This is a genomic window from Cupriavidus sp. D384 (genome assembly GCF_001652915.1).
Lineage (GTDB): Bacteria > Pseudomonadota > Gammaproteobacteria > Burkholderiales > Burkholderiaceae > Cupriavidus.
On record NZ_BBQI01000043.1, the window covers coordinates 1 to 108,981 of the forward strand.

At 57.1% G+C, this 108,981-nt stretch carries 105 protein-coding genes and 1 pseudogene; 50 read left to right on the forward strand and 56 right to left on the reverse strand.

The annotated features are described in order from the left end of the window. Positions 1-86 precede the first annotated feature (86 nt). The 15 genes from A9J21_RS30910 to A9J21_RS30920 all read left to right on the forward strand — a co-directional run bounded on the left by A9J21_RS30910 (position 87) and on the right by A9J21_RS30920 (position 16,909). The gene (locus tag A9J21_RS30910) at positions 87-953 is read left to right on the forward strand and encodes a sulfurtransferase (protein ID WP_082926372.1); all 867 of its coding nucleotides are present in this window, start codon (positions 87-89) and stop codon (positions 951-953) included. Then, positions 950-2,728 (forward strand): FAD-dependent monooxygenase, encoded by a 1,779-nt coding sequence (locus A9J21_RS30915; protein WP_082926373.1) that lies wholly within the window; start codon positions 950-952, stop codon positions 2,726-2,728. Before A9J21_RS30910 ends, A9J21_RS30915 begins: the two co-directional genes overlap by 4 nt. Positions 2,729-3,088: 360 nt before the next feature. Next, positions 3,089-3,781, forward strand: coding sequence for a TetR/AcrR family transcriptional regulator (locus A9J21_RS12380; RefSeq protein WP_082926374.1), 693 nt, complete (start codon positions 3,089-3,091; stop codon positions 3,779-3,781). A 92-nt stretch (positions 3,782-3,873) separates the two neighbouring features. Then, positions 3,874-4,848, forward strand: a complete 975-nt coding sequence (locus A9J21_RS12385) for a tripartite tricarboxylate transporter substrate binding protein (protein WP_066735952.1) — start codon at positions 3,874-3,876, stop codon at positions 4,846-4,848. Next, positions 4,845-5,246 (forward strand): hypothetical protein, encoded by a 402-nt coding sequence (locus A9J21_RS31525; RefSeq protein WP_156545831.1) that lies wholly within the window; start codon positions 4,845-4,847, stop codon positions 5,244-5,246. The genes A9J21_RS12385 and A9J21_RS31525 overlap by 4 nt, the downstream gene beginning before the upstream one ends. Continuing rightward, positions 5,243-6,388: a thiolase family protein gene (locus tag A9J21_RS12390; protein ID WP_066735954.1), complete on the forward strand. Its 1,146-nt coding sequence runs from the start codon at positions 5,243-5,245 to the stop codon at positions 6,386-6,388. The genes A9J21_RS31525 and A9J21_RS12390 overlap by 4 nt, the downstream gene beginning before the upstream one ends. A gap of 25 nt (positions 6,389-6,413) precedes the next feature. Beyond that, positions 6,414-7,205: an enoyl-CoA hydratase/isomerase family protein gene (locus A9J21_RS12395; protein WP_066735956.1), complete on the forward strand. Its 792-nt coding sequence runs from the start codon at positions 6,414-6,416 to the stop codon at positions 7,203-7,205. 42 nt (positions 7,206-7,247) lie between these two features. Next, positions 7,248-8,060 carry an SDR family NAD(P)-dependent oxidoreductase gene (locus tag A9J21_RS12400; protein ID WP_066735957.1) on the forward strand — a complete coding sequence of 271 codons (813 nt, stop codon included), beginning with the start codon at positions 7,248-7,250 and terminating at the stop codon, positions 8,058-8,060. Between the two features lie 11 nt (positions 8,061-8,071). Further along, positions 8,072-9,121 carry a nitronate monooxygenase family protein gene (locus A9J21_RS12405; protein WP_066735958.1) on the forward strand — a complete coding sequence of 350 codons (1,050 nt, stop codon included), beginning with the start codon at positions 8,072-8,074 and terminating at the stop codon, positions 9,119-9,121. A gap of 22 nt (positions 9,122-9,143) precedes the next feature. After that, complete coding sequence (locus A9J21_RS12410; RefSeq protein ID WP_066735960.1) at positions 9,144-10,682, forward strand: AMP-binding protein; 1,539 nt, start codon at positions 9,144-9,146, stop codon at positions 10,680-10,682. Beyond that, positions 10,682-11,890, forward strand: a complete 1,209-nt coding sequence (locus tag A9J21_RS12415; protein ID WP_066735962.1) for an iron-containing alcohol dehydrogenase family protein — start codon at positions 10,682-10,684, stop codon at positions 11,888-11,890. Before A9J21_RS12410 ends, A9J21_RS12415 begins: the two co-directional genes overlap by 1 nt. A gap of 11 nt (positions 11,891-11,901) precedes the next feature. After that, complete coding sequence (locus tag A9J21_RS12420) at positions 11,902-13,371, forward strand: aldehyde dehydrogenase (protein WP_066736128.1); 1,470 nt, start codon at positions 11,902-11,904, stop codon at positions 13,369-13,371. 62 nt (positions 13,372-13,433) lie between these two features. Beyond that, the gene (locus A9J21_RS12425) at positions 13,434-14,399 is read left to right on the forward strand and encodes a tripartite tricarboxylate transporter substrate binding protein (RefSeq protein ID WP_156545833.1); all 966 of its coding nucleotides are present in this window, start codon (positions 13,434-13,436) and stop codon (positions 14,397-14,399) included. A 257-nt stretch (positions 14,400-14,656) separates the two neighbouring features. Continuing rightward, a complete protein-coding gene (locus A9J21_RS12430; protein ID WP_066735964.1) occupies positions 14,657-15,682 on the forward strand; it encodes a tripartite tricarboxylate transporter substrate binding protein in 1,026 nt (341 codons plus the stop codon). 183 nt (positions 15,683-15,865) lie between these two features. Then, positions 15,866-16,909 carry a porin gene (locus tag A9J21_RS30920; RefSeq protein WP_082926375.1) on the forward strand — a complete coding sequence of 348 codons (1,044 nt, stop codon included), beginning with the start codon at positions 15,866-15,868 and terminating at the stop codon, positions 16,907-16,909. 94 nt (positions 16,910-17,003) lie between these two features. On the opposite strand, the gene A9J21_RS12435 is transcribed toward A9J21_RS30920, so the two are convergent. The 11 genes and pseudogenes from A9J21_RS12435 to A9J21_RS12480 all read right to left on the reverse strand — a co-directional run bounded on the left by A9J21_RS12435 (position 17,004) and on the right by A9J21_RS12480 (position 28,211). Continuing rightward, entirely contained in the window at positions 17,004-17,486 is a 483-nt protein-coding gene (locus A9J21_RS12435) for a TetR family transcriptional regulator C-terminal domain-containing protein (protein WP_231906900.1), read from the reverse strand. Continuing rightward, a pseudogene (locus A9J21_RS32700) lies at positions 17,487-17,735 on the reverse strand (TetR/AcrR family transcriptional regulator); the annotation flags it as partial. Then, entirely contained in the window at positions 17,672-18,940 is a 1,269-nt protein-coding gene (locus tag A9J21_RS12440) for a CaiB/BaiF CoA-transferase family protein (RefSeq protein WP_066735968.1), read from the reverse strand. The pseudogene A9J21_RS32700 and the gene A9J21_RS12440, both read right to left, overlap by 64 nt. Before the next feature lie 245 nt (positions 18,941-19,185). Next, positions 19,186-19,683 carry a VOC family protein gene (locus A9J21_RS12445; RefSeq protein ID WP_066735973.1) on the reverse strand — a complete coding sequence of 166 codons (498 nt, stop codon included), beginning with the start codon at positions 19,681-19,683 and terminating at the stop codon, positions 19,186-19,188. 25 nt (positions 19,684-19,708) lie between these two features. Continuing rightward, on the reverse strand, positions 19,709-20,497 hold the full coding sequence (locus tag A9J21_RS12450; RefSeq protein ID WP_066735975.1) for a crotonase/enoyl-CoA hydratase family protein: 789 nt from the start codon (positions 20,495-20,497) through the stop codon (positions 19,709-19,711). A 29-nt stretch (positions 20,498-20,526) separates the two neighbouring features. After that, the gene (locus tag A9J21_RS12455; RefSeq protein ID WP_156545834.1) at positions 20,527-21,579 is read right to left on the reverse strand and encodes a tripartite tricarboxylate transporter substrate binding protein; all 1,053 of its coding nucleotides are present in this window, start codon (positions 21,577-21,579) and stop codon (positions 20,527-20,529) included. Between the two features lie 82 nt (positions 21,580-21,661). After that, entirely contained in the window at positions 21,662-22,462 is an 801-nt protein-coding gene (locus A9J21_RS12460) for an oxepin-CoA hydrolase, alternative type (protein ID WP_066735977.1), read from the reverse strand. Next, complete coding sequence (locus A9J21_RS12465) at positions 22,462-23,601, reverse strand: acyl-CoA dehydrogenase family protein (RefSeq protein WP_066735979.1); 1,140 nt, start codon at positions 23,599-23,601, stop codon at positions 22,462-22,464. Before A9J21_RS12465 ends, A9J21_RS12460 begins: the two co-directional genes overlap by 1 nt. Positions 23,602-23,619: 18 nt before the next feature. After that, complete coding sequence (locus tag A9J21_RS12470) at positions 23,620-24,816, reverse strand: acyl-CoA dehydrogenase family protein (protein ID WP_066735981.1); 1,197 nt, start codon at positions 24,814-24,816, stop codon at positions 23,620-23,622. Positions 24,817-24,836: 20 nt separating this feature from the next. Beyond that, on the reverse strand, positions 24,837-26,027 hold the full coding sequence (locus A9J21_RS12475) for an acetyl-CoA C-acyltransferase (protein WP_066735983.1): 1,191 nt from the start codon (positions 26,025-26,027) through the stop codon (positions 24,837-24,839). 51 nt (positions 26,028-26,078) lie between these two features. Further along, the gene (locus tag A9J21_RS12480) at positions 26,079-28,211 is read right to left on the reverse strand and encodes a 3-hydroxyacyl-CoA dehydrogenase NAD-binding domain-containing protein (RefSeq protein ID WP_066735985.1); all 2,133 of its coding nucleotides are present in this window, start codon (positions 28,209-28,211) and stop codon (positions 26,079-26,081) included. Between the two features lie 116 nt (positions 28,212-28,327). On the opposite strand from A9J21_RS12480, the gene A9J21_RS12485 reads away from it, so the two are divergent. Beyond that, positions 28,328-29,215 (forward strand): LysR family transcriptional regulator, encoded by an 888-nt coding sequence (locus tag A9J21_RS12485; protein WP_066735990.1) that lies wholly within the window; start codon positions 28,328-28,330, stop codon positions 29,213-29,215. Between the two features lie 810 nt (positions 29,216-30,025). Here A9J21_RS12485 and A9J21_RS12490 read toward each other — a convergent pair. Further along, entirely contained in the window at positions 30,026-31,009 is a 984-nt protein-coding gene (locus A9J21_RS12490) for a LysR family transcriptional regulator (RefSeq protein WP_066735992.1), read from the reverse strand. A gap of 112 nt (positions 31,010-31,121) precedes the next feature. On the opposite strand from A9J21_RS12490, the gene A9J21_RS12495 reads away from it, so the two are divergent. The 4 genes from A9J21_RS12495 to A9J21_RS12510 are packed head-to-tail and all read left to right on the forward strand — an operon-like array spanning position 31,122 to position 34,628. Then, entirely contained in the window at positions 31,122-32,096 is a 975-nt protein-coding gene (locus A9J21_RS12495) for a tripartite tricarboxylate transporter substrate binding protein (protein WP_066735995.1), read from the forward strand. Between the two features lie 17 nt (positions 32,097-32,113). Further along, entirely contained in the window at positions 32,114-33,322 is a 1,209-nt protein-coding gene (locus A9J21_RS12500) for a CaiB/BaiF CoA-transferase family protein (protein ID WP_066736132.1), read from the forward strand. Positions 33,323-33,345: 23 nt separating this feature from the next. Next, entirely contained in the window at positions 33,346-34,113 is a 768-nt protein-coding gene (locus A9J21_RS12505) for an enoyl-CoA hydratase/isomerase family protein (RefSeq protein WP_066735999.1), read from the forward strand. A 56-nt stretch (positions 34,114-34,169) separates the two neighbouring features. After that, on the forward strand, positions 34,170-34,628 hold the full coding sequence (locus A9J21_RS12510) for a PaaI family thioesterase (protein WP_082926378.1): 459 nt from the start codon (positions 34,170-34,172) through the stop codon (positions 34,626-34,628). Positions 34,629-34,885: 257 nt separating this feature from the next. Here A9J21_RS12510 and A9J21_RS12515 read toward each other — a convergent pair whose 3' ends face one another. Genes A9J21_RS12515 through A9J21_RS30925 form a run of 3 tightly spaced genes read right to left on the reverse strand, consistent with a single transcriptional unit; the run spans position 34,886 to position 37,421 of the window. Next, entirely contained in the window at positions 34,886-35,800 is a 915-nt protein-coding gene (locus A9J21_RS12515; protein WP_082926379.1) for a LysR family transcriptional regulator, read from the reverse strand. 30 nt (positions 35,801-35,830) lie between these two features. Beyond that, on the reverse strand, positions 35,831-36,301 hold the full coding sequence (locus tag A9J21_RS12520) for a VOC family protein (RefSeq protein WP_066736001.1): 471 nt from the start codon (positions 36,299-36,301) through the stop codon (positions 35,831-35,833). A gap of 13 nt (positions 36,302-36,314) precedes the next feature. Next, a complete protein-coding gene (locus A9J21_RS30925; RefSeq protein ID WP_082926380.1) occupies positions 36,315-37,421 on the reverse strand; it encodes a CaiB/BaiF CoA-transferase family protein in 1,107 nt (368 codons plus the stop codon). A 158-nt stretch (positions 37,422-37,579) separates the two neighbouring features. Between A9J21_RS30925 and A9J21_RS12530 the strand changes: the two genes are divergently transcribed. From A9J21_RS12530 to A9J21_RS12540, 3 genes are all read left to right on the forward strand, one after another. Next, positions 37,580-38,548 carry a tripartite tricarboxylate transporter substrate binding protein gene (locus tag A9J21_RS12530; RefSeq protein WP_066736005.1) on the forward strand — a complete coding sequence of 323 codons (969 nt, stop codon included), beginning with the start codon at positions 37,580-37,582 and terminating at the stop codon, positions 38,546-38,548. A gap of 3 nt (positions 38,549-38,551) precedes the next feature. After that, complete coding sequence (locus A9J21_RS12535) at positions 38,552-39,349, forward strand: 2-keto-4-pentenoate hydratase (protein WP_066736006.1); 798 nt, start codon at positions 38,552-38,554, stop codon at positions 39,347-39,349. A gap of 436 nt (positions 39,350-39,785) precedes the next feature. Continuing rightward, entirely contained in the window at positions 39,786-40,766 is a 981-nt protein-coding gene (locus tag A9J21_RS12540) for a tripartite tricarboxylate transporter substrate binding protein (protein WP_066736007.1), read from the forward strand. Positions 40,767-40,935: 169 nt separating this feature from the next. On the opposite strand, the gene A9J21_RS30930 is transcribed toward A9J21_RS12540, so the two are convergent. Genes A9J21_RS30930 through A9J21_RS12550 form a run of 3 tightly spaced genes read right to left on the reverse strand, consistent with a single transcriptional unit; the run spans position 40,936 to position 44,203 of the window. After that, positions 40,936-41,808: a MaoC/PaaZ C-terminal domain-containing protein gene (locus A9J21_RS30930; protein WP_156545836.1), complete on the reverse strand. Its 873-nt coding sequence runs from the start codon at positions 41,806-41,808 to the stop codon at positions 40,936-40,938. Beyond that, a complete protein-coding gene (locus tag A9J21_RS12545; RefSeq protein WP_066736138.1) occupies positions 41,805-42,983 on the reverse strand; it encodes a CaiB/BaiF CoA-transferase family protein in 1,179 nt (392 codons plus the stop codon). Before A9J21_RS12545 ends, A9J21_RS30930 begins: the two co-directional genes overlap by 4 nt. Before the next feature lie 35 nt (positions 42,984-43,018). Beyond that, positions 43,019-44,203 (reverse strand): acyl-CoA dehydrogenase family protein, encoded by a 1,185-nt coding sequence (locus A9J21_RS12550; RefSeq protein ID WP_066736008.1) that lies wholly within the window; start codon positions 44,201-44,203, stop codon positions 43,019-43,021. A 175-nt stretch (positions 44,204-44,378) separates the two neighbouring features. On the opposite strand from A9J21_RS12550, the gene A9J21_RS12555 reads away from it, so the two are divergent. From A9J21_RS12555 to A9J21_RS30935, 12 genes are all read left to right on the forward strand, one after another. Continuing rightward, a complete protein-coding gene (locus tag A9J21_RS12555) occupies positions 44,379-45,515 on the forward strand; it encodes a CaiB/BaiF CoA-transferase family protein (RefSeq protein WP_066736140.1) in 1,137 nt (378 codons plus the stop codon). A gap of 38 nt (positions 45,516-45,553) precedes the next feature. Further along, positions 45,554-46,312 carry a crotonase/enoyl-CoA hydratase family protein gene (locus tag A9J21_RS12560; RefSeq protein WP_066736010.1) on the forward strand — a complete coding sequence of 253 codons (759 nt, stop codon included), beginning with the start codon at positions 45,554-45,556 and terminating at the stop codon, positions 46,310-46,312. Further along, positions 46,309-47,319 carry an NADPH:quinone oxidoreductase family protein gene (locus tag A9J21_RS12565; RefSeq protein WP_066736011.1) on the forward strand — a complete coding sequence of 337 codons (1,011 nt, stop codon included), beginning with the start codon at positions 46,309-46,311 and terminating at the stop codon, positions 47,317-47,319. The genes A9J21_RS12560 and A9J21_RS12565 overlap by 4 nt, the downstream gene beginning before the upstream one ends. A gap of 30 nt (positions 47,320-47,349) precedes the next feature. Then, on the forward strand, positions 47,350-48,315 hold the full coding sequence (locus A9J21_RS12570) for a tripartite tricarboxylate transporter substrate binding protein (protein ID WP_066736012.1): 966 nt from the start codon (positions 47,350-47,352) through the stop codon (positions 48,313-48,315). A 114-nt stretch (positions 48,316-48,429) separates the two neighbouring features. Next, entirely contained in the window at positions 48,430-49,062 is a 633-nt protein-coding gene (locus tag A9J21_RS12575) for a TetR/AcrR family transcriptional regulator (protein WP_066736013.1), read from the forward strand. Positions 49,063-49,652: 590 nt separating this feature from the next. After that, positions 49,653-50,477 carry an oxepin-CoA hydrolase, alternative type gene (locus tag A9J21_RS12580; RefSeq protein WP_066736016.1) on the forward strand — a complete coding sequence of 275 codons (825 nt, stop codon included), beginning with the start codon at positions 49,653-49,655 and terminating at the stop codon, positions 50,475-50,477. A gap of 44 nt (positions 50,478-50,521) precedes the next feature. Further along, positions 50,522-51,730 (forward strand): CaiB/BaiF CoA-transferase family protein, encoded by a 1,209-nt coding sequence (locus A9J21_RS12585; RefSeq protein WP_066736018.1) that lies wholly within the window; start codon positions 50,522-50,524, stop codon positions 51,728-51,730. 41 nt (positions 51,731-51,771) lie between these two features. Further along, a complete protein-coding gene (locus A9J21_RS12590; protein ID WP_066736020.1) occupies positions 51,772-52,767 on the forward strand; it encodes a nitronate monooxygenase family protein in 996 nt (331 codons plus the stop codon). Between the two features lie 125 nt (positions 52,768-52,892). Beyond that, positions 52,893-53,861 carry a tripartite tricarboxylate transporter substrate binding protein gene (locus A9J21_RS12595; RefSeq protein WP_197497496.1) on the forward strand — a complete coding sequence of 323 codons (969 nt, stop codon included), beginning with the start codon at positions 52,893-52,895 and terminating at the stop codon, positions 53,859-53,861. A gap of 87 nt (positions 53,862-53,948) precedes the next feature. After that, positions 53,949-55,130, forward strand: coding sequence for an acyl-CoA dehydrogenase family protein (locus A9J21_RS12600; protein ID WP_066736022.1), 1,182 nt, complete (start codon positions 53,949-53,951; stop codon positions 55,128-55,130). 71 nt (positions 55,131-55,201) lie between these two features. After that, positions 55,202-56,383 (forward strand): acetyl-CoA C-acyltransferase, encoded by a 1,182-nt coding sequence (locus A9J21_RS12605; RefSeq protein WP_066736023.1) that lies wholly within the window; start codon positions 55,202-55,204, stop codon positions 56,381-56,383. Positions 56,384-56,577: 194 nt separating this feature from the next. Then, positions 56,578-57,519 (forward strand): LysR family transcriptional regulator, encoded by a 942-nt coding sequence (locus A9J21_RS30935; protein WP_231906901.1) that lies wholly within the window; start codon positions 56,578-56,580, stop codon positions 57,517-57,519. Between the two features lie 72 nt (positions 57,520-57,591). On the opposite strand, the gene A9J21_RS31935 is transcribed toward A9J21_RS30935, so the two are convergent. The 5 genes from A9J21_RS31935 to A9J21_RS12630 form a co-directional block, all read right to left on the reverse strand. Beyond that, a complete protein-coding gene (locus A9J21_RS31935) occupies positions 57,592-58,308 on the reverse strand; it encodes a hypothetical protein (protein WP_066736024.1) in 717 nt (238 codons plus the stop codon). Continuing rightward, entirely contained in the window at positions 58,305-59,177 is an 873-nt protein-coding gene (locus A9J21_RS30945) for a serine aminopeptidase domain-containing protein (protein ID WP_082926385.1), read from the reverse strand. The genes A9J21_RS31935 and A9J21_RS30945 overlap by 4 nt, the downstream gene beginning before the upstream one ends. A 64-nt stretch (positions 59,178-59,241) precedes the next feature. After that, on the reverse strand, positions 59,242-60,909 hold the full coding sequence (locus tag A9J21_RS12620) for an AMP-binding protein (protein ID WP_082926386.1): 1,668 nt from the start codon (positions 60,907-60,909) through the stop codon (positions 59,242-59,244). Positions 60,910-60,913: 4 nt separating this feature from the next. Beyond that, positions 60,914-62,686 carry an acyl-CoA dehydrogenase gene (locus A9J21_RS12625; RefSeq protein ID WP_197497497.1) on the reverse strand — a complete coding sequence of 591 codons (1,773 nt, stop codon included), beginning with the start codon at positions 62,684-62,686 and terminating at the stop codon, positions 60,914-60,916. Positions 62,687-62,729: 43 nt separating this feature from the next. Next, a complete protein-coding gene (locus A9J21_RS12630; protein ID WP_066736033.1) occupies positions 62,730-63,527 on the reverse strand; it encodes a crotonase/enoyl-CoA hydratase family protein in 798 nt (265 codons plus the stop codon). Positions 63,528-63,660: 133 nt separating this feature from the next. Here A9J21_RS12630 and A9J21_RS12635 point away from each other — a divergent pair, with 133 nt between their 5' ends. Next, positions 63,661-64,248 carry a TetR/AcrR family transcriptional regulator gene (locus A9J21_RS12635; RefSeq protein ID WP_066736035.1) on the forward strand — a complete coding sequence of 196 codons (588 nt, stop codon included), beginning with the start codon at positions 63,661-63,663 and terminating at the stop codon, positions 64,246-64,248. Positions 64,249-64,360: 112 nt separating this feature from the next. Here the strand turns inward: A9J21_RS12635 and tnpC are convergent, their stop codons facing one another. From tnpC to A9J21_RS12685, 11 genes are all read right to left on the reverse strand, one after another. Beyond that, the gene (tnpC, locus tag A9J21_RS12640; protein WP_066736037.1) at positions 64,361-65,932 is read right to left on the reverse strand and encodes an IS66 family transposase; all 1,572 of its coding nucleotides are present in this window, start codon (positions 65,930-65,932) and stop codon (positions 64,361-64,363) included. Positions 65,933-65,961: 29 nt separating this feature from the next. Further along, complete coding sequence (tnpB, locus tag A9J21_RS12645; protein ID WP_404851371.1) at positions 65,962-66,312, reverse strand: IS66 family insertion sequence element accessory protein TnpB; 351 nt, start codon at positions 66,310-66,312, stop codon at positions 65,962-65,964. After that, on the reverse strand, positions 66,309-66,665 hold the full coding sequence (locus tag A9J21_RS30950) for a transposase (RefSeq protein WP_082926388.1): 357 nt from the start codon (positions 66,663-66,665) through the stop codon (positions 66,309-66,311). Before A9J21_RS30950 ends, tnpB begins: the two co-directional genes overlap by 4 nt. Before the next feature lie 266 nt (positions 66,666-66,931). Then, positions 66,932-67,897: a tripartite tricarboxylate transporter substrate binding protein gene (locus A9J21_RS12650; RefSeq protein WP_066736041.1), complete on the reverse strand. Its 966-nt coding sequence runs from the start codon at positions 67,895-67,897 to the stop codon at positions 66,932-66,934. Between the two features lie 140 nt (positions 67,898-68,037). Continuing rightward, positions 68,038-68,805, reverse strand: coding sequence for an IclR family transcriptional regulator (locus tag A9J21_RS12655; RefSeq protein ID WP_066736043.1), 768 nt, complete (start codon positions 68,803-68,805; stop codon positions 68,038-68,040). 72 nt (positions 68,806-68,877) lie between these two features. Next, positions 68,878-69,606: an SDR family oxidoreductase gene (locus tag A9J21_RS12660; protein WP_066736045.1), complete on the reverse strand. Its 729-nt coding sequence runs from the start codon at positions 69,604-69,606 to the stop codon at positions 68,878-68,880. 59 nt (positions 69,607-69,665) lie between these two features. Next, a complete protein-coding gene (locus tag A9J21_RS12665; protein WP_066736047.1) occupies positions 69,666-70,580 on the reverse strand; it encodes a 3-hydroxyacyl-CoA dehydrogenase family protein in 915 nt (304 codons plus the stop codon). Beyond that, positions 70,577-72,103 (reverse strand): NAD(P)/FAD-dependent oxidoreductase, encoded by a 1,527-nt coding sequence (locus A9J21_RS12670; protein WP_066736049.1) that lies wholly within the window; start codon positions 72,101-72,103, stop codon positions 70,577-70,579. Before A9J21_RS12670 ends, A9J21_RS12665 begins: the two co-directional genes overlap by 4 nt. A 17-nt stretch (positions 72,104-72,120) precedes the next feature. Further along, a complete protein-coding gene (locus A9J21_RS12675; RefSeq protein ID WP_066736051.1) occupies positions 72,121-72,969 on the reverse strand; it encodes an alpha/beta fold hydrolase in 849 nt (282 codons plus the stop codon). 69 nt (positions 72,970-73,038) lie between these two features. Beyond that, positions 73,039-74,016, reverse strand: coding sequence for a tripartite tricarboxylate transporter substrate binding protein (locus tag A9J21_RS12680; protein ID WP_066736053.1), 978 nt, complete (start codon positions 74,014-74,016; stop codon positions 73,039-73,041). 36 nt (positions 74,017-74,052) lie between these two features. Then, the gene (locus tag A9J21_RS12685) at positions 74,053-74,802 is read right to left on the reverse strand and encodes an SDR family NAD(P)-dependent oxidoreductase (RefSeq protein WP_066736060.1); all 750 of its coding nucleotides are present in this window, start codon (positions 74,800-74,802) and stop codon (positions 74,053-74,055) included. 398 nt (positions 74,803-75,200) lie between these two features. On the opposite strand from A9J21_RS12685, the gene A9J21_RS30955 reads away from it, so the two are divergent. Continuing rightward, complete coding sequence (locus A9J21_RS30955; RefSeq protein WP_082926389.1) at positions 75,201-76,583, forward strand: MmgE/PrpD family protein; 1,383 nt, start codon at positions 75,201-75,203, stop codon at positions 76,581-76,583. Positions 76,584-76,701: 118 nt separating this feature from the next. Here A9J21_RS30955 and A9J21_RS30960 read toward each other — a convergent pair whose 3' ends face one another. Beyond that, the gene (locus A9J21_RS30960) at positions 76,702-77,190 is read right to left on the reverse strand and encodes a hypothetical protein (protein WP_197497498.1); all 489 of its coding nucleotides are present in this window, start codon (positions 77,188-77,190) and stop codon (positions 76,702-76,704) included. 304 nt (positions 77,191-77,494) lie between these two features. On the opposite strand from A9J21_RS30960, the gene A9J21_RS12690 reads away from it, so the two are divergent. Together A9J21_RS12690 and A9J21_RS30965 are read left to right on the forward strand one after the other, a co-directional pair. Beyond that, positions 77,495-78,451 (forward strand): tripartite tricarboxylate transporter substrate binding protein, encoded by a 957-nt coding sequence (locus A9J21_RS12690; RefSeq protein ID WP_066736068.1) that lies wholly within the window; start codon positions 77,495-77,497, stop codon positions 78,449-78,451. A gap of 53 nt (positions 78,452-78,504) precedes the next feature. Beyond that, entirely contained in the window at positions 78,505-78,825 is a 321-nt protein-coding gene (locus A9J21_RS30965) for a putative quinol monooxygenase (protein WP_082926390.1), read from the forward strand. 368 nt (positions 78,826-79,193) lie between these two features. Here the strand turns inward: A9J21_RS30965 and A9J21_RS12695 are convergent, their stop codons facing one another. After that, positions 79,194-80,189, reverse strand: a complete 996-nt coding sequence (locus A9J21_RS12695) for a tripartite tricarboxylate transporter substrate binding protein (RefSeq protein ID WP_066736070.1) — start codon at positions 80,187-80,189, stop codon at positions 79,194-79,196. Positions 80,190-80,229: 40 nt separating this feature from the next. Then, positions 80,230-81,882, reverse strand: a complete 1,653-nt coding sequence (locus tag A9J21_RS12700; RefSeq protein ID WP_066736072.1) for an acyl-CoA dehydrogenase family protein — start codon at positions 81,880-81,882, stop codon at positions 80,230-80,232. A 352-nt stretch (positions 81,883-82,234) separates the two neighbouring features. Between A9J21_RS12700 and A9J21_RS12705 the strand changes: the two genes are divergently transcribed. After that, positions 82,235-83,119, forward strand: coding sequence for a LysR family transcriptional regulator (locus tag A9J21_RS12705; RefSeq protein ID WP_066736074.1), 885 nt, complete (start codon positions 82,235-82,237; stop codon positions 83,117-83,119). Between the two features lie 70 nt (positions 83,120-83,189). On the opposite strand, the gene A9J21_RS12710 is transcribed toward A9J21_RS12705, so the two are convergent. Further along, entirely contained in the window at positions 83,190-83,624 is a 435-nt protein-coding gene (locus tag A9J21_RS12710; protein WP_066736076.1) for a PaaI family thioesterase, read from the reverse strand. Positions 83,625-84,051: 427 nt separating this feature from the next. Between A9J21_RS12710 and A9J21_RS12715 the strand changes: the two genes are divergently transcribed. Then, positions 84,052-84,705 carry a TetR/AcrR family transcriptional regulator gene (locus tag A9J21_RS12715; protein ID WP_066736078.1) on the forward strand — a complete coding sequence of 218 codons (654 nt, stop codon included), beginning with the start codon at positions 84,052-84,054 and terminating at the stop codon, positions 84,703-84,705. Positions 84,706-84,755: 50 nt separating this feature from the next. Here A9J21_RS12715 and A9J21_RS12720 read toward each other — a convergent pair whose 3' ends face one another. Next, positions 84,756-85,838 (reverse strand): ferritin-like domain-containing protein, encoded by a 1,083-nt coding sequence (locus A9J21_RS12720; RefSeq protein ID WP_066736079.1) that lies wholly within the window; start codon positions 85,836-85,838, stop codon positions 84,756-84,758. Positions 85,839-86,013: 175 nt separating this feature from the next. Here A9J21_RS12720 and A9J21_RS12725 point away from each other — a divergent pair, with 175 nt between their 5' ends. From A9J21_RS12725 to A9J21_RS12735, 3 genes are all read left to right on the forward strand, one after another. Next, positions 86,014-87,036 carry a ferredoxin--NADP reductase gene (locus tag A9J21_RS12725; RefSeq protein WP_066736082.1) on the forward strand — a complete coding sequence of 341 codons (1,023 nt, stop codon included), beginning with the start codon at positions 86,014-86,016 and terminating at the stop codon, positions 87,034-87,036. Beyond that, complete coding sequence (locus A9J21_RS12730) at positions 87,033-87,725, forward strand: TetR/AcrR family transcriptional regulator (RefSeq protein ID WP_066736084.1); 693 nt, start codon at positions 87,033-87,035, stop codon at positions 87,723-87,725. Before A9J21_RS12725 ends, A9J21_RS12730 begins: the two co-directional genes overlap by 4 nt. A gap of 72 nt (positions 87,726-87,797) precedes the next feature. After that, on the forward strand, positions 87,798-88,904 hold the full coding sequence (locus A9J21_RS12735) for a Zn-dependent alcohol dehydrogenase (protein WP_066736085.1): 1,107 nt from the start codon (positions 87,798-87,800) through the stop codon (positions 88,902-88,904). Between the two features lie 106 nt (positions 88,905-89,010). Here the strand turns inward: A9J21_RS12735 and tpx are convergent, their stop codons facing one another. From tpx to A9J21_RS12750, 4 genes are all read right to left on the reverse strand, one after another. After that, positions 89,011-89,511: a thiol peroxidase gene (gene tpx, locus A9J21_RS12740; protein ID WP_066736086.1), complete on the reverse strand. Its 501-nt coding sequence runs from the start codon at positions 89,509-89,511 to the stop codon at positions 89,011-89,013. Between the two features lie 81 nt (positions 89,512-89,592). Next, positions 89,593-90,870: a fumarylacetoacetase gene (fahA, locus tag A9J21_RS30970; protein WP_082926391.1), complete on the reverse strand. Its 1,278-nt coding sequence runs from the start codon at positions 90,868-90,870 to the stop codon at positions 89,593-89,595. 100 nt (positions 90,871-90,970) lie between these two features. Further along, entirely contained in the window at positions 90,971-91,798 is an 828-nt protein-coding gene (locus tag A9J21_RS12745; RefSeq protein WP_066736088.1) for an acetoacetate decarboxylase family protein, read from the reverse strand. An 11-nt stretch (positions 91,799-91,809) separates the two neighbouring features. Further along, a complete protein-coding gene (locus tag A9J21_RS12750; protein WP_082926392.1) occupies positions 91,810-92,784 on the reverse strand; it encodes a tripartite tricarboxylate transporter substrate binding protein in 975 nt (324 codons plus the stop codon). Between the two features lie 253 nt (positions 92,785-93,037). Between A9J21_RS12750 and A9J21_RS12755 the strand changes: the two genes are divergently transcribed. Then, positions 93,038-93,940 carry a LysR family transcriptional regulator gene (locus A9J21_RS12755; protein WP_066736090.1) on the forward strand — a complete coding sequence of 301 codons (903 nt, stop codon included), beginning with the start codon at positions 93,038-93,040 and terminating at the stop codon, positions 93,938-93,940. Between the two features lie 322 nt (positions 93,941-94,262). Here the strand turns inward: A9J21_RS12755 and A9J21_RS12760 are convergent, their stop codons facing one another. The 5 genes from A9J21_RS12760 to A9J21_RS31530 all read right to left on the reverse strand — a co-directional run bounded on the left by A9J21_RS12760 (position 94,263) and on the right by A9J21_RS31530 (position 99,989). After that, the gene (locus A9J21_RS12760; protein ID WP_066736092.1) at positions 94,263-94,577 is read right to left on the reverse strand and encodes an H-NS histone family protein; all 315 of its coding nucleotides are present in this window, start codon (positions 94,575-94,577) and stop codon (positions 94,263-94,265) included. Between the two features lie 45 nt (positions 94,578-94,622). Next, positions 94,623-96,626, reverse strand: coding sequence for a hypothetical protein (locus A9J21_RS12765; RefSeq protein ID WP_156545839.1), 2,004 nt, complete (start codon positions 96,624-96,626; stop codon positions 94,623-94,625). A gap of 312 nt (positions 96,627-96,938) precedes the next feature. Continuing rightward, positions 96,939-97,679 (reverse strand): hypothetical protein, encoded by a 741-nt coding sequence (locus tag A9J21_RS12770; RefSeq protein ID WP_066736096.1) that lies wholly within the window; start codon positions 97,677-97,679, stop codon positions 96,939-96,941. A gap of 512 nt (positions 97,680-98,191) precedes the next feature. Beyond that, entirely contained in the window at positions 98,192-98,524 is a 333-nt protein-coding gene (locus A9J21_RS12775) for a hypothetical protein (protein ID WP_066736098.1), read from the reverse strand. Positions 98,525-99,455: 931 nt separating this feature from the next. Then, positions 99,456-99,989 (reverse strand): HAD domain-containing protein, encoded by a 534-nt coding sequence (locus tag A9J21_RS31530; RefSeq protein WP_156545841.1) that lies wholly within the window; start codon positions 99,987-99,989, stop codon positions 99,456-99,458. A gap of 353 nt (positions 99,990-100,342) precedes the next feature. Here A9J21_RS31530 and A9J21_RS12790 point away from each other — a divergent pair, with 353 nt between their 5' ends. Further along, positions 100,343-100,696 carry a hypothetical protein gene (locus tag A9J21_RS12790; RefSeq protein WP_231906902.1) on the forward strand — a complete coding sequence of 118 codons (354 nt, stop codon included), beginning with the start codon at positions 100,343-100,345 and terminating at the stop codon, positions 100,694-100,696. A gap of 133 nt (positions 100,697-100,829) precedes the next feature. Here the strand turns inward: A9J21_RS12790 and A9J21_RS12795 are convergent, their stop codons facing one another. From A9J21_RS12795 to A9J21_RS12815, 5 genes are all read right to left on the reverse strand, one after another. Next, complete coding sequence (locus tag A9J21_RS12795) at positions 100,830-101,468, reverse strand: hypothetical protein (protein ID WP_066736105.1); 639 nt, start codon at positions 101,466-101,468, stop codon at positions 100,830-100,832. 626 nt (positions 101,469-102,094) lie between these two features. Beyond that, positions 102,095-102,430 carry a hypothetical protein gene (locus A9J21_RS12800; protein ID WP_156545843.1) on the reverse strand — a complete coding sequence of 112 codons (336 nt, stop codon included), beginning with the start codon at positions 102,428-102,430 and terminating at the stop codon, positions 102,095-102,097. Positions 102,431-102,579: 149 nt separating this feature from the next. Beyond that, a complete protein-coding gene (locus tag A9J21_RS12805; RefSeq protein ID WP_066736109.1) occupies positions 102,580-103,161 on the reverse strand; it encodes a hypothetical protein in 582 nt (193 codons plus the stop codon). Positions 103,162-103,322: 161 nt separating this feature from the next. Further along, the gene (locus A9J21_RS12810; RefSeq protein WP_066736112.1) at positions 103,323-103,844 is read right to left on the reverse strand and encodes a hypothetical protein; all 522 of its coding nucleotides are present in this window, start codon (positions 103,842-103,844) and stop codon (positions 103,323-103,325) included. A gap of 279 nt (positions 103,845-104,123) precedes the next feature. Continuing rightward, on the reverse strand, positions 104,124-104,438 hold the full coding sequence (locus A9J21_RS12815) for a helix-turn-helix domain-containing protein (protein WP_066736115.1): 315 nt from the start codon (positions 104,436-104,438) through the stop codon (positions 104,124-104,126). 157 nt (positions 104,439-104,595) lie between these two features. Here A9J21_RS12815 and A9J21_RS12820 point away from each other — a divergent pair, with 157 nt between their 5' ends. From A9J21_RS12820 to A9J21_RS12835, 4 genes are all read left to right on the forward strand, one after another. Continuing rightward, positions 104,596-105,033, forward strand: coding sequence for a hypothetical protein (locus A9J21_RS12820; RefSeq protein WP_066736116.1), 438 nt, complete (start codon positions 104,596-104,598; stop codon positions 105,031-105,033). A gap of 142 nt (positions 105,034-105,175) precedes the next feature. Beyond that, a complete protein-coding gene (locus A9J21_RS12825; protein ID WP_066736121.1) occupies positions 105,176-105,520 on the forward strand; it encodes a helix-turn-helix domain-containing protein in 345 nt (114 codons plus the stop codon). After that, the gene (locus tag A9J21_RS12830) at positions 105,507-105,836 is read left to right on the forward strand and encodes a hypothetical protein (RefSeq protein WP_066736122.1); all 330 of its coding nucleotides are present in this window, start codon (positions 105,507-105,509) and stop codon (positions 105,834-105,836) included. Before A9J21_RS12825 ends, A9J21_RS12830 begins: the two co-directional genes overlap by 14 nt. 24 nt (positions 105,837-105,860) lie before the next feature. Then, the gene (locus A9J21_RS12835; protein WP_066736123.1) at positions 105,861-106,343 is read left to right on the forward strand and encodes a hypothetical protein; all 483 of its coding nucleotides are present in this window, start codon (positions 105,861-105,863) and stop codon (positions 106,341-106,343) included. Positions 106,344-106,466: 123 nt separating this feature from the next. On the opposite strand, the gene A9J21_RS12840 is transcribed toward A9J21_RS12835, so the two are convergent. From A9J21_RS12840 to A9J21_RS12850, 3 genes are all read right to left on the reverse strand, one after another. After that, positions 106,467-106,715 (reverse strand): hypothetical protein, encoded by a 249-nt coding sequence (locus tag A9J21_RS12840; RefSeq protein ID WP_066736124.1) that lies wholly within the window; start codon positions 106,713-106,715, stop codon positions 106,467-106,469. Positions 106,716-107,403: 688 nt separating this feature from the next. Continuing rightward, on the reverse strand, positions 107,404-108,465 hold the full coding sequence (locus A9J21_RS12845) for a LacI family DNA-binding transcriptional regulator (RefSeq protein WP_066736148.1): 1,062 nt from the start codon (positions 108,463-108,465) through the stop codon (positions 107,404-107,406). After that, the coding region (locus tag A9J21_RS12850; protein ID WP_066736146.1) for an SDR family NAD(P)-dependent oxidoreductase at positions 108,462-108,981 on the reverse strand (520 nt) is incomplete at its 5' end. The genes A9J21_RS12850 and A9J21_RS12845, both read right to left, overlap by 4 nt.

Below are 108,981 nucleotides of genomic sequence, written 5' to 3' on the forward strand. Positions count from 1 at the left end.
CACCGCCTCAAGACGAAGCATGAACCCAGGGTGGGTCAATTTTCGATGCAAATGCTGGGTCCGTTTTCCGTGCAAATCAACACTCCATGCCCCTATCCCGCGAAGCCCCTCCTCCGGATTATTCCGTCGCTCTTGTAAGTGCGGAAGCGTTGCTCAACAGTCCCACGCCCAATCGCCTATTCATCGATGTTCGCCTAGGAGATCCTGCCGCAGAACTCAGCAACTATCAGGACTGCCATATTTATGGCGCTGTTTATGCGCAGATTCGGGATGTGTTCGCTGGCCTACCTACGCAACTCTCCGGCAACCTGCCACTGCCAAATCTCGTCGACCTCAATCAGGAACTAGCGGTGTGGGGCGTGGGGATAGATACTGAAATTGTGGTGTACGGGCCCAGCCCTGCACTGGCGGCAAGGGGATGGTGGGTTCTGCGCTGGGCCGGATTAACCAAAGTCCGAGTGCTCGACGGGGGCCTAAAGGCATGGATTTCGGCAGGCGGACCAGTGGCACGCGGTACGGCATCGCCGCGACCTACGACGGCTCCACTGTTACTCGGAGGCGGTCATCTTGCACAGATCGATGCCAAAAATCTTCTAGCAGTACTTGAGAGCGATTCAGCCGCTCCGCTGCTAATCGACGCGCGGAATGAGGACGCCTACCAGGCAGGCCATATCCGCGGCGCTCGAAATATCCCCGCTTCTTCGCTGTGGACTCCCTCTGGCACGCTTCGTGGTCCGGAAGCGCTGACTCGCCAACTCTCCGATGTTGGAGCCGATGATGTCCACCAGGTGATCATTTACTGCGGAGGTGGCGTGCTTTCGGCGCTCACATATCTTGTATTGGAGCAGACACGGACAACGAAACCAACGCCCCTGCTCTATGTAGGTTCTTGGTCTGAGTGGATCAAAGAGCCGGCGCGACTGCAACTCACCCGCAGCGGGAGCGCGGCATGACCGATCGACTGAATTCTAGTTACCAACTGGACGCGCGCACGATCTCGCCCGGTAGCAGTACGCTAACAGCTGGGGTACATCGCCTCGAAGGATACGATGTCGCCATCTGTGGTGGTGGTCCCGTCGGACTTGCGCTTGCCTACCTGCTGGGCCGCCAAGGAATTCGCACAGTCTTGTTTGAGAAACGGCCCCACACGACAACGTTGCCCAAAGGACAATCCGTCCACGCATCCACTGCTGAACTCTATCGTCAATGGGGTGTCTGGGATCTACTTGACAAGGCCGGATGGCCTTTAAGCGAATCAAATGGTCAAGGCTACTATCTTCGTGTTGGCTTGGGGCCAGTCGCCGAAGTCAGGCAATCTGATGGTTCAGATAACGAGTACGCTAACAAATGGCACGAGTTGTCGCCGACCACACCACGTAAGGTTCCGGCATCCGATTATGAATCAGCGCTACGACGACAGGCTGCGAAATGGCCGTCTATAACGCTGCGTTTCGCGACCGAAGTCGTCGACGTCAAACCAACTGTTAATGGCCTACGCCTCTCCGTCCAAGATCAGTTGGGCGGGCAACATGAAATCGACGCAAGCTACCTCGTGGCTTGCGATGGTGCTCGCAGTCTTATCCGTAGCCGTACAGCGCAGGGGGAGGACCATGGTCCCACGTTTGGGAATCAGGTGCTGACAGAGTTCCGCGCGGATCTCGCCAATACGCTAGGCCGAGATGGCTACTTTCACTCCTTCATCCTCGACCCTCGGTACGCCGGCTGGTTCGGAAGCCAACATCCGGACACAAAACTATGGCGCTACAGTTTCAAACACGACGAAGAATCCCTGCCAGAACCTGCGGCCGTAATAGCACGAATCCGCGGCGCCCTCGGCATGCCCGAGCTTCCAATTGATATCGTCAAAACGTGGCGCTTTGACTACACCACTGGGCTATTGCGAAATTGGCGCGAGGGGCGCGTTCTGTTTGCTGGTGATGCCGCACATTGGCACTCGCCATGGGGCGGATTTGGGGCCAACATTGGCGTTCAGGATGCGAACAACCTTGCGTGGAAGCTTGCGCTTGTGGTTCGCGGGTTGGCCAGCGCCGAACTTCTAGATACCTATGAAGCTGAGCGCAAGCCTAAGGCGCAACTAGCTGTCAAAGCGGCGACTTACAACGCGATGAATTTCCAGGCCATTGTTGCGAGCACACTAGTCGGCGAGCCTACTGCAATACGTGACGGTAAGCTCAGCGCGGTCGGCGAAACGTTCTTGCGCGAAGGCGTAGAGCGCCACGGTGCGTCAAGCATTCTCCATGTTGGATTTCAGTTTGGCACCACCTATCACTCGAAGATAGTGATGCGCGATGGCGCGTCTCCTCCGAGAAATACCATCCTCGACTACATCGAGAGTACCGTCAGTGGAGTGCGGGCGCCTCACGTCTGGCTACGCGATGGAGCTGGCCATGTTGTATCCACCGTTGACTTATGGGGGCGTGGCTTCACGCTTCTAGCCGCACGAGCACACGCGACAACGTGGCGACTCGCTGCCGCGAAGATTGAAGTGGAAACTGGCATTCCAATCGAAGTGGTAGCCATTGGTCCCGAAGGCGACTACACGGCCGAGGAGCCTAAGTTCGAGCGGCTTTATGCTGTCGCGAACGGGGATGCCTTGCTCGTGCGACCGGATGGCTTTGTAGCGCGGCGGCTGACCACCGCAGGAGGCGCCGATCTGTTACGGGAGACGTTCATGCGCTTGACCTGTCGCGAAGTCACTCCAGCATGAGTTTGTTTGGGCGATGACGTAGTTCATCGCCCTTGGCCGAACCCCAGTCGTACCTCCAAGACAGCGCCCTTTCGCCAACTGCGAACCTCCAGAAATCGCCCTTCACACATCATTGCGATTTTCTCCTCCGAAGAGCCTCAGCATCCCGGTCCAAACGACTTTCAACAGGTCGTGCTGCGCCTTGACTAGCGGCTATTGACGGGCGCTGACGTCCACCAGTGCATCCGAAGGCACTACTTCTGCACCCAAATCGCTAGTTCCACTCCGCAGAACATACTTACGGTACATACCGCAAGTATGTTGGTTTACCCCTAGAATCGTTAACTTGCGGTGCGCACCGCTTGTAAATAGAATCACTGCATGATGACGAAAACCAGCCCAATCTCCCTCGTCGACGACGATGCAAACGAGCAAACTGCGGCCTCGCTAAAGCGTCCACGCCGTACACAAGCCGAAAGAGTGGCGGAGTCAGACCGGCGGCTATTGGAAGCTGCTACGCGCTTGATTGCGGAGCGTGGATATACGCACACTACCCTTGAAGCCACCGGAATCGAGGCCGGCTATAGCCGCGGCCTAGTTCAGCACCGATTCGGGACGAAGGACCGTTTGCTGGAGGAGCTTATCAAGCACATTGCTGACGCCCACCGTGCGCGGCTCCTCGAGCGCATGCGCGGCCTAACCGGGTTGGGTGCAATTTTTTGCGAGATCGACTGCTACTTGGAGGGCATGGACAACCCATCCGTAAACTCCCGAGCATTCTTTGTGCTGATGCTCGAGTCCATCGGACCCGCACCTCAAATACGCCCCACATTTGCAGCTATAAGCGCACGTTGGCACCGCGCCATCACACGGCATATCGAAGCCGGCCAACGGGCCGGTGAGATCCGCTCGGAGATTGTTGCAGCCGATGAAGCGCATTTGCTTATCGCGACGGTACGCGGTTTACGCACCCAATCGATGCTAAGCCCAGTGACTAGCAATATTGCGGTGGCTATCCGAACGTTGAAAGACAGCCTCAGATCCCGCTTGCTGGTCTCCGCACCAAAGGCGTAGGTCCCACAGCTCTTCTCTAACACCTCCACACCGCGCTGCAATGCCGGTGGGGACGCGCTCGCCCGTACATTCTAAAAGTAGGAGATATTCCCGTGCACCGACGATGGCTTAGCCTCTTCGCCGCTGCGGCCTTTGCCGCCACCTTTGCGCCGCTGTCCCATGGCGCCGAGTATCCCAACAAACCAATTAGGCTTGTCGTGGGGTTTCCTCCTGGAGGCGCCTCCGACGTCGTCGCCCGGCTTCTTCAACCTTCGCTTCAGCAGCAGTTGGGCCAGCCCATCGTTATCGAGAATCGTCCGGGCGCAAATGGGAATCTCGCGAACGAAGCAGTGGCACGAGCCGACCCCGACGGCTATACCCTCCTTTTGGGCAATCCCGGACCACTTGTACTCAATCCGTATCTCTACAAGCGAGTAGCGATTGACCCGGCGAAGGCTTTCACACCTGTGACTCAACTGACTGAGAGCCCCATGGTCATCGTGGTGCCCGCCAAATCCTCGGTTAAGACCATGCGAGACCTTCTGGAAAAGGCACGTCGAAATCCAGGAAAGCTGACATATGGCAGCGCCGGTAATGGCAGTTCGATGCATGTTGCCGGAGCGACCCTCCAGATGCGCCTGAATGCGCCACTCATACATGTTCCCTACAAGGGCAGCGGGCCAGCCATCAATGACCTTCTTGGAGGACAGCTGGATTTCATGCCCGACAGTCGCTCAACGACGCTCCCGCTGATTCGGGACGGCCGCCTGCGCGCTCTCGCCGTAACGGGTAGCCATCGCGTATCAGATCTGCCAGATGTGCCGACCGTCGCCGAGTCTGGGCTACCTGGATTCGATGTCACGACGTGGCTCGGCGTTGTTGCCCCCGCAGGCACCCCCACCCCAATCGTCCTGAAACTCTACAAGGCCTTCAACGTTGCACTTAAGGATCCTACCGTCGACAAGAGGCTCAATGAGCTCGGCACTGGGGTTAAGGGTAGCAAGCCAGAGGAATTCGCAAAGGCCCTAGAAGGCGAGCGCCAAAGCGCGCGCCAATTGGTGCAGAAAACCGGGATGTCAATCGAATGATGAATCAGAAATCCACGGCAGAGCATGTAACACCTGCCCTTCAAGTAGCCCAATGCACCGTGTGCCAGGGCTTTAGTTTTCCAGCCAACGTACCTGGATGCCGCCATTGCGGAAGCCCTGAGCTGAAAGCCGTTACCTGCGATCAGCCCGTGCAACTTCTTAACGTCATCACGGTGCACGCTGAACTTGCAGCTGGCCTAACCGTTCCCGCAATCATCGGCGAAGTCGAACTGTGCCCGGGCGTCATCGAGGAAGTTCGCGTCGATGCCGAAAACGAGGCTGAAGTGCCCCCAGGAACATGGCTAACTCCGACTTGGTCCGACGACCTTGATGGCGGCGCCTGGGTCTTCCGATCCGTATTCGTTAAGGATTTTACGCGCGAGGTAAACGCAGAATGAACGGTTCCCTACTTAAAGAGCGCGCGGTGTATGTGATTGGCATCGGCATGCATCCTTATCAGTTTCCGAGCACTACCCCATATGTGAATCTTGGTCTCACGGCTGTAAGAGAGGCCCTGCAGGACGCAGGGCTGCTGTGGTCGCAAGTACAAAGCGCATTCGTTGGTACAGCAGCTCTTGGAATGGCGGCGGGCCGGGTTATGTTGCGCCACTTGGGATCAACAGGCCTTGAGGTCGCTCAGGTAGAAAACGCTTCGGCTTCCGGCTCGACTGCCTTCCGATTGGCGTGCCTTCAGGTTGCTTCGGGAGAGCGCGATGTTGTCTTGGCGGTGGGCGTTGACAAGTTCGGCGATGGTCGCCGTGCCATCTTGAAGGATGGACTGACCCCACTGAGCCCCACAGCCAATGTGCCCCTCGTGAAGTTCGCCCTGCAAGCAAGACGCTACATGCGGGAGCGAAATCTGAAACATGAGGATTTGGCAGCCGTAGCAGTCAAAAACCACGGTAACGCATCTCTGAATCCATACGCCCAATTCCGGAAGCCACGCACCATCGAGCAAGTATTGAACTCGCCGAAGATTGCCGGAGACCTCACGACGATGCAATGTTGCCCGCGCGGAGAAGGCGCCGCTGCGGTCCTGGTCGTCTCCGATGATGTTATCCGGCGCCTCGGCTTGGATCGCTCCCGCGCGGTGAGAGTGCTGGCGTCCGTGGCGAGCAGCGAAGAACTCGCCCAAGACGCGCCCCCACTTGTTGAGCTTGTTCGTAAATCATCCGCCGAAGCACTCGCGCAAGCAGCCGTCGCGCCCACCGAACTGGACATCGTCGAACTGCATGACGCCTTCACTATTGAAGAGATTCTCTACAGCGAGGCCATTGGCGTATGTAAGCCTGGCGAAGGCGCTGAATTCGTTGCCCGAGGCGCATCAAAGATCGGCGGAAACTGTGCAGTAAACCCTTCTGGCGGCCTGATCGGCATGGGCCACCCCCTCGGACCGACAGGAGTTGGGCAGGTTGCCGAGATCACCCGACAACTCCGGGGCGAAGCGAAGGGCCGACAACACAACGGTGCACGCCTCGGCATGGCCCACATGATTGGACTGGGTTCCGTGGCCATCGCGCATGTCCTAGCTCGTCCGTGATCCATCAGAAGTGTCTCCTACCAATATGGAATACGAAACTCTCCTCTACGAAGTAGTCGACAGCGTAGCGCTAATCAGACTGAATCGCCCCGAGCGTATGAACGCCATTGGTGGCAACATGAAAGCTGACCTCTCACACGCACTTTTCGAGCAAGCGCGCGGCGACGAAGCTATACGTTGCGTCGTCATCACTGGTGCAGGTGACAAGGCGTTCTGTGCCGGAGCTGACATCAAAGAGCGCGCCGGCAAGTCGATTCCTCAAGCGCAGTATCACCTGCAACAAAAAGCAACTCATGACCTATTTCGCGCCATCGAACAGTTCGAGAAGCCGGTTATCGCAGCGATAAACGGTGTGGCGCTTGGTGGCGGACTTGAAATCGCCCTTTGCTGTGATGTCCGCATTGCAGCAAGCAGCGCAAAACTCGGATTGCCAGAGGCCCGTATTGGAGTGTTGCCGGCGGCTGGGGGAACACAACGTCTCCCTCGCCTAGTTGGCCAAGGTGTAGCGAAGGAGTTGATGCTCACAGGCGACCACATCGACGCGGAGCGAGCCCTTGCAATAGGACTCGTAAACCAAGTCGTTTCGTCGGCGGACTTGCTACCCACCGCACTGGCCATGGCAGACCGAATGGCAGCCAATGCACCCCTTGCGCTGCGCTACATCAAGCATGCAATCGACGTTGGCCTCCAAGTTGGAGTCGACGCTGGCCTGGAGTACGAACGATATGCAGCGGCACTTGTCGTGTCTAGCGAAGATCGCAAGGAAGGCATGCTCGCGTTCGTAGAGAAGCGAAAGCCAGTATTCCGAGGTCGGTAAATAGCACTCAACACCTCGAATCTTAACAATTGAGAGAACCACATGGACTTGAACCTGAAGAACAAAGTTGCCTTCGTAACCGGCGGTGGCCAAGGCGTCGGACGCCGCATTTGCCTGGATTTGGCAGCGGAAGGCGTCAAGGTTGCGGTAAATGATCTCTTCGCGGAAAGGGCAAATGCCGTCGCGGAGGAAATTAAGGCTGCAGGCGGTGAAGCATTTGCAGCGGTGGCAGACATCACCTCGGAAGCTGACATCAATGCTGCTATTGCGGCGTCAAGAGAAGCTCTTGGTGAAATCGACATTCTGGTGAACAACGCCGGCGTCCTTGTGGAACGACGCGAAAAAGGCGGTGCAGCCCCACTTTTTCTGGACACCACGACTGACGGCTGGGAGCGCATTGTCAATCTAAACGTCTACGGGATGATGCACTGCTGCAAAGCAGTGCTACCAGGGATGAAAGCACGGCGCCACGGAAAGATCGTCAACATCATGTCCGAAGCAGGTCGTGCTGGCGAAGCTCGACTTGCTGTGTATTCTGGCGCAAAGGCCGCGATGCTCGGATTCGCCAAAGCAATCGCCCAGGAGCACGGTCGAGATTGCATCAACGTAAATGTCATCGCTCTCGGTGCAGTTTCCCACGAAGGAATCGCCGAAGGTGCACTACACCCCTCTTCCACGCCAGAGACCAATGAACGTCTCGGGAAAATGCTCAATGCCTATCCCATCGGCCGAGGATTGCAGAGGCTGGCGCGCCCGGAAGATGTTTCCGGAATGGTCTGCCTACTCGCTTCGGACCGCGCCGCCTATATCACAGGTCAGAGCATCGGCATTAGCGGCGGATTCGTGATGATCTAACGGCCTCCGATATGTCAGCCCTTCAAGAGTCCCCATCTAATAGTCCCGCCTTGCGCACGCGGATCACCGACTTGTTTGGCATCGACTACCCGATATTGGGGGGAGGCTTGATGTGGCTGTCGGATGCCCGCTATGTGGCGGCCCTAGCCAATGCTGGCGCACTAGGATTTCTCACGCCCCGTTCCTTCGATGGTCTCGATGCATATCGCGCGGCACTCCAGAACTGCGTAAGGCTTGCCGGAGGGCGGCCCATCGGAGTCAACATCACGCAGTCCCGGCGCGCAAAAGAGAATGCGTCTGTCCATGCCTGGATTGACATTGCGCTCGAAGAAGGTGTTCGTTGCTTCGAGACAGTCGGGCCGTCACCGGACAGCTTGTTCACAAGAATCCACGCAGCCGGCGCGAAGGTAATCCACAAGTCTGCGTTTGTCGAACATGCGTTGAAAGCCGAACAGGTTGGCGCGGACGCCGTCGCTTTGGTCGGGTGTGAAGCCGGTGGACACCCCGGTACTAATGAGTTGCCTTCTTTCGTATCAGGAGCCTTGGCGCTCAGGCATCTGAAGGTTCCCATGGCATTGGGCGGCGGCATTGGAGACGGGCATCAGATCGCAGCAGCGCTGGCGCTCGGCGCTGATGCGGTCCTTATGGGTACGCGTCTTCTGGTTTCAGAGGAAATCTGGGCACACGATGACTACAAGCGCCATCTCGTTCGGCAGCCAGCCGAAGCCTCAACGGTCGCCTTACGTGCATCCGGTAATCCGTGGCGTGTGTTGAACAACGAGACGGTCCACGACATCGAGCAACTCGAAAAACACGGAGCCAGACAGTATGCGGAATTCGGAGCGCTCGCGACGGGTCGACTCGGCCGTGACCATTGCTACGCCCGTGGAGACTGGAGTACAGGACTCCTCTCTATGGGGCCCGCAATCGGTTTCGCCGATGCAGTCGAGCCTGTGGAGAGCATTCTCATCCGCTTGATGACAGACGCACAAAAGGCTGTCACGCGACTTTCCGCAATGTCAGCAGCGACAGCAGAAATTGCGACAACGTTCCGGCAGTAGCGAAACATCGAGAAATTACCGCATGAATTCGAATCTCACCATCCATTTTGGCGATCGCCAAGTCTCGGCTCAGGAATTGAGCTTGCGCGCCGACAAGGCGGCCTCAGGTTTCGCCGCCCTTGGGCTTAAGGCAGGCGACGCAGTGGCAGTCATGCTTCGAAACGACTTGCCGTACCTCGAAGCTATCCTGGCGCTAGATCGACTCGGCGTGCATTTGGTTGCTGTCAATTGGCATTTCAACGCCGATGAAGCTGCTTACATTCTTAAAGACTGCGAGGCGAAGGCATTCGTAGTGCACGCCGACCTACTTGCAGGCATCTCAGGAGCAGTCCCGACCGGGATGCAGGTCATCGTCGTCCCTACCCCCGACGAAATTTTGGAAGCCTACAAACTTCCCAGGTCGACTTACCCCGTGCCTGCCGGAATGCAATCGTGGCCTACCTGGCGAGACGGGTTTCCAGCATCCACGACTGCGCGTGTTCCCTCAGTCGGAAGTATGCTGTACACATCCGGCACAACGGGACGACCAAAGGGCGTTATGCGCCTGCCCGGCACGCCGCTCCAGCACGAAGGGTCCCTTCGTATACGCGCTATGGCGAGCCAAGCAAGACAAGGCATGCACTGTGCCATTGTCGGCCCGCTCTATCACGCCGGCCCGAACGCCGCAGCACGAGTCGCACTTGAGTTGGCCGCAGACATCGTCATCCTGCCTCGCTTCGATGCCGAAGAATTGATGCAGGTCATTGAACGACATCGGGTCACCCATCTTTCATTGGTCCCCATTATGTTGGTGCGACTTCTGAAACTTCCGATGGAAACCCGGCAGCGATACAACACCTCGTCTCTCGAGAACGTAACGCATGGTGGCTCTCCGTGTGCACCCGACGTTCGTCGAGCGATCATCGACTGGTGGGGACCAATCGTCAATGAGACATACGGTTCGACCGAAGCCGGTCTGGTGACCTTTGCAACATCGGCTGACTGGCTGTCACACCCTGGCACTGCCGGGAAGCCGTTTCCAGGAACAACTATCCGCGTCCTAGACGCCGAAGGTCGGCAGTTAAGCGCTGGCGAGGTAGGCGAGATCTATGTGAACACCGGAGACAATGCACTTCCATTTACCTACCGCAACAATGAGGCGCAACGGCGCGCAATCGAACGGGACGGCTACATCACCAATGGTGACGTAGGGTACATGGACACAGATGGATACCTATATATCACCGACCGCAAACGTGACATGGTTATTTCGGGCGGCGTGAACATCTATCCCGCCGAAATCGAACACGCTCTGGTGAGTAATCCAGAGGTCGCCGACTGTGCCGTTTTCGGGGTTCCAGACCCAGAGTTCGGAGAGGCGGTCGCCGCAGCGGTCGTGCGCGCACCAGGAAGCGCAATTACGGAGTCGGAAGTTAGAGATTGGCTACGACAGCGTATTGCCGGGTACAAGGTTCCACGCCTAGTGGAGTTCCATACAGCATTGCCGCGAGACAGCATGGGAAAGGTCTTCAAGAATCAGCTTCGCGCACCGCATTGGGAACGCGTTGGGCGGGCGATCTGATGACCTCCACATCATACTTCGGGGTGGACCCAGGAAATTTCTCCATACATTGGCCCGGCGAGGCGCAATTCGGCCCTGGCTGTGTTGACAGCCTGGCGCAGTGGGCATCGGCGTGGAACGTTCGCAAGCCGATTCTCATCAGCGATCAAGGCATCATCGATTCCGGCCTCCTCGCCCCAGTCCTCGAACTTCTTCGTGCGTCTGGTGCCGAGCCGGTGATCTACGGCGGCGTCGAAGCCAATCCAACCATTAGCAACGTCGTGCTGGCAAAAGCCGTGTGGCACAGCCAGGATTGCGATGGACTCATTGCATTTGGCGGAGGCAGTGTAATCGACGTCTCCAAGATCCTGCTGGCCCATCTCTGCAGTGACGCCCCTATCGTTGACGTCCTTAAGGACGGGGATGCGCTATTGGTACGTCCGCTTCCTCCCTTTGCCGCTGTCCCTACGACGGCCGGCACTGGCAGTGAGAGTACGACCGCTGCACTGATCAAAGATGAGTTTGGTCGAAAGCATGTCATGCGAAGCCGTCGCTGCCGTCCGCAGTGGATTGCTTTGGACCCGCGACTTACGCTCAGCGTGCCGCGGAGCGTTTCGGCCTGTACTGGATTCGATGTCGTTATGCACGCGCTAGGAGCTGCGACGAATCGCGCAAGCAATCCGCTTGGAGAAATTCTCGCCATCGACGCACTCTCCCGGTCGTTGCGTGCGCTCCCGACTGTTCTGAACGATTTGAAAAACCTAGACGCTCGCACGGAATTAATGCTGGCGAGCTATCTTGCAGGCGTAGCGATGAGTCTGCGTGGCGTCGATGGGATACATGGGCTATGCACACCGCTTGAATCAGTCGTTGAAGCACCACATGCTCATGTGCTCGCCGTCGTTTGCGAACCGCTCATGCGCTTTAACCTTGAAACAATGGCTCCCTGCTACGCGAGACTGGCTGTTTCGTGCGGCATCGTCTCAGGTGAAACAAGTATCCGCGACCAAGCGCATAGCCTGATCGAGGCGATCTGTAACCTTCGCGAGCTGGCCTGTCTCCCGCGCTCTTTGGATGACATTGGTGCAAATTTAGAAGCTATGCCTTCGGTCTACGAAGCCGCTCGAACCAACGCGTCCCTTCGCCTCAACGGCAGACAACTGTCACAAGACGACATCGTTACGGTCTATGCCGCCATGCGCGGTGCAAACCACAAAGAAAATTCATGACTGGAGCCACCATGAATCCCGAATCCGTTCTGCGCCGAGAGACATATCCCTTGCTGATCAATGGCGAGGAACGCTTATCGGCAACCCGCGCAAGCTTTTCCGTGATTAACCCGTCTTACGGCACACATCTTGCACATGTCGCCGAAGCCGACGTGTCCGATGTTGATGCCGCCGTCCAGGCCGCGCAGCACGCGTTCGATACCTACTGGAGCAGGACATCGGGTCGCGAGCGTAGTCGCTTGCTCAGGAAACTTGCTGACGCCCTCGACCGGCGACGCGAACAACTTGCCTGGCTTGAGACGTGGAACGTCGGTCGCCCCATCACCCTCACCAGGGCGGCTATGCAAACCATGCTCGACGGCATTGATTACGTCGCTGGCGTCTCTCAAGGCATTGGCGGCCAAACTCTCAATGTCGCGGATACGTCGGTTGTCAACTTTACGTTACGCGAGCCTTTTGGCGTAGTTGGCCTAATTCTTCCATGGAATTACCCGCTGACACTAACGATCAGCAAGCTGATGCCGGTACTCGCTGCGGGAAATACGGCCGTCATCAAGGCATCTGAGATTACGCCTCTTTCAAGCGTAGAGTTGGGCGCCGCAGTCCTTGAGGCAGGGTTCCCGCCAGGAGTAATCAATATTGTGCATGGGCCGGGCGCCACTGTTGGCCAAGCCTTGGTGGAGCATCCGCTTGTTGAGAGGATCTCTTTCACCGGCGGCACTATAACGGGCAAGGCCATTTATCGCAGTGCAGCCGACCGAATCAAGCGCGTTACTCTCGAACTTGGAGGCAAATCGCCCCTCATTGTGTTTGCCGACGCCGATATCGACGCTGCGGTCAGCGTAGCTTTGCAGGATATCACTAAGAATACCGGGCAAATCTGCGTCGCTTGTACTCGCCTCCTCGTAGAAACGCCCATTGTGGACGTCTTCACTGAAAAGCTGCGTGACGCCTACCGGAAGATCCGCGTTGGATTACCGGAGCACGAGGATACCGAAATGGGTCCCGTCGTAAGTCGCGCGCAATATGAAAGGGTTAATCGTTGTATTGCTAACGGCCAAGAGGAAGGCGCAACTGCGGAGGTGATGATCGACCTTTCAGGCCGTGACGAACTGCGCAACGGCTTCTTCGTACCGCCAGTCCTCCTTACGGGAACGAATAACAAGATGACTGTGGTCCAAGATGAAATCTTCGGACCTGTCCAGGCATTGATGTCATTCACCGGCGAAGACGAGGCAGCTCGGATCGCAAACGACAGCCGTTATGGACTCGCTGGTGTTGTCTACACCCGCGATGCCGGACGGGCGATGCGAATGTGCAAAGCCCTGAAGATTGGAAATCTCGCCATCAACAACCCTATCAAGGCAACCGTGGATGCACCATTCGGCGGCTACAAGGAGTCGGGCCTTGGCAAAGAACGCGGCATCGACGCGATTCTCGAGAACACTCAGGTAAAGAACGTGCGTTTCTCGATGCGCTAACGCGACTCACACCGTCGTCGCGACGACGACGACGGTACCTCATAAAAAAGAGGAGACAACCCTTGAAGTTTATTGCAACCATGCTGCTAGCTGCGGCAGGGGCGAGCTCATCGGTAACCTACGCCGAGCCAACCTTCCCCACCCGTCCAATCCGATTGCTTGTTGGCTTCGCCGCTGGTGGCATCACCGATATTACCGCGCGCCAAATTGCCTCTGGCATGAGTAAGGAACTGGGTCAGCCGGTCGTCGTCGACAACCGTACTGGCGCCGGAGGAAACATTGCCACAGCGGAGCTTGCCCGCTCAAAGGCGGACGGATACACGCTCATGCTGGCCTCGCCGGGCCAACTGGTAGTGAATCCGTTGACTCAAAAGTCCATCGGGTTCGACCCAAAGACAGAGTTCACTCCCATTAGCCTCGTGAATGAGAGTCCCTTCGTCTTCGTCGTTCCCGCTACATCCAAGTTCTCGAACGTACCGCAGCTCGTCGCGTGGGGAAAAGCCAATGCCGGTAAGCTGACCTACGCATCCCCCGGTACAGGAACCACGATGCATATCGCGGCTGAGATGCTTCAGATCTTTAGCGGAATCAAGGCGGTCCACGTTCCCTATCGCGGAGGCTCCCAGGCAACGAACGATCTGATTGCCGGCCGCGTGGATTTCATGATTGATAGTTTGGGCTCAGTCGCACAGCAAGTACGAGCGGGTCAACTCAAAGTACTGGCCACGGCTGGATCCAAACGTCTGGTCCAGTTCCCCGACACACCCACCTTAGCCGAAACTTACCCTGACTTCGTCGCGTCGTCTTGGCTGGGTCTGACAGGTCCGCCGAACTTGCCGCTGGCTACGGTATCGACTCTGGCAAAAGCTGTTGAACGCAGCGTGCGCGATCCGCGTTACGTCGCCAGCATCGAGCAGCGAGGAAGTACCGTTGCAACTCCTGGTCCAGAAGCATTTTCTCTGCATCTCAAGCAAGAACGAGATCGTGTCCAGCGCACTGTAGTTCGTGCGGGTATCCAACTGGATTGAACGTCCCTCAAGCTCGCGATTAATCCTTCGGAGCTTGAGCACGAATCCAACGGCTTTATCGGAATGCAGGCAGCCCCCCTTTCGGAAGGCCAACGTTCTCGAGGCGGAATGAACGCCGCGCACAGCGAAGAATGAACGCAAAACCTCGCTTGGCGCCCGTTTAACCAATCCAAGCGCGGGGCGACCGCAGTTCAATGTAAGCCAGGGGCTGTCTCACCTTTACTGCAAGCCGCCCCCTCCTACTGAGGAGTATCCAGATGAGCAAAGTCACCGAGTATCTCGTCGTCAGTACACCCAAAATCCGTAGCGCTCTGCGCATAATCGCCTGCGTAATGGCAGCGACCACGCCAATGGTCGTACCCGCGGCCGATAGCTATCCTTCCAAGCCGGTACGGATTATCGTTCCCTACCCGGCTGGCGGCATGATCGACACCACCGCCCGCGCAGTAGCCAAAGGTCTGGCACTAAGGCTAGGCAAGCCCGTAGTCGTTGAAAACAAGCCCGGCGCAAGCGGAATCATCGGCACCGACTATGTGGCGAAGGCGAGTCCGGATGGCTACACCCTGTTGATGACACTCTCCACGCCAATCACAGCGAATGTCGCCCTATACCGAAAGCTGCCATACGACCCTCGGACAGACTTGCGAGCAGTTTCTGATATCGCCACCAGTCCTGGCGTGCTGGTAGTAAGTAACTCGCTTCCTGTTAAGTCTGTCAGTGAACTAATTTCGTACGCCAAGAATAATCCTCAGAAACTAAGGATGGGATCATGGGGCCTCGGTTCGTCTCCTCACCTGCTTCAGACATACCTGAATAAGACTTATGGAACGGACATTCTGCACGTCCCATACAAGGGAGAGGCACCACTAATTCTTGAACTATTGTCTGGTCAAATCAATGTTGCCATCGGTTCGACGTCCTCCCTTCGCCAACATATTGCCGCAGGTAAGATCCGTCCACTCGCGGTACTTGGATCGCGCCGTCTAAAGGCTTTGCCGGACGTTCCAAGTATGGTCGAGTCGGGATATAGCGACACACCATTCCAGGTCCTTACGCTTACACCAACAACACTCATGACACCCGCCAAGACTCCGCCCGAGATACTTTCGAAGGTTGGCAGAGAAGTCAGCAGCGTTGTGGGCAGTCCAGTGCTGCAGAAGATGTTCGAGGAATCCGGACAAGAGCCTCTAGGAAATACACCTCAACAAGCACAAATGGCCTATCAAACGTACTTACCCGTCATCCTCAAATTGACGGCGGACACGGGTGTGACGCTCGACTAGCGGTGTAGAAACCGCGTCCGCGCGCAAGCACGGTCCCAACCCCAGACGGCAGTGCCGTTCTGTCGATATGCCGGGGCTGAAGCATCAAGTTCAATCAAACAAAATTTCACAAAAGCTGCGGCTCACGCCCCCCGCGTAGGCGGCGTTCGCATTCGCGGCACAACCACGGAGGAGAAGTACCCAATGAGGAAGCAGATTTTGGTCCTTTCAGCTGCAGTCATTACAGGGACAGGTCACGCACAATCTAGCGTCACGCTCTATGGCGTTACCGATATCGGGGTCGAGTATGTCAATAATCAGCCTGGCAGCGGGTCAAGCGCTGTACGCATGCAGTCCGGCAATTTCTCGGGAAATCGCTGGGGCCTTCGCGGAGTGGAAGATCTAGGCGGAGGACTAGCCGCAGTTTTCGGATTAGAAAGCGGCTTTAACCTCGACGATGGAAAGAGCGCCCAGGGAGGCAGACTATTTGGTCGCCAAGCGTGGGCTGGATTGAAGAGCCGCGTCGGAACTATCACCTTCGGACGCCACAGTACGCCCATCTATGACATCGGGGTGCAGTACGACCCGATGATCATCGCACCCCGGTATTCTATTGGAGTGCAGGACCCCGGATTTCAGTCGCGCGCGGATAATTCCGTCAAATACACCACGTCCGTGGGGCCGCTTACTGGCGTGGGATTTTACAGCTTTGGGGTCGACGGTACCGCCGGCGTTAATGGGGAGGTTCCCGGTCACAGCACCATTGGACGCGAGTACAGCTTCTCCCTGCAATATAGTTCAGGCCCTCTGTCCGTTGGCACTGTCTATGACGAGGTCGCAGGATCGACGTTAGCATCGATGAGCGATAGAACTCGACGAGCAGCCGTAGTCAGCACCTACGATTTTGGCAACACCATGGCCTACCTGGGATATCGATACAAGTGGGCATCGGTGGCCAACGTCTCGAATACAGGGAATCTCTACTGGGCGGGTGCAAAGTGGCGGGGTAGCGGCGCATGGACATTCACCGGCGCAACATACTATCAGGACTTTCACGGTACGGGAGCCGATCCATGGCTCTTTGTGCTGTCCGGAGAATATGCCTTTTCCAAGCGCACCGACGTATACGTAAATGTCGCATATGCGCTGAATAAGAGCGGCTCCACACTTGGCGTTGGCGGAGGCGATACTGTGCTAGCCGGTCGCAACCAAGTGGGAGTCGTCGCAGCGATCCGTCATAAGTTCTGACAAGCCATCTTCCATGATTCGAATGGCGCCCCGCTCCGAAGCGTAGGAGCGGGTGTGCCAGGAAACCTACCCCTCTGCACAGAATTCGTTGCTATCACCAATGCAATCTTTCACTTCTCTCGGCCCATGAACCGCTGAAATCAGCGAATACCGAATAACCATGTCGTAGCATGGCCGCCCGGAAGGCCTCAGTATGATACGACAGCGGTTGCCCAAGAAACACACACTCATGGTGCAGAGCGAGAGCGAAGCCAAGTATGTCCGACACCAACCTTCCACCAACAGCTTCCTGTGGGATATGGCGCTGTTGAATCGCCTCGTCCACATGCTCGCACAGGAACAGTCTCCAACGCTCTACCGCAGCCTGCATCTCCTCCTGGAGCCACCCTTTTTGCTCCGACCTAACCTCGAGAACACAGCGCAGAATAATGCAACCGCGTGGAACTAACACGTACTCCCGCACCCAGAACTCAAGGATGCGGGTAAGCCGCTCGGCGCCCAATGGTACGGCGTAAGAAAACCCGCGCGCCTCGTCGATGAGGCGCCCAACATAGCCCTCCAATATCTCGGTCGCCAACTCTCTCTTCGATCCAAAATGCTGGTAAATCGCGCTTCGAGTAAAGCCCGCCGATGTGGTGACGTGCCGAATGGCGAAACCCTGGACGCCGTACCGCCGAAGTACCTCCTCCCCCGCCACTATCATCGAGTGGCGCGACGGGTGGGATCTGCTGCGCCTCTGATCCAGTGGGGATGAAACCCACTCTAGAGTACGACAGCTTGAGCTTCCACCAGCGATCTGAGACCCGCTTCGTCCACCCCACCCCATTCCTTCAGTACCTCCGCGGTGTGTTGGCCCAGCATTGGCGGGGCTTTGTATGTCACCTCATAGTTGGACATATTGAGCGCACTTCGCAAAATTGGCACGGCGGCTCCGTCTTCCGCTTGGGACACATGTACCACCATCTGCCGGTGGCGGACTTGCACGTCTTCAAACGTAGCTTCCATGTCATTAATTTTCGTACACGGCACTCCTGCGCTCTGAAGCCTCTGTCGCAACGACGCACTGCTTTGTGAGCGAACCACGGGCTCAATGTATGTGTGAAGTTCCGCCCGGTTTCGAACGCGGGCCGCATTAGAGGAGAATTCTTCCTTGTCACGAATGGCGTCAAGCTCAAGTACGGAGCACAAACTCGCAAACTGGCGATCATTCCCGGCCGCGATGACCAACCAGCCGTCCGAACTTTGAAAAACGCCGGACGGAGCCGCAATTGGATTGTTGTTTCCTTGACGTGATGGCACTCCCAAGCCCATCAAATAGCCCTGCGCTAAATGCACGTTGAAAGCAACACTGGCATCCAGCATGGCGGCATCGATGAACTGCCCCTTTCCAGTCACCGCCCGCTGAATGAGAGCCCCCATAATCGCCACGGTAGCCTGGTAGCCCGTCACCAGATCCGTCACTGGAATAGCAGTACGTACCGGTGTTGCTCCTGGCAAGCCATCCGGCAAGCCGCACGTGCTCATCATTCCAGTCATCGCCTGCATGATGAAATCGTAAGCCGGCTGCGCCGCGTAGGGACCGTCCTGCCCGAATCCAGTTACAGAGCAATGAATCAACCGCGGGTTGGCTTCTGATAGAACATCCCACCCCAAGCCTAAGCGAGCCATCCCGCCCGCCTTAAAGTTCTCTACGATCACATCGCAGTTGCGGACCAGTTCTAGAACCAGCGACTTCCCTTCGGTTTTCGAAAGGTCGACGACAATGGAGCGTTTGTTGCGATTACAAGCAAGGTAAAAGTTGGAGTTGCGTCCTTTCGAGGATTTGGCATCAGCATCCCCCGCAGCGACGCCAAGCTGGCGAGCGTCGTCGCCGAGCCCAGGCGCCTCAATCTTCACAACATCAGCACCCAGATCGCCAAGCTGCTGAGCAGCCCAGGGCCCTGCCAGTACCCGGCTCATATCGAGTACGCGAAGGCCTGCCAATGGGGCTGGGCCTCCAACCGGTTGGTCTGAACTGGCGACTTGCTTCATTTCATGTCTCCTAATTATTTTGTCGAATAGACGAGCTCAACTGAACGAGCAATCCGCATCGATCATCTCGTCGGCGGAGACTCGAGAAAGTGCTCACACCCCTCCCACCTTGGACGGTAGTGCAGTGCCGCGACGACTATTGAACCTTCTCTGCGTGCGCCTACGGTCCCCCGTAGGGCCGACTCCAAATATCCCGTTCAACATCGCCTTCCGAACGCTGAACGGGACTACCGCATTGCGCAAAACTATGCCATGTCAGCAAGTTGCCCAAGACCGTAGTAACGCAACACAGTTGGGTCGCGCCCGACACCGGGCTCAAAGAGTTCCCAGAGAACTCCGTCTGGGGCCTCGAGCATGACGTAGCAGCTCCCATCTGCATGGCGGATGGGATTGCGAAACACAACGCCACCATTCTTCATGCGTTCGTACAACTCTTGCAGACCCACCACCTGCATCCCCAGATGGTGAATAGCATTCCGCCCCTTCTCTCGAGGCGCCTGCGAGTAGAAGTGCAGCGCTCCAATACCGATCCGCATGAATACGTTGCGTGCACCGCCGTAGCTACCATCCCACATAACCTTGCCGTCGAACCACTTTTGGTAGAAAGCTATGGTCACGTCAAGATCCGTGGCGAACAAATGAGCATGATGCATATGAAACCGCGCATCAGACCCGTATGGGTATCGCTCTTCGGGAAAGCGGAGTTCCGTCGAAGCTTCGTTAAGATGTTTTTCCACAGTCATGATTTTCTCTGTGAGCTGCCCTCGCTCATCGTCCTTTGAACTCCGCGTCACGCCTCTCCATGAAGGACTTGATTCCTTCTTTAAAGTCCTCCGAACTGAGAACAGCCTTGCGAATTTCAGGAATAGCTGCGATTGCTGCCTTTTCGCCGGCTTCGATGTACTTCAGCGAGGCGATCTTGGTGGCCTTCAGTCCAAGCGGTGCGCATTTACAGATTTTGCGGGCAATCTCCAGTGCTCGCTCCCGGTGCTTTCCGTAGGGGTGAACTTCCTGGACGAAACCCAACTCCAATGCCCGTTGAGCCGAGAACTCTTCGCACAGGAACAGGTGATACATCGCGTTTCCCCAGCCGGCACGGGTCAAATAGCGGAAATGAGCGCCACCGAAAGGGGCAATCCCGCGTTTCGCCTCGATTTGACCGAAACGGGCCGTGTCCGCCGCAATCACAATGTCGCTCGCAAGCATCATTTCAATGCCCGCTGTATAGGTGATGCCTTGCACGATAAAGATCACGGGCTTCGTGCACCGTCGCTTAAGGGCGAACGGATCTACCTGCCCCTCCGGAATCGGCTTCGCGGTTGCTGTCGGGCCGAAGAACTTCGGCATATCGAGACCCGAGGTCGTGTGCTCGCCCGCAGGATCGACAACCAGAACCCAGAGATCAGGATCCTCTTCAAACTCCGTCAGGAGTGAGGAATACTCCTGCATCATCTCCGGAGTCAGTGCGTTCTTCTTAACGCTGTTGTCAATGGTAAGTACACCAATATGACCCTCACGGCTCAGCCGAACGCTCGGCATCATTTCGGAATTGCTCATCTCAATCTCCTTAAATTTCTGCTTCTGGGTTAGTCTAGTACCGTAGCTCCGGATGCTTCGAACATCCGCTTCCATACTTGAAATTCACGGTCATAGTTTTCCTTGAACTGCTGAGGGGAGTTTCCGACCGCGACTAAGCCAACGCCCTTCAGGCGTTCTTTCACAGAGTCTGACTTCATTACCGTCGCCGCCTCGCGCGCCAGGCGATCGATAATTTCAGCCGGTGTATTTGTTGGCGCAGCCATGCCGACCCAACCGACAACGCGATATGCATCGTCCTTCATACCCTGCTCGATGAGCGTCGGAATCTCCGCTAGGGCCTCCATACGCTGCGGGCCCGTAATTCCAACAACACGGATTTTTCCTGCCTTGACCTGAGGTATCGCGACCACGCCGCTGCAGATTCCCAGGTCGATCTCGTTGCCTAGAAGCGCCTGTACAACTGCTGTTTCGCCTCGATACGGGACATGGGTCATTTGCGCACCTAGCGTCCGATTCATATGCTCAAGCACCAGATGCGAGTAGGACCCATTTCCGTACGAACCGTATGCAACCTTGCCTTTTCGGCTGGCGAGGTACTTTCGCAGTTCGGCCATGTTAGTAGCCGGTACCTTTTCGCTCACGCAGATTGCCATAGGCGCAATGGCGAGCTGGGAAACCAGAACTAGATCCCTCCGGGGGTCATAAGGCAGATGTTTGTACTGGAACTGATTCACCAGCAGCGACGACGTCAGTCCAACTGTGAGCGTTAGTCCGTCGGGCTTGGATCGCGCGACTGCTGCTGTGCCGATAGACCCGCCTGCACCAGTACGGTTGTCTACAATGACGCTCTTGCCCAACCGCCCCTGCAATCCGTTGGCAAAGGCCCGGGCGACTACATCAGTAGCACCTCCGGCGCTGAATGGGACGATAAGTTGGATGGGCGACTGTGGCCATCCATTTTGAGCGAGTACATCGGGAAGGATGCCGACGCTGGCCCCCAACGCTACCGCTTTCTGAATGAAGCTACGCCTCGAATTTGAGTTCTGCAAAATCTGTCTCCTGAGTTCTTGTCTTGCCTTCCGCGAGCTCGATTCGCGCATGGCGATCTTTTCGTCCAATGGGCAAGCGCTACTCGGCCCACGTCGAACCGAACCGGACTGCCGAAATCGGCTCGTTCGAAATCTATCGTGACTGTCGCAATAGGTTGAAGTTAGCGGGACGCTTCTCCAAGAATGCTGCGATTCCTTCCGCAGCCTCCTCGTCTCCCTGGCTTTCAACCATCAGACTGCCCTCCAACTCCAGTTGCTCAGAAAAGGGCTGGGAGTACGCGGAGTGTGACAGGCGCTTGATCCTCGCCAGCGCTCGACGAGGTACGTTGTGAAACTGGGCTGCCAGGGACAAAGCAGCTTCAACCGCCTCCCCCTCCTCGACCACCCGGTTCACCACACCGATGGCCTGCATGCGTTCGGATGACAGGGGTGCACCTACCGCACACAACTCGAACAAGGTCTGACGCGACACAGTTCCTGCAAGGGAGCCGGTCATACCCCCATCCGGTGTAAGACCGGCCTTTACATATGCCGCAGAGAACTTGGCTTGGCGAGATGCGACAACCATGTCACAGGCCAGAGCCAATGACATACCCGCACCTGCTGCTCCCCCTTCGATTGCAGCAATAACAGGAACCGGTGCGCCCTGTAGGCACTTGATCATCCCATTGAGCTTCGCGATTCTTTCCATGCGAATCTCAGGAGGGAGTACCCGATTTGCCGCGAGTTGCTTTAGATCGCCGCCTGCCGAGAAGAACCCCTCGGCTCCGCTGAGTACCACAGCAGCTATCGATAGGTCATGCTCCGTAACCTCCAGAATGTCACTCAGCTCTTCGAAGATTTCGGGGCTGAGGGCATTCCTGCGTTTCGGATCATTCAGTACAACGGAAATGACCGAGTCTCTCCGCTCAACCAGAAGAAGTTGGTTGGTCATCACTGAGTCCTCCCTAGTGTTATGAATCGGTCCAGATGGAACGTCGCATCTCCCAGCTCGTGGTCAATTGCGAGAAGTCGCTTTGCGTAGTGCGACAAAGGAAGTTCGTCGGTCATGCCAATACCGCCGTGTAGCTGAATACACTCCTCCGCGACCATGGTCCCAACTTTCCCGATCAAGTACTTCGCAGCTGAAAGCGCGAGCTCGGCGGCGCCCCGATCCTTGCCATCCAGCGCGGCACTGGCATTAATCACAGCCGAACGTGCCTGCTCGATCTCAATGGCAAGGGTTGCCATCCGGTGTTGCAGCGCCTGGAAACTGCCGATAGGCACGCCGAACTGCTTGCGGGTCTTCAAATACTCCAAGGTGCTATTGAGCGCTACATCCATTGCGCCTACGGCCTCCGCGCACAGCGCCAACGTCCCCTTACTAAGTGCGAGCTCAATCGCCGAGAAGGCCCCTCCCTCCGGCCCAACTAGGGCTGACGCGGGCAAACACACTTCATCTAGCGTCAACTCAATGATCTTGCCGCCGTCGAAGGTCGACAACTCCTGAGTAGTGATCCCGTGCGCTCCCGCTGGAACGACAAAGAGCGAAATGCCAGCCTCATCATCGAATCTCCCAGACGTTCTGGCGCTTACGAGGAAAGTCGACGCTACCTGGCCTTGCGAAACATTTGCCTTGCAGCCGTTCAGAATCCAGTTCCCGCCTTCTCTGCGCGCCCCAGTAGAGACGTATCTCGTGTTGTATCCGCTCTCCGGCTCACCATGAGCAAGAGCGGCGATCGCGCCGCCACTAGTCACGTCGTTGGCTAGGGACACATGCTCCGCATCGCCGGCGGCGAGAAGCACCGTCCCAGCCAACAGAGCGCTGCCCATAACCGGCTCTAAGACCAGACCGCGACCGAGGCTTTCGAAGACCACGGAGATGTCGAACGCGCTTCCACCGAAGCCTCCGTCCTCTTCGGAAAAGAGGACAGAGAGCACCCCTATCTCGCAAAGCTGCTCCCACACCTTTCGACTAAACCTCTCTTTGGAGAGTTGGATTTCCTTTCTGGTGTCAAAGCTATAGTCGTGGCGGATGTACCGGTCTAGCACATCGGCAAGCATGCGACGTTCAACTGAATGCTCAAAGTTCATATGTTCCCTCTAGCGCTTTCACAGCCCCAACGTTGCTTTCGCGATGATGTTTCGCTGGATTTCGTTGGACCCGCCGTAGATTGAGAGCTTCCGCTGGTTTAGATAGTTGAGCGCACCGGCCCGCACGTTGCGAGGGCCGCCGGGGTACATTGGCGCGGAAAGATCTGCGTTCGCATCCGGAATGACGCGGGCGTACGGGCCCTGGATAGCCCGCAGTAACGCCGTCAGTTCTTGTCGAATTTCGGTCCCCTTGACCTTGAGCATCGAGCTCTCAGCGCCCGGTACCCCGCCACCACTCACTGCCGCGATAACACGCAAGTTCGTGGTCTTCATGGCCTCGAGTTCTATCTCAACTTTTGCAAGTCTCATGGCGAAGCTCGGAGACTCGATGAGTCGGACTCCGGCCTGAAAGCGTTCTCCCGCGGCTCGCTTTACCCTTTCCAGCAAAGCGCACGCGTGTCCAACACCAGCAACGCCCGTTCGCTCATAGGTCAGCAGGTATTTTGCGCAATCCCACCCCTTATCTTCCTCACCGACTAGGTTGCTTCGTGGCACTCGGACGTCCGTGAAGAAAACCTCGTTTACTTCGTGCTCCCCATCCAAGGTAATGATGGGACGCATCTCGACCCCTGGTGAGGTCAGGTCGATGAGTAGGAAGCTGATGCCTTTCTGCTTCTTTGCATCCGGATCGGTTCGGACCAAGCAGAACATCATGTTTGAAAAATGCCCCTGCGTGGTCCAAGTCTTCTGTCCGTTGACGATATAGTCGTCACCATCGCGAATGGCTGTCGTTCTGACGCTCGCCAGGTCCGATCCCGAGTTCGGTTCCGAATAACCTTGAGACCACCAGTCTTTCCCTTCAAGAAGTCTCGGAAGCCAGTGCTTTTTCTGTGCCTCGGTTCCGTACTTAATGATGACGGGCGCCAGCATGCTCAAACCGAAAGGGATAATCCGGGGCGCGTTCGCCAGGGCACACTCGTGTTCAAAGATGAAGCGTTGAATGGCACTCCATCCTGTTCCGCCGTACTCCACTGGCCAATGAGTGGCAAGCCAGCCCTTGCGGTTGACAATCGCATGCCACTCCTCATGCTCTTCTTTGCTCAGGTGGGAGCCAGCTGCCACTTTTTTCGACAGGCGCTCGGGAAGATTCTCGGCCAAGAACTTGCGGACCTCCTCCTGGAAGGAGAGCTCCGCTGGCGTATATTTCAGGTCCATGAGTAGCGTCGCCTTAATACTTAGAAGATCTCAAACAGGCCTGCGGCGCCCATGCCACCACCCATACACATAGTCACCACTGCGTATTTTTCCTTGCGACGGCGGCCCTCAATGAGGGCATGCCCCACCAGGCGAGAGCCCGTCATACCAAACGGGTGACCGACAGCGATTGCACCTCCATCTACGTTCAACCGCTCCATCGGAATGCCGAGGCGCTGTTGGCAATACAATGCTTGCGAGGCAAACGCTTCGTTCAGTTCCCAAATTCCAATGTCGTCCACTGTCAACCCATGACGTTTGAGCAGTTTTGGAACGGCATAGACCGGCCCGATGCCCATTTCGTCTGCTTCGCAGCCGGCAACGGCGAAGCCTCGGAACGCGCCCAGCGGCTCCAAACCCATGCGCTCAGCCTCACGGGCCTCCACCATCACGCAAGCCGATGCACCGTCGGAGCGCTGTGATGCATTGCCTGCGGTGACGAACTGCTCCGCGCCACGAACAGGCTTAAGCGCAGCCAATCCTTCAAGCGTCGTACTTGGCCGATTGCAGTTATCGACGTCTGCAGTAGTTTCAGTACGCTCAACCTCAACGCCCTGTTTGTCGAAGACCGCCATGGTGGTACGGCACGGCACTATCTCCTGTGCAAACCGGCCCGCTTCCTGAGCTGCCGCGGTGCGTAGCTGGCTTTCCAACGCGAAACGGTCCTGCGCTTCACGGCTGATTCCGTAGCGCTGCGCGACAATGTCGGCGGTCTCGATCATCGGCATGTACATCGAGGGACGGTGCTTCAACAGCCATGCATCCACGTCCAAATCGTTTGCCGAGGCTGCGCCGCGCGATTTGACGAGTGATACGCTTTCAACGCCTCCCGCAACAACCGCGGCAGCGCCGTCAGCGACGATACGCCCAGCCCCCATAGCAATCGCCTGGAGACCGGAGGCACAGAATCGGTTGACGGTAGCCCCTGCAATACTGACCGGAAGCTCAGCCCGCACGGCGGCCAGGTGGCCCACGTTTCGGCCTGTCGGCCCCTCCGGGAACGCGCATCCGAGCAAGCAATCTTCGAGCAAGCTGGGGTCAATTTTTGAACGCTCAACCGCTGCCCGCAACGCGTAGGCTGCCAAGGTCGGGCCTGACGTCAGATTGAATGCGCCACGGTTTGCCTTAGTCAGAGGCGTCCGCGCCGTCGATACAATTAGTGCTTCACGCATGGATTTCCTGATACGAATCTAGATGTCTGAAAGGGATGTCTGTCGGTACGCTCAGGCATCACGGGTGTTGAGGGACGAGAAATCACGCCCTTCCGAGACGAGCCTGAGCAGAAGCGGAGAAGGTCGCCAGAACTGCGGGTCTTCCTTCGCGTACGCTTCAATGTCCGACAGGATCTTCGGTAGGCCGACCATGTCGGCATAGAGCATCGGCCCTCCCCGGAAGCGTGGAAATCCGAAGCCATGCACAAACACTGCGTCTACATCCAACGGCCGCAGTGCGATTTCTTCGTGCACAACATTGGCACCCTCGTTCACCATGGCAGCTAAGTAGCGCCGCTGGATCTCTTCCGACGTGAAGCTTCGAGGGACGATGCCGGACCGCTTGCGCTCCTCGTCGACGATATTCAACACGTCAGGGTCTGGAACGCCCTTCCTTGCGCCGTCTGGGTAGAGATACCAACCGCGTCGCGTCTTTTGCCCAAACCATCCCTGCTCTGCAATCCGATCGGCGATACGTACATAGCGCTGCTTTGGATCCCGTGTCTGCGCTTGCCGCTTACGGGTAGCCCATCCGATATCTCCGCCAGAAAGGTCCGAAACCTGGAGCGGTCCCATTGGATAGCCAAAAGCTCGAATAGCTGCGTCAATCTCGTACGGCGACGCTCCATCCTCCATCATGTAATCTGCCGCCCGACGATAGACAGAGAGGATGCGATTACCGATGAATCCGTCGCAGACACCCGCCCGTACTGCCACCTTCTTCAGGATTCGAGCAAGTGAGAAGGCGGTGGCGACCACATCTGGATGCACCTGCCGAGGCACAACAACCTCGAGGAGTCGCATGATGTAAGCCGGCGCAAAGAAGTGCAGCCCAATAACGTCTTCGGGACGATTTGTGGCTTTCGCGATCTCGTCAATATCGAGGTAGGATGTGTTTGTAGCCAACACTGCACCAGGCTTGCAAACTTGATCCAATTGACCAAATACGTCTTTCTTTACCTTCATGTCTTCGAACGCGGCCTCGATGACGACATCGGCAAAGCCAAGTGCGGCAAAGTCAGTGAAGCCAGCCAGACGTGCCATCACGGCATTCTGGTCTGATTTGGTCATTCGCCCCTTCGCGACTAACCCGGCATACACTTGCTCGATGTTGGAAAGCCCACGCAGCAGCGCCGGTTCATCTCGCTCCACTAGCGTCACTCGGAGACCTGCGTTCAATGCTGCGATAGCAATGCCAGCGCCCATGGTCCCACCGCCGACCACCCCCACTTCATTCACATCTCGAGGCTTTCCTTTCGTAGCCTCTGGAATTTTCGATGTATCGCGTTCGACGAAGAAGGCGTGTATTAGGCCACGACGTTGTGGACTATCGATGCACTGCTGGAATTTCTCCAGCTCCATCTCCATCGCTGGATCAAAGGGCAATTGAGATGTGGCTTCGACCAGGTCAACAATAAGATGCGGCGAGAGAAGCATCGGATGACGTTTGCGCTGTTCGTTCCGCGCAGTTGAGATCGCCTCTACGTCGCTTGCATCGCCACGCACAGCCGTTGCGTCACGTGTTGGGCGAGGACGTGCGCCTTGAGCCAGCAGTTCCTCGACGTAAGCCACACCACTGCCGACCGCATCGGCACCGCTCACGTGGCGATCCGCCAATCCAAGAGCAACCGCTTCAGTCGCGCCAATGTGTCGGCCGGTCAGCATAAGGTCGAGTGCGGCCGATACACCGATCAGGCGAGGCATACGCTGCGTACCACCCGATCCAGGCAAAAGGCCCAGCAGCACTTCTGGCAATCCCAGTCGTGCTCCATCCACGACGAGGCGGTAGTGCGCGCTCAACGCGACCTCCAATCCGCCGCCCAAAGCGGCGCCTCGGATCGCTGCCACGACAAGCTTTGACGACGTCTCCATCCGACTACAGATGTCACGCACAAATGGGGCTTGACGAGGCTTACCAAATTCTCGAATGTCAGCTCCGCCGATAAAGTTCGCCCCAGCGCCCACGACCAACATCGCAGAAAGGCTCTGGTCTTCCTCGAGCCGATCCAAAGCCTCAGAAAGACCCTGTCGGACACCCAGCCCAAGCGCGTTGACCGGGGGGCTATCGATGGATACGACGAGCACCCGCCCTCTGATCTCATAGGCCACCGGCTTCTTGGTGGTCACTGGCACTTCCAACGTCATGTCGCCTCCGATATGTGTTCTGCAGACGTGCCTATTGTTTTTCCGCGAGGAAAATTTGACAATTCTGAAATTACGTTGACAGATTCGCAAAACAGATTTGCGTATGCGGGGGATACTTGGACATCACTGCTCTTCTTCACTTGGTCGAGATCGTCGAGGCTGGAAACATCAGTGCGGCGGCGCGTCGACTAAAAATGACGCGCGCAAACGTGAGCTACCACCTCAGGCAGTTGGAGCGAAGCGTGGGAGCCCAACTATTGAGGCGCACGACGCGCAGCCTGGAGCTAACGGAAATTGGGCACCGGCTCTATCAGCAGGGGTGCGTCATTCGCAACGCATTGGCTGCGGCGGAAGAAGCCGCATCCGTTGGACAGGAGCTAAATGGGCGAATTCGCATCTCCGTGCCAAACGGCTACGGACAGCTTGTGATGTCCCCGTGGCTCCTGCAGTTCAAGCGACTGTATCGGGGCATTAATCTTGACGTGATTTTTGAAAATCGCATCCAGGATTTAATACGAGATGAGGTTGATATTGCCGTTCGCGTCCTATCGGAGCCGCCACAAAACCTCGAAACTCGCGATTTGGGCCCGATTAATGTAGTAGCTTGTGTGTCACGAGAGTTCGCTGCAGAGTTCGGAATACCCCGTAACCTCGAGGATTTGCGATCGTTACCGGTGATAACCGCATCCCTTATAGGCAAGCAACTGCGCGTCGCAGCCACCCACAAGCATCAACGGCAAGAGTTGTCGTTGGAACCGTCGCTCGCATCCGACAATTTCTTGTTCTTGCGCGACGCAATCCTGGATGGATTGGGTGTGGGGCTTGTGGCAGATTTTCTGGTGCGCGAGCACATCGCCACAGGACGCGTCGTTCAAGTCCTTCCTGAATGGGACATTTCCATGTTTGGTAACCGTATGCGCCTGCTATTCATGCCCGATCGCTATCGCACGCGTGCAGTGTCTACCCTGATTGAGTTTCTGACACAGAAGGCGAAGGAAGGCTAAGTCTGACGTGTCCGGTGGAACATTCCCTTGCGACCGGAGTTGGGGAGATACACCCCGTACATCCTAACTGCCGATCATAGGGCGGCCTATTCCGTTTTCCGGTGTAGACAGCCCTCTCGAGCGGGCTTTTGCCCGGATGCCGGAACGTACTAGCCATCACTTCCGCTCGTCAAACAATCAAATCTTGAGGTAGTTGCTGGAAGCAGCATCGTGAAATGAAGTGTCATGGCTAGCCGTTTTTGATGGTTATATCTAACCAGAATAGCCAACCACTAAAAACAATCGAATTTAGTATCAATCATGGGTAGCTCGGAGCGGTATACGCTTATGTCACACGTCGGCCGACGCGCAAAGCCGCCCGACGGGAGGGCCTAGCCTTACAAGCGAGAAGGCTTCGGTGGTGACCGCTCCATTGGTCGGCTTGGTACGGCAGCGATGGGGGGAGACTGGTTACTGTGGGGGAAGAGCTGAGACGACCAGCACGGGGGCGAAGATAGCCCGTGGCTCGAAATGACTGTCGGAATCATCCGGGATTATGGATGGTGGAAGGAGCCGACATGATGCATGCAGGGGGCCTTCGGCATTCCCTTTCATACCTCAAGAAGGATATCCTCACTAAAGCAGCGAGGATATGTTTTCGGGAGATTATGCTCAGGTTATTCCCTTTTTCTGTGCACGCTCTGAAATGTACCCGGAATAACCAGATACCTACGCTTGAGCTATTCCTTTCCACTCCCGATCCTGATGAGACCGCTGCGCGGTCGGGCAGCCAGGCGAGGAGTTGAGTTGGGCGAAACGAGGCTCAGTCCATCACCGCTGGATATCCGCTCCCTCCCCTCCAGCGTTGAAACGGTGAACCGGCCACTGCCCGCCCTCTACCAGCCGCGCGGTTATCGCGAGAAGGCGTTGCCACACGCTCGTTACAGCCAAGGACACCGGTCGGGTCGCCGCCCGGCAAATGTAGACCTGTCGCGTGAACCCCTCTTCGGCAACTCGAGCACAGGACACAAGGCCGCCTCGCCACTCTTCCTGCACGGAAGCATGAGACAGAATCGTGAAGCCCGCGCCAGCAGCGGCAAGCGCTATGAGCTCTGGAATGGCGTTCACCTCGGCGATGACCTGAAGTTCGGTGTCCTGCGATGCGCTAAACCGGTCAATGAGGCTACGCAGGCCGTGCAGTCCTGCCGGAAGAATCAAGGGATAGCCACCCAATCGCGAGAATGGAACGCTAACTGCAGCGTTGATGCCGTCTTGACCGTGCGCCGATAGCTCGCCCGGCGGCCCGACAAGCAATAGCCGTTCTTCGAGCACTCGATCGGCGCGTAGACCGGGCTCGGGCGTTCCACCAAAGGTCATCCCAATGTCCACATGCCCGGTAAGAAGGCCTTGCGGAATGTATCCCGTGCTCTGCTCGATGATCTGCAGGTCGATGCCTGGCCACTCCACGCAGACTTCCTTGACGAGTGGCACGGTCAATAGCTTTGCCAAGGACTGCGGCAGCCCGACGGCCACTCGGCCTTGTGGTTGCTTGATAGCTGTCCGTATGTCCTCGTACGCAACATCCACTCGTCTGAGGATATCGGTTGCATGCGCTAGCAACATTTCGCCCGCAGCCGTGACCACCACGCCACGCGGTGTTCGTTCGAGTAACGCGGCACCAAACTCCTCCTCCAGGTTCTTCATCTGGAGGCTTAGCGCCGGTTGCGCGATGTGCAAACGCTCTGCCGCGCGAGAGATGGAGCCTGCCGCGCAAACCGTAACAAATCCCCGCAGCGTACGGAGTTCGAGAGCCATGATGCGCCTCGGAAAAGTGTGTATCGCGAAATCTTATACCGGATATCTAAATCCTGTCTTGGACTTATAGCCAGAGCATCGTCATGCTACCGGCAAACCATAGGAGACGTTGATGAATCCGACACGACGCACATTGCTGCTTGGCGCAGCAGCTTCCCTAATGGCAGGTCCGCTCTTTGCCGCTGACTGGCCAACCAAACCCGTCCGGATCGTTGTCCCATTTGCGGCCGGTGGACCCACCGACTTCATCGCCCGTCTGTTGGGCACGGCACTCTCGAAGGAACTAGGCCAGCCAGTCGTCATCGACAATCGGCCCGGCGCAAGCGGCAACATTGGAGCCCAACATGTGCTCGATAGCGGCAATGACGGCTACACGCTGTTGCACAACACCGTGGCCATGCAAGCCGTGAATCCGCTGATGTACCCACACGCACGCTTCTTTCCCGGAAGAGATTTCGTGCCCATTGCGACGACGGGCTCCATGCCCAATGTCTTGGTAGTACATCCTGACAAACTAAAGGTGAAGACCCTTGCAGAGCTAGTGCAGCTAGGGAAGGCGAAGCCGGGTGCGTTGACGTATGCGACCTTCGGCGCTGGGTCTTCGCCTCATATCTATGGCTCGCTACTTCAGAAAAAGGCCGGCTTCCAGGCGGTAGCGGTCCCGTACAAGGGTAGCTCCCCTGCTCTCACGGACGTGATGGCCGGCCAAGTCGACTTTGTCTTCGACTCCTTCACCACGTGTATCGGCCAGATTCAGGGCGGCAAGCTGAAAGCTCTTGCCATTACTTCCGCGCAACGATCCCCCATGCTGCCCGACGTCCCGACCCTCAAGGAAGCCGGATATCCAGGCGCGGATCTGAAGTTCTGGTTCTCCCTACAAGCACCCGTACAGACCCCCAAGGCCGTCGTCGACCGCTTGCGAACGGCTGCGGCGAAGGCGGTCAACGACCCCGAATACGTTGCAGCGCTACGCAATCGCGGCGCCGAACCGATGCCGACTCGCCCTGACCAGGTCGTCAGCTTCGTTCGCGCTGACTCCGAGCGATGGACGAACGTAGCACGCGGGCTCGGCATCCAGCCGGAATGAGAGAGGAAACGCAAGCCATGCAACCACTGAAAGGCATTCGGGTTCTGGACCTGAGCAAGGTCCTCGCTGGCCCCCTTTGCGGCCAGTATCTGGGCGAATTGGGCGCCGATGTGATCAAGGTAGAACCGCCGGGTTCCGGCGACGACACGCGTGGATGGCTGCCGCAGGACACAGGCCAATCTGCCGTGTTTCTGGCCGTCAATCACAACAAACGCAGCATCGCGTTGGATCTCAAAACCGAAGCCGGCCAACGCATAGCGCAACAGTTGGCTGCCAACGCCGACGTGGTGCTGCAGGGATTCGGCGGCGGTACTGCAAAGAAGCTCGGCGTGGATTACGACACGTTGAGTGCACTGAATCCCCGGTTGATTTACTGCGAAATCTCGGGCTACGGGCGAGATGGCCCCCTTGGTAATGAGCCTGGCTATGACGTCATGCTGCAAGCGTTCAGCGGCATGATTAGCACCATGGGGGAGCCAGGTGGAAAATTTGCTCGCGCAAGCTTCTCGCCCGTTGATATCGGCACGGGCATGCACGCGCTCAGTGGCATCCTGGCTGCCCTCCTCGAGCGCCACACAACCGGGAAAGGAACGTACCTGGAAGTGGCGCTCATGGAGACCGCACTCGGTTTCATGGGTTACATGGCGCAGAACTTCTGGCGTAGCGGGAAGGCCCCACAACGAATGGGCACTGCCCATCCGTCCATGTCGCCCTACCAGGCATTCGATGCTGCCGATGGGCCGTTGATGCTTGGCGTCGGCAATGACGCGCAATGGAAGCGCTTCTGCTCGGTGGCCGGTCTTGAAGACTGGGTAAATCATCCAGATTTCGCCACCAATGCCGCTCGAGTACAGAACTTCTCGCGAACGGTTGAACTGGTTCAGTCTCGTCTCTCGACGCAACCGCTCGCATACTGGCTGGAAACGCTACAGAAAATTGGTGTGCCCTGCTCGCCAATCCAGACGCTGGACCAGGCTCTCGCACATCCCCAGGTGAAAGCCCGCCAGTTGATCGTCGAAACGGAGCACCCGCTCCTCGGCGCAGTCTCAAATGTCGGCCTGCCCGTCCGCTTTCGTCGGGAAGCACGACAGGCGAGCCGACCTGCACCGCTGCTAGGCGAACACACTGACGAAATCCTCCACGAAGCTGGGTTCAGTCAAGAGCAGATCGAAGGCCTACATCGCACTGGCACCATCGCATCTGCTACGGCAACTGCAGCAGCCTAGACCAACCCAATATTAAGCAGACTATGTCCCTAGTCACCTACACCGTGCGCGACAACGTCGCCGAAATTCTTCTTGATAACGCGCCTGTCAACGCACTGACCGTTCCGATGGTTGACGCTCTGATTCGTGCCTTGGATCGCGCCGCCGCTGACGACTCGGCGCGAGCTGTCATCGTTGCCAGTGCGGTACCAAAACGATTCTGTGCAGGGCTTGATATTGCCGCGCTGCAGGGCGCTTCGGCAGATGCCATCCACACGCTACTGGACAAGCTTTACGTACAGCTATCAGAAGCACAATATCGCCTCGGGAAACCCTCCATCGCTGCGGTGAGTGGCGCTGCGCGCGGCGGCGGCATGACCCTGGCCATCTCCTGCGATCTCATTGTGGCGGCTGAGGATGCCAGCTTCGGATACCCGGAGATTGACGTCGGCATGTTGCCGGCGATCCACTTTACCCATTTGCCGCGCATCGTAGGTCGTCACGTCGCCTTCGATTTACTTTTTACTGGGCGCTCCTTCACTGCGAGCGAGGCAGAGGCCCTTCATCTGGTGAATCGTGTCGTCCCGGTGAACAAGGTACTTGAGGAAGCACGATCACTTGCCGCTAAGTTAGTTGGCAAGTCCACTTCTGCGATGCGCATTGGCAGAGCCGCATTCCACCGAGCGGTCGACAGCGACTACCGTCGTGGTGTTTCCTACGCGGTCGATACGTTCTGCCGCGTCGCCGACACCGATGATGCGCGCGAAGGCATCTCGGCGTTCGTAGAAAAGCGCCGCCCGAACTGGGGCTAGCACATTGCCTTCTCTCCGCCTTAGATTCCTAGCGTGCGATCTTTCTTGCCCCGCTCATGACAATCAACGACATGACCCAGACTCAGCCATTGCAAGCAGCGCAAGCGAGATTGAGCGCACAACCCTTCACCATACTCATCGGCGCAGAACTTGTGTCAATTGGCGACGGCACGTGCGAGCTTAAGATTCCGATTCGTGAAGACCTGAAGCAGCAGTATGGCTTCGTGCATGGCGGCGTCGTTTCCTACGCAGCCGACAACTCACTCACGATTGCAGCCGCGCTGGCTATGAACGCACAGGTTGTTACGTCCGAGATGAAGATCAACTATATTCGACCGGCGATTGGCGACTACCTGGTTGCGCGAGCCCAGTGCATCCACCACGGAAAAACTCAGGCTGTGAGCCGATGCGATGTCTTCGTGGCGTCGGGTGACGGCGAGAAACTGTGCGCCGTTGCCCAGGGGACCATTGTGAAACTAGCTGGCACGCAAGCCGTAGGCAACGAGAGAATTTAGCCATTTCTCTAAGTTGAAACGCTGCATAGTTCTCTGCTCTGACGCCTACGAACCACAGTCAATGACGTCGCACAGGCCATGCGGTCCGATCGGAACAATCAGCTGTGGTCAGTCAGGGTGTTTCCTATGTGGTCGGCACGCTCAGTCGCGTCGCCCGAACCGATGATGCACACCAAGGCGCGCGGCGCGTCGTGAGAATTTCGGCTCCCACAAGGAGCCGCGAGCGGTCCCACTGCACCTTCCTCAAAGAATGGCTGTCAGCTGGCAACCCGCGACGGGCGAATATGAATACGCGCAAGTTCTAGCATTGCTTTCGCAAACTGCGCATTCGCATCCTTGGCAACTAGGTACTGTACTGGCGAGCGTACTGTCGTTTCTATGTCCCGGAAAATAACACCACCGATACCTGTGGTCACAAGGCACTCTGGCACTATGGCCACACCAATGCCCATCGAGACTGCGGACACCGCCGTCAGCCACTGACTCACCCGATGCTCGATCCGAGGCGAGAAACCTGCTGCAACACAGAGACTCAGGATGGTATCGAAGTAATACGGCGAGGCGCTTCTGTTAAAAAGGATGAAGTTCTCATCCTTCAGGCGCGCCAGATCCAGCGGCTCGTTCGGCAAGTTAAAATGCTTCGGCGCACAGAGCACGAATCGCTCGTTGAAGAGCGTCGTGCAATCAATCAGCTGTTCCTGATGGGGGACGATTGAGTGCGTGAAGCCGACGTCGAGCTCCCCTCGTTGAATTCCGTCGAGCTGACTCATCGACGACATTTCATGAAGTGAAACGCGGACATTCGGGAACTGACTGCGGAACGCGCCAATGGCATCGCCTAGACCGCGATACAGCATTGACGCGTGGAACCCGACATTGAAACGCTGCGCCAGCATACCGTCGAATCGTCGGACTTCGTCAAACGAAGCGTTCGCTTGACTGATGAGTGCCACAGCACGCTGATAAAACTGGCGCCCAGACTCAGTCAACTCGACACTACGGCTGCTCCGCGTGACCAGCGTGACGCCAAGAAAAGATTCGAGTTGCTGTATCGCCACGCTGAATGGTGGCTGGGAGACGTGACAGCGTGCCGCCGCCCTGCCGAAACTAAGTTCCTCCGCCAATGCTGCGAAATAGCGGAGGTGACGCAGTTCAATCGCTTCCTTGTGCATACGCGGCTCTTATATGCCGCGCGCTTGCAACTACGAACGCGGCTCTCCTTCTGGCTGGTTGTATCCGTAGTATGCCAGAACGTCCGCAGGCCGCTCAGGGCCAGGCTCGAAGATTTCGAGCAAGACGTGGTCTGGTGCTTCGACCATGAAATAACCGCCTCCGTGTGACGATCGTACTCCTGACGGAATATGCAGACCAGCCGACTTCATCCGGTCATGCAGGTCCTGGAGACCTACCACCTGGAAGCCAAGATGGTGCACCGCATTTCTCTTCGAGGTGTCAACCGGCTTCTCATACAGGTGCATAGCACCGATGCCGACCTTCATGAAGACGTTGCGGGTCCCTGCGTAGATTCCATCCCACGCCACCTCGGCATCGAACCATTCCTTATAGAACCGAATAGTGGCCTCTAGGTCAGCACAAAGCAGATGCGGATGGTGCAAGTGGTAACGCTTCCTCGAGCCATACGGAAAACGAGCATTGATCTCGTCGAACGACATATTGGCATCCTCTTCAAAGTGTAGGAGGCGGCATCCGATACGTCGGAGGCGTCTCACTCAGCATGATTGGCGAAGCCACTCCTTTGTAGCCGCCGGCCATTTCAACAAGTAAACCCATATGGGCTGTATGCGGGTCCTGCAGTGCCTCTTCAACCGAACTGATGGGGGCACAAGGTACGCCCTTTCGTACCAGCACGTCGACCAATGCGCGCCCATCACGTACGCTCAGTGCAGCCCGAAGGACAACCCTAAGCACGCCACGGTTGACAGACCGCGCTGGATTGGTTGCAAAGTGCTCTTCAAGTGCAACATCCTCAAGATCCAACTCGCTGCACAATGTTCGAAACTGGGTATCATTGCCGACCGCCAGATAGATGGGTCCGGTTGCCGTCTCGAATCGGTCATACGGGTAGATATTCGGATGGGCGTTCCCTGTCGGCTGAGGACAATTTCCTGTCGAAAGGAAGTTTCCTGCATGCGGGTGAAGCAACGAGATGGCATTCGCGTAGAGCGTGGTTTCAACAAGCTGACCGCGCCCCGTTTGGGTGCGTGCCTGCAATGCCAGAAGGATGCCAATCGTGGCATTGAGACCCGTCGTCATATCCACAACTGGAAGACCGACCCGCAACGGCCCAGAGGTCTCATCGCCATTGACACTCATGAGGCCACATAGCGCTTGGACGGCGGTGTCGTAGGCAGGCAACCCTCCGTACGGACCGTCCGCACCGAATCCAGAGACTCGACAGTGAATCAACCTCGGATTGCGCTGCAGGAATGTCTCAAGGTTCCAACCCCAACCTTGGAGAGTGCTGGGCTTGAAGTTCTCGATCAACACATCCGACTCGTCGACCAACGCAAGGAATTTTGCACGATCCTCCGCATCTCGCAGATTCAGCACCGTATTGGTCTTGTTGCGGTTTGCTCCAGAAAAGTACGCCGAGTTACTCCCCAGATAAGGAGGCCCCCATTGACGTGTATCGTCTCCCTCTGGCCCTTCAACCTTGAGGACATCGGCGCCATGGTCCGCGAGAATTTGCCCGCTTAGCGGACCACCAAGCACTCTGGACGCATCCAGGACGCGGAGCGCGGTTAGCGCCCCGTACTGCAATTGTTTTTCCATAATCCCGACCGGCGTGGTGACGAAACGTCATGGTAGAGAACGCGTCATCCCGTTCAATACAAAGTTCGTATCGATCCATATCAGATTCAGAATCAAAGTTCCTCCCGTGCCCGTACGATTACCCCCAGATATACAAACTACGAAAAACGGGGACAACGATGAAGAATGCAATTCGAAGCTTGGTTCTGCTGACACTGACCTTGGCCGCGCCGTGGTCCGCCGCGCGAACGGATTTTCCGTCGCGAGCCATTACGTTTGTCGTACCGTATCCAGCAGGAGGTCCGGCCGATCTGATAGCCCGCGCCGTGGCAACTCGAATGAGCACCTTGGCCGGCCAGCCGGTCGTCGTCGAGAACCGAGCAGGCGCCAGCGGGAACATTGCCGGCGAATACGTCGCCAGGGCGGCAAAGGACGGCTACACGCTGCTATTCGGATCATCGCCCGTACTGGTCATCAATCCGAGCCTCTACAAAACCCTGAAATTCAATCCCCTCAAAGATTTCGAACCAGTGGCCGATTTCGGCAGCATGCCAAACGCGGTCTTGGTCAACGAAGCCCTTCCCGTCAACTCGATCCCGGAGCTCATTGCCTACTCCAAGGCGCATCCGGCAACTTTTGCGTCTGCGGGTAGCGGTGGGACAACTCATCTCTCGGGGCTCTTGTTTGCAAAGGCTGCCGGAATTTCATTGATGCATGTGCCGTACAAAGGCTCCGCCCCCGCACTTCAAGCACTTCTGGGAAATCAGGTCACGATGACCTTCACCGATGTCTTTACGGCCGATCCATTCCTGAAAGCCAACAAGCTGAAGATCCTTGGCGTGACCTCGGCGGAACGTTCAGCGCTACTTCCTCAGGTCCGTACCTTGCAGGAGCAAGGCATGAAGGACATCGACGTCAGCGTCTTCTTCGCACTGCTCGCTCCGGCTGGCATTCCCTCAGAGGTCCAGCAATTCCTCGTCGCACTTAGCAAGCGAGTTCAGGACGACGGCGAACTACAAGCCCAACTGAAAGCACGCGGGCTCAACCTGCCGTCACAGCGCACCCCAGAGGACCTGCGTCGAAAGATGAAGACGGAAACCGAAGCCTGGAAGCGTCTGATCACTGCGACAGGCGCGTCTATCGACTAAGCTATGACCAACCTCAACAACATCGAAGGCTCGCGAAGGATGCTGGTCCAGGCCCTGGCTCAAGCACGAGCGAGTGGTCGCCAGGTGACCGATGTGGAGAAACTATTCGAAATCAACGGCGAAGTATGCGCCTTTGAAGTCATGGTTGACGTCGCCGAATCCCTAGCCTGGACGCAATCTGGCTGGAAGATTGCAGCGACTAACGCCCGCCTTCAAGAGCGCCTTCGCACAGCAGGACCGGTATGCGGGATTACCTTCGCCCAGTTCCACACGTTTCAGCCGGCCACCCTCGCACGAAGTGCTTTGCTGGATCCGGTCATTGAGTGCGAGTTCTTCTTTGTTATTGGCCAGGACCTCCCCCCCACGGCAGCGCCCTACACTTTGGATGAAGTCACGAGCGCCGTCCGGGACGTGCGCATCGGCATCGAAGTCGCAGAATGCCGGTTCCCCAACAGGCAGCTTCCTGCGCCCTTGTATGTCTATGCCGACGGCTTCGCCTCCGGCCGCTACATTCATGGTGCATCGGTTCCTGACTGGAATCGAAGGTTGCGAGACGGCATCGACGTAACGCTCATGCGAAACGGACAGGTGCACGGCCAAGGGTCGTCCAGGGACGTCATGGACAATCCTCTTCACGCGGTCACGTGGCTCTCGAACTGGCTGGGAGCGAGATCAATGGGGCTGCGCCGCGACGACATCGTCAGTTCAGGTTCTTGCAATATCCTGGCTGCCGCCCGCACAGGCGACAAATTTCTGGCGCGATTTGCGGATATCGGTGAGGTCGCCGTAGAGATTCGGTAGCCGCGTGGTGCCCGGCCTACTGGCCCGCCAGCTTGACCCACGCCATGAAGCCCCTTGTAGCCACAAAACCATGACGAAGCGGGTCCCAACCCGGCCTTTCACGCACCCAGCGGTCTCCAAGCTCCGAACATTCTTGTCGTCTTGAACGATATAGGCACTGCTAAAAGAGGAGCAGGCCACGCGCACCTCCAACGGCACTGGGTTCACCAACTGTCCGGGATCTGACATCGAGCACAGTCTTGAACTAGGGCAGAGTTGTCGATACAGATAATGAATTGATGGATTCATTATCCATATTGGACAAACCAATGGTCGCGCCGAAAGAATCGTTGTGCCGGTACGATCGCGCAGTACGCGACGGTTCCACCCTGCAGCACGCGCATCTCCGGCTGGCACTCAAAAGTTCCTCTAGAAATTCAGAACAACGGAGACAACCATGACAGTTCATTCGCCCCGTCGGCGGACTTTGTTAGCTGCTGCGTGCTGTATTCCATTTGCTACCGGCCCGTCGCGAGCGGATTCCTTCCCAGCAAAACCAATCACTTTGATTATTCCGTATCCAGCAGGTGGTCCCACTGACGTAGTTGTCCGAGTCCTTGCGGATGAAGCACGGAAAACACTGGGACAACCCGTCGTGGTCGAGAACCGCCCTGGAGCCAACGGATCAGTTGGAGCAGCAACACTGGCCAGAGCCTCCGCTGACGGATACACCCTCGCAGTAATACCGCAATCCGTCTATCGCGAGCCATATCTAAACAAGACGAGCTACGACCCACTAACGAGCTTCACCTACATTGCCCTGCTAACTGACTTCACATTCGGCATCGCGGTACGAAGCGACGCCCCATGGAAATTTTTCAAGGAGTTCGTGGCGGATGCGATGCAGCGGCCAAACAAACTCAGCATCGGGTCAGGTGGAGGACTGCTTGGGACACCCAACATCGCAGCAGAGGAGTTGGTAGATGCTGCCAAGGTTAAAGTCAACGTCGTACCGTTTAAAGGGGATAGCGAAGTAGTCAACGCACTCTTGGGGAGCCACATCGACGCAGCCGTACTCTCCGGGGTCGCCGTTGCACACATCGAGTCCGGCAAGATGCGTTACATCGGCGCATTTACCGAGAAACGGATTGCCCGCTTTCCTACGCTACCAACGATCGCCGAACAGGGGTATCCAGTTTGGGTCGACTCCCCATATGGAATTGCCGGCCCAAAAGGGATAGACCCCACCAGAGTCAAAGTTATACAGGATGCATTCAAACTTGCGTTGGAATCGCCTGCCAGCACTCGTGTCCTGGAGCAGTTGAATCAACGGGTCAACTACCTAGGTTCCGATGATTACAGGAAATTCGCGACTTCCACTTACGCCCGGGAAGAACAAAGAGTCAAACGCTTGCGAGAACTCGGTCGAGTGGGCTAACGCCTGACTCCCTGCGTTGTCTTCGTGCCGCGGATGCCCTTGGCGAACCGGCATGAAGACGGTCACCTCGCGTCTTGTCCGAGTCCTACAGATTCAACATCGATCCAACGCGAATCACGTCCATCTTTCCAGGCACCTCAACACGGAGTTGCCTTAACTTCGCTAGCCCTCAGCTCCCATGGACATTCGCGATGCTTGCGAGGCCATCCTCAATAACCACGTGCTTCGTTCTACACGAAATGCAGCGGAACAGCACGGCACTGTCCTCATGCCAGATTTCTGTTCTCAAGGAATCTCCAGGAAAGAAGATGCTCGAGTACCGTCCTCCGATGGCCATTAGACTGCCAACACCACCGACCAACGTACGACCGATGGCCACTGCAGCAATGCCTAGGTTACAGAGGCCGTGCAGTATCGGCGCTTCCAGACCAGCTTCTCTAGCCACTTCAGGATCTGCGTGAAGTGGGTTCCAATCTCCGGAAAGCCGGTAAATCAGCGCTTGGCCGGGAAGTGTTCGGTGTTCCGAGATGTAGTCTGGCTGCCTTTGCGGAATTCCTGGGAACTCGCGACGAATCGGAGGTTCCCCTCCGAATCCTCCATCTCCGCGCGCCAGTGCTTGACCATCAATCGTCCCTATCTCTTCGCCGTTGGTAGCGTCATAGACTACTCGTTTCCATTTGATGATTGCCCCACGTCCGATGCCACGATCATAGACATTTTCGACCACGGTCTTCGAGTAAACCTTGCCGCTAGCTGAGAGTGGGCGAGACAAGCGAAGGTCGTGCGACAGTGCGACTAGCTGTTCCCAGCATATTCCAGTCCTAGTATCCCTCATCCAATCAGATGAGCCGGCGAGAACAGCTAACTGTGTCGGTATCGCGGTCAAATTTTTTTCGTAGACATACCGCAATTCCGATGAATCGCCTACTAGTTGCCCCATCCCTAGCCCAAGGGCGTAAAGTATGGAATCGCGCTCATCATAGTCCTGGTACTGGTCGGGTATCTCAAAGCCGACCAAATGGTGTATCGAAGGTGCGCTCAATCTCGCGCTCCTTCTACTCTCATTGTGCGAAGCCCTTCAAGCACTTCATTGGTATGTTGGCCGAGTCGAGGGGGGCCACAGCGCAACGACGGGGGCGACTCGGAAAAATGCAGCGGATTTCGCATCATTAGAAGCTGCCCTTCGGAATCGTGGTCGAGAATCTGGAAGAAATCGACGTCAGACAAGTGAGGATCGCCGCGAACGTCCTGAAGGTCGTTAGCAGGCCCAGCAGGGATATCCGCGGCGGCGAACGCGATGAGCCATTCCTCTCTCGACCTCTCTCTCAACGCGCTTTCTACCAGGTCATACAGGTCTGCCACATTCTCCATCCGTTTTCCGATGGTTGCGAAACGATCATCGTGCCGAAACTCGGTCTTACCGAGTACCTCGAACAGGCGGTTCCATTGCTGGTCGGTATTCGCGATGATGCAGATTGGCTCATCTCGCGTCGAGAGCGGACGATGCACGTTACTAAACACTCGGCCGTAGCCGATTGGGGGTGCGGCTTCGCCCTCCTTCGGCACATGGACGTGGTCAGCCATGTGCTCAAGCAGATTGAAGCTCGTCATCGTCTCAAACATCGGAAGCTCCACGGCTTGCCCTACCCCGTGACGCTCTCGATGAAAAAGCGCAGACATGACTGCGGAATGCAAGTACACACCGCACAACTTGTCTGCCATCAACATCGGGATGTAGCCCGTCGTTCCGCTCATCCGGCGGTTTATTCCAGGGATGCCGCTCAATCCTTGGATTACATCGTCGTACGCTGGCCGATCAAAGTACCGACCTCCTTTACCGAACCCCTGTGCTGTCGCGTGTACGACCTTTGGATTTCGCTTGCGACACGAGGCATAGTCGACGCCGAGTCGTTCCGCCGCACCGCTTCGCATATTGTGGACGACGACGTCTGCGCTCGCCACGAGTTCTTGCAGGGACAACCTTCCACTGGAACTCTTCAAATCTATGACCACACTTCGCTTGTTTCTATTGAGATTCAGGAAGAATGAACCCATTCCTGGGGACTTCTTCCCTCCAATTCCTCGTGTGGGATCTCCTTCGGGCGGCTCGACCTTTATGACATCTGCCCCCATGTCGCCAAGCATCTGTGTCGCCACTGGGCCCAAAACGAAGGTCGTGATGTCGACTACCCGAATCCCTTCCAGCGTACCTGCCATATCTGCCTCCTGTTTCTTGTATGTGTCGGGGACGGTCAACGATGCTCTCTGATGAGACCGCCGCCGATAATGAGGCGCTGTACTTCACTAGCACCTTCGTAGATGCGTAACGCGCGAACATCGCGATACAGGGCTTCTACCTCCGCCCCAGCGCGCACGCCAGCGCCGCCCCAGAGCTGGACGGCAGAATCGACTACGCGCTGCGCTGATTCCGTAGCAACTAGCTTTGCCATTGCAGCCTCCCGCGGCGTGGGAACGCCTTGGTCGCGCAACCAAGCCGCTCGATAGACGAGCATCGCTGACGACTCCACAGACGTTGCCATGTCCGCAAGCGTCGCCTGGGTCAGTTGCATGTCCGCCAGGACCCCCCCGAACATCTTTCGTGACAAGGATCGATCCACTCCGAGCCGTAACGCCTTGCGTGCGAACCCCAGTGCTGCAGCGGCCACCGACGTTCGAAAGATATCCAGAGTGCGCATTGCCAGCTTGAAACCGTCTCCTTCGCTTCCCAAGCGCTTGGCCGCGCCTACGAAGCAGTCGTTGAATCTCAGTCTCGCTAGCGGATGCGGCGATATGACGTCGATCCGTTCCGCCACCTCCAAGCCTGGTGCGGACGCATCCACGATGAAGGCAGAGATTCCGGCGGAACGAGCTGTTCCTGGTGCGCGCGCAAACACCACATAGAAGTCAGCGATACCACCGTTTGAGATCCACATCTTCTCCCCATTCAGGACGTAGCCGCCCGGCTTCGGAACCGCCTCGCAACTCATTCCGCCGACGTCCGACCCTGCGTCTGGCTCGGACAATGCAAATGCAGCAACCAGGTTGCCGGACGCTACTTCGTCGAGATAGGTCGCCTTCTGTTCTTCCGTCCCAGCCAACGAAATTGCCCCGGTACTCAACCCCTGCATGGCGAAGCTGAAATCCGCCAACGCACTCGACTGCGCCAGAAGTTCCCGGGCAAGACATAGAGACCGAGAGTCGATGCCGGACTTCCCAGAGGCGTTTGGCCGGGGCACGCAGAACCGAAGAATTCCCGCGTCCCCCAAGCTCTTGACCAAGGTTCGGCAATGGAGGTCAATCTCATCACACGTTGTCGGCGCTGGAATCGAGGGGAAGACCTCGTCAACCCAACGGATGATTCGCGCGGCGTCATCCCGATGTCGTGCCTCGAAGAATGGGAGGGAAAGGTGGTCTAAGTCCGGGCGCAACTGGTTCATTGGCTCTTGCCTTATCGGTCGAAAGTGATGCAGCTACACCGAAAGCGGACCTGCCGGGCAGGTTCGCGATTCGGGCTTGACCAAAAACATACTACTGCGTAGCATTATTTTCAAGTTCGGCTGAATGCCGTCCGCTCGGCGTGCAGGCGATGACTACATTACATATGGAGACACCATGACGTTGCCGTTGGAAGGAATACTGGTAGTAGCGGTAGAGCAAGCAGCTGCCGCGCCGTACGCCTCTTCCCGCCTAGCCGATGCGGGCGCGCGGGTCATCAAGATAGAGCGCGCTGAAGGCGACTTCGCTCGCGGCTATGACTCAGCGGTGAACGGCGATAGCACCTACTTTGTGTGGCTCAATCGTGGAAAGGAGTCTGTCGTCCTTGACTTCGCCAACCCCGCGGACGCCGATTTGCTGCAGCGCATGATTGGCCAAGCCGATGTACTGATCCAAAACCTAGGCCCCGGGGCGGCGAGGCGGGCCGGATTCGGCTGGGAAGCGATGCGAGCTCTTCATCCCAGCCTGATTACCTGCGACATCACAGGTTACGGCGAGCAAGGGCCGTACGCCGGCATGCGCGCCTATGACCTGTTGGTCCAAGCTGAAAGCGGGATTGCGTCCGTTACTGGCACTCCTGAGGCGCCCGGCCGCATCGGCGTGTCCGCCTGTGACGTTGCAACCGGTATGTACGCCCATGCGGCGATCCTGGAAGCGCTTATGAAACGCGAGCGCACCGGAGAAGGTAGTGCGATCCACGTCTCGCTGTTTGATGCAATGAGCGACTGGATGACGGTCCCATTGCTGCACTATGAGTACGCAGGAATGATCTGGCCGCGGGTCGGGCTTTCACACCCGACCATTGCTCCATATGGCGCCTTCCCTGTTGGCGGAGCTTTGGGCAGCGAGGAAACCGTTCTCATTGGCGTGCAGAACGATGGCGAGTGGAAGCGTTTTGCGCAGGAAGTACTCAAACGACCCGACTTGCTGGAGCGCCTAGAGTTCCAAACCAACCTCGCTCGCGTTGAACATAGAGTCGAGCTGGACCGCGAAATCGCCTCCACGCTCGCAACAAGGTCCAAGCAGGACACCATCACGGCACTGACGGAAGCGCGAATTGCCTTCGCCTCCGTCAATGACGTGACGCAGCTGTCCAAGCACCCACAATTACGTCGAGCGACCGTGTCCACGCAGCGTGGCGACGCCAGCCTGGTTGCCCCTCCGGCCCACTTCCGCGGTGAAGAACGGACGCTTGGCGCTGTTCCAGGCCTAGGCCAACACAGCGGCGCAATCCGAAATGAGTTCGGCAAGTAGTTCGATTCGTCACACCACAATCTTTTGGAACTGCAGCTATGACCGAGAAGATTCTCATTGAGAAGAACGGCGCCGTTACGACCATCATCATCAATCGCCCTGCGGTCAGAAATGCGCTCGACCGTGAAGCCACAACCGCTCTCGGCGAAGCCCTCCAAGCTTTTGAGCGTGACGATAGCGCACGTGTCGCCGTGCTTTGGGGCGCCGGCGGATCGTTCTGCGCTGGAGCCGACCTCAAAGAACTTGCCAGCGGCGTTGAGTATGACGCGTGGGCGGGCGTCGACGGACCACTTTCAAAGCCTGCCCGCAAGCCTGTCATTGCCGCGATTGCAGGCCATGCGTGTGCAGGGGGCCTTGGACTTGCACTTTGGTGTGACATTCGGGTAGCGGAGGAGTCTGCATCCTTTGCCGTCCTGTCGCGCCGGTGGGGCGTACCAATGAGTGATGGCACGACAGTACGTCTCCCGCGCCTGATTGGAACGAGCCAAGCCTTGGACATGTTGTTGACGGCACGGATGGTTACCGCACGAGAAGCCATGCAGATGGGACTTGCCACGCGGGTTGTGCCCGACGGAAGTGCCAGAGACGCAGCCGAAAGCCTCGCTGCCACCATGGCGACCTTCCCTCAAATTGCAATGAATTCCGATCGCGAATCCGTCTATAAACAGGAAGGCCATGGAATACACGACGCCTTGGCACTCGAAGCGGAACTCGCGGAGCAGGCAAAAAGAATCGAAGCAAAGGCGGGTGCCGCTCGATTCTCTGCCGGCAGCGGACGTCACGGAGCCGTAGCATGAAGGCCGTCGTCTGCCGCGAGTACGGGCTTGAGCACACACACGTTGCTGAAATCGTATCTCCTCCCATGCGGCCGGACGGCGTTCGAATCCGCGTTCATTCTTGTGGCGTGAGTTTTGCCAACCTTCTGGTACTCGAAGGCAAGCATCAGAATCGGTGGGAGCCACCATTCACCCCAGGTACCGAGGTCGCTGGGATCGTCTCAGAATGCGGTGAAGGGACCTCCCTATTCAAACCTGGTGACCGTGTCGTCGCCGGTGTCCGTATTGGCGGGTTCTCCGAGGAAGTGGTGGCGCCGGAAGCTACCGTCTTTGCACTCCCCGACGAGGTTGACTTCGACAAGGCTGTGCAATTTCCCACCATCTATGCCACGGCCTATGGCGCATTGAAATGGCGGGCCAATTTGCAACCGGGCGAGACCCTACTGGTTCATGGAGCCGCTGGCGGAAGCGGGCTCGCCGCCGTTGAGATCGGAAAAATGCTCGGCGCCCGCGTAATCGCGACCGCTGGCGACACTGCCAAGCTGGAGGCAGCCCGCCGCCACGGTGCGGATGTCGCAATCAACTATCGCGACGAGTCGTTTCGCGATGCAGTACTCCGGGATACGGGACAACGAGGGGCTGACGTAATTTTTGACCCAGTCGGCGGGCCAACGTTCGATGAGTCCCTCCGGTGCATAGCGCCCGATGGTCGCATCATTCCAATGGGATTTGCGGGAGGCACGATCCCCCAGATTCCCGCAAACATCGTACTCGTCAAGAACATCTCCGTGATTGGCATCTACTGGGGCTACTACATGGGTTGGGGAAAGCAGCCTCCACCACCACATATGGTGCAGCAAGTGCGAGACGGATTCAGGGAAATGCTGCAGTGGGCGGCTTCTGGACAGCTTTGCCCCGAAACCTATGCGACTTACCCACTCTCCGACTTTCAAACCGCGCTAGCCGCGCTCACCGAGCGCAAAGTGATAGGCCGGGTCGCTCTACATCCCAGCAAGACAGAACAGTGACATATACAAGCATTCAAACAGGAGACAAGCATGAAGCAGTATGTGACGATGGCAGCGCTGGTCGGCTTTTCACTGGTAGCCTCTACAGCGATCGCGCAAGGTCAATTTCCGGATAAGCCCATCAAGCTAGTAGTGCCATATCCCCCTGGATCGGGCACGGACACGGTTGCGCGGTATGCGGCAAAGCGAATGGAATCAGCGCTTGGAAAGCCAGTCGTTATCGAGAACAAGCCAGGCGGCAACGCGATCATCGCTGCCCAAACTGTTGTCAACGCACCTCCAGACGGCTACACACTCCTCTGGGCTGCCAATGGGCCGGTCACAACAAACGTTGCCCTGTACGACAAGCTCCCCTACAACCCGCTTCGTGATTTTGAGCCAGTTGCCCGACTCGCATACTCGCCGATGGGATTGTACGTACCAGCCGGATCGCCATACAAAACAGCAGCCGATCTGTTTGGAGATGCCAAAAAACGACCCGGCAAGCTGAACTATGGAAGCGGCAGTGCTACATACAACATTGCGACAGAATGGCTCCTATCCCTCGTCGGCGCAAAGGCAAACGCCATCTCATACAAGGGCAGCAGCCCAGTTCTGACCGACCTGGCAGGAAAACAGGTGGATTTTGCAATTGCAGAATACAGCGCCGCGTTGCCACTTATCAAAGCTGGAAAGCTTCGGATACTGGCGCTGACCTCCGAAAAACGCATGGGTACTGACCCCGAAGTTCCGACCCTACAGGAGTTGGGCTACAAGGACTTCTTCCAAGTCGCGTGGTGGGGAGTCTTCGCTCCCAAGGGGACCCCAAAGGCCGTCATCGCGAAGTTAGAGGGTACGCTTCTGTCCGCTTTCAAAGACTCCGAAACCACCCAATACCTGGAACAGAACAATTTCAGCGCGTTCACGGCAAACGCTGACGAGCTTCGCTCATTCCAGAAGACAGAAATCGAAAGGGAAACTAAGCTGGTAGATCGCTTCGGCATCCCGAAGCTCTAACCTGGGTGCCCTGGGGCCGAAATCTGATATCGTTGCATGCCTCACGGACGTAGCCACGGCCATATTCCCGTCGCGGCCACGTTTCTACTAGGGTAAATCGAACATCTACGAGATATGGGGCGCAAGCGTCAAATCGGAACACCAGAGGGCGATGAAAAACAGTTGGCGATCCTCGATGCAGCAGCATCGGTGTTCATGAAACTGGGCTTTTCCGCCACCTCGCTGGACGACATTAGTGACAGCTACGGGGCCACGAAGGGCATCATCTACTATCACTTTCGTAGCAAGACCATCCTCTTCTTTGCTGTGCAGCGCCGGGCCATGGAACTTACCCGCGCTGCGATTGAGCCCGCGGCCAACTCAGATGCGCCTGCACGAGAGCGACTGGAAGCAATGGCTATCGCTCACTCGCTCCTAATGATGGAGCATCTCGACTATCTCCGCGTTGCCGCACAAGGCCTGGAACTGCACCTTGGTGGCCGCACGACCGAAGAAGAGCGAGCCGAAATGAAGCGGATCACGACTCTTCGCGACAGTAACGAACGACTATATCTCCAAGTGTTGGAGCAAGGCGTCGCCAATGGCGAGTTTAGGGCGATGGACGTCAGAATTGTTGTCAAGGCAATGCTTGGCGCCTTGAACTGGACGTCTCGGTGGTATCAGCCCCGTAAGTCCGAAACTCGCAAGGACCGCGAAGTCATGGCCGCAGAGATTGCACGCTACGCCGTCAACGGCCTTAAGCAGTAGAGACTGATCCTCCTGCAGCGCGGCTCCCTCTAGCACTCCTAGGTCGCCGAGGCGCGCGCTCCACCCTCCTCCCCTCGGGCTCTGACGGCACGCCCTGTGCCGGTCAAATTCTAGATACGACGCAATCTCTCAGCTGCGCGATTACGTTTATCTAGGCTACGGGCCCAAACCAACCTGCTCCCGGCTCTGCCGCCGGCAATTCCAACCACCCGTCCGGTGGAAAGTCTTCCATTGCGCCTCGATTTGACCGCCGAATCGAAGCTCAACGGCAACCGATTGTTGAACGGAATTTGACGGGCTGTAGAGCCCTCGCGGCGTTGGCAATAGCTTCTCCACCTTTCACAATAGGTTCATCGAGAAGGACGTCGCTGAGCTACGTCGACCGCCAGTTGCCACCTAGCAATGCAACCGCTGCGCTCCACAAGACCGAATATCTCGACTGCTTAGCGATATTGCAATCCTACGAGCCTATTCCGCGCTCCACGGCCGATGATGTCCCAAAAAAAAGCATCCTTGCAACCGTGGGTATAGGGACGTCGCGGCCGGAGACACGCAATACCCCCTCACGACGTCAGTCATATCAAGATCCTATGTCCATTCAGGAAACCCAACCACTTCTCTCCAGGCGCGAAGGCCAAATCCTGGTCCTAACAAATAACAACCCGACGGCCCGCAATGCCCTGACGCCGGCGTTCTTTGCAGCACTACCAGAGGCCCTCGCGGACGCCGAGGCTAAGGTTGATATCGCTGCCATTGTCCTGACCGGAGCCGGTGGAAACTTCTGCTCGGGTGGTGATCTCAATCAACTCGCAACACGCCAGAAGATGCTGACCGGCGAGCGTCGTTCGGCTATGGAGAGGTTGCACATCCTCATCCGTTCCGTTCGAAATTGCAGCAAACCTGTAGTGGCTGCAGTCGATGGTGCCGCAGCGGGTGCGGGCCTTTCACTCGCCCTTGCCTGCGACATGCTTGTAGCTACGCGGAATTCGTCGTTCACGATGGCTTACGTCAAAGTCGGCCTGACTCCAGACGGCGGGGCCACTTCCCTCCTGGCCGAACTTGTAACGCGCCAGATTCTGACCGAGTTGTGCTTATCCGGAGGCAGCATTACCGGTGAACGCCTACACGAGCTGGGCGCGGTAAATCGCCTGGCAGAAGCAGAGAGTGCCCTGCCCGAAGCAATCGCCTTGGCTGAGCGCATTGCAGCAGGACCGCAACGTGCCATGGCGCGCATCAAGAAGCTATGCCGAACTGCACATGAGCACTCGTTCTCCCAGCAGCTCGAGCAAGAGGCGGAGTACATGGTGGAGTCTTTGGGGGATCGAGAAGCCGCCGAAGGGATTGCAGCATTTCTCGGAAAACGACGCCCGGATTTCTCCAGCTTACGCAGTCAAACGCAGCAAATCGAGGGCTGACCACGAGCGCAATCCTGAAATAACCCCAAATCGGAACAATCAGTATGCAACACGACAGCTCGAACCTTCCCCTGGCCGGCGTCCGCGTTTTGGATTTCTCGCGCATTCTGGCAGGCCCAACTTGTGCCATGGTCCTAGGCGACCTCGGCGCCGAGGTTATTAAGATTGAACACCCCGTCCGCGGTGATGACACGCGAGATTGGGGGTTGGCTGTTGGTACAACGCAAACTGCATACTTCAACAGCGTCAACCGCAACAAGCAGTCGGTGACCTTGGATCTGCAATCCGCCGAGGGACAGCGGCTTGCACGTGAGCTCGTCAAGCAATCCGACGTAGTCATCCAAAATTTCAAGTTTGGTGGGGCCGAAAAACTTGGCCTTGGCTACGAGCAGCTCTCCGATGCACAACCCGACCTGATTTATTGCTCGATTTCAGGATACGACCGCAACGGCCCTGAGGCAGCTCGACCAGGCTACGATCTCGTGGTTCAAGGGGAAGCCGGCTTGATGGCCTTGAACGGCGAAGAGAATCAGCCTCCGCTCAAGTTCGGAGTAGCTGCGGTTGACCTTTTCACCGGCATGTTCGCCGCCCAGGCGGTTCTCGCCGCGCTTGTAGAACGAAACCGTACCGGCACGGGGCGTCACGTCGAAATGGCACTATTTGACTGTGGGTTGACGCTTACCGCGTACTACGGTTTGGAGGCGCTCGTCAGCGGAACGGATCCCGCGAGGTGCGGCAATGCACATCCATCAATCGTCCCCTATGGTGTATTTGACGCCGAAGACGGACCACTGGTGATTACGGTCGGCAATAACAGCCAGTTTACGCGGTTCTGCCGGGAAGTCATCGAACGCCCCGATCTCACAGAAGATGATCGGTTTGCCACGAACCTCAAAAGGTCTGCGAACCGAGCTCAACTTCTTCCTGAGATTCGGAAGGCGCTTGCTACGCGAAAGCGCAACGACCTACTAGAACGACTGAATCGAGCCAGCATTCCATGCGGAGAGGTAGCGACTCTCCTCGGTGCTCTCACGTCTGCGCGAGCCCAGACCTCCGGACTTGTAACCACGCAGGATCACCCCGAAGCAGGCACTACGCCAGTTCTCTGCGCACCCTACAGATTTGATGGGGCGCGCATGCCAATTCGACGCTCTCCCCCTCCATTGGGCAATGCCACTTCAGAAACTCTCAAGTCGCTCCTTGGAATCCCAGACAGCCAACTCGCTGATCTTCGCGTAGCCGGTGTGATCTAGCCCGTGGAAGATTCCACCAAATCTGAACGTGAATGACAACAATGATGACCAGACCCTTTTCGACTGCCGTTACTGAGCTGTTTGGTACGCACCTGCCAATTGTTGCCGGTGGCCTTATGTGGCTAGCAAACGCCGACTACGTCGCCGCCGCTTCGCGCGCAGGGATTCTCGGCTTCATTACTGCTGCGAGTCTTCCCGACGTCGACGCACTAAGGAATGAAATCCGACGCTGCCGGGACTTATGCGATGGCGGCCCGTTTGGTGTCAACGTCTCAATGCTCCCGAAGCTCGTCACGGGCGAAAAGACGCAAGAAGTCTTCGAAGCAATCATCGACGAAGGCGTAAAGGTAGTCGAGACTTCTGGCCGTAGCCCAGAGGCATTTCTTCCGATGCTCAAAGATGCGCACGTAAAGGTTTTGCACAAGGTGGCATCTGTGCGGCATGCGGTGAAGGCAGCCGATGCTGGCGTCGACGCCGTATCAATTGTCGGAGCCGAATGTGGCGGTCATCCCGGGCTCGATATGGTTGGGTCCTACGTCAACGCCGCGTGGGCAGCGAAGCAACTAAAAATTCCCTACCTCATCGGCGGCGGCGTTGGTCATGGCTCTCAGATCGTGGCCGCCTTAGCCATGGGAGCGGCCGGCGTCGTAATAGGTACGCGCTTCTTGGTTGCCGACGAAATCTGGGCTCACGCGAACTACAAGGAACGCCTCATTGAAGCCCAACCTACAGATACTGACCTCTGTATGCAGTCTGTGCGCAACACTGTCCGCTCCCTTCGAAACGAGACGACTGCGACAGTCAAGGCGATGGAGTCCGAGAATCCCAACATCACCATCCAGGAGCTAATGCCTTATGTCGCCGGAAAAGTAGGACGCAACGCCTATGTAACCGGTGACTGGCAACAGGGAATTCTGTCCGCTGGCCACGCGCTCGCCTTCGTTGAGCAGCGAGAGCCACTGAAGGGAATCGTCTCCCAGCTTACCAGTGAAATGTCGGCGGCAATCAACCGGGTTGCAGCCACTGTTCCCTACTGATACCCAACAACTAGTAGTCCGCGATCACAGAGGAAGGCTACCCGTCGCTGCCGGGTCGAGAAGAATTCTCTGCTTGACCTTTCCTCTTAGAAAAATATCAATATTTCCAATAAATGGAGACAATTATGAAAAAAAGAAACTTCCTCGTCGCAATCGCACTTTGTTGTTTCGCCACCGTTGGTCGTGCTGATGACCTTTCCGCTCGCCCGATCAACATCATCGTCGGATACGCAGCCGGGGGGTCTTCCGATACCGTGGCACGCATTCTGGGAAAAGCTCTCGCGGACCGACTCGGTCGTCCTGTCGTGGTGACCAATAAGCCGGGAGCATCAGGCACCACCGCCGCTGCTGAAGTCGGCAGAGCGAAGCCTGACAGCAACACCTTCCTGCTGTTCACAACTCCCATGCTTCTTGCCAAGCACGTCTACAAGGACGTGCGCCTGGACGTGACAACCGAGCTGACGCCCATATCCACGGTCTACGACTTGCCGAACGTAATAGCCGTCAGCACCACCCACTCACCCGGCGTTCGAACACTTCCCGACCTAATTAAGAAGGCGGGAACGCGACCCGGTGGCCTGAACTTCGGCAGCGGCGGAACCGGAAGCATCGGGCAGCTTGCAATCGAAGATCTTAAGTCTCACATGAAGTTCAATGCGCAACACGTTGGCTACAAGGGTGGCGCTCCAGCCGTCATGGATTTGCTTGGCGGCCAAATCGATATGGTAAACGCAGACATGGTCGCTGTACTCCCTCATATCCGCAGCGGAAAACTCCACGCAGTAGCCGTAGGAACGGCGCAGCGGGTGAGCATCCTTCCGAATACGCCGACTATCGCAGAACAAGGCGTTCCCGGCTTCACTAGCGTGGCTTGGGGGGCTTTGCTGGGTCCAAAGGAAATCTCTCCCCAAGTCGTCGCTCACCTCGATAAAGAGGTCCGTGAAATTCTCAAGAGCGACGCGATCAAAGCACAGATGCTCAATGTCGGAGCGATTGTCGCCTATGCGGGGCCGTCCGAAACGGCGCGCCGCCTCCGCGAGGACGACCAACGTTGGGGAAAGGTCGCCCGCAATGCAGGCGTCTCAGCAGACTGATTCGACTTGTCTTCCACGCCGGTGACACACACCCAGGGTTCTTTCAACCGGCGATGCAGCCTTCAGCCAACACTAATTGAGATCGTTATGTCCCACCCAGGCGTAGACACAGGATCGTTCGAGCTGTTTCTCAGCTCCCTGCAGCGATTCGTAAAACACAGGCTCATTCCGCTCGAGCGATATGTCGAAGAGCACGACCAAGTTCCTCCCGAGGTGGTTCAAGAGATGAAAGAACTTGGGTTGTTTGGCCTTTCCATCCCTGAGGAGTACGGAGGTCTCGGTCTGTCCATGGCACAAGAATGCCGTGTTGCCTATGAGATAGGCCAGACCTCGCTAGCATTCCGCGGAGTTTTTGGCACCAATATCGGCATAGGCTCACAAGGCATCCTGATGGACGGCACCGAAGAGCAGAAGCGAACCATTCTTCCCAGGGTGGCCAGTGGTGAGCTGTTGATGGCCTTCGCGTTAACCGAACCAGATGCCGGAACAGACGCTGCATCACTGAAGACCCAGGCGGTGGCGGACGGCGACTCTTTCTTGCTCAGCGGCACGAAGCGATTCATCTCCAACGCGCCGTTTGCTGACGCCTTTACCTTGATGGCCCGGACCGGGGGTTCAGGCGGCGAAGGGATTTCCGCCTTCATTGTGCCAGCTGACGCGAAGGGTCTTTCGCTTGGGAATCCCGATAAGAAGATGGGCCAACGGGGCACAAAGACTTGCGACGTCATTCTGGACCAAGTTCAAGTCCCCGCACAGAACATTATCGGTGGGATCCCTGGACAAGGATTCAAGACTGCAATGAAGGTGCTCAACAGAGCCCGACTGCATCTGGCCGCAGTGGGATGCGGCATGGCAAAGCGCGCCCTTGACGAGTCGCTCACATATGCACGTGAGCGCAAGCAATTTGGACAACCGATTGGCCAGTTCCAACTGATTCAGGCCATGCTCGCCGATAGCCAAGCTGAGCTTCTTGCGGCCTGGTCACTTGTAAAGAGTTGCGCCAAACGATTTGATGCGCTTCCGGCCGGCAGCCCCGACCCTTCGATGCGGGTTATGACGTCAAGCGCGAAGATGTTCGCCACAGAGATGGCCGGGAGAGTTGCGGATCGTGGCGTCCAAATTCATGGGGGCTCGGGCTATATCAATGAGTTTCCAATCGAGCGCATCTACCGGGATGTGCGTCTTCTTCGTCTATATGAGGGAACGACACAGATTCAGCAAGTGATCATCGGACGAACGTTGATGAAGGACGTCGATGTCGTCAGCTGAACAACCCCTCGTCTAGCACAAACTCTTGTTGCGTTACGGCACACGAATCCCATCTCGAATCAAGGAACACCATGCGTCAAGCGGTTATTGTTTCCACAGCTCGCACCCCCCTGACAAAGGCACATCGCGGCGAGTTCAATATCACTTCCGGACCCACACTTGCCAGCTTCGCGGTACGCGCCGCTGTAGAGCGATCACGACTGGACCCGGCCCGCATCGAGGATATGGTGCTAGGTTGCGGGTATCCCGAAGGAACAACAGGTCGAAACATCGCTCGCCAAACGGTGATTCGATCCCAGTTGCCGCTTTCTATCGGCGGCACCACCGTAAATCGATTCTGCGCGTCCGGCCTCCAGGCCATCGCTATCGCGGCCGGACGCATCGTCGTCGATGGCGCTCCAGCGATGATCGCCGGCGGCGTGGAGAGCATTTCTGGCATTCGTACCCGCGATGATGGCAAGTCAGGCTTGGATCCTTGGATTGTCGAGCACAAGCCGGACCTTTACATGGAGATGATCGATACGGCCGACGTTGTTGCGAAACGCTATGGAATCAGCCGAGAGGACCAAGATAGGTTCTCCGTAGAAAGTCAGCGAAAGACTGCCCAGGCCCAGGAATCTGGCCGTTATCTAAATGAGATTGTCTCCGTTTCCACAACGATGGCCGTAACCGACAAGGAGACCGGACAGACCACAGAACGCGTCGTGACAGTAGACCGAGACACCTGCAACCGGCCAGGCACGACATATGAATCCCTTGCAAAGCTTAGTCCAGTTAAGGGCGAAGGGAAGTTCGTTACGGCTGGCAACGCGTCGCAACTCTCGGACGGCGCCAGCGCGTGCGTGCTTATGGAAGCCAGAGAAGCTGAGCGCCTGGGCCTTCAGCCTCTTGGCGCGTTCCGCGGACTTGCGGTGGCCGGTTGCGAGCCCGACGAGATGGGGATCGGCCCCGTGTTCGCTGTACCGAAGCTGCTTGAACGCTTCGGGCTGCAGATCGAAGACATTGATCTCTGGGAGCTAAATGAGGCGTTCGCCTCCCAATCCATCTACTGCCAGAAGGCGCTCAGGATTCCGGACGAACGCCTGAACGTAAACGGGGGAGCGGTCTCGATCGGACATCCCTTTGGTATGACAGGTGCTCGCCTGGCTGGCCACATTCTTCTCGAAGGCCAGCGCCGCAAGGCAAAATGGGGCGTCGTCACTATGTGTATCGCAGGCGGGATGGGAGCAGCTGGCCTGTTCGAAATCTTCTGAGTTAGCAGGATTTATGGCCGGTTCAGCGGCTATAAACCATCACGATACCGGGTATAAAACACGTGTCTTGGACATCTTGAGACATTTGGCCCAATCTGACCGCCTTCCATTTCCCCCGCTCAGGGGATCGGGTAGGCGGTCCGGCTTCCTACAGGTCGGAGCGTGCGTCGACGCGGAGCCATAGGGAGGTCGAAATGCTTCAACAAGTACGGCAGGCAATGAACCTGAATCTCATCGAGGTATTTGTGGAGATTGTCGACTGCGGCAGTATGAGTGCAGCCGCCCGGAAGCTTAACGTCACCCGTTCAAACGTTAGCCATCAAGTCAAGGCACTGGAGAAGCAAACAGGTGCCCAACTCCTTCATCGATCCACACGGGGACTGGCACTTACTCAGGCCGGTCATATGCTCTACGAGTATGGGAATCGAACACTAGTTGAACTGCAAGCTACTCGAGCTTCCATTGAGAACCTCGGAAAAGCCCTGCAAGGGCACGTGCGTGTGAGCGTTCCAACGGGTTTTGGTCGATTCTTTGCAGGACCACTCTTGCTAGAGTTCGCTCGGACTCACCCCGGCATCACACTAGCGATTACGTTCGACAACGAAGTCCAGGATCTCATCGCCGCGCAGATAGACATCGCTCTACGTATTACGAAGACTCCACCCTTGGACTACGTTGCTCGCGAGGTTTTCGCCATCGATCTGATGCTCTTTGCATCCGACGACTATCTTCGAAAAAATGGTCCAGTTTCGCATCCAAGCGAGCTCGCCGAACGATCAATAGTTGCTCGGCCGTACCCTGGTCGGAAAATTCCCCTTCGCCTGATCCATCGTAACAACGCTGCAGATCAAGTGACAATGACATTGCAGCCAAGCCTCGAATCCGCAGACTTTCCATTGCTTGCAGACGCGGTGTCTCAGGGCTTGGGAATCGGCCTCTTACCTGCCTACGTATCCCAGTCGGCAACGCACGGATCCACGGTACAACCGGTTCTGCCAGACTACCGTGTTGTCACCGATCCGCAATCACTTTATATTCTGACACTGCCTAGCCGATATCCTTCCCCGGCTACCCGCTCCGTCATCGAGTTTCTTCGCGAGCGCATAGCTCTTCTACTTCCCGCTCGGAATTGTTGACAGGCCTTCAGGAAGGCCCGTCCAACATCGGGCCGAAATCAGCTGTCATTGCGGCAGACTACCCTGAGCAATCTAACCAACTGCGCCGCGCGACGGCGGCTGCACCCCATCGCCAATGCATTGACGAATCACGTCTAGGGTTCCTAGATCCAACTCACTCGCGTCGACCACTCCAAAATACTTTAGCCACGGCTTGACGTGCTCAGCGTAGAGTTCCGCGCCGGATTCCCGAGGCACTGCATCCGGCGCCTCCGTTGCGCCCCCCAAAGCGGCAGATACTTCCACATTTGGATTGCCGTCTGCTAGCCCCGCCAGACGCCGGATACGAAGCGCATCCCTGATTTCGACAATGCGCTCTTCTGTAAAGACTCCAGAATCGAGAAGATCAGCAATATGGAGCACGCGGCCTCTTGAGCCCCAACTGCCGTCATCGATAACCCGAAAGTTCACCCACCACGTCGGCGCAGGAAAATCCAAACCGCACACCTCCGCTAGAGCGCGAAGGATACCCTCAATGACACGCTTGCGGACGGCTAGCGGCCACGCAGCCTCCATAACCGTGACATCTACCGTCATGACGTCCTTCGGAGCATCCACAAGCAGCTTTCCGCCAATCGCCATCCTCTCGGCGTCCAACTCAACAAAGTGGACCTGGAAGCCGATGCGGGCCGCAGGATGATTCTGACCAACTTCGGGTACTAGAACAGCGTCTGTCAGCAAAAGCGCCAGCGCCCGACGCTGTTCGAGAGTAAGCCGATCCTTAGGGGTCGTTAAGGTGACTATTGTCATACGATTGATCTCCCATCGTTTGAGGCGATTCCGGCTAGAGCTGGGAATCTTTGAGTGCCCGTTTCGGCACGATCGGCGAGCTGTTGTTCGACCCATTGGAGAAGCTTGTCCCACAGAGGGGTTGCATCCGCACGAAAATAGCCCATATGCCCTATCGCTTTGCCAGGTTCCCAAGGATGCAGGTCCAGGCGGTTGACGTCAGCCCCGGTGAAGGCTCTTACAAACGCATCACGTGACTTGGGCGAGGCCCAAGGATCATCAACCGCATTCGCAGCGACAAGCGGCAGGCCAACCTTCGCGTAGACGTCGGAAATATGAGTCATAGCTGGATCATCGAAGAAGTAGTGTGGATAGCCACACCAGCGACGCCATTGGCGGTACACACCGAACGGTAAGTCCTCGCCCATACCGAGCAAGCTCCACGGCATGTATCCTTTCAGAGCGACAAGTGACGGCAGTACTACGTTCCACTGCAGCCACACCTTCCATGCTTCGCTTTTTGGCATCCAACCGCTCCATCCCGCACCAACACCAAAGCAATACGCTCCTGCAAGGGCGTCATGATTTGGCAGCAGACCTACAGCTTGTCCCCCAAACGAATGCCCGATGAGGAACAGAGCTGTGTGAGCGGTTCTCATGCTTTCGACTGCGGCACCGAGATCTAGACGTCCCCAATCCAGATAGGTCGCTTCGAAGCCCTTGAGTGAGCCCCGTCGCGACGCACCTATCCCTCGGTAGTCGAAGGTCAGCGTAGCGAATCCCTTCGCAGCCGCATGCAGGGCGAACCTTCGGTAATATCGCTGTCCAACTCCGGTGGCTCCGCCTAGGACGAACCGCCCGCGAACAGGTCCAGACGGCTCATATCGCATTCCTCCGAGTGGGAAGCCATCTGCTGCGGTGATGGTGACAGCGCAAGTCCGAGTATGAAGATCGTCATGCGCGCTCAATTTCGACCTCCCGCAGCACCAAGTCCTTGCGCAGAATTTTGCCAACGCCGCTTTTCGGCAAATCCTCAACGAACTCAATGTAGCGAGGGCGTTTGTAGTTCGCGAGCTTTCCTTCGCAGAAGCCCCGTAGTTGGCCTTCATCCAACGACGGGTCTCGCTTTACCACGTATGCCACAGGCACCTCTCCCGCATGTTTGTCCGATCGCGCTATCACGGCGGATTCCTCAACACCAGGGTGAGAGTTGATTACGCACTCCACTTCGGAGGGAAATACCTTAAAACCGGAAGAAATGATCATCTCCTTCTTCCGGTCTACGATTTTTAGATACCCGTCAGCATCTCGTGTTGCGATGTCACCGGTCCGAAAAAAACCGTCTTCCGAGAAGGCTGTGGCATTTTCCTTAGGGTTGTTCCAGTACTCACGGATCGTCGCACGACTTCGAACGTAGATCTCTCCGGGACCGTGGGGTATTTCCAGACCATCATCGTCTCGCAGCGACAGTTCAACGCCCAGGACAGGGAGACCGACGGACCCACATCGCGATTCCCCGGGGGGATTGCACGCTATGAGGCCAGTCTCCGTCATTCCGTACGCTTCCGTAATGTGGCGGCCGGTAAGTTCATGCCAGCGTCGTGACGTCGATTCAGCAACCGGCATACCCGCGCCGATACAGAGGCGTAACGTGGAGAAGTCTACTGAAGCAAAGCTCTTATGAGCCAGGAGCGCGTTGAATAGGGTATTGACCGCGGGGAAACTGGTCACAGCATGCCGCCGCCACTCCTTAACTATGTCCTCGCGTCGTCGTGGATTCATCACCAGCGTTGCTCTTCCCCCGATTGCTAAAGCAAAGAACAGATTTCCGATGCCCAGGACGTGATACAAAGGGATTGCCAGCAGCACGTTGTACCGCTTCTCATCCATACCGATTAGATGCTCTGATAACGTGCCACGCTGCTGGTTCACGCCAAACATCAGCGCGTCGTGGGTAAGCGGAGCTCCTTTCGGAACCCCGGTCGTGCCACCGCTATATAACATCACTGCGGTGGCATTTGCATTGAGCTCTGCTGTGTGACTCTCAGCGTGTCTATGCTGCGCGTTGACCACATCTCGCCAACATGCCCCGAGCGTAAGCCGAAATGGGCGGAATCCTGGTTGCCGCTTTGATACGGCATTGACGATCAACCGTCGCCACCCGAGATGATCTCCTGCTTCGACTACCAAGGCGACGCGAATGTCATTCTTCTTCAGGCCGGCCTCGAAATTTCCCGCCAATGGGCCAAACACAATTGCGGCAGATGCACCGCTGTCGGAAAGGATTTGGGAGATTTCCTGCGAGGTATACAAGGGGTTCATGCAGACCGCCGTCATCCCAGCTCTCAATACCCCCAGGAGGGCGACTGGATACGCCATCACATTCGGGAGGGCGACTGCAATGCACGCGCCAGCAGGCAGATTCTTATGTCGCAGCCAAGCCGCGAGTGCCTTACTTTTGGCCTCTAGCTCACTGTAAGTCAGCACAGCACCCATAGAACTAACGGCCACGGCATTAGGCGCTCGCTGAGCGCTGGCGCTAATCGCATCTACGATTGAATTCGACCCGCCCGGAATCGGGGCTTCTGCAGCCGGATCCGATTCTGCAACATAGCTAATCATTGAGCTACTCCGCAAGAAATTGAGCCTCACCAATCCACGTGGCCGATGCCAGCCGCACTCGAAGTAATGCGGCTAGGTGTCTAACGGACTCTTGCGAATGCCGCATATAGTGGACGGCCGTCTCGATTTTTTCCTGATGCCATCGAATTTTCTGCGCAGCACCGTTTGCGGCCTCTGCCATCCAGGCCCATAGATACGCGAAAACGATAGCGCCCACCAGTTCAAGGTAGAGGGGTGCCACCAGGCCAACCGTGTTGCGATCGAAAACGGCTTCGACGGTGACGCGCTCGGATACTTCCTTAAGGATGCCTACGTACTCGCGCAAAGGTGCTGAGAGTTCACGTAGCTCTGAGCAACTATCGAGACGCGATGCAAGCGCGATGATGGTTTTCGCCAGCAGACCAACACGTTTTCCCTGGTCAAAGATCGTTTTACGACCAAGAAGATCCAACGACTGGATGTAATTTGTTCCCTCATAAATCGGACAGATGGCCGCATCGCGCAGCAGTTGCTCCATGCCCGTCTCGCATATGTATCCGAAACCACCATGGAGCTGCATCGCAGCGCGAATCTGCTGCCCGGACTGGTCCGACAAGTAAGCCTTTACTACGGGCGTGAGAAATTCCGCCAACATCGTGCTAGCGACTCGCCGGTCTGGGTCCGGATGGAACCGCGACTCGTCGAGTAGCAATCCAGCCCAAGCGACCAGCAATCGACCTGCCTCGACGAACTCCTTTTGGGCCAACAAGGTCTGCTTGACACCAATATGACTTATCAGCGAGTCAGCAGCCTTTTCTGGCTCTACCGGTCCGGAAAGAGCCCGACCCTGACGGCGCTCTCTCGCGTATCGCGTGGCGTTCTGGAAGGCGATATCCGCCAAGCCCACCGACTGGGCACCGACAGCCAAGCGCGCCCGGTTCATCAACACGAACATTGCCGGAAGACCTCTATTCAACTCCCCAACAAGGAAGGCCTGGGCGCTGTCAAATGCGAGTCCACAAGTAGCATTGGCCCGAATTCCGTGCTTATGCTCCAAGCTGGCCACACTGACGCGATTCCAATCTCCAATTCGAGCGCCCTCTCCACCAATCTTGAACTTCGGCACCACAAACAGACTTAGTCCCGCCGTTCCTTGGGGTGCGCCCTTCGTCCGCGCCAGTACCAGATGCACGATGTTCTCACTGAGGTCATGATCTCCATTCGAAATGAAGATCTTGGATCCAGTGAGCAGGTAGCTGGCGTCAGCCTGTTCCTCAGCAGTCGTTCTTATCAACGAAAGGTCGCTACCGGCATCGGCCTCGGTAAGACACATAGTGCCTAACCACTGCCCGCTCGCAAGTGGCGCCGAGAACATCGCTCGAACCTGCTCATTTCCGAACGTTTCGATGCAATCCAGAACCCCCTCTCTGACAGTCGCATATATGCTGAAGGCCATATTTGTCGCGCTCAGGATTTCGTCAAACATCGCGCCGACAACCAAGGGGAAGCCCTGCCCTCCCGCTTTTCGGGGAACTGTTAAGGAAGGCCAACCCATCTGCTGAAATCGCTGGTATGCGTTCGCAAAACCCGGGGGAGCGCTAACGCTTCCCCCATCGACTCGACAGCCAGTCGTATCGCCCGACTGGTTGAGCGGAAGGAGTTTTTCGGTTGCGAAAACAGATCCAGCCTCGAGGACCATCGCTATAGTCTCGCTGTCGACATGGGAGTAATCTGGAAGGCAAGACAGCACAGCGTCCACGTTCAAGACATCATGGAGCAAGAAGCTGAATTCTTCCAAGGGTGCCGCGTAGTGCAACGTTTCAGTTTCCCCTGTCTACGCATTAGCGTCCTTTGAACTGCGCGGGTCGCTTCTGCATCATGGCGAGGATTCCTTCGCGGACGTCTTCCGACTTGACCAGTTCGAAAAGTCGCGGATTCAGTGCCGCCAAGGCTGCAGACTCTCCTTCGTCTCGGGCTTGGGATGCAGAAGCAAGGGTCGCTTTGACTGCCAAGGGTGCTGCGGTGGAAATCTTAAGTGCCAATTCCAAGGCTCGATCAAGCTCGCGACCTTCCTCGACCACCTCGCTAACGAGCCGCATACGCAGGGCCTCCTCAGCATCAAAGGCATCGCCAGTCAGCATGTATCGCATTGCATCCGACCAACCAGCGGCCAGAGGAAAGCGGACAGTTGCGCCTCCGGAAGGTGGGATGCCACGGAGAACCTCAAGTTGAGCAAATTGAGTATCGCTTGCGGCGATTGCAATGTCGGCAGCGAGGGCAAGCTCAATTCCTGCCGTCCAACAGGTTCCGCGTACGGCGACAATAAGAGGTTTCCTCCGTCGCACGCCCGACACGCTAAATGGGTCGATCCCGCCTTCCGGATAGCCAAACTTTCCTGACGCCAATCGTGGCGCCAGATCCATCATGTCAAGGCCTGCTGTGAAATGCTCCCCGTGCGCGAACAGCACGGCGCAGCGCAGTTCATCGTTCCTCTCATACTCGCCTATCGCAAGTGCGAGGTCATCGAGCATAGCGCCGTCAAGGGCGTTTCGCTTTCCCGCTCGATCCAGACCAATCAAAAAAACAGACTCCCGCTGCTCACGGCTGACGCGTCCGGCGCCGTTGTTGTTGTCCTGCATACCTTCGTCTCCTAGTTAGGCGCGCACTACTTAGCGCAGCACGCGCGAACCGTGCTCATGCACTCGATTATGACAACTGTTATAGTCGAGGCCATGCTATGCTATGACAATCGTTATAGCAAGGAGTTTGTGAATGACTTCGCCCCAGGCATCGGCCCGCGACCGACTTGTTTTTGCGGCAGCCGACATGCTTCGGCGCCGCGGCTTGAATGCCACCAGCATTAGAGAAGTGGCAAAGCACGCCAACGCACCGCTTGGGTCGACCTACCATTACTTCCCCGGCGGAAAGAACCAGATGGTGGCAGAAGCTATTGCTATGGCAGGCGCCTACGTCAGCCAGATGCTTCGCACGGGACTTCAGGCCGGCATCGTCGAAGGAATCGGCGAGTTCTTTTTGTTTTGGCGAGAGGTTGTACTGCAGACCGACTATCGCGCGGGATGTCCGGTGTTAGCAGTCGCAGTGGCAGAGCCGGAGTCAGACCTTGATCGTTCCCTGCTGGAATCCTCGGCCAAGGTATTCGACGACTGGCAAACCTTGCTCATCGGAAGCATGCAGATGTCTGGTGTCGGAGAAAATCAAGCTCGCCAGAGTGCGCAGCTTGTCATCGCGGCCACAGAGGGCGCCATAGCGCTTTGCCGAGCGACGCGTAGTGTTGAGCCTCTGGACAATGTAGCGACTCAGTTGACACAGTATTTGGAGATCATGCTGGCCAAAGACTGAGGACTAGGCGCCACGGTTGTCAGTCGTTAGCCCGCTCACGGAGCTATCCATCGCTCGTGCGGACCGAAGGTAAGCGATGCGCCAGGGCCGTCTTGACGTTGGGCCGGTGAGGTTATGTGCGCGCAGAAAGCTGATCAGCAACGACCCATGGCATGAGCTCGTCAACTCGGTTGATCGCATGGTCGGCAATGCGTTCCAGGACGAAGCGTAGGTAGGCTTCGGGATCGACGTTATTGAGTTTGGCCGTTCCGACCAAGCTGTAGATGGCGGCGGCACGATCACCACCCGAGTCCGCGCCAGCAAACAAGTAGTTGCGCCTGCCGATGGCGACGCCGCGCAGTGCGCGTTCAACGGGCAGGTTGTCGATTTCCAATCTACCGTCGTCGCAATAGCGGGTCAGCGCCTGCCATCTGTTCAGTGCGTAGAGGATCGCCCGACTCGTATCGGATTTTTTGGAGAGTGTCTCCAGCGTCGTCGCCAGCCACACGCGGAGTTGCTCAAGCAAAGGCCCCGCGTGCTCTTGCCGGTAGGCCTGACGCTCGTCAGGCGGCTTGCCGCGGATCTTTTCCTCGATTCCATACAACTCACCGATACGCTGCAGGGCCTCGGTGTTCAGCGTGTTTGGGCGAGCGACATGCAGCTCGTAAAACTGTCGCCGCGCATGTGCCCAACAAGCAGCTTCGGACACCCGCTGGCTTTCATAGATGGCTTGGTACCCGCCATAGGCATCGGCCTGGAGCGTGCCTTTGAATGACTCCAGATGGCGCTGCGGATGGATGCCCTTGCGATCCGGTGTGTAGGCGAACCAGACCGCCGGAGGCGTCATGTCGCACGATGCACGATCGTCACGGACGTAGACCCATAGGCGTCCAGTTTTCGTCTTACCGTTGCCCGGTGCAAGCACGGGGACTGGAGTATCGTCGGCGTGCAATTTCGAAGCGGCCATGACCTGACGGCGCAACACCTCCACAAGAGGTTGTAGCAACGCTGCGCTGTGCCCCACCCACTTTGCAAGCAACGATCGGTCGAGCTCAACGCCTTCGCGGGCATAGATAACCGATTGCCGATAGAGCGGAACGTGGTCGGCGAACTTCGACACCAATACGTGGGCCAATAGACCAGGGCCCGCCATACCCCGATCAATTGGCCGGCTTGGGGCCGGTGCTTGCACAATACTGTCACAGCAAGAACATGCGAACTTGGGTCGCACGTGGCGAATGACGCGGAAGCTCGCCGGCACATACTCGAGTTGTTCGGCGATGTCCTCACCCAGCGGCTTCATTGGACCCCCGCAGTCTGCGCAACGCTCCGCAGACACGGGCAGGTGCACCTGGACGTCGCGCGGGAGATGCGAGGGCAACGGCTTGCGCTGTGCCTGCTCAGGCAGTACGCGCGGAGCACGGCCAATCCTGACCGGTGCTGCGCCCTCATCCGCCTCGAGTTCTTCCAGTCGTAGTTCGAGTTGTTCGATCTGGTGGTCCAGCTTTTCCGACTTGCGGCCGAACTGCATGCGACGCAGTTTCGCGATCAGCAGCTTCAGGTGTTCGATCTCGGCCTTGCTTGTCGCGATGGCGCATTGCTGAGAGTCGACAACATCCTGCAACTGCTTGAGCTTCTCATCACGTTCGCGCAGGAGGTTCTTGAGAGCCTCGATGTCGTCGGGAAGGATGTCGGCAGAAGTCATGCCGACAGTCTAGGCGGCGGTGCCGAGGTTTACAACGCCGAGATAGGCTGTGCAGTGCGTGTCGGCCGGCGCCAGTCGATACCTTCAAGAAGCATCGAGAGTTGGGCCGGACTCAGGCACACCGTACCGCTCGTTGCCTGTGGCCAGATGAAGCGTCCCTTCTCGAGCCGTTTCATGAGCAGACACATTCCATCGCCGCTCCACCACAGGACTTTCAGAAGGTCGCCGCGTTTGCCGCGGAAGACAAAGACATGTCCACTGAATGGGTCATGTTCAAGAACGGTCTGAACCTTTGCAGCAAGGCTATTGAAGCCGGCTCGCATGTCGGTCACGCCCGCAGCTAGCCAGACCCGCGTGCCCGCAGGTAATCCCAGCATCATGGCATGTCTCGCAGACTGGCCAGAACGACGCGCAATGCATCGAGGTCGGTCGGACCTTCAAAGCGTACGCGAAGGGCTCCGCGTTCAACTATGACGGCAGATCGCTGGGTGGACAGCGGTGCGATTTGTACAGGAAGGAACGATTGCTCTGGCAGTGGCGCCAATGGCCCCGGCTGCGCGCGGCTCGCTTGGTCACGTCGCCACTTAGAGACCATGTTCGCGTTTAGCCCATGTTCCTTGGCCACTTCCGAGATTGAGCGCTCTGGATGATTTGCCTCGGAGGCAACCATCTCCCGAAACTCCCTGGAGTAGTTCTTCGAACCTGGTAGCCGCCCGCGTCCACGTGCTTCCATTTTTGATTCCCACCAGATCTAGTGGGAATCAGAATGCCTGCGCAATCTCCATGTGACCAGACGGCCTTCTGGACACGCTTACGACCGAAGCCTCGTTGACTTCGTAACGAAATGGATGTACCGATTAGTGCACTGCGACACACGCAACCTGGCAATCGCCGGCACGCGGCCCCACGCAGCGCTTGAAGAGCGCTGCGTGGGGCACCTTTCCCGACATTAACTACTTTGTGTAGCCCGCAGGTGTCGTGGTGGTTTCAGAAGCCGATTTACCGCCGGATTCCGGTCTCGGCGACCCTCGTCTTCCATCGGACGGATTCAGACGAGAGAAATGTCAGATACTCTTCGCGGCTTCCGCCTACTGGGTCGGCACCGAGCTCGAGCAACCTGCCCTTAACGTCCTGCTGCTGCAGCGCCTTTTGCAGAGCGCTGTGAAGCTTGTCAACGGCCACCTGAGGGGTACCTTTGGGGACGAACAAGCCTAGCCACACCGGAATCTCAAAGTCCTTATATCCGGATTCGCGGATCGTAGGCACATTAGGCAGGACCGGCGAGCGCTTGAATCCCATCAGCGCGATTGGGCGAACCTTACCGGACTTGACCAGAGGAGCAATTGCCGTGACCGACATGAGTGCGACATCCAGGCGCCCGGTCAACAGGTCGGTAACAGCTTGGTTCTCTCCTTGGTAGGGAATGTGATTCAACTTCAGATCTTGCTTTTTTGCAAAGTACTCCATGCTGACATGTAGCGGCCCTCCAATTCCCGTCGTCATGTAGCTCACTTGCCCTGGACGGGCCTTTGCAGCATCGAACAAGTCCCGCACGGTCTTGAACGAGCTGGCGCTATTTACGACCAGGGCATAGTCGTTGTTTGTGATTTGACCGACCGCCTCCAAATCCTTCGATGGGTTGTATGGAAGATTCCCGTCGACCTCCGGCACGACGCTAATCGGCCCCACCCCTCCAGCTAGCATCGTGTAGCCGTCAGCCGCGGACCTGGCCACCATCGCCGCCCCCAAGGAACCCGCAGCTCCCGGTCGGTTTTCAACTACGACACGCTCCCCTAGGTACTTACTCATCGCTTCCGCCACAGCACGCGCCGTAATATCGGTCGAACCGCCAGCCGAGAATGGCACAATGAACTTTATGGGCTTGTCCGGAAAGTCCTTTGCGTGGGCTCCGAGCGCAGCCATTGAGATGGCGCAGCAAACGATGATTCTTCGAAGGATAGTCATTATGTCTCCTCTATATTTTTCACGACATCTATCGGGGCGTCGTGCTTCTTTGATTTGAATAGCTAGCAGGCGCACCAGCAAGCCAAAAACTCTGTCGCGTTCACATGTTGAACACTCGACGGAGATCGCCACTTGCTGCCTCAACTTACGCGTGAATAGGCAGGTATAAAGCCACTAACCTGCAACTCTTCGGCGATGATCTCTGCAATCCACTTCTTTCTCTCTGGGGTCATGCGACTGCGTATGGCAGCCACACTGACGGCCGCGTGGCTGCCAGCAGACAGCTCGAAGCGCATCCCAACGCCACTTACGCCCTCCGTCACCAAATCGACCGTATCCGCGTAGCCGCGCTCGCGGGCCTCTCCTACCATGCGTTTGAGCTTGGCAAATGATGGCCCACGTGAGAACTCCTCCTGGTGTCGTTGATAGAGAGCAAGCACCTCGACGTCCGACAGCATTGAAAGCAGCGTCATGCCGGCGGATCCGACGCCAAGTAGTCGCATTCCTCCTACCTGTAGCACCATTGCCTTGACCGGGTATGTGCCCTCTTCGCAATGAATGCAGTGCCCATAGTCCCCGCTACGCACGACGAGAAACACCGTATCCTCGGTTCGCCGCGCCAGGCGTCGCATCGCCGGCTGTAGCTGCCCGACAATAGGCGCCGAGCGCATCGCCGACAGACCAAGCTGCATAGCTTCGACGCCCAACCGGTACTTTCTTGCCGCATCGCGCTCGACGAGGCCAAAGCTGACCAGCGTGCTCGCCAACCTATAAGTGGTCGCTCGGTCAAGCTGGGAAACTTCAGACAGCTCTCCGATCGCGATACCGAATGGGTGCGCATGCGATATGTGCTTAAGCACACTGAGTGCCCGGGTTACTGTCTGTGCGCCTTTGACAGGCTCCGACATCGTGACTCTCCGTCTGGAATATCTGAGGATGGTAACAAGGCCCAGGCTCTCAGCCGCAGCAGTAAAGAAGCATCACTCCGGTGCCAATCCCACCGTCATACCACCACAGACGTAGATAACCTGGCCGGTCGTGAACCCGGCCTTCTCATTTGCGAAGAAGGCTACGGCGTGAGCAATCTCCTCTGGCTCGCCCAAGCGTCGAACCGGTATGGTGCGCATGATCTTCTTCGTCTGCTCTGAGTCCGGCGGATTGGCCGCTCTGAACATCTCGGTAGCTATCGGCCCTGGACCAATGCAGTTCACGGTGATGCCATGAGCTGCCAGCTCCAACGCCCAAGTCCGAGTTATACCGATGACGGCTGCCTTGGTGGCTGCATATGAGGTTCTGAGCTCCTTACCGAGGGCAGCACGGCTAGCGATGTTCACGATCCGTCCGTAGCCACGCGCTTTCATACCTGGAATGACAGCCTGACTGAATCGGAGGCCAGCGACGATGTTAAGGTCTACACTAGTCCGCAGATCCTCTAGGGCCACTTCCTCAACCGGCGCCAGCTTGACCACCGCAACGTTGTTTACGAGAACGTCAACCTCGAACTCACGCGCAATCCGCGCAACCGTGTCCTCGCGCTGCGAGGCATTCAGAAGATCCGCCTGGCAGAACAACTCGCCTTGCAGTAGCTCCTTCGGCGCAGCCCTGTCGACAGTGACTAGACGGAATCCGTCGTCCGCCAATCGTTGAGCTGTCGCGCGTCCAATCCCATTACTACCTCCTGTCACAAGGGCAGTCTTTTGCTTTCTCATCTTCTAGTCTCCTCCTAAACTCCTCGAGTCCTCAGTGTTTCATTTCTCATCAAGCCAGCCTAGGTACCATTCTGATGCATCGTCATCAGATGATTCAGAAGGTGCTGTTCAGCAGCTGCGCGTTCCCCGTCAGCCCATTGGTAGACCCCGCCGCCAGCCTTGGCTCCGGCCTTGCCGGCAACAAGCTTTTCCCGAAAAAGCGCGGGCGCCCGCTTGTTGTCAGCCAAGGAAGGCGACAGATAATCCAGGATTGCGCAGGTCAGGTCCAAACCGATGAAATCTGCATTGCGAAGCGGCCCAACCGCGGCTAGCCTACGCCCGAACGTCAACCGCGCGACCAGGTCCACCGTCTCAGCAGAGCAGATGCCCTGCTCGACAATGTGGGCCGCCTCACGAACGAGCGCGAACTGCATGCGATTTCCTACGAATCCCGGCACATCACGGTAGACGTCCACCGGGGTCTTGCCTGCCTTAGACAGCCATTGCGACACTTGCTTCGCAACGCTTTCCCGGGTAAGTTCGCCTCGAACCACCTCTACCAACGGCATCAAGTAAGGTGGATTCCACCAGTGCGTGCCAACGACGCGTCCAGGGTCCGCAGAACCTTCTGCGATCTCGGTAATTCGCAGAACTGACGTGTTCGACGCGATGATGCATTCCGAATTGACCAAGTCAATTTCCCGGATCAACTCACGCTTCGTACTTACGCTCTCGGGAGCAGCTTCAACAACGACGTCGCAATCCCTAACGCAATCTTGCAGGGTGCTGCACACCCGTACGTCTACGCCCCGTGGGTCGCCCATCAGTTCGAGATGCTCAGCGATGCGCTCACGAACCGCTTCACGCGCCTGCGACACTGGGTCCCAGATTGCCACATCAAAGTCGGAGGTCATGAACGCCTGGGCAATACCATGGCCCATCAGACCCGCGCCCAATACGGCAACCCGGGCTCTGCTAGCGTCAGGCCAGCTCATGCTTCCTCCATTTGAGCGACGATAGCTGCCACATTGCGCGGCGAAATCTCATAGCCCCGAGGCGAGAAGCTGCCGTTCTCTTTTCGGAACTGCGTCATGAAGTCCGGCCACAGCGTTGTAAGCTTCCCATTCGAAGGGTGCAGATACCAGCTACTGCAGCCACCCTCTACCCAGACTGTGCCAGCGCTACGCCGATAGATGCCTTCTACGTATTCGCGTTCTGCCGCAGCATTGGGGTCAACAGTCACCTCATTCTCAAAAACGTAGTTGATGCCCTCACGAATGTAGTTGATCTGAGTCTCAATCATGAAGACCATGGAGCCGGCACCAAGGCCCGTGTTTGGTCCGAGCATGAAGAAGAAGTTAGGAAAACCTGCCACCGAAGTGCATGCAAACGCCTGGCCGCCGGATTTCCATTTCTCCGCGAGCGCGAGGCCGTTCGTGCCGTGGATCACTTCAGCAATAGGCAAGTCGGCGGCCTCGAACCCAGTAGCAACGACCAAGAGATCCAGATCGACCCTCTCGCCGCTCTTCAGAATGACTCCGTTTTCATCCATGCTGGCGATACCAGAAATCTCCAGCGCAACGTTTTCCTTCTGCAGCGTCGGATAGTAGTCGTTCGAAATCAGGATGCGCTTGCAGCCGATGGCGTACTGCGGAGTCAGCTTCTCGCGGAGGCTGTCGTCCAGAACTTGGTTGCGGAGATGATTGAGGGCCGTCGACTTGATTTGCTCAATAAAGGCGGGTACCTGGCGGCGTTGAGGGAAACGGCTCTCGTTTCCCCAAAAAAGTTCGTCGCGAAGCTCCTGGGCCACTTCCGGAAAACGCTCGAACAACCCTTTCTCCGCCTCGCTGTACACGTGATCACGACGCGGAATCACATACGGTGCGGAGCGTTGAAATACGGTGAGTCGGCCAGCAGATTTGGCAAGCTCTGGCACAATCTGGATGGCCGAGGCTCCGGTGCCGAGAACGCCGACACGCTTGCCAGAGTAGTCATAGGAGTGATCCCAGCGGGCGGAATGAAACACCTTACCCTTGAACTTATCCAGACCAGGGATATCCGGGTACGAGGGGTCGGACAGGTGACCAGCAGCGGAAACAAGCACCGGTGCAAAGTACTCACCATTCGTGGTCGCAACACGCCAACCCCCGCGCTCAACTAGCCATTCAGCCTTCAGCACGGTTTCGCCAAATCGAAGGTGCGAAAGAACACCCTCTGCCTCAGCGGTATCCCGAAGGTAGGCGTGAATCTCGGGTTGGCTTGCGTAGACACGGCTCCAGCGTGGGTTGGGCCGGAAGGAATAGGAGTACAGATGCGATTGAATATCGCACGCTGCTCCGGGGTAGTGGTTGTCACGCCAAGTTCCCCCGACATCCTCGGCACGCTCGAGAACGAGGAAGTCGTGTTTACCCTCCCTCTTCATGGCAACTGCCATGCCGAGCCCCGAGAAGCCGGAGCCGATAATCAGAATGTCAGTTTCGACGAGCATGCCGATGTGCTTCACTTTGGATTGTTCCATTTTCGGTTTCCCGGTAGTTAGGCGTGGCTGTTGTTGAAGATATGGCCAGCAGGAGACCCTTCGGGGTCTCGAACAAACGCGTCGATAGTGACAAACAGCTCCGACGGCCGCTCATGGACAATGCCGTGTCCAGAGTTCAATTCGGCGTAGCGGGAGTTTTCGAGCGCGCCAAAGAGCATTTTGGAATGACGCACTGGTGTCGTTTGGTCATGGGTACAGCCAATGACCAAACTTGGCGTGCGAATCTGTGTCAATGCAAAGCCTATATCCACATCTCGGTTGAACCGCATCTTGACGGAGCGGTCCGGGCCCTTTCTCACGCCATCAACAAGTGCTGCAATCTCCTGCTCGTTCTTCGCGTTCAAAAAGCTCTGGCTGAAATTGGTCAGCACCGAAAACGAGGCGAGAGCGTCATTGCTAGTCTCATGGAGCTGCTGCCAGATTGAATTGCGGAGCCGTTGCTGGGTATCCGTCTTGATCCACCCGGCAACCAAGGTCAGTGAGTCGAGAATCGTTGGATGCTGCGCTGCCACCAAGGCGCCGATGACAGCGCCAAACGAGTAACCCACGATATGCACACGTTCGCCGTCCTTCACGGCTGCCTTGACCACTTGTGCCACCTGGTCCGCATAGTGCTCGCCCGTAGCATCTCCGGACAGCGGGTCTTGGAAATCGAGTGCGACGACGCGATGCCGCATCGCCAGCATGGGGAATAGCGCCCAGAAGTTGTTCTCCGCTGAACCGCCTGTGCCATGCAGCAGCACGATGACATGCTGGCTCGTGGCATGGGGGCCGGAGTCGTAGTAGGAAATCGGAAGGCCGTTGCTGTGCACCGTTCCGGTAAAGACGTCTTTCATCAAGCTCATGATTGATTCAACCGTGTGAGTTAGGCGATTGGTGTTTGGGCAAGAAGGTCTGCTCTCGGCGATAGGAAACTAGTTCTTGAAATTCACGACACGGGTCACTTCGACGATGTTCTTCTCTTCATCAGCAATACGACGCGCAAGGTCTTGTGGACTACCACCCAGCGGGCGGGCGCCGATCACTGCGATTTGCTCTCGAACTGCGGGGTCGGAAAGCACTTTGTTGGTCGCGGCATTCAGCACCCGCACACGTTCAGCGGGTGTATTCGCAGGTGCTGCCAGACAGAACCAGACCGACACCTCATAGTCACGAATCCCGGCCTCCTGCAGGGTAGGAACGTCCGGTAGCTGCGATGAACGGGTCTTCGACGTGACTGCCAACGCCTTCAGACGACCGCTCTTGATGAATTGGAGGGCCGATGAAATTTGGTCGACCGCAAAGTCAATGTTCCCTCCCATCAAGTCAGTGAGCATTGGAGAACTGCCCTTGTACGGAACGTGTGTGGCCGAGAAGTTTGCTTTAAGCATGAACAACTCGTTGGACACATGACCGCTCGCGCCTACGCCAGGACTACCGAACGTTAGCTTTCCTTTGTCTGCCTTCCCGAGCTTCACTAGTTCTGCAACTGATTTGACCGGGAGGTCGCGGCGGGTCATCAGAACATTCGGCAACTCGGCCACCAAAGCGATGGGCGCCGGAGCGTCCTTCGCGTCAAAGGCGATGGTGTCGTAGATGTACTTGTTGACAATCATCGGCCCTGGCGTCCCCAACATGATGGTGTTGCCATCAGCCTTCGCCCGCCGCACTGCCAACAAGCCAAGGTTTCCATTTGCACCAGGCAAGTTCTCTGCAACAACTGGGACGCCGAGCTCCTTGGAAAGGCCCTGCGCCACCATGCGCCCTAACATGTCCGTAGTGCCGCCCGGAGGGAATGGAATAACCAAGCGGATAGGAGTTGCCTTAGAGGGCCAGGCTTCTGCATTTGCCTCGCTTGCTGGGCCAAAAAGAAGCGTTGCCGTGATGCCAAGTGCTACTAGACGGGTGATCATTTCATTGTCTCCTTATGTGCTTTTATTCTCTTGTTCCTAACCGTAACGGCCACCGCTGATGTGGAGGGTCTCTCCCGAGATGAAGCCGGCGTGAGCGGACGATAGAAACAGCACCGCTGCAGCAACTTCTTTTGGGCGGCCGATCCGCTGGATTGGCATGTTCGCGAGTGCCCGCTCTTCCATCCCCGAAAATTGAGGGAGATTCCGGACGCGTTCGGTTTCGATAATCCCTGGGGCGACGGCATTGACAGTGATGCCGCGAGGCCCCAGCTCTAACGAGAGGGCCTTCGTCATGCCAATGACGCCAGCCTTTGCGGCGGCGTAGTTGGATTTGTTCAGTTCTCCAAAGTGAGCACGCGAGGCCATATTCACGATTCGGCCAAACCCCTGGCGGCTCATGCCCGGAACCACTTCCCGGATGCAGTGAAACTGCCCCGTAAGGTTGACGTCCAGAACGGTGCTCCATTGCTCATCGGTCATGGTCTCAACGGCGTTATCTCGAGAGAACCCAGCGTTGTTGAAGAGAACATCGATGGTTCCCCATACCTTCTCCACCCGAGCGACACCAGAGCGCACAGACTCTTTGCAGCAGACGTCCATCTGGAAGCCCAAGGCCAAACCACCGGCGGCGTTAATCTCAGCGGCGACACGCTCCGCCGCCTCAGCTGATACGTCGGTGACTACAACCTTGCAACCTTCGTTGGCAAAGGCATGCGCACATGCCTCTCCGATTCCGTTTCCAGCCCCGGTAAGGAGAACTGTCTGATCTTTAATATTCAGGTCCATGGCTTATGGAGCGCGCCACCGTTTTGGGTGACTGTGTGCAGTGATGGATGACGGATGTCATTGTTGCGACGCTCCCTGTCGAAGCCCTAGCTCTGATGCGCAAAATATTCAACATGTAAATATTTGCATCTTCTCACCGTCCACGCCGAGCGAGGCTGACCCGGGGCGCGAACGCATCCGGTTGGGGATTTCATTTGATTAGCGCGGTATAGAGAACGTTTCCGGCGAAATGTCTGGCATCTGCAGGCACCTGGGCCCCGCTAGCCCAGAGGCTCCTTATTCACAACGTGAACACTTTGTCGACTTCGAGTTGAGTGTTTCTTTGAGTGCCGGAATGCTACGGGTGTGCCCGCATCGATTTTTGGGACACAAGGTTCACTTCAAAAGGAGCAGCGCTGGTGAAGAACCCACATTTCGGCCCGAACGACTCTCTCTCCCTTCGAATCGCTGAATGGGTGCAGAGAATCGACATCGGCCAAGCACCTGAACCGGTACGCCAAGCTTTGAGTGCCTGTCTGCTGTACAACCTGACTATGGGTCTGGCCGTGAACCCCGGTGACGACGAGCTTGGCGCCATACTCGCCACAGTAGCCAGCTCACCGGGCGATTCGCGACTTCTAAACGGTTGGAGTCCACGGAGCGCACAAGATGCTGCGTTTATCAACGCTGCCTTGATAACTGCGCGCGGCCAAAATGACACGCATCCTGAAGTCGTCACACACATAGGGTGCGTCGTTATCCCGGCAGTACTGGCGCTCGCCGACGAGTGCGTGAGTTCCCTGGAGGACGTCCTGTCGGCAATTTTGGCCGGCTACGAGGTCATTCCTCGCCTAGCGAAAGGGCTTGCCCGTCAGAGCGGTGAGCGAGGTTTCCGTGCGACACCAGTCTTTGGACCTATCGGTGCAGCAGTTGCTTGCGCACGCCTACTTCGACTCTCCGTACTGGAAACGGCGAATGCCCTGTCGATTGCGACCCAGTACTCCTCAGGCACCTTGCAGACCTGGATTGACGGTTCCCACGAGTGGCGACTCCAAGTAGCCAAAGCTAGCCGCGATGCTGTGAGCGCAACGCTCCTAGCACGTGCCGGGATGCAAGGGAGTGCGGGATGTCTGGAAGGCGAGAATGGATTCGCCCGTGCATACTCTGGAGGCTACCCGAACTTCGACTTTACTGGATGGCGCATCCTGGAGATGGCATACAAGCCATACCCGGGCTGCGCTTTCAACCAGGGCCCAGTGCATGCACTCCGCGAGGTTTTTCGCAGGTCCGATGTCGCCCCGGAGAAGGTGACCCAGATCAACGTCCACCTGCATCCTTCGGATGCAGGCTATCCTGGCATACGCGCGTACGGCCCTTTCTCATCGCCCGCAGGTGCGATAATGAGCCTGCCCTTCATGCTGGCGGCCACTTTGCGAGATGGCCTACCTCGCACCCAGCATTTCAACAAGGAATTCGATTGCGGCTCGCTGCATGAGCTCTGTCTCTGCATAAGAGTTCATGCGTCGGACAACTTAGACCGTTGGCACTGCTCCATTGACGCCCACTTTGATGATGGAACCGTGCAGACCCAACTCTTTGCTCCACCACATCCGTTTGTGTTCGACTGGCAGGAAATTCAAGCACTTACGCAACGCCTTTCGAATGAATGGCCGGTGAACAGAGATCACGGCAAGTATCCTGCGCTTGCTCAAGCAGTCGAGCGCCTGGACAATTGTGACAGCTACGAGCGATTTTCCTCTGCAATCTTTTGCATGAACAGAAGCACTCTCTCACCGGAATAGCTTAAGCAACAACGCTCGGCCGACTTTCCGCGCTTCTCTGAGACCGGAAGCTTGCCCCTTTAGCAGAGGCCTGGCGGTTCGCGCCAGATTTCTGCCAGGCAGTCCAGTCGACCGCTGTTCATTGGCTTAGGTGCGAAATTCTGCCCGCTACAAAGGCGCCAGCCAACGACACGCCGACCCCCACCAACACGGTAAGGGTCAGAATCGACCAAGATATTGCGTCCACACCCAGCACCAGAAACGACTCATTCCAAATTCCCCACACTGGAAGAAAAGGCTTCCATAGGTGAACTTTGGCGAAGGCTACTGCTATCAGCACCCCGGACACGCAAGTAGCTAACGCTGCAATGGTCCGCCAATGCCAGGCTAACCATAGCGACAGCAGACCGGGAACATAGACCAACACATTCACTATCCAGACAGATAGCGGAATCGTGTAGCACCAGTTGACTGCCTGCCTCACGTGGTCAGCGTCATGGACCACGATCATGGCCAATAGGCATATATCGGCCACAATCAAACACCTTCTATCGATCCGTCGGAGCTTTTCGGTCCCAGCTTCACCGGCGTTCACATAAGATCGTTTCGTATCGGTTTTCTGTTCCATTCGTTCTGCCAGGACCCGCGGCTCGTTGCAGCCAGGTTTCCAGCCATCCTCTGAAAGAAGTACTTTTGCAATGCTCTCGCCGTACGTCGAAGCGCGTACTCGGCTAGCTTACGGCGTGTCCGGCCCAGACTAAGACATCTTCGCAGCGCTCGTCATTCTAGCTTCGTCGTGACAGAAGTTGCCGACGCGCGCATGCGTCAACGATACGTCGAAAGAATAGACAACTACAAAATCGGTATTGGTCTTTTCAGACTCGTCTTCGCAGAATGTCGCTCAGCAACGACAATATTCGGAGACATGCAAGATGAAGAAGATTCTGCTAGCCGTCCTTCTGTTACTACAGTGCACCCTCCTCCACGCGGCCTATCCGGAGCACCCAATCCAAATAGTCGTTCCCTACAGCGCGGGCGGCATCGCCGACATTCTTGCGCGGCGTATAGCTGAAGAACTGACTGGCAGCTTGAAAACATCGGTTGTCGTTGTCAACAAGCCCGGTGCAGAGGCCATCATAGGTACCCAGACGGTGGTCAATTCGAAGCCGGACGGCTATACGCTTCTCTTCACGCCGAACACTCCGCTGTCCATCAATCCCCTGATGGTTAAGAACCTTCCCTATGACCCAAATAAGGATCTTGAGATCCTTTCTGTACTCGCAGAATCGCCGATCGTCATCGTCGCCCGTCCTCAACTCAAGGTGAGTACTCTACGCCAACTAGCTTCGGTCGCTCGGACGAAACAAGGCGGACTTAACTATTCGTCCGTCTCAGTCGGTGGCGTATTGACGTTACCCATGCGAAAGATTCAGAACGAGTTGGGATTTGAAATGACGCCCATACCCTACCCTGGCGCGGGTCAGGCAATGAACGCTGTGCTCGCGGGCGACGTGGACGTAAGCATCAATGCACTAGGCACCGCGCTTCCTTATATCTTGAGCGGAAAAGTCAATGCTGTCGCCGTGGGGACGGATGTGCGCCTCAAGGAGGCCCCTCAAGTTGAGACCATCTCCGAGACCATCCCGGGCTTTCGCTCCTCCATCTGGTACTCGCTGTCAGCCCCCACTGGGCTGCACCCTCAGACCCGAGCAACCCTAACAAAGGCGTTCGCCGATCTACGAAACAGCAAAGCCCTGCAAGCCGCTGCGGTACGCGACTATTTGGTCGTTCCACCTCCACGAACACCTGCTCAGTTGAAGGCGTTCCTGGAAGAAGACCAACGCCGCTGGCAGAAGGTCATCGACGATAACCATATCTCGGCAAAGTAACCAAATGGATTTTCGCGCGCCGATCCTCGTTCTGCGCTCACTCAGGAGTCCCTATGCCCATCATCGTATCCGTCAAGTATCGGTTGAAATCAGGAAAAAGACAGGAGCTGTTGTCTTTCGTAATGGACAATGTGATCAACACTAGAAATGAGCCCGGTAATCTTGCCTATTCACACTATCCATCGTTAGAAGACGAGCAAGAAATGTTTGTATATGAAATGTGGGAAGACATGGATAGCCTGAACTCCCACATACACACAGATCATTACATCAGATTCGCTAATCTTCGAAAACCAATTCTCGAATCGTATGAATCTCAGGCCTACGAATCAACTCTACGCCGGGAAAGAAGTAAAGCTCCCTGGGTAGACTAAGACGTGCTAAAGCCCTCGGGAGGTTCGCGTCTTAGACGCCCGATCCTCTGCGAGGTTTCAGGCTGCGCTTTTACGTTAAATCAAGGGGATATGGCATGCCGGCGGTTCCCGACAGCGCTATTTACGACAGACTGTCGTCGCCTACCGGACGCATCAGCTAACGCGAGTCAACTTGTCGCAGAGCGTTGCTCGGGAAGCGGATGCAAACCACACCGGCTTCCTCCAGGTCTGGGCGTGAGCTTTTACGTCGCGCACTTCTCAGCGGCAATCCAACCGGCATCAGGAAAGCCAAGCTCGGATACAAACATTACCCGTGCGGCAGTAGCTACAGTTTGCGACTCGCCCTGCCGCCGCTCCCAATGAGTTGCTCAGTCGATCCTCGCACCGGTTGTCATAACAATCTGCCGCCAGACTCCGACTTCAGAGCGCATATAACTGCCGAAGTCGGTCTGCTGCCCACTAGTCGTCGTCTCTACGCCGAGCCTAGCGAAATTTTCCTGCACCTCAGCCGATTGAATTGCCTCCCGCGTCGCTGTCGCAAGCTTACTCAGGACATCCTTCGGGAGGCCGGCGGGGGCGACTATGCCAAACGCCACCCCCTGCTCAAGTGTAGGCACGCCCTGCTCCCGGAATGTGGGAACCTCAGGCAAGATTCGCGATCGGCCGAGCGATGCCACCCCCAAAGCTCGCAACTTTCCGGCCTTGATGTGCGGAGCCGCCGAAAGCACGTCCACGTACATCATCGTTACCTGGTTGCCCAGTAAATCGTTAAGCGCGGGAGCGGTTCCCTTGTAAGGCACGTGAGTCAGGCGAGCACCGATCTTCTTGTTGAACATCTCCCCCGCCATGTGATTGGTTTGACCGTTGCCCGACGAGGCATATGTGAGACCCTCGCGCTGCTGACAGTAGGTCACTAGTTCTTTCAGCGAGTGTACTGGTAGCGCTGGATTGACTACCAGGACATTAGGAATCTCCCCGACATACTGGATAGGAGTGAAATCCCTGATTGGGTCGAATCCCGCATTTTTGTACAGACTGGTGTTAATCAACAATGGACCCGAGCTTCCGAAGAGGATCGTGTACCCATCAGGCTTTGACCTTGCAACATACTGCGCGCCGATGTTTCCACCCGCACCAGCTCGATTGTCCACGACCACCGACTGGTTGAGCGGCTTCTTCATCGCTGCGGCGATAACCCGCGCCAGAGAGTCCGTCGGGCCAGCAGCCGTAAACGGCACGACCATTGTCAATGATCGACTTGGAAAGCCGGTATCAGACTGCGCCGAAACGGCGATTGGTATCGAAAGCATCATTGCAACCATGACGTTCCGGCGCGTTGCGCCGAGCGTTCGGGGCTGATTCATTTTGTCTCCTCGCTTTATTCTAAAGGGTGCTGAATTCGGATCACACTATCCGGCGCAGGCGTGAAAGCTGGGGTTCCACACGATGGGCTACCACCGCATTCGCATATTTGATGCGATGAGCCATGCCGTCAAACGAGGCCTCCCATGCGAAAATGACCGCTGTACCAATGTTGTAGAGAGCAGATGCCACGTCACGCGCGGCACCTTCATTCTTAGCTGAGATTTCTCGCTCGGCGAAGTCGAGCACTTCATTCAAGGTCAGTCGGAGACCGTTCTGAGTTTCCGGCGGGGCTTGTTCGAGCAAAATTGAGAGATGACTTGCATAGGCGCCGAGAGCCCCTTCCTTTGCCGATGCGCGATAGACATCCAGCGCCACGATATTGCTGGTGCCTTCCCAAATCGAGCCAAGAAGCGCCTCGCGAACCAGTCGCGGCTCGGTCCACTCTTCGATGTAGCCACACCCGCCACGCACCTCCATTGCATCGCTGGTGACTTTTCTCGCGTCGCGGCATGCACGGAACTTGATAAGAGGCGTCATGATTCGAACCGCCTTCTTTGCCACCTCGTCGCCGCTATCTGCGCGTTGAAGCATGGCCGCCACTTGGAATGCGAAGGAGCGCGCTTGCTCGGTGGGAAGCGCCATCTTTTCAAGCTGACGACTCATGAGCGGGAGATTAGCCAACGAACGGCCAAAGGCTTGGCGATTTGCCGCCACATAGTTGGCCTCAGTCAGCGCTCTTCTCATCAGCGCCCCGGAGCGGACGCCATTGGAAAGGCGAGAGCTGTTGACCATCTCTGCCATTTGCTGGAAGCCCTTACCAACCTCTCCGATGAGATAGGCTTCCGCGCCCTCGAATCGAATCTCACCACTGGCCATCGACCGCGTGCCAAGCTTGTCCTTGAGTCGGATGATGCGATAATCGTTCGGACTGCCGTCGCGCTTGACGCGCGGCATAAGAAACAGGCTTACACCCGCCATTCCTGTTGGTGCGTAGTCAGGTCGAGCCAAGACCATAGCGACCTCGGCACTCGCATTCGAACAGAACCACTTGTCGCCGAAAAGCTGCCAGTCGTCTCCGTGTCGACGAGCAATGGTCGCGGTCTGTGCAATGTCCGAGCCGGCTCCTTGCTCGGTCATGAACATCGCTCCCTGGATATAGGTGTCCGCATCAAGCGACGTTAGCCGACCAAAATACTCCTCGACCAGTTGCTGGCTACCGTACTTCTTGAGAGTACGCGTCAACGAGTCGGTCATGTTCACCGGGCAGGTCAGGCCGAATTCAGCCTGGCTGAAGAGGTAAAACAAGGTGTACTTGGCGACGGGAGGCAACGGTGCGTGCCAGCCGAGCACTCCCGGGACGTGAGAGGCTGCGGCCAGCCCAAATTCGGAGAATGCCCATCGCTCCAACTCCTGGTATGCAGGGTCCTTGACGACCTCGCTGCAATCATTGCCCTGCCGCGTCCGTACCACGAGCTCAGGGGGATGTTTGTCAGCACGAGCAGCTAGCTTCTCGAGGTGCCCACCCGCGAGACCGCCCAGCCGTTGAAGGTGTGGCGTCAAATGCGACAACAGTTCTGGGGAAAGATAGAGCGACAGCAGTGGAAGTAGGTCTGCATCTGCCGTGAAAAGATTGATCCCCATGCTGTCGGGGATATTGTTCTGCACAGTAGAAAGATCTTTCAAATTGGACATTGGATATCTCGATTCAAGAACATGAAGGTTGTGCGGCTTCAGGTGCGAGTCTTATGCATCGCCCGCCCTTTTATGCGAAGCGAGCCCGTAAGTAGCCGAGGTGCGGTCCAGCTTTTTTGGTGCTATTAGTCCGGCAAGTCGTCTCCGCGGACGACAATTTCCGTAGCTGCGGTTTGAGGATGTGTGAGCACTTCGCCAATGCACATCACAGAAGGCAGGTTCGCCTGCTGCCATTACCCCTTGCGCAAGAGGCTGACCTTCGTCGCCTTCAATTGCAATTTTTAGGTTGAGGCACTGATTCGGTCCAATTGAAAATTTGACTCCGTTGATTCGCCGAGAATATCGTCCCAGGATGGAGCTACGACACCTCAAATACTTCGTCGCGCTGGCAGAGGAACTGCATTTCCACAGGGCCGCCGACCGCCTCGCCATCTCGCAGCCCCCGCTAAGTACCGCGATCAAGCAGCTCGAAGAGGAGCTTGGAACGTCTCTCTTTCAGAGAAGTACCAAAGCAGTCGCCCTCACCTCAGCGGGCGCTGCCTTCTATCCAGAGGCAGTGCGACTACTCGGACAGCTGGAAGCGGCATGCGCGGTGGCGCGCGAAGTCGGTGCGGGCCGGCGCGGACTCCTCAAGCTAGGCTTTGTGGGGGGGATGGTATTGCGCGGTCTTCCCGAGACACTCGAGCAATATCGTGACGAGGCAAACCGGGTCACCGTGTCGCTTCGAGAAATGAGTTCGGCCGACCAAATCGCCGCCATTGCGCACGGACAGCTCGCGGGGGGATTTCTTCACGCAGGGGTACTGCCTACTGGAATGGCGTCCATGATCATCGGGGACGAACCGTTTGTAGCCTGCGTCCCAGAAAATCACCCATTGGCGGGCTTAGACCGAATCGAGACTGGTGACCTCTTTGACGAAGACATGATTCTCTTCACCCGGGACGTGTCTCCTGGCTATTACGATAGCGTGACCGCGCTGTGCGGTGAGGCAGGATTCTCGCCCCGGGTACGGCACCATGTCACACACTGGCTCACCGCGCTCCTGCTTATCTCCCGCGGAGTAGGTATCGCGATTCTGCCGGATGCGTTCCGCAACGTTTCAATGGAGGGCATCCGGTTCCTGAATCTCACGCCTTCGAAAGTCCGATCGGTTGCATATTTTGTCTGGGCCCAGTCGAACGACGACCCGGCGCTGAAAGAGTTCGTCCGCTACGCTCGTGAAAGGCTCGGCCGCTAAAGTGTGCACGCTGCCACTGGCGGCTGCCGAGTAGGTCACCGTTTCCGACCAGGTTCCACCTGTCTGCTAGTTAGCGATCTGACGACGGGCGTGCCAGTTTAGCGATGGTTCCCTGCGCAACCGCGCAGAGTTTTTCCCCTTCAGCAGATACCACGAACACATCACAGCGGCTTACCGCCTGGGTCTTCCCCGTATGCAAACACTGGGCTTTCGCAACGATATAGTCGCCAATGGCCGGCCGGAGATAGTTGATCTTCATCTCCGACGTTACAACCGGTGCGTCCATTGCAAGGGCGGCCGCGATTGTCAGCGCGTTATCTGCGGCATAGGAAACGACGCCGCCATGTAAGAATCCATGCTGCTGCTTCAGATCATCACGCGTCGGCACCTTCAACTCACAAGAGCCCTCGCCTACCGCAATCACTTCAGCGCCCAGAAGAGTCGTGAACGGCTGTGAGTTGACCCGTGCCCGGACCTCCTCCAGTTTCCTTGGATCTTGAATCATGCCGTCTCCGTAGCATTGCCATTGAACCGCTCTCCGACGATGCTCCAAAGATACCGTCGCTATCGAAAGCATAAAACCTACTACATCACTTACGCCAATATATCGACCCATCCGAGCGTGGGCCAATTCCGCATTCGACTCGGTTGATACTCACCGCGAATCAGTAGCTCGGTACCGTGAGCGCCAACGGCAGGTGCAGCGAGCCGCTCCAAGGGGACACCCATCCATATCGAATCATTGGGGACTCGCTTGTCCTTACCGAGGCGATTAGCGGACTTGCAGCATAATGCACCCTGATACCGTCAGGTCCTGCCATTGCGTCATGTCCACGTCTTCGAAATCTGCTGTCCAGCCCAAGCCTCGTGCCCGGTCTCGCTCCACCGCGGATGTGGCTGCCCCCCCGGCAACGCCACGCCCGACGAAAGGCATGGTGCGGCCACCGCAGCAGTCGCGCAGCGAGCAGAACCTGGCCAAGATGGTGGCCGCGTGTCGCACATTGGCCGAGGAGCGCGGCAATCTGGATGACATTTCGCTCCAGGATGTCGTGTCAGCGGCAAAGACGTCCATCGGCGCGTTCTACAGCCGATTCAAGGACAAGGAAGCGTTCCTGAACTACGTACTGGAAGTGGCGCTCGCCGAAGCCGAGACCGTCACGCGGGCGTCCATCGCGACAGACGCGGTCTGGCAGGACGCGTCGGCGCACGCCATCGTCGCGCATATCGTGCACTTCTACGTCACGCAATTCCGGCAAAATCGCGGACTGTTTCGCGGTTCGTTGCGGCACTACGCCGTGCGCGATCCAGAGACGAATCCCATGCGCATGGCCAATCGGCGCATCATCGGGCTGGCCGTGCCGTGGCTGGCGGCTCAGTTGACGGACCGCACAGCCAAAGCAGCGGAGTTCGAATCGCGGGCAGCGATGCAATTCCTGGTCGGCACGCTTTCCAATGTTCTGCTGAACGACCCCGGACCGTTACATCTGGACGATGATGCTATCGAAACCCACCTCGTACGCATGATGAATCGCTACCTGGGCGTGCCCGAGCCCACATCCAAGAGAGCTGCCCGTCGCGACCTGTAATTGGCGACGAGGCCGGCGCCGAAGCGCCGGCCAGGTGCGAGGGAAGTCGCTTAGTGGCCTGTGCCTTGCACCGCGGTGATGGTGTCCGCCACATGGCGGCGCGCATCGAATTCTTCGGCCACCTTCTGATCCTGTGCGAACTGGGCCTCGACGTCGACGTTGGCAAACTCGATGGCCCCCATGGCCGTGAACGCTTCCTGCACGCGCGGACTCCACAGGCCAATGTCCTTTACCGTCGGCACGATTCGGCTGAACAAGCGATGACGGAACATCCTCATGTTCTCCGACTCCAGCACTGCCTTTGCACATTCGTCGGCCGGGAGACCCAGCCGGCTCCATACCTCCTTCTGGTCGAACCGGTCACGCATTTGGTAGCAGGCTTCGATGACGAAGTCCTCGCGCTCGCGTTGTTCGGCGGCGGTCAGCTGCGGATAGTACCCGCGCAGCGCGGTCCGGCCGAACGCGACGTGACGCGCTTCGTCCTGCATCACGTACGCGTTGACCGACGCCGCAAGCGGATTCTTCGAATAGTCACGAATACGCTGAAACGCGGCCAAGGCCAACCCTTCGATTAGCACTTGCATGCCGAGGTAGCAGAAGTCCCAGCGCGAATCGGCGAGGATGGTTTCCAGCAGCGATTTCAGCCCCGGGGTGATCGGGTAAAGCACACCGACCTTTTCATGCAGGAGACGGGAGTACACCTCGACGTGGCGAGCTTCGTCCATGGTCTGCGTGGCCGCGTAGAACTTGGCGTCCATCTGCGGCACCATCTGCACGATGCGGGCGGCAACCATCAGCGCGCCTTGTTCGCCGTGCAGAAACTGCGACAGCGTATGCGCCTGCTGGTGAACGCGCACGTCGATTCGGTCTTTTTCGCTCAGCTTGTCCCACAGCGGCGTGCCGTAGATCGGGATCATCCGGTCATCCAGTTCCTGTGGATTCTCCGGGTCGAGCTCCTGGGACCAGTCGATTCGGTTCGTTGCGTTCCATTGCTGCTTCTTGCTGGTCTCGTAAAGCTGGAGCAGCTTCGACGTGTCGTCGTCATACTCCCAGTTGAATTCGGTGGCCACCTGGCTACCGATGCTCCAACCGGTTTGTACTACTGGCAGCGTGTAACGGTGCAGCGATGTCATTGACGTCTCCTTTGGCATCCTCTGATGGGGTGGCCGATGTACCGCGAGCCTGCCATGCCGGAGGCGGGTTTATCGGCCTTGTCTTCCTTCGATGCTCCGGCTATAAACAGAAGCATAATTCTGTTTCTGATTAACGCAAGGTCCGATACAGGTCCGCCGAGCCGGGAGACAACGCATGCAGTTCCATCAGCTGGCCGTGGCCGAAGTGATCAAGGAAACCGAAGATGCGCATTCCTACGCGCTTTTCGTGCCGGATTCCTTGCAGGCGATGTTCCGCTACAAGTCGGGGCAACACCTGACGTTTCGGGTTAACGTGGATGGGGAATCCCTGAGCCGAAGCTACTCGCTGTCCAGCTCGCCTGAAACAGATGGGCCACTCGTAGTCACCGTCAAGCGCATTGCACGGGGCCGGGCATCGAACTGGTTCCATGCCCACGTCAAGCAGGGCACGATGCTCGACGTCAGTGCGCCGACGGGACGCTTCGTTTGCGATGGGACCGACATGCCGCTGGTGTTCTGCGCTGCAGGCAGCGGCATTACGCCCGTGATTTCGATGATCCGTTCCGCGCTTGCCACGACGCAGCGCAACATCACGCTCTACTACGCCAATCGCGATATTGAAAGCGTCATCTTCCGGCAAGTTATAGACAATCTAGCGGAAGCGCATTCGCATCGCCTGACGCTGGTGATGCACTACGACGCGCGCGACGGCTTTCCGAATGCAGACGCGCTGGCGGCGCTGTTCGCCACGACGGGCGAATTCCAACTCTATCTTTGCGGCCCCGCACCGTTCATGGCGACCGTGCAACAGGCGGCTGACCTAGCTGGAATCCCGACAGGCCGCGTACATGTCGAACGATTCGACGCGGCGCCGGCCTCCAGTGTCGAAGCGGCTGACCTCGAGCTGAACTCCGACATTGCATGCGACGCGCAAGTAACGCTGGGTGGCACTACTCACGTGCTGCGTGTGGATGGCGGCCAGTCGGTGCTACATGCGGCGCTAGCAGCGGGTCTCGATGTACCCTACGCATGCGAGGAAGGATATTGTGGTTCGTGCGCGGCCAAATGCGTGGAAGGAAAGGTTGCGCATGTGCGTAACGACGTGTTCAACGCAGACGATCTCGCGGCTGGCTGGATCCTGACCTGCCAGTCCCATCCGCGGGGTGACGGCCCGCTCGCCGTTACCTTCGACGTATGAATGCGCTGACCGTGACTGCCGTTTCCGATGGCCTGCGACCGCCGCGCCAGGGTCGCAGCGAGGCGAGCCTGCGCACTATGTTGAAGGCGGGTCAAGTGCTAATGAATGCTTCAGGCAGCGTGACCGGGTTTTCGCTGGCAGAACTGACGCAAGCCGCCTCCACATCGGTGGGTGCGTTCTATGCGCGATTCCGCGACAAGGAAACGTTCTGCGCACTGGTACTGGACATGACGCTTGCCGAACTGCGCGGCGGTCTAGATGCACAGATGGCCAGTGATCCAGTCTGGCACGACGGCCCTGCGCACGCCATCTGTGAGCGCATCGTTGGTTTCTATGTCGACACGTTCCGCAAACATGCAGGACTGTTCGCGGCCTATCTTCGGCACGTGCCTACCGGCGATCCGATTTGGCAACCGATTCGAGAAGCTAACCAGCGCATTCTGGATCTGATGGTGCCGTGTCTGGCCAGGCAGGTCCGCGTCGAGCGCGCCAACTGGGCAGACGACGAAATTCGGGCCGTCATCAAGCTGGTCATCAGCGCGCTGACAAGCATCGTGCTCGATGTGGCTTCCGGAACTAGCCTGCACGACCCAAAGCTCGCTCATCGGCTGACGCGCATGCTGGACCGCTATCTGGGCGGCCAAGGCGATCCGAGCAGCGACGCACCAGAGCCCATACGCATGTTCTGAGTATCACCGACGCAGCGCCGCATCGCGGCCGCGCCGGTATTCGTCGTGGTATCCAACAACAGGAGACAAACAATGAAAGCGGCGGTGATGGAACAGATTGGCGCTCCCCTGGCAATTCGCGAGGTCAACATCGGCGAACCGGGGCCGCATGAGGTGCGAGTACGCACGGCAGCCGTGGGACTGTGCCACAGCGATCTGCATATGCTGCACGGCATCTATCCGCTGCCACTGCCAGCCGTGTTGGGCCATGAAGTGTCGGGGGTGGTGGAGGCGGTCGGCTCACAGGTCTCAGGCCTGAGGGCTGGCGACCACGTAGTGGGCTGCCTGTCAGTCTACTGCGGACACTGCAAGATATGCTCCGCCGGTCATCAGGTGCTATGTCAGAACCCGGATGTCAAGCTGCCACCCGGCAAGGCCGATCGCCTGCGATTGGCCGGCAATCCCGATCAGCTGGTTAGCCAGGTCTTCAACCTGTCAGGCTTTGCCGAGCAGATTCTGGTGCACGAGAACGCGCTGGTGAAGATTCGCGACGACATGCCGCTGGACCGTGCCGCACTGCTCGGTTGTGCCGTCATCACGGGCACCGGCGCGGTTTTCCATAGCGCCAAAGTACAGCCTGGCAGCACCGTGGTCGTGGTCGGTTGCGGCGGAATTGGGCTGTCTGTCATCAATGGCGCTGCAATCGCCGGTGCCGCACGCATCATCGCCGTGGACCGCCTGCCCAGCAAGCTCGAGATGGCACGCCAGTTCGGCGCAACAGATGTGGTGGACGCGAGCCAAGGTGATGCCGTGGCGCAGGTGATGTCGCTGACGAACGGCGGTGTCGAATTTGCATTCGAATGCATCGGACTCAAGGAAACCGCTGAGCAGTGCTATGCGATGCTGGCGCCGGCCGGCGTTGCCACGGTGATCGGCCTGTTCCGACCAGATGCGAAGATCGAACTACCCGCCCTCGACTTCCTACGTGAAAAACGCATCCAGGGTTCGATGATGGGATCGAACCGCCTGAGCCTCGACATTCCCCGGCTGGTCGAATTCTATATGCAGGGCCGACTGCGGCTCGATGAGCTAATCTCGCAGCGTATCTCCCTGGACAACATCAACGAAGGGTTCAACGCCATGCAATCGGGTAGCGTGGCACGTTGCGTTGTCACGTTCCCCGGTGTTGGCGGGATGTAGCCCAATCACGACGGGCAGCAACCGATATTCGGCGCCCCTGCCCTGCAGGCGCCGGATCGGAGCCACAACTACCGCAACGCCGAAGGCTAAGCCGGTGTCATTGGCACTATTTCAGTGCTTCCAGAGCACCTTCGTAGTCAGGCTCGTTAGCGATTTCGGGCACCAACTGGCTATAGCTGACAACGTTGTTCTCATCTAGAACGACCACCGCGCGCGCGGTCACTCCGGCGAGCGGCCCGCTCTTAATATCTACGCCATAGTCGCCCTTGAACTTTGCACCACGCTTCAATGAAAGCGGCACCACATTGGCCAAGCCTTCGGTTGCACAGAAGCGCCCCATTGCGAACGGCAAGTCAGCCGAGATAGTCAGTACCACTGTATTAGCTAACCCGCTGGCGGCTTCGTTGAACTTCCGGGTGGAGGTCTGGCATACCGGAGTGTCGAGGCTTGGCACAATGTTTAGCACCTTCTTCTTCCCGGCGAAGTCGGCCAATGCGACGTCCTTCAGATCCTTGCCGACGAGCGAGAAGTCGGCTGCCTTTTCACCGACCTTCGGAAATTTTCCTGCTACCTCGATCGGCACACCTTTACGGGTGACTGTACTCATAGGTCTACTCCTTGCTTTACAAAAATCAAAGTTGCACTTGGTTTGGCAGGCACTCACGAATTAATCGAGCCTGCGCTGACGCTACGGCTGCGCAGGCAGAACTGTTCCACTGACGTCGCCAAATCCAACCCGATAACCGTCAGCTTGACACCATCCACGCATGCGAACGGCATCTCCATCCTCCAGGAAGCCACGCTTCTCGCCAGTTGGAAGCGTGAGCGGAATGTTGCCGTTGCGTGTAAGTTCGAGAAGGCATCCCAAGGCACCCTCCGAAGGGCCGCTAATGGTCCCTGAACCGATCAAGTCGCCCACTTCCACATTGCAGCCCGACACCGTGTGATGCGCGAGCTGCTGCTGAATGCTCCAGTACAAGAAGCGAGAATTGGTTCGACACACGGTGAGCGCTTCAGATGCTTCTGATCGAAGGCTGACTTCCAAGGTGATGTCATAGCTGTCTAGACCGGCTGATCCCAAATACGGCAACGGCTCGGGCTTCTGGGGTGGACTTTGAACGCGAAACGGATGCAGCGCGTCCAAAGTAACTACCCACGGCGATATTGATGAAGCAAAAGTTTTGCTATTGAAGGGACCAAGGGGGACATACTCCCACTGCTGAATGTCACGTGCGCTCCAGTCGTTCAACAGGACCATGCCGAAGATGTGCGAATTCGCAGCGTCAACGGAGATGGAACTCCCAATCGAGCTAGCTTTGCCGACAATGAAGGCCGTCTCAAGTTCGAAATCAAGCTTGCGGCAAGGGCCAAATAAGGGACGCGGCAATTCCGGCAGCCGCAATTGTCCCTTAGGCCTTCGCACTGGGGTCCCGCTGACCACCACCGAACTGGCTCGACCGTTGTAGGCGATTGGCATTTCTAGCCAGTTCGGCGGCAGCACGTTAGCTGAACTTCGGAACAGTGCACCGCAATTGGTAGCGTGTTCCTTGGATGAGTAGAAGTCCGTGTAACCAGGGATATCTACCGGCAGATGCAAAGTGGCATCGACCATCGGAACTAGGACGTTTCCCCACAAACCTGGGACCGATTGCAGCGCCGGACTGTCCTCCCGAAGTAGTTCGCTGATTTCCTTGCGTGTGGTTTGCCAAACGTCGCGTCCAAGTGCGATGAATCCGTTCAAACTTGCCGACCGGAACACCCCTGGGGGCACGTTGGGTAGCAGGCCTCGATCGGCCACTTCGGCAAGGTCGAGAATACGATCACCGATTGCAACGCCAACGCGCGGCGACGGCTTATCCTGAGTACTAAATATTCCATATGGCAGATTCTGAATCGGGAAGTGCGAATCTGCATCCACAGAAATGAACGATCTCAGCATTGGATCGTTCGGATTAATCTGGCTCATTAGAGTAATTATCTAATCTGCTTCGAATCAAGTACATGCCAATCCAATCCGTATCGCATTTTACGTGCGCGCAAAAATAATCCACACATCGGCAATGTACTTACCTCAAAAACCTCACCTGATCGGACAAATCCTTACCACCAACCGTGGAATATATGCCAGCATGAATATATTTGAACCTGGGAAGCGCTGCGAGTCGACATACAATCTCATGTTGAGTTGGCATGTCCTCCCAGCGGGGAGCCACCATAGACAGCGCCGCCTTGGCTGTGAAACTTTCCAAAGCCCTCGCCTTACTTCCCCCGGCGGGTGTCATAGTAATATAATCAACGTCGGATTCACCCCATTGCTCGGTAGCAGGAATATATTTCCTATGCAGAACTGGGCTAGTTGCCAGTCCGCCGGAATCCGAGCTTTCAATATCTGTTAAGGTTAGTTCCAAAAATTTGAATCCCAGCCATTCAGCTCGAAATACAACCTTTCCATCGGCTCTCTCAGGGACCGGTAATTCCGCATAAATTTTGTTCCACCCTAACTCTTCACGTCCACTGATGATTGGCTCCGTTAGGTTTTCCCAGATAACCGGCTGAAAGAAACCTTCCACCACCTTCTGGCCGGAATCGTAGCTAAAGCGGACTGGAATTCGAACGCTCAGCATGTTGTAGCCACGGCCTGCAAGCCAATCGATCTCAGTCATATGACTGAACTCGAAGATGACGACTGGGTCTCCCCGCAGGGTGAAGCCCATTGGTAGCATTTTTTTCAGAAGACTCCCATCAGTTCTGAAGGCGACATACGCACACTGTTTCCTTGGACTTACTGAAGGGTCGAACGTCACCCCTTCCGGAGGCCGGCGAGGGCCAAGCGCGGGACCAAACGCCGTTGGCATCCTGTAAACGTTCACTTTTTGCAGATCTTTTTCATTCATCAGCGTTTCCCTTATTCCTTTACGGCACCCTCGATAAGCGTTTTCACAGCGTCCTTCTCACGTACTGCGGCTTCTTTCGCGTAAGCGGCGTACGCCTTGTGATCCATGTAGTTAATCTCAATCCCATAACGCACCGCAGTATCGACGAGGACCGGATCCTTCAGGGATCGAACAATAGCGGCATCTAGAATCTTAACGATATCGTCTGTCATTCCCGCAGGGCCCGCGATCCCAAAGGGAGAGGTCATCGTAACGGGATATCCAGCTTCTTTTAATGTCGGAACTTCGGGAAAGAAATCCTGGTAGCGTCGCTCCCCGGTCGTTGCGAGAATCCGAACACGACCGGACTGCGCAAATGGGAGAATGGTATTCGTTACGGAGAGAGCTTGCACCTGATCTCCCAGAAGGCTCGTAATTGCTTCTGCATCGCCTTTATAGGGGACGTTCGTCCATTTCAAACCTACTTTCTTAGCCAAGTCCATCATGATGAACTCTGGAACACTGTAGCGCACCGATGCACCGTAAAAAATGGTGTCAGGATTCCGCTTAGTGTGTTCGATAAGGTCTTTGATGGTCTTCCATGGTGATTTGGCGTTTACGGCAATTGCGTAGTTATAGTTAGCCACCATTGAGACATACTTCAAATCCTTTACCGGATCGTACGGGGTCTTTTGGATATAAGGCTGACGAAATACCCCAAGAGGAACCACAGTTAGGGTATGTCCATCTGGTCGCGCCACCTTCATAGCAGCGGCACCCATGGTCCCGTTCACTCCCGGCTTATTCTCCACAATAACTGGCTGCCTTAGCTCCTTCGCCAAAACAGCTGCCAATGCACGACCAAAGACATCAGTCGTTCCGCCAGCCCCATATGGAACAATGAGAGTAATCGGCCGCGTTGGATAATCGGCAGCAAATCCCGTAGACGCTGCACTGAACGCTAAAATTACGCATGCCGCGAAGCGCAACAAAAGCTTGAAATTCATAACTGTCTCCGCTGTTCATTGATTTTTGTGTGACGTTGCGGCGGTTAGCAGGACTGACCAACGTACCCTGAGTAGCGGACATAAGTTCGTGTCATCAAGAACACGATGCGAACAGACCGCCCTATTGGGCCCGCCGCCTTCACATCGAAGGTCGTAGCTTTTTTGCCCAACCGGTGCCTGCAGAGTATTGCTCTACGACTTATATGTCTAATACAATTTAGACAATCAATTTATATGTAAAATCGTATAAATCATGAACATCGAGATGAAGGATCTTCAGTGCTTCGTCGTCGTCGCGGAGGAGCAGAGCTTTTCAAGGGCGGCCCTTCGACTAAATGTGGCCCAACCTGCCCTTAGTTTGCGGATCAAGGAACTGGAACACAAAGTAGACGCCAAGTTGCTTGAGCGGACGACGAGAAGTGTCAAGTTGACGGGTGCAGGCGAGATCTTCTACACCGAAGCAAAGGACATACTGCTCAAGTTGTCCCAGGCAGTTTTGGCTACACAAAGTGCAAGTCGAGGCGAGTCGGGGGTTTTGAGAATCGGATACACCAAACGAGCAACTTTCGCGCTGCTTCCGGCGATGATCCGGAGGCTAAGCACTGAACTGCCTAGTCTCCGGTTGGACATCTACGACCCAACTACGGCTGGAGACCTCTACGCGCTCGTGGAGAGCGGCACTCTTGATCTCGCCCTTACATACCTACTGGATGACCGTGGCCAGGATCTTCTACATGAGCAACTGACCGAAAGTGAGCTAGTCGTCTTCCTTGCCAGCACACACCCACTCGCAAAAGGACGAGAGGTTGACCTGAGGGAACTCGCGCATGAGCAGTTCGTCGGCTATCCAGCGCTAGGCAATTATTATCTGCGCTCGATCATGGATAATCTCTGTCTGGATGCTGGATATAGGCCAGCAGTAATCCAAGAATCAACAGATACTCACAGACTTCTGTACTTCATTGCCACGGGTCGATATGTCTCGATTCTTCCGTCAGAAGTAAAAGACTTACAAGTAGAAGGAGTGGTTCATCGAACGATAAAGGTACCGCGATTTATCGCTCGTCACGGCGTGATTTGGCGGAAGACGAATAGCAACCCATCATTGCCGCTGGCGCTATCAATGCTCCGTGAGCTCGCGATGAATCTGAACTAGCTTCAAATACTAGGAAAGCATTACGCCGCTACCCACAGACTTCGGAAGTCCCTAGGCGCGTTGATGACGTTCGACGTGCGCCAGTTGGTGCTTGCCGGAGGCCCCTTCATTCCTGCCTACCGCGACCGATACTGCGGACTTACGGGCGGTCACACTTGCGATAACGAAACTAAGGAAGCTAGTAGCGCCGGCTAAAGCAGGCAAACTCGGTCAGGGACTCGGACCGCGCCGATGCCTAGCATCCTTATAACCTGCTGCCGGGGAGGCTAAAAGCCAAGATGAGCTGCCCACCGCCTTCACCAGCAGTGGGCGCAACAGATGACTATTCTTCCCCGATTAAGAATCGGTTCGGATTCTTGCCCAGCCATGCCGGCGCCCTCCCCCGGCCCGACCAGGTCTTGCCCGTCTTCGGATCACGATACTTCGGAGGCAATGGTTCCTTGACTGCCTTGGCAGTTCCACTGCCAGCGGGTCGACCGCGACGTCGCTTGCCCTGGATATCTTCGACGGACAGGCCGTATTGCTCCATCAGCGTACGGATTTGCTCGATGACGCCTGCCACTTCATTCGCGCGAACTTCCGCGAGTTGAGCTTCAAGAGCTTCCTTCTGGGCCAGCAGTTGCTTGTAGGTTGCCATGTTTGAACATCCTTATCGAAAGATAGTAACTAGGTGGGAACTCGCTCACTGCTTGGACTCGGAGCCCTTTCGCAATTCCCTCAACAAAGCCAACGTCGACTCGACGGCGCCCCGCAGGTCACTCCTGTCACACTTTGCCAACCACCAGTCGATTGGCGAATGTCTCCAGTTACGTGAAGAATCACGCAATGCCTCTCGGAGGTCTCTAATACCGGTATCAAGAACATCGTCGTCAGTTATTTTGCTCTCTGTCAGCGCTTTCCGCAAAGTGTCCATGATCTGCAGGTCCTTGCAAACCGTAGCCAGGACTATGACGGAGAACAATCCATTCCCCAAGCTTCCCCACCCCGTGTGATATCGACCGGATTTTAGTATCCAATCCAGCATCATCTCCCGGATACGCGCGAGCACTTCATCCCTATCTGACTGCTTCGCAAACACCGCGAGTTCTGCCAGGCTGTCGATAACTCGAATGTTCTCCAAGAACTTCACCGAGTCAGGGTCGTCAGGAAGAAAGCTGAAAACGCATATATAGCGGTCCGCCAGACCGAGAAGCTCCTCCTGCAAGGACTCGTCACAGACAGGTGCCAGCGATAGGCCCATCAAGACCTTGCATAGCTGCGTCAACCGCATCAGAAGTTCATGCGCGAAGTTCGACCTCGCCGCCACAGCTAAAAGAAGCGTTTCCTTCTCGACGTGGTTACGGCGCTCAGTCCACTCCAAGACATTTCGGACGAAATGCATCGCGTCGTCATCGCTCAGCTTTCCTTCGTTAATGTGGTCCGCATACAAGCTCAATGCACTTGGAAAGGACTTTCCACCGAGAAGGCTGAAATATGGCCCCAAGCACTGGCTAGCGCGGCTAGATAGGCCAGTGCCTGGGAGCAACAACGCACTTCTCAAAAGAGAATCCATAGTTTGCTGCAAATGCCGCCCAACAAACTGACTCCCGCGGCTTCGACTTCTCAGAAGCGTGATGGCAATTCGCGCGATTTGCTCACTTGCAATCATAGCAACTGGCACATGGACGTCTTTTGTCAGCCCCAGCTTCGCCAACTCACCCAGTTTAGTGACCAAACCATGGGCGTTGTCGATCCTCTTAGCGCCGATGAACGCAGTGGCAAGATTTCCCGCTTCCCGTGCTGCGTTCATGAGCACATCCGAGTGCTCGGTACGCATGATCGACGCAATCGCACCGTCGAGATATCCGGCAGCCAGCGTAGCGTGCCATTTCTCGCGGTATGGGGAGCCGTAATCAACGGTCAGGTACAGTTCGCTCAACTGCCGGAAGACACGGAGAACTTGGCTCAAGTGAACCTCGTCATGGCGCGCAATTGCCGCCGTCGGAATGCGACGGAGGGCCTCGAGGGTGACGTTGACGATGGCATCCGTGGAGCCACCGTCACTGAACAAGGACTGGGATATGAATGTCCTACCTTTGGTTTGGATATACGAACGATTTACTGCAACGATTCCGTCGTAGGCAAACGAGACAACGGCTGAGTCCCCCTTAACCGCGAATGTCTCGCCCAATGCAACCAGATTCTGGACGCCGACGCGAGCACCGGTATCCCAGCTCGGCAATTGCTGAAAAAAGGCGAATCGAACTGGGTCGAAGGTATCGTTGTTGTCGTCATCACCCTTCGCCGCTTCCCCCACCGATTCGGCCGTCGCAACGAATCTATCGGCATGCTTTCGCCACCTCTTCTGATTTCGCTCGGCGTCTTTAACCACGCCCTTAATTTGCTCGATTGGGCTCACCAGGAGAAGCGAGCGTCGATGCGCATAGTGGTAGATGACCACTGTTGCTGCGAGCGACCAAAAGGTTGCAACCAGCCCTGTTATCGGCCAGGTCTCGGTGTCTGGAAGCAAAGACAACGCGCCGACAAAAAAGGCAATTCCTATGGCAGCAACGAAGCTTCCAAGGAGGCGACTGTCTCGCCCCATGCGCTGGAAAAGAAAATTCGGTAGGCGGTCCACATTCACCTGCATGGCAAACGTGACAAGCGTGAAAACGATAGCTGCAGCGCCAACAAGTGCGCCTGCCATTCCGCCTTGAAGTGAACTCAGCGCCTGTGCCCTCTGAGCAATGGACTCCGTCCCCGGTAGCACTCCTAGGTATGCGAGAGCGGTAGTGAGACAGGACATCGTCAGCAAAGAGATGTAGGCAATCGGTGCCCACCTCTTCGCGACCCATATCTGCACCGACAATCTTTTCGCATTCCACTTTTGAGCACCAAGGGTGAGCTGCTTTCTGACTGCGTCTAAGCGTGAACTCATAAACTGTCCGCGAAAATTATCTCGTACCCAAGGGAGGTGACGGTCGGGAAGGTAGACGGCATTTAATTGGCCTGTTCGCTCTCAAACCTTCTCGAGGACCTCGGCCAACTGCTCCCAGAAGCCAATCACGCTTCGACCGTACCTACGGAGATCATCCAAAGTTAGATAGATATCCTCGCCGGACAGTGGCTTGAAAACGCGTCGGGTGTACGGAATTTCTAGACCGAGACCTTCCAACGTTGGGGCTTCGAAAAGCTCTGGCCGCATCGCTTTGAGAGTCTCCGCAGAGGCGCCATCCGCATGTTTAACCGCGTTGGCGAGAAGCCGCAGTTCATCAAGCGTTGTCCACGCCGGCAGCGCTGCGATATCGATACCTAAATTCTGCAGCCTCACCTGAACAATTTTAAGGTTAAGCAGTCGATGGTCGTCTTGCTCCCGAGGATGCAGGACGTTGCTCCGATGAAATGCCAACAACTGCTGCTCCCAGGCATGATAGAGAATTGCACCATAGGAATTCAGCAACGCCTGCCGAACGGCATCCATACCTGAATAGTGGTCATAACCGGCCTCGGTCGCAGCTTCGGCGGCAGCCTCGCCTGCACTAAACGGATCGACATTGGGGTTCCCCGACCTAGACATCAGCTCGTTGTAGTTGGAGCGCTGGATTTCAGTCGCCTCGGCTTCTATGTTCGCAAACGCAGGCAAAATTCTGCGCTCTAGCGCCTCTAGCGTCCGCTCAAAGTGCCGTATGAAAGTAGTCCTGAAATATCGGTGCCAATGCTGCCCGTCGTTCATCTCACCCCTCGCCATCAGTTTCAGCATTTTTGTGGATCCGCCGGGAAGGATTCTACGCTGGGCAACGCAAACGACAGCCGCTCCGCGAACGCGTGATCCTTACCATGGAAATGCGGCTCCCTGGCTGTATTGTGCCTTCTTCACGATGAGCATCGGCTCTGTTGGATTTGCTGTCATCAGAGAAACGCGCGAGCAAGGGCCTAGCCCGCTGCTCTGTGCTCTCTCTCGGGGTGTTCTCCTCGAAAATTAGCCCAAGAAGGGAAAGGTACGTATTGAGATTGCTGGCACACTGCCCATTCCGCACTAACACACTGTTGCGAGTGCGGACCGCATGGTATCGGCGGCCAGTGGGGCCAAGGATTAATAACGATGGCACATTTCGCGCGAATAGTGCCATGCACCCGGGGTCGATGGCACAACTCACCAGGCACTGGTTTCTCGTCCGCGAAATAGGAAAAGGCCTGCACGATGGCAGGCACGAGTTGCAACAAGGAAACGCTAGGCCGGCAGTCGCTCAGATCGGCGGTTGACAGTCAAGGCTAGTCGCAAAGGCCGTTTGACTTCTTGTAGAACGCCACGATGAGCGGGTGTTGGGCCTCCCATGCTTCCTTCGTGGCTGTCAGCTCGCTCGTTTTGCTACTCGTTTCCTCCTGCGAATCGGACTCCGGCATAGTCTTCTGGAGTTCGGCAGCGCTATCCAGGGCCGCTTGCACAGCATTGGCATGGAAAAAGTATTCGTCCACCGTCTGCTTGAGCAGTACGCCGTACTTGAGGTGCATCGCCTTCTCGAGCGCGAAGACCGACGCTACTGTCGACAGGTTCAGCAGGGACTGGTCAATGCTGGCCAGGCGGTCGTTCAGTTCGGCATCCATCAAATCATCGTCCTTGGGTTGAAACCGGGTCGAAGCATAAACCCGAAATCCCGTCATACAGCACGAAAACTCCGCTTCTTTGCTGAAATAAATAGCGGTGCCGATTCCCCACCTGAGGGCTGTTAGGTGTTATTGGCGTACCTGCGCGTCCGCGGAAATGCGAAAGGCCGGCGAAGTGCCGGCCTTCACTCGTTCTACTGGCGCCACCCGCGGCGCTACAGCGCTCAGACGGCATTCCTCGTGTAGTCCAGCGGTCATAGCCCATCCCTGTCTTGTCGCTCACGCGTGCTGATTCGGCTTGACGCACGCCGTAAGCGAGTGCTCCATTGGCGCCCGTGGGCACTGGTAGCACTGCAAAGAGGCCTTCACTTCCAGCGACACATTGTCACTGCATTACACGCGGGCCTCTTCATCCGTGTTTCCCTGGAACACAACGACATGTGACCGGAGCCCTCATGAGCGGAATGTTCGGCGTCATTGCCCACAAAAGTAATGCTGCAACCTGCTCCTTATTTCCTTAAGCGCGCCGTCGCCAGCGATGCCGTGCACGGGGTCTGTCCTCACCACACGCGGCCACGCCACTGCCGGCCACTCGTCCGGCCAATCGTTGATTGCGATCCACCTCGTGGGCCGCCTTCTTTCGACGTCCAGAATCATCTGGTCCGGCCTCGACATGCTCTTCGAACCAGGCTTTGCGCGTCTCACGGCGGTTGAAGGTTCCGCCGATGCATCGCACCTGCAAGCTAGGCGAAAGTTGCGCCTTGGCGTACTCGTATCTTCCATCGAGGAGGGGCCATGAGGTGGGAAAGCACAATCTTGACGTGAGGGTATGGCGCTAGCACCCCTTTGAGGAGAGGTACGTGTTCAAACGGTCGTCGATGGCGCAACCCTGCCGCAGTCCAAGCGTCATAGTTCCGCCCGAGAGGCGGGTTTATAGGGATTCAAACTGGCAATTCAGCTTTTCCCTCAATTCCTCGAGTACTCGGCCTTCGGCAATGCCGTGCGTATGGTCGGCGCGGACTACATGCGCGCCTGTCCAAGCGGGCCACGTTTCCGGCGAATCATCCACCGCAAGCCAGCGTGCCGGCTTTCGCCGATGAACGTCGAGAAGTACTTGGTCCGGCCTAGACTTGCTTTCGAACCAGGCTTTGCGCATCTCGCGGCGATGGTAGGTTCCACCAATGCATCGCTCCTGCAGCCTCGGAGAGAGTCGAGCCTTCGCGTGATCGTACCCTCCCTTGATGAGAAGCCAAGATGTGGACAGCACAATCCTGACATCGGGATACGGTGCGAGCAGTTGCTCCAGCATCGGGACGTGCTCAAACAAATTGTGCCCGGGGTGATGCAGAAGTTCGATGCCATTCCTCGTCCTGTACGCTGCGTCCGGATGCAAAACGCCGTCAAAGTCCAGATAGAGAACGTGTAGCGGTTGGACCAACGATGTCTCTGCTTGCGTCACGGTCACAGCGTCATCTCCTGATGCGCGCCGTGTGCCCCTGACCGCAAATACTTCACCACACACATGCTTGTCTCCCCCTCATGACGGAGAGATTATGTGGAATGGCAATGGTCGCGGCAACGCCCGATGCCCTTTTTTGGCTGCCACCTTCCACAACGGGCAAGGTTGTGCCGGTTACGTGAATATTTTTGCTACCCACGTTGCGAACGCCATACACTGCGCTCCCGCTGCCACGCAGGAGAGTCGCTGTAGCGACGTCCGTCATGCTCAAAGTCACCGTCGAAGTAGTTGGCCCAGCCGACATTGGCTCTAGAAGGAAGGTCGCTACGGCCTACATAGGTAGGCTTGAGCGTAGCGCCGTGTCCGACTACGTCGCGCAATTGAGCGAGCCGCCGTTTGGCGACGGGGAGAAGCGCACACTGCATGCCTATCCCCGCTACGCGGCGTCGGTCTTCGACCTGGTTGCGCGTGCGCTGGCCGTAGGACTAACAGGAGCCGAAGAGTTGCCCCAGCGACCTGAGGCTGTGAGTGTTCCCATTCACCAATCGGGAGACACCAAGTACGTCCGTCTTGCTGAGATCCCTGAGCCCGCAGCGACATTCTTCCGCAAGCGCATTGAGTATTCGACGTGTCCCGTTATCGAAGAGGACCCCGAGCCAATGCAATGTGTTTACGCATCGGAATGGCTTGCCTTCCTGGACGGTCGCCGGTAGCGCAGTCCCACTAGCGCGCGAAGCTTTGAGACACCTCCGCGCCATCGTTGCAACCCTCCCCGCCCAAGGGCCTTGCTGCGTGCGGCCCTAAAAAAGAATGCGCGACCTCGAAGGCCGCGCATTGAAGATGCTTTTAAGCGTATGTCCCTTCTTCTATGCTCGCCTTCGCGACTTGGTGGACGACATCCTTCGCCCATTCCGTCACCAACGCGTTTACAAATACGTGGCGCAGCGGCACCCCAGGGATATCGCTTGTCGCTCCCGCTTGCAGACTTCCGCTCGCTACCAGGCTGAGGAGTTCGGTCGCGGTAGCCGCACTAGGAGCTACATTCGCACCACGTCGAAACGCTTCATTCCGAAGCGACCCAAACGGTGCGTCGACAACGCTGAAAGTTGCATCCCAAGTGTCGCCATTCTGCATGTAAAACAGGAACGGGAAGCGCCCCACTATCCGCCACACATCGATAGCTGCCCACATCACCGGGTCGACCATATCGGCCACCCAATAGAACTGCAAATCTCCCATCTGGAAACGGATGGTCTGCAGCTTGCTACCATCCTCGAGGGCGATACACCCGAACCCCAGGTTGGTATTCTCGTACGACGAGCCGAACATGCGCCTGTCTTCCTGCCGGATGGGGCATGTCAGCACAGGAAGATTGCCAGGCAAGCCTCTCGCTTGCTTGAACCTTGCTCCAACCGATTGCAAGGCATGCAGTTTTCCGACTGGCACAGGGTTCGGGCCAAAGCCCGTAATGAAGTTCGTTTCCATCTCTAATGTCCTGCTGAAGTTATGACAAGGATTGCGCGCTCCGGTCGAGCCGAACGCGGCAGATGAGCTCCTCGAGGTGTCCTGCACCGTCGTGGATATCTGCGATCTGCAACCCGTATAGCGCCAAAACTCCTGCATCTGACATGACCCGGAATCACCCGGATGCAGAGTGTTTCTGCTGCGATGGCCGCATCATAAGGCTTGAATTTCTTGGGGAAAAGAGGCCCGATGCGCGCTTCTTGAGGCGCCCCGAAGCCGACTGAAAAAACTGGTTTGGAACGAGCAGAGATTTTCGGATTAGAGGTAAACCTCTAATATGCGAAGTTTTTGCGGGAGTGGCCCTGTACGCCATGCCTGCCATCAGGAAGCGCTTCGCTCCATGAGCCATGCGTCAACGTCCATTCGTCTCCAGCGGAGGGGAAAGCGAGGACCTAGATGCGCCGGCGACGGCAAGGTATGGGGCTGGCGCCGGAGGCGACAGAGGATTGTGGCGGGAGCGACCTTGAAGATGGCTGCAAGGTCGTGCAAGTCGAGGTAGGTGGTCGATGGTGATTGCATCCAGAGTATAGGGACGCCCATCGGCACGAGAGGTGTTGCCGGTGCCGGCGTTGCAGCTCAGACCTTTTTCATATCGACCGTTCGCCAGAGTCCATCGGCAATCCGAACGGGAGGCCATCCTCCGCGGCAATCGCCGCAAGGTGCTCAAGCTTTTCGAGGGCTATCGCGAGCGCGTCCGAACTCTTTGCTTGCGCCTTACCGGCCCCGAAGGCGGTCTGGATCGTGCCGCTCAATGTGTGGTGCCTGGCGAGAACGAAGCCCTGGTTCATCCCGTTCGACGTCAGCTGGCGGTACGCGCGGAAGTCGTAGTAGCCCACTCTTCGAAACAGGTCTCGTTCAATCTCAGACTCGGGCTTACCAGGCTCCGAATCGGTGGGCAACTCTTGCGTCACGGCGGTAGACATCTTTTCCAAACTGACCATGTCAGTCTATATGCCAGCTTCGAAAGAAGCATGTCCTGACGGGAACTAAACCTTGGACCGAAATGCCGGCCTGCCGATGGGGCACCGTGATGCAGCGCAAAAAAGTCCGGCCGAGCGGGACCTTTTTTCGCTCAGCAACCCCCAGGGGAGAGTACGACTTTGAGACCCGCGAAGTCGTCTGGCGTTGGCAACGAAGGCACGCGGTTAGACATCACCGGATATGCATCGGGATGGTCCTTGACATACTCCACCATGCTCGCCCATGGCTCCGGCTCGTCCCAAACGTTTCGATAGTTCACTAGCTCGCCAGGCATCGGCGGAAGGTCTGGAATCTCGGGAGAATAGAATCGATAGGCCCATGTGCCACCTTGCTCAACGCCGACCACGACGGGCAGAACCTCCCATTTCTTCCAGAGGTGAAGGTTTTCCCAAACCTCGAGGTCCTTCGCATCAGCAAGCCAACGAACCTTCAGGTCGCCCACGGAGAATGTCATCTCGAGGATGGGGTGCTCGCCGAGTTGGAAGCTACCGAAGGCCAAGGTAGCCGGCGAAAAGTCCGGGGACAGGCTTGCGAGGTCAGCCGTGGCCACGGGGCATGTCAACGCGCCACCGTAAAGTGGCGGCAGTTGTTCCGGCAACTCCTGCTTGCGCCAAAATTGCGCGGAGAAGTGGAACATCACGACAGCTTGCACGCCGTTACCAAAATCGTTCATTCGTTTCATCTTATCGGGTTGCGATCCGCGCGAAGTGCTGGCTCGCACAGGCGCGACGCCTGCATATGAGTGTAGGTTCGCGGCGACGCCATGATTTGACGTGCATGCGAGATAGGGGATGAGCGCAGCAACTCGCTGCGCTCGAGAGGTGCCAGTAGCCGTTACGGGATTCGCCAGTCGACGTCGCGATACAGCAGTCCATCATGAAGGACATGCCCAAATGCGCATCGGGCCCACCAGAACGACAAGTAGAAGAGAGGCTCGTCTTCGAATTCGCGAGCACGAGCTTCCCAGGCGTCGAAATCCGCAATCAGCTTCTTCGCTACAGCAGGACCAACCGGGGAGCACCCAAAGCTTCGATGGAGAATCTCGTAGAACGGCCCGCCCGGAGCGTTGTTGTCTTCGTTCACTTGGTCATAGCCGACGAGGCGAGCAAGCGCGGCATCCCATTCTAAAAAGTCGCCGTAGGTCAGCTTGTATTCGAAGCAATGCTCGTACGAGTACAACGCATCGCACAGGTACTCCGGCCGAAGATTCGGGTGCGTGCCCAGGTCAGTATCAAGGCTCGTGACAAGCTCGATGTTTGACCTGTCCTTGCCCGTCACCGGGTCGACCTCGTACGTGAACGGGTCCGGTCTTTCCTCCAGCAGCTTCAGGCCTCGCAATACCTTATAAACGTACATTTCCACTCCTGCATAGAACTCAGATCGTGAGCGTTCCAGGCGATGCGCTCACGCAGCGCCGATTGGGCTGCAGTGGGTATAGGACGAAATGGAGTAGATGACGGGCACTGAAGTGTGCCAAGAGGGCTGGAAATGCCTCACCGTCGGTAATGCTGGAAGGAAATTAGGCAGCTAGCGAGGTAGATTTGCCGGCGTAGATTTTCTCGAATCTTTCCGCGAAATCGGTGCGATTAGCGGACAGAGGAGCCGGGCGAGGGCTGCGCAGCGGGAAAACGCTGCCTACTTGGTCGACTTGGCCTTCCGGGCGAGCTTCTTCTGGACCGTCCGTGTAGTTTCCATTGCAGCTTCGAACTCAGAAAGTTGCACCTCGACCCGAGCTAAAACGTCGACAATCGTCGTGCCCAGCGCCATACACCACTTCCGGAATTCCAGCACATCGAGTCGGCGCCCTCCCCGCTCGCACTTGCTAATGAAGTTCTGATCGACTCCCATCCGGACCGCGAGCTCGACTTGCGTCACCTCTCTGGCCTCACGTTCCGCCCGAAGAGCGTTGAGCAAAAGGGCGTACTCCTCCTCAGGAATGGAAGTTCTCATTGCCGGCGTGACGGGTAGTGAACCCAGTAGCTTGCGACAAAAACCCGTATAGTGTTAAATTTGCATATACTAAAATCGCACTATTGCCGAGTTTCGCGACGAACCGTTTAGCGCCGGCGCTGATGCGAAGCGACACAACGGTCTGCGGAGACCTGAGATGGAAATGGAACACATACGTAAAGGCTTGGCCGCGCTGCTAGAAGAATGGCCTGAGGGAGCGGCGACAACCCATACGAGATACAGCTTCGGCAAAACCATCGACAACATGACCGAGCTGGAGCTGATGTACCAACTCTGCACAACAGATGGCCTCGAAATCATCGGCGACCCTGCAAAGGCCTTCGCCGCGTATGACCCCAGCAGAGGCAGTCTCCGGGTCTACTCGATGAACAACGCTCACGTACAGCTGACGCCTTGCGACTCGACAAGCCGCCTAGCCGTCCTCGAGTATGCCCAGACGCACGGCGCAAGTTTTACCGTCACCCGCGACGAAGTGACCTGTGCAATCGACGACGTTACGGCTACGGGGAAGACTTACTTCGTGGCGGCGCTCAGAGCCATGGCGAAGTACCACGCCACCCACAAGCCTGAATAGCGCGGACGAGCATGCCGAAACGAGCCGCCCTACCCTCAAGGTTCAACCGGACTAAAAGTGCCGGTAGTGGGTCGGAACAGGCTTGTAGCGGCAGAAATGCACCTGTAGTTGCAGAGACATATTTGCGCCCCGAGGTAATGACATGGGGCACATAGACCCGACTCGCTCGTACACCCCCGAGGAGCTCGAGTACGAGATTGGCAGCAGCCTCAGGCGACTACGTATCAATCGCAACCTGGAGCAATCTGTCCTGGCGGAGCGCGCCGGCATCAGCACCCGTGCGTTGCGGAATCTCGAGCTGGGCAACGGTTCGTCCTTGCACACGCTCGTCTGCGTTGTTCGCGCGCTCGGCCGACAGGAATGGTTCGGCACGATTGGGCCCATCGCAACCATCAATCCATTGATGATGACCAGGGATGCAGTGCCGCGCCAGCGTGCGAGTAAGCCTCGCCCCAAGAAACATGAGGCAAAACATGAATCTCAATGACGTGCCAGAGGACTTCCCGCGTGTCGCAGTTCCTGCGGTGGTGACCGGTGTGCAGCCAAAAATCGGCGTTCGGGAGATTGGTGGGCGATATGTCGCCGGTCAGACCGAGGAAGAGCGGTACGAGCGGTGGGATATCTGTGAGGATTTGGCGCGGCAGTTGGTGCGGGTTGCGCGGAAAGATGAGGTGGAGCATCCCGACCAGTCGAGGGAGCAGGCGCTGCACAGGGTGCGAATATCTGTGTCGCAGCAAGGCTGGTGTTCCGAAGATGAGCTGGATTGGCTCATCGGGAGATTGGCTGGGCTGCTGCAGGCTTGAGCGGGCAGCCAAGGAGGATGTTGCGTGCCGCTTCAGTTGAAAGATGCCATCGACAAGCTTTACAAGCCGCCGAGGGATGGGACACGGCAGGTGCTCGCAGTGTCGCGGGGTGTCGCTGAGAAGTTGCCACGGCTAGAGTCAGTGGCGGTCATTTCGGTGACTGCGCCAGGGAGGCCGATAGCGAGCCTGGATGGATTCAAGCAGGTTCTGCGATTGAGCTTTGCGGACGTCGACTTCATGAACCCGGAGCTTTCGGCTCGAGCAAGAGAAAGACTGGAGAATGCATTCCGGCCGGAGCACGCGGAAGCGATTCGTGCGTTCGTTGAGGGGCTACCAGGTGAGGTGCTGACGGTCGTGGTGCATTGCGAAGGAGGCTACTCGAGGTCCTGCGCAATCGCCTTGGCGCTGCACCGCTTGTACGGTTACTTGGCTCATATCGGAGAACTGAACCAGGCGAATCCTTCGGTGCTGCACCTCTTAACGCGGAGCATTGGAGTCAAACGGTGACGTTCTGCCCGCGCCTGAGGAACCGATGAGCGTGTGTGGGTTGAGTGCGAGAAACAAAAAAGCACTGCCGAAGCAGTGCCCCTGAGGGTGTAGCGAGGGCAACGCCCCCCCTCTCACCCAGACTCAACGCTTTTTGTTCGACTGAGCCACCACCGTGCCGGCGAGTGTCTTTGTCAGCGGCGACGAGCGAGGATTGTCCAATGCCTTCGACGCCTTGCTTTCCGTGTTGGCGCCCGTCTGCGCGGTTGTGCCGGATTGCCGCAAAGCGGACCCGGCGAGCGACTTCTGGAGCGCACTCGACGAACTGCCGCCAAGCGTCTTGCCTGCGGTTGATGCGACCTGCGGAGATGTTCTCTTGCTGTTTGTAGCCACGATTACTCCTCAAAGCGCTCCAGGAGGCAGGAGTCGGCGCTTCTGGAGCTAAGCGACCCAGACTAGTGAGTCCAACCAGCAATTACCCACTATATCTAGTATCTCATAAAATACCACATACCGTATCTAGTTAAATTGAGCTAGATAGCAAATCGCTGCACGTCCTAAGGTTCAGACATAATCCGTCTATTGTCTAAGAGTGCATGTTAAGCCCTCGGACGCCCGAAGAGCACGGGTACTGCGTGACCGCCCCACACCGGGACGCTCCACACCGGGACGCTCCACACACCTGAACATCTGGCATTAAGTGCTCGATAAGCCTCACATATGACGCATCAAATGAAGCCACTTATTTTCAAATAATTTCTTTATTTTCAATAACTTATAAGAAATTCGAAAGTTCGGACATTTCATGCTTGAAGCAATGCAAGTTCGGACATCAATTGCTTCTACGGCCCCCAAATTGAGTAGCCTCAATACGCACTTCTCGACGAGATTTCGGCCAGGAATTGCTTGAGATCGCGGCCACGATATTCCACATTTCCCAGACGGAAGGCCTGACCATAAGGTGTCGCGTACGGCACCTCATGCCCATGTCTTTGATGCACGGGCGCGTCCGGTCCGATGTCGGCAATGAGGGCTACCTCGTCAGCGACAGCGCGGGCAACGAGATCCGTTCGGGCGGCCCCTATGTGCGCTTCGATGTGGGTTTTCTGTTGGCTGGCGAATCAGCGATGGCATCGCGCACGCGCACGGTGCCGCGCTCCACGAGCTCGCACGGCACATCCACGGTGCGCGCCATGACCTGGCCGCCAATCTGGTCGAACAGCAAGGTGCGCGTGGCATCCACCATCTTCTCGATGTCCTGCTGCACGGTTGTCAGATCGAACGACGGCCATGCGGCCTGGGGCACATTGTCGAACCCCACCACGGACACATCGCGCGGCACCTGCATGCCCAGTTCGGCACGCAGGGTTTCCAGTGCCGCGATGGCCATGTGGTCGTTGGCGGCGAACAGCGCATCGGGCCGGTTGCCGGGGTCCTGGAACAGGGCCAGCACCGCGCGCCTTGCCTCGCCGAAGTCATAGTGACCAACCGCGCGGGCATGCAGTTGCAAGCCGGCGGCAGCCAGCGCATCGCGCAGGCCCGCCTCGCGGTCGCGGCTGGTTGACGCGTTCTCCGCGCCAGCCAGCCAGGCGATGCGGCGATGCCCGCTGCGCACCAGCATGTCCCCGACCATCCGCCCGCCGTCCCGGTTCTGCGAGGTCACCGAACTGGTGGAATAGGCTCCCATGGCCCCCATCTTTGCCACGCGATTGAACAGCACCACGGGAATCCCGGCATTGATGCAGTCGTTGGCAAGCGCCGACGACAGTGTCGTGGACGCCATGACGATGCCATCGACCTGGTACTGCAGGATGTCCGTCAGCACGTCGTCGGCGTCTTCCGTCTGGCTGATGAACAGCAGCACGTGATAGCCGTCCTGCTGCAGTGCCTGACACAGCCGCTCGATGACCACCGGATAGAACTGGTTCTCCAGATAGCTCATCACCAGCCCGATGATGCGGCTGCGGCGCGTGATCAGGCTGCGGGCGATGGCGTTCGGCCGGTAGCCCAACTTGCGCGCCGCCGTCTCGATGCGTTCGCGCGTTTCCGGCGCCACGCTGGCGCCGGGCGTGAAGGCGCGGCTGACAGCGGACTGCGAGACTTCCGCCAGCCGCGCCACGTCGTGGGCGGTGACCTTCTTCATGCTGCCGTCCACCCGCCGTCGAGCATCAGCGCGCTGCCCGTCATCAGGCTGGAAGCGTCGCTGGCGAGGAATACCACCGGGCCCATCACCTCGTCGATCCGGCCCAGCCGGCCCAGCGCGATCTTGTCGAGCACGAAGCGTCGGAACGACGCGTCCTCGAACATCGGCGCGGTGAGCGTCGTCTCGATAAAGGTCGGGCAAAGCGTATTGACGCGGATGCCTGCCGGACCAAGCTCCCACGCCAGCGCCTTGCTCATGCCCTCCACCGCATGCTTGCTGGCACAGTACAGCGTGCGGCGCGGGCTGCCCACGTGCCCCATCTGCGACGAAACATTGATGATCGATCCTGGCAGGCCCGCCGCCTGCAGGCTGCGGGCGACCTCGCGCGAGACGTAGAAGGTGGCCTTCACGTTGAGCGCAAAGACCGCGTCAATGTCTTCGTCGGCAGTGTCGGTCAGCAGCTTCGGCCGGTTCATCCCCGCGTTGTTGACCAGGATCTGGAACGGCGGGGGGCGG

Bases quoted from the DNA above. Each gene is read 5' to 3' on its own strand.
- A9J21_RS12705 (WP_066736074.1), top strand. From the start codon at position 82,235: ATGGAGCTACGACACCTCAAATACTTCGTCGCGCTGGCAGAGGAACTG.
- tnpB (WP_404851371.1), bottom strand. From the start codon at position 66,312: ATGATGCTGGGATTACCTGCGGGCACGCGGGTCTGGCTAGCTGCGGGC.
- A9J21_RS31935 (WP_066736024.1), bottom strand. From the start codon at position 58,308: ATGACAATAGTCACCTTAACGACCCCTAAGGATCGGCTTACTCTCGAA.
- A9J21_RS12745 (WP_066736088.1), bottom strand. From the start codon at position 91,798: ATGAATGAAAAAGATCTGCAAAAAGTGAACGTTTACAGGATGCCAACG.
- A9J21_RS12760 (WP_066736092.1), bottom strand. From the start codon at position 94,577: ATGGCAACCTACAAGCAACTGCTGGCCCAGAAGGAAGCTCTTGAAGCT.
- A9J21_RS12480 (WP_066735985.1), bottom strand. From the start codon at position 28,211: ATGACGTTGGAAGTGCCAGTGACCACCAAGAAGCCGGTGGCCTATGAG.
- A9J21_RS12475 (WP_066735983.1), bottom strand. From the start codon at position 26,027: ATGCGTGAAGCACTAATTGTATCGACGGCGCGGACGCCTCTGACTAAG.
- A9J21_RS12495 (WP_066735995.1), top strand. From the start codon at position 31,122: ATGAATCCGACACGACGCACATTGCTGCTTGGCGCAGCAGCTTCCCTA.
- A9J21_RS30965 (WP_082926390.1), top strand. From the start codon at position 78,505: ATGCCCATCATCGTATCCGTCAAGTATCGGTTGAAATCAGGAAAAAGA.
- A9J21_RS12820 (WP_066736116.1), top strand. From the start codon at position 104,596: ATGGAAATGGAACACATACGTAAAGGCTTGGCCGCGCTGCTAGAAGAA.
- A9J21_RS30935 (WP_231906901.1), top strand. From the start codon at position 56,578: ATGCTTCAACAAGTACGGCAGGCAATGAACCTGAATCTCATCGAGGTA.
- A9J21_RS31525 (WP_156545831.1), top strand. From the start codon at position 4,845: ATGATGAATCAGAAATCCACGGCAGAGCATGTAACACCTGCCCTTCAA.
- A9J21_RS30915 (WP_082926373.1), top strand. From the start codon at position 950: ATGACCGATCGACTGAATTCTAGTTACCAACTGGACGCGCGCACGATC.
- A9J21_RS12750 (WP_082926392.1), bottom strand. From the start codon at position 92,784: ATGAATTTCAAGCTTTTGTTGCGCTTCGCGGCATGCGTAATTTTAGCG.
- A9J21_RS12460 (WP_066735977.1), bottom strand. From the start codon at position 22,462: ATGACCAACCAACTTCTTCTGGTTGAGCGGAGAGACTCGGTCATTTCC.
- A9J21_RS12530 (WP_066736005.1), top strand. From the start codon at position 37,580: ATGAAGAATGCAATTCGAAGCTTGGTTCTGCTGACACTGACCTTGGCC.
- A9J21_RS12395 (WP_066735956.1), top strand. From the start codon at position 6,414: ATGGAATACGAAACTCTCCTCTACGAAGTAGTCGACAGCGTAGCGCTA.
- A9J21_RS12660 (WP_066736045.1), bottom strand. From the start codon at position 69,606: ATGAGAAAGCAAAAGACTGCCCTTGTGACAGGAGGTAGTAATGGGATT.
- A9J21_RS12535 (WP_066736006.1), top strand. From the start codon at position 38,552: ATGACCAACCTCAACAACATCGAAGGCTCGCGAAGGATGCTGGTCCAG.
- A9J21_RS12515 (WP_082926379.1), bottom strand. From the start codon at position 35,800: ATGCACAAGGAAGCGATTGAACTGCGTCACCTCCGCTATTTCGCAGCA.
- A9J21_RS12805 (WP_066736109.1), bottom strand. From the start codon at position 103,161: ATGAACGATTTTGGTAACGGCGTGCAAGCTGTCGTGATGTTCCACTTC.
- A9J21_RS12520 (WP_066736001.1), bottom strand. From the start codon at position 36,301: ATGTCGTTCGACGAGATCAATGCTCGTTTTCCGTATGGCTCGAGGAAG.
- A9J21_RS12710 (WP_066736076.1), bottom strand. From the start codon at position 83,624: ATGATTCAAGATCCAAGGAAACTGGAGGAGGTCCGGGCACGGGTCAAC.
- A9J21_RS12550 (WP_066736008.1), bottom strand. From the start codon at position 44,203: ATGAACCAGTTGCGCCCGGACTTAGACCACCTTTCCCTCCCATTCTTC.
- A9J21_RS12635 (WP_066736035.1), top strand. From the start codon at position 63,661: ATGACTTCGCCCCAGGCATCGGCCCGCGACCGACTTGTTTTTGCGGCA.
- A9J21_RS12590 (WP_066736020.1), top strand. From the start codon at position 51,772: ATGATGACCAGACCCTTTTCGACTGCCGTTACTGAGCTGTTTGGTACG.
- A9J21_RS12830 (WP_066736122.1), top strand. From the start codon at position 105,507: ATGAATCTCAATGACGTGCCAGAGGACTTCCCGCGTGTCGCAGTTCCT.
- A9J21_RS12815 (WP_066736115.1), bottom strand. From the start codon at position 104,438: ATGAGAACTTCCATTCCTGAGGAGGAGTACGCCCTTTTGCTCAACGCT.
- A9J21_RS12730 (WP_066736084.1), top strand. From the start codon at position 87,033: ATGAATGCGCTGACCGTGACTGCCGTTTCCGATGGCCTGCGACCGCCG.
- A9J21_RS12680 (WP_066736053.1), bottom strand. From the start codon at position 74,016: ATGATCACCCGTCTAGTAGCACTTGGCATCACGGCAACGCTTCTTTTT.
- A9J21_RS12420 (WP_066736128.1), top strand. From the start codon at position 11,902: ATGAATCCCGAATCCGTTCTGCGCCGAGAGACATATCCCTTGCTGATC.
- A9J21_RS12510 (WP_082926378.1), top strand. From the start codon at position 34,170: ATGACAATCAACGACATGACCCAGACTCAGCCATTGCAAGCAGCGCAA.
- A9J21_RS12715 (WP_066736078.1), top strand. From the start codon at position 84,052: ATGGTGCGGCCACCGCAGCAGTCGCGCAGCGAGCAGAACCTGGCCAAG.
- A9J21_RS12810 (WP_066736112.1), bottom strand. From the start codon at position 103,844: ATGTACGTTTATAAGGTATTGCGAGGCCTGAAGCTGCTGGAGGAAAGA.
- A9J21_RS12545 (WP_066736138.1), bottom strand. From the start codon at position 42,983: ATGGCAGGTACGCTGGAAGGGATTCGGGTAGTCGACATCACGACCTTC.
- A9J21_RS30920 (WP_082926375.1), top strand. From the start codon at position 15,866: ATGAGGAAGCAGATTTTGGTCCTTTCAGCTGCAGTCATTACAGGGACA.
- A9J21_RS12825 (WP_066736121.1), top strand. From the start codon at position 105,176: ATGGGGCACATAGACCCGACTCGCTCGTACACCCCCGAGGAGCTCGAG.
- A9J21_RS12570 (WP_066736012.1), top strand. From the start codon at position 47,350: ATGAAGCAGTATGTGACGATGGCAGCGCTGGTCGGCTTTTCACTGGTA.
- A9J21_RS12775 (WP_066736098.1), bottom strand. From the start codon at position 98,524: ATGGATGCCGAACTGAACGACCGCCTGGCCAGCATTGACCAGTCCCTG.
- A9J21_RS12415 (WP_066735962.1), top strand. From the start codon at position 10,682: ATGACCTCCACATCATACTTCGGGGTGGACCCAGGAAATTTCTCCATA.
- A9J21_RS30950 (WP_082926388.1), bottom strand. From the start codon at position 66,665: ATGGAAGCACGTGGACGCGGGCGGCTACCAGGTTCGAAGAACTACTCC.
- A9J21_RS30925 (WP_082926380.1), bottom strand. From the start codon at position 37,421: ATGGAAAAACAATTGCAGTACGGGGCGCTAACCGCGCTCCGCGTCCTG.
- A9J21_RS12690 (WP_066736068.1), top strand. From the start codon at position 77,495: ATGAAGAAGATTCTGCTAGCCGTCCTTCTGTTACTACAGTGCACCCTC.
- tnpC (WP_066736037.1), bottom strand. From the start codon at position 65,932: ATGACTTCTGCCGACATCCTTCCCGACGACATCGAGGCTCTCAAGAAC.
- A9J21_RS12765 (WP_156545839.1), bottom strand. From the start codon at position 96,626: ATGGCAGGCGCACTTGTTGGCGCTGCAGCTATCGTTTTCACGCTTGTC.
- A9J21_RS12540 (WP_066736007.1), top strand. From the start codon at position 39,786: ATGACAGTTCATTCGCCCCGTCGGCGGACTTTGTTAGCTGCTGCGTGC.
- A9J21_RS12770 (WP_066736096.1), bottom strand. From the start codon at position 97,679: ATGCTGAAACTGATGGCGAGGGGTGAGATGAACGACGGGCAGCATTGG.
- A9J21_RS30910 (WP_082926372.1), top strand. From the start codon at position 87: ATGCCCCTATCCCGCGAAGCCCCTCCTCCGGATTATTCCGTCGCTCTT.
- A9J21_RS30960 (WP_197497498.1), bottom strand. From the start codon at position 77,190: ATGGAACAGAAAACCGATACGAAACGATCTTATGTGAACGCCGGTGAA.
- A9J21_RS12440 (WP_066735968.1), bottom strand. From the start codon at position 18,940: ATGAAGCAAGTCGCCAGTTCAGACCAACCGGTTGGAGGCCCAGCCCCA.
- A9J21_RS12405 (WP_066735958.1), top strand. From the start codon at position 8,072: ATGTCAGCCCTTCAAGAGTCCCCATCTAATAGTCCCGCCTTGCGCACG.
- A9J21_RS12620 (WP_082926386.1), bottom strand. From the start codon at position 60,909: ATGATTAGCTATGTTGCAGAATCGGATCCGGCTGCAGAAGCCCCGATT.
- A9J21_RS12450 (WP_066735975.1), bottom strand. From the start codon at position 20,497: ATGAGCAATTCCGAAATGATGCCGAGCGTTCGGCTGAGCCGTGAGGGT.
- A9J21_RS12445 (WP_066735973.1), bottom strand. From the start codon at position 19,683: ATGACTGTGGAAAAACATCTTAACGAAGCTTCGACGGAACTCCGCTTT.
- A9J21_RS12725 (WP_066736082.1), top strand. From the start codon at position 86,014: ATGCAGTTCCATCAGCTGGCCGTGGCCGAAGTGATCAAGGAAACCGAA.
- A9J21_RS12490 (WP_066735992.1), bottom strand. From the start codon at position 31,009: ATGGCTCTCGAACTCCGTACGCTGCGGGGATTTGTTACGGTTTGCGCG.
- A9J21_RS12430 (WP_066735964.1), top strand. From the start codon at position 14,657: ATGAGCAAAGTCACCGAGTATCTCGTCGTCAGTACACCCAAAATCCGT.
- A9J21_RS12695 (WP_066736070.1), bottom strand. From the start codon at position 80,189: ATGAATCAGCCCCGAACGCTCGGCGCAACGCGCCGGAACGTCATGGTT.
- A9J21_RS12595 (WP_197497496.1), top strand. From the start codon at position 52,893: ATGAAAAAAAGAAACTTCCTCGTCGCAATCGCACTTTGTTGTTTCGCC.
- A9J21_RS12560 (WP_066736010.1), top strand. From the start codon at position 45,554: ATGACCGAGAAGATTCTCATTGAGAAGAACGGCGCCGTTACGACCATC.
- A9J21_RS12455 (WP_156545834.1), bottom strand. From the start codon at position 21,579: ATGCGCGAATCGAGCTCGCGGAAGGCAAGACAAGAACTCAGGAGACAG.
- A9J21_RS12390 (WP_066735954.1), top strand. From the start codon at position 5,243: ATGAACGGTTCCCTACTTAAAGAGCGCGCGGTGTATGTGATTGGCATC.
- A9J21_RS12555 (WP_066736140.1), top strand. From the start codon at position 44,379: ATGACGTTGCCGTTGGAAGGAATACTGGTAGTAGCGGTAGAGCAAGCA.
- A9J21_RS12400 (WP_066735957.1), top strand. From the start codon at position 7,248: ATGGACTTGAACCTGAAGAACAAAGTTGCCTTCGTAACCGGCGGTGGC.
- A9J21_RS12655 (WP_066736043.1), bottom strand. From the start codon at position 68,805: ATGTCGGAGCCTGTCAAAGGCGCACAGACAGTAACCCGGGCACTCAGT.
- A9J21_RS12580 (WP_066736016.1), top strand. From the start codon at position 49,653: ATGTCCATTCAGGAAACCCAACCACTTCTCTCCAGGCGCGAAGGCCAA.
- A9J21_RS12720 (WP_066736079.1), bottom strand. From the start codon at position 85,838: ATGACATCGCTGCACCGTTACACGCTGCCAGTAGTACAAACCGGTTGG.
- A9J21_RS12465 (WP_066735979.1), bottom strand. From the start codon at position 23,601: ATGAACTTTGAGCATTCAGTTGAACGTCGCATGCTTGCCGATGTGCTA.
- A9J21_RS12795 (WP_066736105.1), bottom strand. From the start codon at position 101,468: ATGGAAACGAACTTCATTACGGGCTTTGGCCCGAACCCTGTGCCAGTC.
- A9J21_RS12470 (WP_066735981.1), bottom strand. From the start codon at position 24,816: ATGGACCTGAAATATACGCCAGCGGAGCTCTCCTTCCAGGAGGAGGTC.
- A9J21_RS12410 (WP_066735960.1), top strand. From the start codon at position 9,144: ATGAATTCGAATCTCACCATCCATTTTGGCGATCGCCAAGTCTCGGCT.
- A9J21_RS12675 (WP_066736051.1), bottom strand. From the start codon at position 72,969: ATGAGCTTGATGAAAGACGTCTTTACCGGAACGGTGCACAGCAACGGC.
- A9J21_RS12670 (WP_066736049.1), bottom strand. From the start codon at position 72,103: ATGGAACAATCCAAAGTGAAGCACATCGGCATGCTCGTCGAAACTGAC.
- A9J21_RS12505 (WP_066735999.1), top strand. From the start codon at position 33,346: ATGTCCCTAGTCACCTACACCGTGCGCGACAACGTCGCCGAAATTCTT.
- A9J21_RS12605 (WP_066736023.1), top strand. From the start codon at position 55,202: ATGCGTCAAGCGGTTATTGTTTCCACAGCTCGCACCCCCCTGACAAAG.
- A9J21_RS12685 (WP_066736060.1), bottom strand. From the start codon at position 74,802: ATGGACCTGAATATTAAAGATCAGACAGTTCTCCTTACCGGGGCTGGA.
- A9J21_RS12380 (WP_082926374.1), top strand. From the start codon at position 3,089: ATGATGACGAAAACCAGCCCAATCTCCCTCGTCGACGACGATGCAAAC.
- A9J21_RS12565 (WP_066736011.1), top strand. From the start codon at position 46,309: ATGAAGGCCGTCGTCTGCCGCGAGTACGGGCTTGAGCACACACACGTT.
- A9J21_RS12735 (WP_066736085.1), top strand. From the start codon at position 87,798: ATGAAAGCGGCGGTGATGGAACAGATTGGCGCTCCCCTGGCAATTCGC.
- A9J21_RS12650 (WP_066736041.1), bottom strand. From the start codon at position 67,897: ATGACTATCCTTCGAAGAATCATCGTTTGCTGCGCCATCTCAATGGCT.
- A9J21_RS12585 (WP_066736018.1), top strand. From the start codon at position 50,522: ATGCAACACGACAGCTCGAACCTTCCCCTGGCCGGCGTCCGCGTTTTG.
- A9J21_RS12630 (WP_066736033.1), bottom strand. From the start codon at position 63,527: ATGCAGGACAACAACAACGGCGCCGGACGCGTCAGCCGTGAGCAGCGG.
- tpx (WP_066736086.1), bottom strand. From the start codon at position 89,511: ATGAGTACAGTCACCCGTAAAGGTGTGCCGATCGAGGTAGCAGGAAAA.
- A9J21_RS12500 (WP_066736132.1), top strand. From the start codon at position 32,114: ATGCAACCACTGAAAGGCATTCGGGTTCTGGACCTGAGCAAGGTCCTC.
- A9J21_RS12665 (WP_066736047.1), bottom strand. From the start codon at position 70,580: ATGAGCTGGCCTGACGCTAGCAGAGCCCGGGTTGCCGTATTGGGCGCG.
- A9J21_RS12845 (WP_066736148.1), bottom strand. From the start codon at position 108,465: ATGAAGAAGGTCACCGCCCACGACGTGGCGCGGCTGGCGGAAGTCTCG.
- fahA (WP_082926391.1), bottom strand. From the start codon at position 90,870: ATGAGCCAGATTAATCCGAACGATCCAATGCTGAGATCGTTCATTTCT.
- A9J21_RS12800 (WP_156545843.1), bottom strand. From the start codon at position 102,430: ATGTCTACCGCCGTGACGCAAGAGTTGCCCACCGATTCGGAGCCTGGT.
- A9J21_RS12600 (WP_066736022.1), top strand. From the start codon at position 53,949: ATGTCCCACCCAGGCGTAGACACAGGATCGTTCGAGCTGTTTCTCAGC.
- A9J21_RS12755 (WP_066736090.1), top strand. From the start codon at position 93,038: ATGAACATCGAGATGAAGGATCTTCAGTGCTTCGTCGTCGTCGCGGAG.
- A9J21_RS30945 (WP_082926385.1), bottom strand. From the start codon at position 59,177: ATGCGATATGAGCCGTCTGGACCTGTTCGCGGGCGGTTCGTCCTAGGC.
- A9J21_RS12575 (WP_066736013.1), top strand. From the start codon at position 48,430: ATGGGGCGCAAGCGTCAAATCGGAACACCAGAGGGCGATGAAAAACAG.
- A9J21_RS12700 (WP_066736072.1), bottom strand. From the start codon at position 81,882: ATGTCCAATTTGAAAGATCTTTCTACTGTGCAGAACAATATCCCCGAC.